The following is a 115,343-nucleotide window of genomic DNA, read 5'->3' as shown; positions in this document are numbered from 1 at the left end:
TTCGGATATCGACCTGATCTTCGTCTATCCCGAAAATGGCCATACGCAAGGCGGGCGGCGCGAGTTGGATAACGCGCAGTTCTTCACGCGTCTGGGGCAGCGGCTCATTAAGGTGCTGGATCAGCCGACCGTCGATGGTTTTGTTTACCGTGTGGATATGCGGCTACGTCCCTTTGGTGACAGCGGCCCGCTGGTGCTCAGCTTTGCGGCGATGGAAGATTACTATCAGGAGCAGGGCCGAGACTGGGAACGCTATGCGATGGTCAAAGCGCGCCTAATGGGAGGAATGGACGATGCCTACAGTCAGGAACTGCGTAGTACGCTGAAGCCCTTCGTCTTCCGTCGCTATATCGATTTTAGCGTGATCCAGTCGCTGCGAAATATGAAGGGCATGATTGCCCGCGAAGTGCGTCGCCGGGATCTGCGCAACAACATCAAGCTGGGTGCGGGTGGGATTCGTGAAATCGAATTTATCACGCAGGTTTTCCAACTGATTCGTGGCGGACGTGAACCGGGATTGCAGGGGCGCTCGCTGCTGCCTACGCTTCAGCATGTAGGAGCACTGGGGTTATTAACGCCGCAGCAGGTGCTCGACCTCAGTACCTCTTACCTGTTTCTGCGTCGTTTAGAGAACCTGTTGCAGGCGATTGCCGATGAACAGACGCAAACCTTGCCGGGTGATGAGCTGAATCAGCAGCGGCTGGCATGGGGAATGGGTTTCGACAACTGGGACGCGCTGCAATCCATGCTGGAACAGCATATGCAGTCGGTGCGCCATGTATTTGATGACCTGATTGGCGATGATGCGCCGGACAATAATGATATCCCCGAACATGGCAGCTATAGCAGCCTATGGCAGGACACGCTGGACGACGGCGAACTGGCTCCGCTGACGCCGCATCTCTCGGAAAGCGTACGTGAAAAGCTGATGCGGACGATTGTGGAATTCCGTCACGATGTGGCGAAACGCACCATTGGGCCGCGCGGGCGAGACGTGCTGGATCAGCTCATGCCGTGTTTGCTGGCGGAAGTCTGTGCTCGCCAGGAAGCGGATACGGTGCTGTCTCGTCTGACGCCGCTGCTGCTGGGGATCGTCACGCGCACCACCTATCTCGAACTGCTGCTGGAGTCTCGCGCTGCGCTCGCTCAGTTGATTCGCCTGTGTGCGGCGTCGCCGATGGTTGCCAGCCAGTTGGCACGCTATCCCCTGCTGCTGGATGAATTACTCGATGCGTCAACGCTGTATCAGCCGACGGCACCGGGGGCGTACGCCGATGAGCTACGTCAGTATTTGATGCGCGTCCCTGAGGATGACGAAGAACAGCAGTTAGAAGCGGTTCGCCAGTTCAAACAGTCGCAGCAACTGCGTATCGCCGCAGGGGATATCGGCGGCGTACTGCCCGTGATGAAAGTGAGCGATCACTTAACGTATTTGGCAGAAGCGATTATCGCGGCAGTGGTTCAGCAGGCGTGGGGACAGATGGTGGCGCGCTATGGCCAGCCGTCCCATTTACAGCATCGTGAAGGTCGTGGGTTTGCCGTTATTGCCTATGGCAAACTCGGTGGCTGGGAGTTGGGATACAGTTCCGATCTGGATTTGGTGTTCTTGCTGGATTGTCCATCGGACGTGATGACGGATGGCGAACGCAGTATTGATGGCCGGCAGTTCTACCTGCGCCTCGCGCAGCGAGTGATGCATCTGTTTAGCACCCGGACGTCATCAGGCATTTTGTATGAAGTGGATGCCCGTCTGCGGCCATCGGGCGCGGCGGGTATGCTGGTGAGTACGGTAGAAGCGTTTGATGAGTATCAGCGCAATGAGGCATGGACGTGGGAGCATCAGGCGCTGGTGCGCGCGCGTATGGTGTACGGCGAAAGCGGCGTGCAGCAGACCTTTGAGTCTATTCGCCGCAGCATTCTGTGTGCCGAGCGTGATGCGGAGACGCTGCGAACCGAAGTGCGCGAAATGCGGGAAAAAATGCGTCAGCATCTGGCGAACAAAGATAAAGCACTCTTTGACATCAAAACGGATGCGGGCGGCATTACGGATATCGAATTCATTGCTCAGTATCTGATGCTGCGTTACGCCGCTCAGGAACCGCGTTTGACCCGTTGGTCAGACAACGTGCGTATTCTGGAACTGATGGCGCAATATGGCGTGATGGAAGAGAGTGAAGCCAATGCGCTCAAGCTGGCCTACGTCACCATGCGCAATGAACTGCACCATCTGGCCTTGCAGGAGCTGTCCGGCCGGGTCAGCAAGGATCGGTTTGTTGCGGAACGGGAGCAGGTGCTGGTGAGCTGGAATAAATGGCTGGTGGGAGCGTAAGTTCCTCCTATCTATTGGTCAAATGTGCCGTGCGGTTTAGAGCTGCGCGGCAGTGGCGTGTATGATACGTGCCTATGATATTATTACGCGCATTATGCGAAATAAGCCTGGAGTAGAGGATGAAAGTGACGCTGCCTGATTTCCGTCAAGCGGGTGTGTTAGTGGTGGGTGATGTCATGCTGGATCGTTACTGGTATGGGCCGACCAGCCGAATTTCACCAGAGGCACCGGTGCCTGTGGTCAAGGTTGATACGATCGAAGAGCGCCCAGGCGGCGCGGCGAACGTCGCCATGAACATCGCAGCATTGGGCGCGGGATCGCGTCTGGTGGGGTTAACCGGCATTGATGATGCCGCACGCGCACTGAATGCCAAACTTGGCGAAGTGAATGTGAAGTGTGACTTTGTTGCGGTTCCTACGCACCCGACGATCACCAAGCTGCGTGTGCTGTCGCGTAATCAGCAGTTGATCCGACTGGATTTCGAAGAGGGCTTTGAGGGAATTGATCCTCAGCCGATCATCGAGCGTATTCAACTGGCGCTGCCAAAAATTGGTGCGCTGGTGCTGTCTGACTATGCGAAAGGCGCATTAGCGCATGTGCAAAGCATGATTCAGACGGCAAAAGCGTCTGGCGTTCCGGTGCTGATCGACCCGAAAGGCACGGATTTTGCCCGTTACCGTGGCGCGACATTGCTGACGCCAAACCTGTCTGAATTCGAAGCGGTGGCAGGGCGTTGCAAAACGGAAGAAGAGCTGGTTGAGCGCGGTATGCAACTGGTGGCCGATTACGATCTGTCCGCGTTGCTGATTACCCGTTCCGAGCAAGGAATGACGTTGCTACAGCCGGGCAAAGCACCGCTGCATTTGCCGACGCAGGCGCAGGAAGTGTATGACGTGACCGGTGCGGGCGATACCGTAATCGGTGTGTTGGCCGCTGCGCTGGCGGCAGGCAACCCGCTGGAAGAGGCCTGTTTCCTGGCGAATGCCGCCGCAGGCGTCGTCGTCGGCAAGCTGGGTACGTCAACGGTCACGCCGATTGAATTGGAAAATGCTATCCGCGGCCGTGCCGAAACCGGATTTGGCGTGATGACCGAAGAACAGCTGAAACATGCCGTTGAACTGGCGCGTCAGCGTGGCGAAAAGATTGTGATGACCAACGGCTGCTTCGATATTTTGCACGCCGGACACGTGTCTTACTTGGCAAACGCCCGCAAACTTGGCGACCGATTAATTGTTGCGGTAAACAGCGATGCCTCAACCAAACGCCTGAAGGGGCCGACTCGCCCCGTCAACCCGCTGCCGCAGCGGATGATCGTGTTGGGTGCGCTGGAAGCTGTCGATTGGGTCGTGCCGTTTGAAGAAGATACGCCGCAGCGCCTGATTGCCAGCATTCTGCCGGACATTCTGGTGAAAGGCGGAGACTACCAGCCACATGAAATCGCCGGTAGTGAAGAGGTCTGGGCCAATGGCGGTGAAGTGAAAGTCCTGAACTTTGAGGACGGTTGCTCCACGACGAACATCATCAATACGATTAAAGCCAACACGTCTAAATCTTAAACGAAATAAACTGACGGTGCTCGAAGGGTTTCGAGTCCGTTCAGGCCGCAAGCTAATGATTCTCGCTCTGGTACATCACGGGCGAGAATCATAACAATCACGACGCCGACAGGGCGACACGTCAGATAAAACAGGTATGAAACCAGTGAAGAAAGAACCAGCCGAAGTGAATGCGGCCGCACTGCGGGTAGCGGAGTTGCGCCGGGTCTTACGCCATCACGAATACAAATATCACGTTGAAGATGCGCCCGAAATTCCTGATATCGAATATGACAAACTCATGCAGGAACTGAAAGCGTTAGAGGCGGATCATCCCGAGCTGGTGACCAGTGATTCTCCCACGCAGCGCGTGGGTGCGGCACCGCTGGCGGCATTTGAGCAGGTACGCCATGAAGTGCCGATGTTATCGCTGGATAACGTATTTGATGAAGAGAGCTATCTGGCCTTCAGCAAGCGAATTGGCGACAGGCTGAAGAACGGTGACGATCTGACATTTTGCTGCGAGCTGAAACTGGATGGTTTAGCCGTTAGCCTATTGTATGAAGATGGCGTTCTGGTACAGGCGGCCACGCGCGGGGATGGTACGACCGGGGAAAATATCACCAGTAACATTCGTACCGTTGCGGCGATTCCACTGCGTCTGGAAGGCGATAATATTCCGCGCCGTGTTGAAGTGCGCGGTGAAGTGTTTATGAAGCACAGCGGTTTTGAAAAGCTGAACGAAGAGGCTCGCCGTACGGGGAGTAAAGTCTTTGCCAACCCGCGTAACGCTGCCGCTGGATCGCTGCGCCAGCTTGACCCGCGAATTACGGCTAAGCGTCCTCTGACTTTCTTCTGCTATGGCGTTGGTCTGCTGGAAGGCGGTGAGTTGCCCGCAAGCCATTGGGAGCGGCTGATGCAGTTCAAGGCGTGGGGACTGCCGGTTAGCGACAGAATTAAGCTATGTACTGGTCCGGCCGAAGTACTCGATTTTTATCGTCAGGTTGAGCAGACCCGCAGTTCGTTAGGCTTTGATATCGACGGCGTTGTTGTCAAAGTTGACTCTCTGGAACTGCAGGAGCGGTTAGGGTTCGTTGCCCGTGCACCGCGCTGGGCGGTGGCCTTTAAATTCCCGGCGCAGGAACAGCTGACCTGGGTGCGCGATGTCGAGTTTCAGGTTGGGCGGACGGGCGCAATTACGCCCGTTGCGCGTCTGGAACCCGTCGCCGTGGCTGGGGTCATCGTCAGCAATGCCACATTGCATAATGCGGATGAAATTGAGCGGCTAGGTTTGCAGATTGGCGATCGCGTTATTGTGCGCCGAGCGGGGGATGTGATCCCGCAGATCGTCGGTATTGTGGAGTCTGAACGGCCAGAAACGGTGCAGCCGATCGTTTTCCCTACGGCTTGTCCCGTGTGTGGATCTGACGTTGAACGCGTAGAGGGCGAGGCCGTCACGCGCTGTACCGCTGGCCTGATCTGCGGTGCCCAGCGCAAAGAGGCACTGAAGCATTTTGTTTCTCGTCGCGCATTGGATGTGGAAGGCATGGGCGATAAGATCATCGATCAACTGGTGGAAAAAGAGTACGTCAAGACGCCAGCCGATCTGTTTCGCCTGAGCGCTGGGATCATGACGGGGCTGGATCGCATGGGGCCGAAATCCGCGACGAATCTGGTTAATGCGTTGGAAAAGGCGAAAAGCACCACGCTGGCACGTTTCCTCTATGCGTTGGGGATCCGTGATGTTGGCGAATCGACGGCGGCTAATCTGGCTGCTCACTTTGGTTCGCTGGAAGCCCTTTTTGCTGCCGATGAAGACGCGCTGCTGGAGGTGCCGGATGTTGGTAAAGTCGTTGCCGCGCACGTGCGTCACTTCCTTGAAGAAGAGCACAACCAAACCGTGATCCGCGAACTGACTGACTCCGCAGGCATCAACATCCACTGGCCTGAGGTTCAGGTCGTCAATGCTGAAGAGATCGACAGCCCATTTGCGGGGAAAACGGTGGTATTGACCGGATCGCTGAGTATTTTGTCCCGCGACGAAGCCAAAGATCGGTTAACGGCGTTAGGGGCAAAAGTGAGCGGCAGCGTCTCGAAGAAAACCGATATGGTGATCGCCGGTGAAGCCGCAGGCTCTAAACTGGCGAAGGCGCAAGAATTGGGGATCCCAGTGATCGATGAGGCGGAAATGATCCGACTATTGGGGGCGTAAACGGATGGAAAAAGAAGACCTGATAGACATTGCCACAATGCAGATGCCGTTTGGGAAATACAAGGGGCGAGTGCTGATTGATTTACCAGAAGAGTACCTGCTGTGGTTCTCCCGCAAGGATGAATTTCCTAAAGGTCGCTTAGGGGAATTGATGCAGATTACGCTGGCAATCAAGATAGAAGGTCTGCAAGGGTTGGTCACGCCGCTGAAGCGACCCCGTTCCTGATTATCCACTTCCTGCCACACCCTCTGACGAAAAAAGGTCGCTTCATTGAAGCGACCTTTCACGTTGACTGACTACCCCATCCCTGACGCAGACTACACGTAGATATTAATCTGGTTGTCTTCTGTCGGGCGGTTAACGCCTTCTTGTTTAGCACTTTGAGCCGGAGCAGAGGAATCAGACTGCTGTTCCGATTTTTCACTCTGCAAGCGGGCAATTTGTGCCTGTAACGCCTGAATCTGCGCTTGAATGGCCTGCTGCTGCTGTTCGATCAGTTTACGTTCATCATCGCTTTCTGCGCTGGAAGCGGATTCGGTCAGTTTACTCACCTGTTTGGTAAGCGCCTGAACCTGCTTGGTGAGCTGCGCAATCTGTTGCTCTGAGGTGTTGCTGCTTTTACTGCTGCTTGCCGTGGTTGTCGATACGCTGATACTGCTGATGGTGTTTGACATTTTCCCTCCTGAAAAGATGCCGATGTACCCGAATGACTTGGGCTACATGCCTGTGCATCGGCAATTTAAGCACTTTCTCGAAGGGGATATTGTTGGCAATGAAATATGAAATACTCACTTTCCTGACAGCTAATGTAATAAAATGTATCAGCCAGGAAAGAGAGAGAGAGAAAATAGGGGAATACGCCAGATATTGCAGTTAGACGTAGATATCAACACCGCCTTTTTTGTCTTTATTATCATTTTGTTGTGATGTTGTGCCTGACGCCACACTAGGTGCTTTCTTTTCCGCTTCTTCTTTTTGGATACGGGCAATTTCGGCATAGAGTGCTTGGATTTGCGCTTGAATCATCTGCTGCTGCTGTTTGATGAGTTTGCGCTCGTCTTCACTTGCATTGATGGCTGATTGGCCCAGCTCTGCTAGCTTTTTAGTCAGCTGTTTGATCTGATGTTGTATTGCGGCAATTTTTTGTTGAGCAGCACTACCCTTGTTATTGGCTACAGGCGTAGCCTTACTCGCGGTAGTCGATGCATCCTTACTAGCCGTAGGTGCCGCCGCTACGTTTGACACCGTATTCATTGTAATCTGGCTGATACCATTGGACATCACTTCCTCCTGAAATAGGTCAGTTCTCCGATCACTATCGGCTGTGTCACTCTTTTCTTTACGAAAAACTTACAAAACGTGAGGGGCAATGAGTTTGCTCGAAGGGAAGAAAAGGGGAAAGGGCGCTTCCCACGCCCTTGCCGCAATGGATGAGATGACGTCAGTTAACTACCGTACACGTTAATCGCGCTATTCAGCCGCCTTGCCTGAAGGTTGAGCCCTTCAGCTGCTTCTGTTGAGTGGGTAACCATATCGGTGTTGCGCTGCGTCATTTGTTCTATCTGTGCAATAGAGGTATTGATCAGTCCCAATGCCGAGGTTTGCTCATGCGTTGCGTTGCTGATCTCTTTGATCATGGTGGAGACTTGCAAGACTTCATCAACGATGTCGCTGATATGTTTGCCCGCATTCTCGACCATTGTGCTGCCCTGTTTCACACTTTCGACGTTGGCATCAATCAACGTTTTAATCTCTTTGGCCGCAGAGGCGGAATGCTGCGCCAGATTGCGAACCTCAGCGGCTACCACCGCAAACCCGCGCCCCTGTACGCCAGCACGAGCGGCTTCAACGGCCGCATTCAGCGCAAGGATGTTGGTCTGGAAGGCAATGCTGTCTATCACGCCAATGATATCAACGATTTTATCGCTGGCGCTGGAGATGGAATCCATCATGCCGATGGTTTCCTTCATGATGTTGCCACCTTTAAACGCAGTGCTGCTGGCGGCTTCTGCCATGGTGGTGGCTTGTGCCGCCGTTTCTGCACTTTGCTGCACGGCAACGGTAATTTCTTCAATGGCGGCAGCAGTTTGTTGCAGATTGGCCGATGTCTCTTCCGTGCGGGTATTCAGGTCGACGTTGTTTTCCGCCAGCTTATGGCTGACCTTGGTGATGCCGTTTACCTGTGTACTGACGTCGTCGACAAGCGAATGCAGGTTCAGGCCAAACTGGTTAACAGAGCGTAGCAGCAAGCCAATTTCGTCGACCCGGTTCAGGTGGACATGCTTTACTTTACGGCCCGATACCACATGCTGAGCCTGCTTCATTATCATCCTGATTGGCTGTGCAATTTGCTTTTGCAGAAACTGATCCATGATGACAATGAGTAACAGCGTCAGTGCCAGTAGCCACAGTGGATTCATGCCATTGAAAGCAAGTAGTGCAGGAATGAGTCCCACCGCTAAGACGGCTAAACGCAAGCGCCAGCGGACTGACAATTTCTGTAAGAGCGACAGTGGCGAAAAGAGTCCGGTGCGAACGACTAATCCTTTGTAGAATTTACGGCTGCCCGCCTGTTTTTTCTGCACGGCGCTATACAGCGTTTCGGCATACTTGATTTCTTCTGCGTTGGGCGTGTTACGTACTGAGATATAGCCTGCGAGCTGCTCCTGCTGGTAGACCGGCGTAACGTTGGCGCGAACCCAATAGTGGTCACCGTTGTTGCGACGATTTTTAACTAACCCAGTCCAGCTATCGCCTTGTTTCAGCGTAAACCACATGTCGGCATAGGCTTCAACGGGCATGTCGGGATGGCGCACAATATTGTGAGGCTGGTTGATGAGCTGCTCTTCGGAAAAACCACTAACCGCAATGAAGGCAGAGTTGGCATAGGTGATGTGGCTGTGAATATTTGTCGTGGACATCAATATGGTGTCCATGTCTAACAGATACTCCTGCTGTGTAACAGGTGTATTTAATCTCATTAGAAACCCCGGCGTACGTATCCCGCTCAGTTTCCAGGTTCAGACATGCTGGCCGCTTTTCTCGCCTTAGACGCTCTGGTTATTACAGAGGCTGAAACGTAGTGTCGCTGCCGAATGGTTCGTCCCGTGAAATCTGTCAGGCATATTGCTGTGTAAATATTCAAGTTATTCAAATGGGTATACTGAAATTTTTTGGGTGACTCGTTCATTTATATAAAATAATGTTATGCATTATTTATAATGATCGGCCTATTTACCCTATATTGTGCGTGATGGCGATTTTTGTAACTGTATCCGTCATACTTCAAGTTGCATGTGCGTTGGCTGCATTCAGTCACCCGAATCACTTACTCAAGTAAGCTCATCGGGATGCCTGCCCTTGCCGCCTGCCTGAAACTCGAATTATTTAGGATATATATTTTTGTAACAAATATTTCATCAGTGTTAGCACGCTTTTTCAGCACGCGTAAATTTATGATGAGGATGATTATCTGTCAATTGATTCATTTTATTAGCAATAAATAATTGGTAAAAAATGATTAAAAAATAGGTAGGGAGTAAAATAGGGATTTTTCTTAAAAGATGTTTTGAAATCGATGAATTTGACGCTAAGAAGAATAACTTGTTAAGTTTTTTTTATTTTTTCTTTGCATGAATGAAATTAAATGTTGCTGCCCTGCTATTTATTCTTTTAATTACGCCCTTTCTTCCATTTTTATTAACGCTGAATTTATTGTAGATCAAATAACGCGATCCGCAGACCAGATAATGACGCTGGCCTGCGGAGAACGGTAATCAGGTTACTGGCGCTGGGTTGAAGACGGCTAGGGCGTTATGTAGCCCCCACTGATCGGACCAGGTTTTTTTCCTGCCGCTGGCGATATCCAAAATGAAGTGGAAAAGCTGCCAGCCTACGTCTTCGATCGTGGCCTCTCCGGTAGCAATGGTTCCGGCATCAATATCCATCAGATCGTGCCAGCGGTTTGCCAATGCGGTTCGGGTCGCCATTTTGATGACGGGGACAGCCAGCAGGCCATAAGGGGTACCGCGACCGGTGGTGAAGACTTGCACGGTGATACCAGAAGCGAGCTGCTGGGTGCCGCACACGAAGTCGCTGGCCGGTGTTGCGGCGTAAATCAAGCCACGTTTGGTTGGGCGCTGTCCGGGGGACAGGACTTCGACAATCGCGCTGGTGCCGGATTTGGCGATGGAACCAAGCGCTTTTTCCACCACGTTCGCGAGGCCACCTTTTTTATTGCCCGGCGATGGGTTGGCGCTACGGTCGGTCTGGCCACTGTCGAGATAGTTATCGTACCAGGCCATTTCTTCCAGCAGACGTTTACCGACTTCTTCATTGATGACGCGTGGCGTTAACAGATGAATGGCATCGCGCACTTCGGTTACTTCGGAGAACATGACGGTTGCACCGCAGCGAACCAAGAGATCGGAGGCAAAACCAACGGCTGGGTTCGCGGTGACGCCGGAGAAAGCATCGCTACCGCCACACTGCATGCCGACAACCAACTCAGAGGCCGGACAGGTTTCACGCTGACGTTTGTTCAACCGTTGCAGGTGCTTGTCTGCCATCGTCAGAATGTCATCCACCATCGATCTGAAACCAACGTGGTGTTCATCCTGCAAGCGGACAATGCTGGTGTCGTCGAGGGAGATGGCTTGTACATCAGGCGTCCCTTCCAGCAGACGCTCCGGCTGTAATTTTTCACAGCCCAGGCCGACCACCAGTATCTCGCCGCCAAAATTCGGGTTCAGCGCCAGATTGTGAATGGTACGGATGGGAACCACCGCAGCAGGGGCATTGATTGCCACGCCACAGCCATAAAGATGGTTGAGTGCGACCACGCCATCTACATTGGGATATCTCGGCAATAAGTCTCGCTCGATAATTTTGACGACATAGTCCACCACGCCCGCGACGCAGTGTACGCTGGTGGTAATGCCCAACAGGTTTTTCGTCCCTACGCTGCCATCGGCGTTGCGGTAACCTTCAAAGGTGTAGCCTTCCAGCGCAGGCAGCGTGGGGGGAATTTTGGTCGCCAGCGGCAGGGTTTCTAGCGCGGGAGCCTGAGGCAACTCGACCAGCGATTCATCGATCCAGCTTCCTTTGGCAATATCACGCAGTGCATACCCGATAATTTCACCATAGCGGATGATGGCACCTGATTTGGCGATATCCACAAGGGCTACTTTGTGACCTTGCGGAACATGCTCAATTAATTCCAGATCATCATTAAAACGGGTTCCAGCACGTAAGCCATTATTATTAACAACAATGGCAACATTATCAGAATCGTGAACCTTAATATAAAGTGGCTGCTCTTGTGCAGCATTACTTTCTGATTTATCTGACATGATGCAAGCCTTTATTATTGGTTTATCAGAAACGCAGTGGTAATGATTACCACGCTATTATTTCATTGCTCGCTAACGAGTATACGTGAGGTTCTCTTCTCGTACATTATGCAATTGACCTAAGCCAGCGCTTTTTGTTTCTTATTTATCAGGCGAAGACCCAATTTTCGGTGAGTTTGATCACATTCTGACTGCGCACGGTTTTTCAGGAGGAAATAGCAATAATGTGTATAAATGTAAAAGAGAACGGCGGTGTTTTTCGTGAAATACCTCGCATTATATAGGGCAAGTGCACCAACATATTCAAAAGGACATTTTTAATGTTGTGCTTTTAGCTAGTGAGCAGTCAGTGGGTAAAAATTATAATGTTCCTGCGAGTTGAAGATGTCAGCTAATTACTCTGATGCTATATAGCCTGGCTATTCGCAAAAAAAATAAAAATGGGAATGTTAACTATCCACTGATCTTCATTCTGATAACCCTACACCGTTATCTGTTATTCGGAATGAATGAGCGAACCGCGATTGAAGCAGGAGTTCATCATGAATACAGTAAGCTCAGCAGCTGGCGCGATACAAAAGAGAACAAACGCCCGCTACTGGATTGTCGTGATGTTGTTTATTGTCACGTCATTTAACTATGGAGACCGCGCGACCTTGTCCATTGCTGGTTCAGCAATGTCTAAGGAAATTGGGTTGGACGCGGTGGGGATGGGTTATATCTTCTCAGCGTTCTCCTGGGCGTATGTTATTGGACAAATACCTGGGGGCTGGCTGCTCGATCGCTTTGGCTCAAAGAAAGTCTACTTCTACAGTATCTTAACCTGGTCGATTTTTACCTTATTACAAGGCTTTGTCGATATCTTCAGCGGCGCGGGCATCGTTATTTCTCTGTTCCTCCTGCGCTTTATGGTCGGCCTGTGTGAATCACCTTCCTTCCCAGGGAATAGCCGAATTGTGGCTGCCTGGTTCCCTGCACAAGAACGTGGTACTGCCGTCGCGATATTTAACTCGGCACAGTATTTTGCCACGGTCATTTTTGCACCGATCATGGGATGGTTGACGCAGGCAGTAGGCTGGGCGCACGTGTTCTGGTTCATGGGCGGACTGGGTATCATTCTGAGCTTTGTCTGGCTGAAAGTGATCCACGACCCGAAAGATCACCCTGGGGTGAATCAGGCTGAACTGGATTACATCGAAGCCGGTGGTGCCCTGATTAATATGGACGCTAAAGGGACGAAGAAAGCGACCGAGAAAGGCGAAAAATGGCATCAGATCAAGCAATTAATGCAGTCTCGCATGATGCTGGGTGTGTATATCGGTCAATACTGTATTAACGCACTGACCTACTTCTTTATCACTTGGTTCCCGCTTTATCTGGTTCAGGCTCGTGGTATGTCGATCCTCAAAGCAGGATTTGTCGCCTCGGTTCCTGCTATCTGTGGTTTTGTCGGGGGCGTTCTGGGCGGCATTATTTCCGATTACCTGATGCGTCGGACCAATTCCCTGACCTTTGCCCGTAAAACGCCAATCGTTCTCGGTATGTTGCTCTCCATGTCGATGGTGATTTGTAACTACGTTGAAACCGAATGGGTCGTTATTGCGGTGATGTCTGCAGCCTTCTTCGGCAAAGGCATTGGTGCGCTGGGCTGGGCGGTTATGGCCGATACCGCACCAAAAGAAATCAGCGGGTTGAGCGGTGGACTGTTCAATATGTTCGGTAACGCGTCTGGTATCGTGACGCCGATTGCGATTGGCTACATCATCGGAATGACCGGTTCCTTCAATGGTGGTCTGGTGTATGTCGGGATCCATGCGCTGGTTGCGATCTTCAGCTACCTGTTCATCGTGAAAGATATTAAACGTGTCGAATTGAAGCCGTTCGTTAAGAATTAAGGCCAGTTGTTACCGTATTCGTTTGAATATAGGCAATAACACAAAACGCTGCGCTATCGTACTGATGGCGCAGCGTTTCGCTATTGGATTTGCCGTTTATTTACCTCATGGAAAGCTGGGTTTTACCTCTTCGAAATCGGGTGCCAAGGGGATGTATTTCGGTGTTTATAAGGCGGAAATTCGCTTTTCCCGGTTTTCGTGAAACACCTCCCATTGGCCTGTGATAATGACATATTTAATCTGCATTTCGACAGGGAATGCTGTGCTATTGCCCAATGAGTTGTGAAATAAGAAAACTTATACTTTTTACTGAGGTTGGTGAGGCGGTACGAATTACAACACCGCATTCCTGACTGGTTTATTTCAGTAATAACCTGTTTTTATTCTGACAATCTTACAAGCCCTACAAGCATTGTTCAGTTCAAATCAGAGTAAAAACAAGGTCGCGCTAATAAAGTAGGAAAACAACATGAAATCATCTACTGGTGCACCATCCGTTTTTTCTTTCTGTATGACTGAATTATTTTCATCCGCCTCAGCGCGCCCTTGCGTTGTGGCAACCATCGGAAACCTACGCGTCAATCCTGTGCGCGCCATTCATGACGGGAGCCTGTCATGACAAACTTTTCAGCAACGCCTGTGATTACCGACATGAAAGTCATCCCCGTTGCGGGCTATGACAGCATGTTGCTGAACATCGGCGGTGCGCATGGTGCTTACTTCACGCGTAACCTCGTCATTTTAACCGATAGCGCCGGGCATACCGGTGTCGGCGAAGCGCCCGGTGGCGAAGTCATTTACAACACGCTGGTTGAGGCGATTCCCCGTGTGAAAGGCGAGCAAATCGCCCGTATGAACCGTCTGGTTCATGACATTCATGTCGGCAACCAATCTTCTGATTTTGATTCCTTCGGCAAAGGTGCCTGGACGTTTGAGCTGCGCGTGAATGCCGTGGCAGCGCTTGAAGCGGCGTTGCTCGATCTGCTGGGGCAATTCATGGGTGTTCCCGTTGCCGAGCTGCTGGGGCCGGGTAAACAGCGTGATGAAGTCACCGTGCTCGGGTATCTGTTCTACATCGGCGACCGCACGAAGACGGATTTACCTTATTTATCAGGTGAGAAAGGCAAGCACGAGTGGTATCACCTGCGTCACCAGCAGGCGATGGACAGCGAGGCGATTGTGCGTTTAGCCGAAGCCACGACTGACCGCTACGGATTTAAAGATTTCAAACTCAAAGGTGGCGTACTGCCCGGCGAGCAGGAAATCGATGCCGTGAAGGCGCTGAAGAAACGTTTCCCGGATGCGCGTATCACCGTCGACCCAAACGGTGCTTGGCTGCTGGATGAAGCGATTGAATTGTGCAAAGACATGAAGGGCATCCTGACTTACGCGGAAGACCCGTGTGGTGCCGAACAAGGTTTCTCCGGTCGTGAAGTGATGGCGGAATTCCGCCGCGCCACTGGGCTGCCAGTAGCGACCAACATGATTGCCACCAACTGGCGTGAAATGAACCATGCCGTGATGTTACAGGCAGTCGATATTCCGCTGGCCGATCCGCATTTCTGGACGATGCACGGTGCGGTGCGCGTCGCCCAACTGTGTGATGAGTGGGGCCTGACGTGGGGCTGCCATTCCAATAACCACTTCGATATTTCTTTGGCGATGTTCACGCACGTGGGCGCGGCGGCACCGGGTAACCCGACGGCGATTGATACGCACTGGATCTGGCAGGAAGGGCAGCATTTGACCAAAGAGCCGCTGCAAATCGTCAACGGAAAAATTAAGGTGCCGGATCGTCCCGGTCTGGGAATTGAGCTGGATATGGAACAGGTCATGAAAGCCCACGACTTGTACAAAAAATTACCGAGCGGGGCACGTAATGATGCCGTCGCCATGCAGTACCTGATTCCTGGTTGGACATTTGATCGTAAACGCCCGGTTTTTGGCCGCTAACCCTACATAGAAAAATTAGAGAGAAAGGATAAGAAAATGACATTGCAAAGTTCAACTCCGGTGATTACCCACATGCAGGTAATTCCGGTTGCAGGTCACGACAGTATGCTGCTCAACCTGAGTGGCGCACATGCACCTTATTTCACTCGCAACATTGTGATTCTGAAAGATAACGCCGGGAATACCGGTGTCGGCGAAATTCCTGGCGGTGAGAAAATCCGTCAGACGCTGGAGGATGCTGCCGCGCTGGTGGTGGGCAAAACGCTGGGCGAATACAAAAACGTGATGACGGCGGTACGTGCGCAGTTCGCCGACCGCGATTCTTCTGGGCGTGGTTTGCAGACGTTCGATCTGCGTACCACTATCCATGTCGTCACGGGGATCGAAGCCGCCATGCTCGATCTGCTGGGGCAGTTCCTCAACGTCAGCGTGGCCTCGTTGCTGGGCGATGGGCAACAGCGTGATGCCGTCGAGATGCTGGGCTATCTGTTCTACATCGGCGATCGTAATAAAACCGACTTGCCTTACCAGAGCCAGACTAATGAGAAATGCGATTGGTATCGTCTGCGTCATGAAGAAGCGCTGACGCCGGAAACCATCGTGCGTCTGGCTGAAGCGGCGTATGAAAAATACGGTTTCAACGATTTCAAACTGAAAGGCGGCGTACTGGCTGGTAGCGAAGAGGCCGAAGCGGTTACCGCGCTGGCGAAACGCTTCCCACAGGCCCGCATCACGCTGGATCCAAACGGTGCCTGGTCGCTGGATGAAGCCATCGGTCTGGGCAAACAGCTGCGCGGCGTGCTGGCGTATGCCGAAGATCCGTGCGGCGCGGAGCAAGGTTTCTCTGGCCGTGAAGTCATGGCGGAATTCCGTCGTGCGACAGGGCTGCCTACCGCGACCAACATGATCGCCACCGACTGGCGACAGATGGGTCACACTATTTCGCTGCAATCGGTCGATATTCCGTTGGCCGATCCGCACTTCTGGACGATGCAAGGTTCCGTTCGCGTGGCGCAGATGTGCCACGAATGGGGCTTAACCTGGGGTTCTCACTCTAATAACCACTTTGATATTTCATTGGCCATGTTTACTCAGGTCGCCGCGGCGGCACCGGGCAAGATTACGGCGATTGATACGCACTGGATCTGGCAGGAAGGCAATCAACGCCTGACGAAAGAGCCGTTGCAGATTGTTGGCGGCATGGTGGAAGTGCCGAAGAAACCGGGTCTGGGCGTTGAGCTGGATATGGACCAGGTGATGAAAGCACATGAACTGTATAAAAACATGGGATTAGGCGCACGTAACGACGCCATGGGAATGCAGTACCTTATTCCTGAGTGGACGTTTGATAATAAACGTCCGTGTCTGGTTCGCTAACGTTCTGATTTTCCGTTTTTTGAGCGCGCCGCTTCAGGCAAGCGGCGCTGGAATGACCGAGGATAAAAAATGAAGACTCCGCTGTTACCTAACCGTTTTCGCCAAGATTTGCTGCAGGGGAAAACGTTGATTGGCTGCTGGTGTGCGCTGGGCAACCCGATTTCAACTGAAGTGCTGGGGCTGGCGGGATTCGACTGGCTGGTGCTGGATGGAGAGCACGCGCCTAACGATATCGTGACGTTTATTCCTCAGCTCATGGCGCTGAAAGGCAGCCACAGCGCGCCTGTTGTCCGTCCGCCGTGCAATGAGCCGATCATCATTAAGCGACTGCTGGATATCGGGTTCAATAACTTCCTGATTCCCTTCGTGGAAACGGCAGAAGAAGCCGCGCGTGCGGTTGCATCAACCCGTTATCCGCCAGCGGGTATCCGCGGCGTTTCCGTGGCGCACCGTAGCAACAGCTATGGCACCGAACCGGACTACTTCGCCAAGATTAACGACAACATTACCGTTGTGGTGCAAATCGAAAGTCAGGACGGCCTCGACAATCTGGATGCGATTATCGCAGTTGACGGCGTAGACGGCGTGTTTGTTGGCCCGAGCGACCTGTCTGCGGCGCTGGGCTATCTCGGTCAGCCTAACCATCCTGACGTGCAGAAGGCGATCCGCCACATCTTCGATCGTACCGCCGCGCATAACAAGCCGTGCGGCATTCTGGCTCCGGTTGAGGCCGATGCGCGTCGCTATCTGGAATGGGGCGCAAGCTTCGTTGCGGTCGGTAGCGATCTGGGCGTGTTCCGCAGTGCAACACAGGCGCTGAGCGACAAGTACAAGAAGTAATTCATTAATTCCGTGCGAATCGGATCCGCTATGAGGCGGGTTCATCGTGAATTGAAGTGATATCTACATCAGACAATGAGGTTAGGGCGATGAAAATTGGTTTTATTGGATTGGGCATCATGGGAAAACCGATGAGTAAAAATCTGCTGAAAGCAGGTTACTCATTAGTCGTGATGGATCGAAATCTGGACGCGGTCGCGGAAGTGGTTGCGGCGGGTGCCACGGCGGCTGAAACGCCGAAACAGGTTGCAGAGCAGTGCGATGTCATCATCACCATGCTGCCTAACTCTCCGCACGTTAAAGACGTGGTGCTGGGTGAAAACGGCGTCATCGACGGTGCACGCGCCGGAAGCATTGTGGTGGATATGAGTTCAATCGCCCCGCTTGCCAGCCGTGAAATTGCTACCGCACTGGCGGCGAAAGAGATCGCGATGCTGGACGCGCCAGTCAGTGGTGGTGAACCTAAAGCGATCGACGGCACGCTGTCCGTGATGGTCGGTGGTGAGAAAGCTCAGTTTGATCGCTGCGTTGAGATTCTGAAATCCATGGCAGGTTCCGTTGTTCATACCGGTGATATCGGCGCAGGTAACGTGACCAAACTGGCGAACCAGGTGATCGTGGCGCTGAACATTGCCGCCATGTCCGAAGCGCTGGTGCTGGCGACGAAAGCAGGCGTTAACCCGGATCTGGTTTATCAGGCGATCCGTGGTGGATTGGCGGGCAGCACTGTGCTGGATGCGAAAGCGCCGATGGTGATGGATCGTAACTTTAAGCCGGGTTTCCGCATCGATCTGCACATCAAGGATCTGGCAAACGCGCTGGATACCTCACACGGCGTTGGTGCGCAGCTGCCGTTAACCGCGGCGGTGATGGAAATGATGCAGGCGCTGAAAGCGGACGATCTGGGATCGGCCGACCACAGTGCGCTGGCGTGTTACTACGAGAAGCTAGCCAAAGTTGAAGTTACGCGATAAGCCGTGAAGCGATAGTCACGAGGCTGGCACAGGATGCCAGCCGACTGGCAGATAATCACTCTGATCTACCTACTGGGTTTCAGGATTTGCTGCCCTGAACGTTGGCAGGTATAAGCGCCGTTTCATGAGCGCGCGGATTATTGATGCAATCGGAACGTTGATGAAATCGGATCGTTTATGAAAATAGTGATCGCACCGGATTCTTATAAAGAAAGCCTGTCTGCACAAGATGTTGCTACGCAGATTGAAAAGGGATTTCGTGAAATATTCCCCGATGCCTGCTATGTCAAATTGCCTGTTGCAGATGGTGGGGAAGGCACCGTTGAAGCCATGGTCGCTGCGACCGATGGCAAGATTGTGAATGTTAAGGTAACAGGGCCGTTAGGCGATAACATCGATGCGTTCTTTGGCCTGTCTGGCGATGAAAAAACGGCTTTTATTGAGATGGCGGCGGCAAGCGGTCTGGAACGTGTGCCTTCGCAACAGCGTAACCCGTTAAAAACGACCAGCTATGGTACGGGCGAGTTGATTCGCTGCGCGTTAGATCACGGTGTTCGGCACTGCATCATTGGAATTGGCGGAAGCGCAACCAATGACGGCGGGTCGGGCATGGTGCAGGCGCTGGGCGCGAAGTTGCTGGATAAACAGGGCGAACAGATTGGTTTCGGCGGTGGTGAGCTCGATAAACTCGAACGCATCGATATCAGCGAGCTGGATGAGCGTATTAAAAGCTGTCGCTTTGAAGTGGCCTGCGATGTGACTAACCCGTTGACGGGGAAACAAGGCGCATCGGCAATTTTTGGCCCTCAGAAAGGGGCAACGCCGGAGATGATTGAACAGCTGGATAATGCGCTGAAGCATTATGCGGCGGTGATTCGCCACGATCTGGATATGGACGTGGAACACGTTCCCGGTGCGGGGGCTGCGGGCGGTATGGGCGCGGCGCTACAGGCTTTTTGCGGCGCAGAGCTGCGTCAGGGCATTGAGATTGTCACGGAAGCATTGGGACTGGATGAACTGGTACGAGATGCCACGCTGGTGATTACCGGGGAAGGGCGTATCGACAGCCAGACGATCCACGGCAAAGTACCGATTGGCGTGGCGCGGATTGCCAAACAGTATAATAAACCGGTGATTGGCATTGCTGGCAGCCTGACGGCAGATGTTGCCGTGGTGCATGAACATGGCCTGGATGCCGTATTCAGCGTGCTTTACAACATCTGCTCACTCGAAGAAGCGCTGGATAATGCAGCAGAGAATGTGCGGATGACGGCACGTAATATCGCTGCCACGATCCGACTGGCGCAGTCGGTATCACGTTGATCGCCATCGTAATTTAGCAGCAATATTGTTAAGCAGTAAAAGCAGGTAAAGGTAAAGGGCAGGCGTCCGCAATACGCCTGCTTTACTCTACGTTCATCACTGCGCGTTCATGATTACGAATGCATAGGGTTGATATGCGGCTGGGCGGCTTTGTTGACGTTGTCGATTTCGTCCAGCAACTCCAGCCATTCGGGTTCCAGATCGCTGGCGTGAACGCCTTTACGCAGCTGTTGTTCCAGATAGCGGCAGATGCGTTGCAGACGCGGAACGCCGCTGTAGCTGCAACTGCCGTGCAGTTTATGAACCAAATCGATGATGTCATCATCCGTCTGACCCTTCAGCACGTTTTCTATCTTCCGCCGAACCTCTGGCAAGAAATTCAACAGCATTTGCAGCAGGTCACGCGCCAGTTCCGGCTTGTTGGCCGCCTGTTGCTGTGCCAGCGCCCAGTCGAGCGATAGCTGGCTATCGTCGTGCTCGTTCAGTAATCCCGTCATATCGCCCCGACTGCGCTTCAACGGATCTTGCCGTGCATGGCGTGTCAGCACGCTTTTCAGCATCTGTTCGTCTATCGGTTTAGCCAGATAGTCATCCATACCCGAACGTAGCAGATGCTCGCGCTCACCCGTCATGGTCTGTGCCGTCACCGCGATGATCGGCGTGGTAGCGTGGTGAGGAATCTGACGGATCAGCTCGCTGGCGCAAATGCCGTCCATACCCGGCATCTGAATATCCATGAGGATAATGTCGCACTGATTCAGTTCTGCCTGTGCAATCGCATCTTGTCCGCTTTCACACAGGATAATCGTCTCGACCTGCTCTTCCAGCAGTGTGCCGATCAGTTTCAGATTAGCCGGATTGTCATCCACCGCCATTACTCTCAGCGGCAGACGGGCAGGATGGCGTACGGCACCCTGATTCGGTGCGGTATCGTCCGGCAGAAAAGAGAGCTGGAACAGCGTGCTGTCCTGTAACAGCGGCAGCAGGCGTGACGCGGCGAGCGGTTTGCTCAGGCAGGCATGTACGCCGAAGGTTTTCAACTGCTCGGCATCCATTTGCGCGAGGCTGGGCAGTGCCAGAATCACACAGGGCGAACGGCGACAGATATCGCGCAGTCTGGGTGTGTAGTCGAGCAGAGAGTTGCGGTATTGCACGGGAATACCGAGCAGCAGGATATCGAATTCCCCTTCCGGCAATTGCCCAAACGTCGGGCTGTAGCTCACGATGAGCGGCGTCTGGCTCAGGATATCCAGCGTGGCCTGCGCGGCGATGGGATGGTACTCGACGTAGGCCAGATGTTTGCCTTGTAGCATCGTGTAGGCTGGCTCGGTCGGCATGGCGTGTGGGTTGAGCGGCAGCGTGATATGGAACCAGAAGGTCGATCCTTTGTTGAGCTGGCTCTGGAAACTGATATCGCCACCCATCTCTTTGACGAGACGCTGGGTGATGACCAGCCCGAGCCCCGTGCCGCCATGACGGCGCGAAATACTGGTGTCGGCCTGACGGAAAGCCTGGAACAGCTGCGATTGCTGTAACTCGGCAATACCGATGCCGGTATCGCGTATTTGCACCTCTAGCTGCACCTGATGCGGTTCCTGCCGACGCTTCTCCACTCGAATATCGATGTTGCCCTGTTCGGTGAATTTAATCGCATTGCCCAGCAGGTTGGTGATGATTTGCTGTATCCGCAGCGGATCGCCGACAAACTGTTCGGGCACGTCATTCTGAATACTGAGCGTCAGCTCCAATCCTTTTTCATGTGCCGTATGCGCCAGCAGCATCACCACGTCGTCCAGCGTGTTGTGCAGCGAGAATGGAATATCCTCCAGCACCAACTTTCCAGCTTCTAGTTTCGAGAAATCCAGCACATCGTTAATAATATTCAGCAGGTTATTGGCGGATCGTTCGATGGTGAGCAGATAGTCGGTCTGCGTGGTGTTCAGCGGCGTCTTCAACGTCTGGCGGGTGAAACCGATCACGCCATTCAACGGCGTTCTCAGTTCGTGCGACATATTTGCCAGAAACTCTGACTTGATGCGCGCGGCTTCCTGCGCGCGCTTTTTGGCTAGATCCAGCTCAACGTTTTGGATCTCCATCTGCTCCAGCGTTTCCCGCAGATCGTAGGTCGCCTGATCGATATTTTGCTGCATCTCTTCGTGGTAGGCGGTCAGTGACATCGCCATCGAGTTGATGCCGTTTTTCAGCATATCCAGCTCGCCGAGCATGTAACCTTCGACCCGGCTATCCAACTGCCCACGGCGAATGCGGTCAACGGTATCCACCATATTACGAATCGGGGTGGTGACATCCCGCATCAGACGATAGGCAAAGATGACGGCGGCCCCCAAAGAGAGCAGCAGCAGGAGCGCGGCGATGAAGATTTCCTGATACTGCTGAAGCCGAATGGTGCTGGTATCCAGTTCGATCACCAGATAGCCGAGAGGCGTGGCTGTACCGGGCAGCACCGGAGTCGTTCCGCCTGGCATGAATTCGCTGTCATTGACGATCGGCATGTGCAGAATCAGCGCGTCATTCGTGTGGTGCAGGTGCAGTTTATTGTGTGCAAGCGCATCGTTGCTGAGCGACTGCAATGTCACGTTGTTGCGTACGTTGGTGGTCGCCAGGAGCTGATTACGCGCATCGAACACGCTAATGGTACGAATAATCGCGGAGTGGCGGCGATGAAGCGTATTGATTAATGCTGGGATCGTGTCCATCTGGCGATGGGTAATGGCGTAAGCGCTGATGGTCGCCAGCGGCTCAATGATACTGGCGCCTGAATCGGCCAACTGCGACTGCAACTGATTGTAACGATGAATGACGAAGAACGAACTCAGCAGTAGCCCGATCATCAGCGTCGGTGCCAAAATCAGTATCAACATCCGTGCACGAAGACTGTATTTGGTCATGGGGTTCCAATGTGGGAGAATTAGAGGATGCTAGGCACCCTATTATTTAATTTAGTTATCGGGTACAGCCGTTCAACTCAAGAGAAAATCGATAGTACATTATGGCGCAATTCTACTCTCCAAACCGGCGTGTGACGACCCGGAAAGCGATTCCTGCTAAGAACCTCACTGTTACGGTCACGTCGCTTGATCCGTTTGGGCAAGGGGTGGCGCGTCACGAAGGCAAGACGGTGTTTGTCACGGGTGTACTGCCGGGAGAGCAGGCCGACGTTCAGTTGACGGAAGAGAAGCGTCAGTTTTCACATGCAAAACTTAAACGCCTTCTGACGCCTAGCCCGCAGCGCGTTACGCCGCCGTGTCCGCATTTTACCCGCTGTGGCGGCTGCCAGCAGCAGCACGCAGACATCACGCTGCAACAGAGCAGCAAAACGGCTGCATTGATGCGCCTGATGACGCGGGAAACAGGTGCAGAACTGCCAGAAGCCTCGCTGGTTGCCGGAACACCTTATGCCTATCGGAGGCGCGCGCGGCTTGCGTTATACTTTCAAGCAAAAGAGCAGCGTCTGTTGATGGGCTATCGACAGTCAAATTCTCACGATCTGGTGGATATCAACGCCTGTCCGGTGTTGCGCCCCGAGCTTGAAGCGCTGTTGCAACCGCTGCGCGACTGCCTGAGCCGATTAAAGGCGGTGAAGCGTCTTGGACATGTGGAACTGGTGCAGGCGGAGAACGGTCCGCTGCTGGTGCTGAGGCACCTTGACCCACTCCATTCATCGGATCAGCAGGCGCTGCGTGACTTTGCGCAGCAGCAGGGTGTTTCGATTTATCTGGCACCGGATGCCGACTCGCTGACGTGTTTACAGGGTGAAGAGCCGGTTTATCACGTTGCCGGGCTGACGCTGGCCTTTAGCCCGCGCGATTTTATTCAGGTCAATGACGCGGTGAACCAGCAGATGGTCGCGCAGGCGCTGGCATGGCTGGATGTGCAACCACAGGATAGAATATTAGATCTGTTTTGTGGCATGGGTAACTTCACGCTACCGCTAGCACAGCGTGCCGCCAGCGTCGTCGGCGTGGAAGGCGTGACCGCGTTAGTTGAGAAAGGACGCGAGAATGCCCGACGCAATGGGTTGTCCAATGTCACATTTTTTCACCAAAATCTTGAAGATGACGTCACGCAGCAGCCATGGGCGGCTCAGGGTTTTGATAAGATATTACTTGATCCAGCACGTGCGGGCGCGGCAGGCGTGATGGAGCAGATAACCAGACTGGCACCGAAACGCGTGGTGTATGTCTCCTGTAACGCCACGACGCTAGCACGCGACAGCAAAGTATTACTGGCCGCTGGTTATCGGCTGGCGAATGTCGCCATGTTGGATATGTTTCCACATACCGGTCACCTTGAATCGATGGCACTGTTTTTGCACGATACCGGCACGCGAAAGGCGTAATAGGCAGCAAAGCGGCGTCGTTTGCAAGGTGAAGGGTAACGTAGGGAGAAATTATGGTTGCGGTAAGAAGTGCGCATTTGAATACGGCAGGTGAGTTTGTCCCTGACGCGTGGATTGCTTCGCTGGGTATTTCCAGCCAGCAATCGTGTGAACGTTTAGCCGAAACCTGGCGTTACTGTGAGCAGCAAACGCAAGATCACGCCGATGCGCCGCTACTGCTGTGGCGCGGCATTGAAATGGTGGAAATCCTGTCCACGCTCAGCATGGACAATGACAGCATGCGCGCGGCGCTGCTCTTTCCGCTGGCCGATGCGAACGTGGTCGATGAGGCGACGCTAGAAGCCGCGTTTGGTAAAAACATCGTTGATTTGGTGCATGGCGTGCGCGATATGGATGCAATCCGCCAGCTCAAAGCGACGCAGAATGATTCTGGCGCGTCTGAGCAGGTCGATAACATCCGCCGCATGCTGCTGGCGATGGTGGAAGATTTCCGCTGCGTGGTGATCAAGCTCGCCGAGCGGATCGCGCACCTGCGTGAAGTGAAGGATGCCCCGGAAGAAGAACGGGTATTGGCGGCCAAAGAGTGTACCAATATCTATGCGCCGCTAGCTAACCGCCTGGGTATCGGCCAGTTGAAGTGGGAGCTGGAGGATTTCTGCTTCCGCTATCTGCATCCTGATGAATATAAGAAAATCGCCAAGCTGTTGCACGAGCGCCGTATCGATCGCGCGCAGTACATTGACGATTTTGTCAAAACGCTGCGCAACGCGATGAAAGAAGAGGGCGTGCAGGCGGAGATTTACGGTCGTCCCAAGCATATCTACAGCATCTGGCGCAAGATGCAGAAGAAAGCGCTGTCGTTCGATGAGCTGTTCGATGTACGTGCGGTGCGTATTGTCGTTGAGCGCTTGCAGGACTGCTACGGGGCGCTCGGTATCGTGCATACCCATTATCGCCATCTGCCGGACGAGTTCGACGACTACGTCGCTAACCCCAAGCCAAACGGTTATCAGTCTATCCACACCGTGGTGTTAGGGCCGGGCGGGAAGACGCTCGAAATCCAGATCCGTACTCGCCAGATGCATGAAGATGCTGAACTGGGCGTGGCAGCACACTGGAAATACAAAGAAGGCACGGCTGTCGGCGGGCGTTCCGGCTACGAAGGCCGCATTGCCTGGCTGCGTAAACTGCTGGCCTGGCAGGAAGAAGTGGCGGATTCGAATGACGTACTGGACGAAGTTCGCAGTCAGGTGTTTGACGACCGGGTTTATGTCTTTACGCCGAAAGGTGATGTGGTGGATCTCCCCACGGGCTCCACGCCGTTGGATTTTGCCTATCACATCCACAGTGATATCGGGCACCGCTGCATCGGAGCGAAAATCGGCGGACGTATCGTGCCGTTTACCTACCAACTGCAAATGGGCGATCAGATTGAAATCATCACCCAGAAGCAACCGAACCCGAGCCGTGACTGGCTGAACCCGAATCTGGGGTATATCACCACCAGCCGCGGACGTTCGAAGATTCAGAACTGGTTCCGTAAGCAAGATCGCGACAAGAACATTCTGGCGGGTCGACAGATCCTGGATGACGAACTGGCGCATCTGGGTGTCAGCCTGAAAGCAGCGGAAAAACTGCTGCTGCCACGCTACAACGTGAATTCGCTGGATGAATTACTGGCTGCTATCGGCGGCGGTGATGTTCGCCTGAACCAGATGGTGAATTTCCTGCAATCGCAGTTAAAACAGCCGAGTGCGGAAGAGCTGGATCGTGAAGCGCTGCGCCAACTGACGCAAAAATCGCATCAGCCAGCGGCACGTAACACGAAGGACAACGGCCGCGTGGTGGTGGAAGGTGTCGGCAATCTGATGCACCACATTGCCCGCTGCTGCCAGCCGATTCCGGGTGATGAGATCACCGGGTTTATTACGCGCGGACGGGGCATTTCGATTCACCGCGCGGACTGTGAACAGCTGGACGAACTGCGCGCCAGCTCGCCGGAACGCATTGTCGATGCCGTTTGGGGCGAAAGCTACTCCAGCGGTTATTCGCTGGTGGTGAGGGTGATTGCTAACGATCGCAGCGGGTTGCTGCGAGATATCACCACGATTCTGGCGAATGAGAAGGTCAATGTACTGGGCGTCGCCAGCCGCAGCGACACCAAGCAGCAGCTGGCAACGATTGATATGGATATCGAGATCTACAACCTGCAAGTGCTGGGCCGCATTCTGGCGAAGCTCAACCAACTGCCGGATGTGATTGACGCGAGGCGCCAGCAAGGAGCGTAAGTATCGATGCTGTGTTTTGCCTCAAGCGTAAAAATTACGCTGAGGAAAACAGTCATCCAGGATGAGTGGCATGGATGCCACGAAAGTCGCTGCCGCGTAGGGAACGCGTCAGCGACGGTCCGCCAGAAGACTGTTTTTCCGAAGGCACCGCGAAGCGGCGTAATTCCCGCGAAAAAGACAGGGGTCACGGGGCGGCGTCGATTGGACGCCCCGTGTCGGGCGCGACGCAGTTGCGGAAGTGATCGTTGGAATGTATCGCGCACGAAACGTCTCTATCTTGTCTGTCATCTCTGTAGAACAATAATTGTTTGATTTCCAGGAATATTATGACTGTATCTTTGACGAACGTATCCTCCGTCGAGCGCCTGCTCGCCATCATGAAAACCCTCCGCGATCCTGAAAACGGCTGCCCGTGGGATAAGGAACAGACGTTTGACACCATCGCGCCTTATACATTGGAAGAAACGTATGAAGTGCTGGATGCCATCAGCCGTCAGGATTTCGATGACTTGCGCGGTGAGCTAGGGGATTTGCTGTTTCAGGTGGTGTTTTACGCGCAAATGGCGCAGGAGAAGGGCTTGTTCGATTTCTCTGACGTGTGTAACGCCATCAGCGACAAGCTGGAACGCCGCCACCCGCATATTTTCGGCGACCTGACGCTGATGGACAGCGATGCCGTGCTGGCCAAGTGGGAGCAGACAAAAGCGCAGGAGCGGGCGGAGAAAGATCGTCACTCGCCGTTGGATGACATTCCAGATGCGCTGCCTGCCCTGATGAAAGCGCAAAAAATTCAGCAGCGTTGTTCGTCTGTGGGCTTCGATTGGGACAGCCTGGGCCCAGTGCTCGACAAAGTGTATGAAGAGATCGACGAGGTGATGCACGAAGCGCGGCAAGCCGTTGTCGATGAAGAAAAATTAGGTGAAGAGATTGGTGATTTATTGTTCGCCACAGTCAATCTCTCTCGTCATCTGGGACACAAGGCTGAGAATGCATTGCAGGCGGCAAATCGCAAGTTCACTCGTCGTTTTCGTGAGGTAGAACAAATCGTTACGGCATCGGGAAAAACGCTGGAACAGGCGACGCTGGATGAAATGGAAGCCGCATGGCAGCAGGTGAAAAAACAGGAAATAGGTCATTAATCTATTTTTAATCACAAACCGTGTTTTTATCGATTTTAATGAGTTTATTTCATTGTTATTAAAGGTAATTATTGGTTGTGGTAAGGGCGGTTTTACCTCGCCTTCGAGTGTGTTGGAATCGCCACATTGTGTAAAACGAACATTTGTGGCGTTCATCAGGTTCAGGTATACTACTTTCCCGTCTTGGTACCTCCATCGTCTTTAAACCTAAACTCTCAGGTTCAGCATGACAACTAATTATATTTTTGTGACCGGCGGGGTCGTTTCCTCTCTGGGTAAAGGCATTGCCGCAGCCTCTCTGGCGGCTATTCTTGAAGCCCGTGGCCTCAACGTTACCATCATGAAACTGGACCCGTACATCAACGTGGATCCGGGCACGATGAGCCCGACGCAGCACGGTGAAGTGTTTGTCACCGAAGACGGCGCCGAAACCGATCTGGACTTGGGTCACTACGAGCGTTTCATCCGCACTAAAATGTCGCGCCGCAACAACTTCACCACTGGCCGTATCTACTCTGATGTCCTGCGCAAAGAGCGTCGTGGTGACTATCTGGGCGCGACTATTCAGGTGATCCCACATATCACCAACGCGATTAAAGAGCGCATCATTGAAGGTGGCGAAGGCCACGATGTCGTTCTGGTCGAAATCGGCGGTACCGTCGGCGATATCGAATCTTTGCCGTTCCTTGAAGCGATTCGGCAGATGGCGGTGCAAGTGGGCCGCGAACACACGCTGTTTATGCACCTGACGCTGGTGCCGTATCTGGCGGCGGCGGGCGAAGTGAAAACCAAGCCGACGCAGCACTCCGTTAAAGAACTGCTTTCCATCGGTATTCAGCCTGACGTGCTGATTTGCCGTTCCGACCGCACCGTGCCGGCCAACGAGCGTGCAAAAATTGCTTTATTCTGTAATGTGCCAGAAAAAGCAGTAATCTCCCTTAAAGACATTGATTCGATTTATAAAATCCCGTCGCTATTGAAATCACAGGGGCTGGACGATTATATTTGTAAACGATTCAGCTTGAACTGTCCCGAAGCGAACCTGTCAGAATGGGAACAGGTTGTGTATGAAGAAGCGAATCCGGGCGGTGAAGTCACTATCGGTATGGTCGGCAAATATGTTGCGCTGCCGGATGCCTACAAATCCGTTATTGAAGCCCTGAAACACGGCGGGTTGAAGAACCGTCTGACGGTGAATATCAAGCTGATCGACTCACAGGATGTTGAAACCCGTGGTGTCGAAGTATTGAAAGATTTAGACGCTATCCTGATTCCGGGCGGTTTTGGCTATCGTGGCGTCGAAGGGAAAATCATGTCGGCGCGTTACGCCCGTGAGAACAATATCCCTTATCTGGGCATTTGCCTGGGGATGCAGGTCGCATTAATGGAATTTGCCCGTAACGTTGCCGGGATGGAAGGGGCAAACTCAACGGAGTTTGTGCCAGACTGTAAGTACCCAGTGGTTGCGTTGATCACCGAATGGCGTGATGAGAACGGTGAAGTTGAAATCCGTGATGAAGCCAGCGATCTGGGCGGCACCATGCGCGTTGGCGGGCAGCAATGCCATCTGACCGAAGGCAGTCTGGTGCGTCAGATGTACGGTGAGCAGACGATTATCGAACGTCACCGTCATCGTTATGAAGTTAACAACATGCTGTTGAAACAGATTGAAGCGGCGGGATTACGGGTTGCTGGTCTTTCCGCCGACCGCAAACTGGTGGAGATTGTCGAGTTACCCGATCATCCCTGGTTCGTTGCCTGTCAATTCCACCCGGAATTCACGTCAACGCCGCGAGATGGACATCCGCTGTTTGCCGGCTTTGTGAAAGCCGCTGGCGCGTACCAGAAGCGTCAGATGAAGTAAGAGTTATATCAGCAACGCGCGATCGCTATCGCGCGTTGTTCGTCTAGGGTTTTAGTTCTATCTAAAGTTTTAGTTTAACTTGTACTGAGGAAAATCTAATGTCCAAAATTGTTAAAGTCATCGGCCGTGAAATCATCGACTCACGCGGAAACCCAACTGTTGAAGCGGAAGTTCATCTGGAAGGTGGTTTTGTAGGTCTGGCTGCTGCGCCATCAGGAGCTTCTACTGGCTCTCGCGAAGCACTGGAACTGCGTGACGGTGACAAATCCCGTTTTCTGGGCAAAGGCGTAACGAAAGCTGTTGCTGCTGTTAACGGCCCGATTGCTCAGGCTGTACTGGGTAAAGACGCGAAAGATCAGGCGAACATCGACAAGATCATGATCGACCTGGATGGTACTGAGAACAAATCCCAGTTCGGTGCTAACGCCATTCTGGCCGTTTCTCTGGCAGCCGCTAAAGCAGCCGCTGCGTCAAAAGGCCTGCCGCTGTATGCTCACATCGCTGAACTGAACGGCACCCCAGGCAAATACTCTATGCCACTGCCAATGATGAACATCATCAACGGCGGCGAGCACGCGGACAACAACGTTGATATCCAAGAGTTCATGATTCAGCCTGTTGGCGCGAAAACGCTGAAAGAAGCCATCCGTATGGGTTCTGAAGTGTTCCACACCCTGGCTAAAGTGCTGAAATCCAAAGGTATGGGTACCGCTGTTGGTGACGAAGGTGGCTATGCGCCAAACCTGGGTTCCAACGCCGAAGCGCTGGCTGTTATCGCTGAAGCGGTAAAAGCAGCAGGCTACGAGCTGGGCAAAGACATCACGTTGGCGATGGACTGCGCAGCGTCTGAATTCTACAAAGACGGTAAATACGTTCTGGCTGGCGAAGGCAACAAAGCGTTCACCTCTGAAGAATTCACCCACTTCCTGGAAGATCTGACCAAACAGTACCCAATCGTCTCTATCGAAGACGGTCTGGACGAATCTGATTGGGCTGGCTTCGCTTACCAGACTAAAGTTCTGGGCGACAAAATCCAGCTGGTTGGTGACGATCTGTTCGTAACCAACACCAAGATCCTGAAAGAAGGTATCGATAAAGGTATCGCTAACTCCATCCTGATCAAATTCAACCAGATCGGTTCTCTGACCGAAACACTGGCTGCAATTAAAATGGCGAAAGATGCAGGCTACACGGCTGTTATCTCTCACCGTTCAGGCGAAACTGAAGATGCCACCATCGCTGACCTGGCAGTAGGTACAGCGGCTGGCCAGATCAAAACCGGTTCTATGAGCCGTTCTGACCGTGTTGCTAAATACAACCAGCTGATTCGTATCGAAGAAGCGCTGGGTGATGCTGCACCGTTCAATGGCCTGAAAGAAGTTAAAGGCCAATAATTACGTCTCTGGTGTCATCAGGCCGCTGAGAAAACGGCCTGATATACGCCAACGTGATTAACCCTAAAAATCCAGAAGCGTGAAAACGTTTCTGGATTTTTTTATGACAATCCCCGCTACGCTTATCGCCCTATACTTGCCATGTTTCCTGCCGTGCGGATGCCTGATACCCACGACGTAGTACCTTTCCTACTCCCTGTTTTTATATTTTAATTTTTAAAATTCAACGTTTTATAAAATAAATCCCTCTATGGCTCGCCTTATTTTCTTTTTGTCATGTCTGTATAGTATGCATCGATATATAAAAACTTACATATCGATTATTGACATAATATTGACCAACAGGGACATAGCAGATGAAGGCCCCAAGAAAAAATAATAGAAAAAAAGCACAGTGGTTATTGCCAGCATTGATGGTGGTTGTTCCACCCGTATTGAGCGCTGAACCGACAGCCAGCAAGGTCAACGAAAAGGCAAAAGCGGCCGATGTTATGGTCGTCAAAGCGGAACGCAGTGAGGCGAATGCGAATCTGGCTGGCGCAGGCATGACGACCGATGATGTGGAGATCGGGCCGCTGGGGAAACGTTCACGGCTGGATACGCCGTATTCGACCACGACCGTGACAGAAGCCATGATTGCCAATCAGCAGGCGAAGAACGTTAACGACCTCCTGAAATACAGCGCGTCCAGCCAGATGCAGGCACGAGGTGGCATTGACGTTGGCCGTCCACAAAGCCGCGGTATGCAAGGTGATGTGCTGGCGAACAGCCGGTTGGATGGATTAAACATTATTTCCACCACGGCGTTCCCAGTCGAAATGCTGGAGCGGCTGGATGTGATTAACAGCCTGACTGGCGCGCTGTATGGGCCTGCCAGCCCGTCCGGCCAGTTTAATTTCACACAAAAAAGACCCACCGCACAGACGTTGAACCGCTTTACCGCAGGCTATTCCGGTAAAGGTGCAGCGATGGGCCATGCCGATCTCGGTGGACATCTGGGTGATGAAAACCAGTTCGGCTATCGCATCAACCTGCTGCACGATGAGGGCGAGGGGAGTATCAGCAACAGCACGCTGAGACGGCAACTCGCCAGCGTCGCGTTTGACTGGAATCTCTCACCCGACACGGTGTTGGAAGTTAACGCCAGCGAGTATCGCTTCAGAAAAATGGGTTATGCCAGTGGCTTTTCCTATGGCCCGACGATTCAGTTACCTAGTGCACCGGACGTGACGAAACAGGGATACGGGCAGAGCTTTGCGGGTCTCGACCTCATTACCAAAACGGCCAGCACACGCCTGAAGCACTACTTCAACAATAACTGGTATGCCTCGGGCGGGGTGGGTTATCAAACTGCCGATCGTGGTATGCGCTCGCTGTCGAATGCGATTACTAACAATCAGGGCACTGTGAGTACCTCTCTGACGCAGCCTTATACCGCCGGACGCTTTAAGGTATTGAGCAATACGTTGCAACTGAACGGCCATATTGATACGAACGGGCCTTCTCATGATGTGGTATTCAGCACCACCGGATACCAATGGACAATCTATAACGGACTGGGGAATAGCAAGCGCTTCCCGTTGGGAAACAGCACCATTGATTCACCGCGTAGTTATACCGATCCTAGCGATGGGCGTTTCTATCTGGGATCGGGTCGCTATAAATCCAGTCGTACCAGTCAGCAGGCTATCACCGCTGGCGATACCGTTACGTTCAACGATCGCTGGTCGGCGATGGGCGTGGTGAGCCAAAGTTGGATCACCTCACGCAGTTTTGGCTCTGATGGTGGAGTGATACGCGATACTGGCACCAGTCCGACTGTGTCATTGATGTATAAGCCCTTGCCTAACGTGATGACCTATGTCGCCTATGCTGATTCACTGGAACAGGGCGGCACTGCGCCAACAGATGATTATGTGGTGAATAAAGGGCAGACGCTGAAGCCTTATCGCAGTACCCAGTATGAAGCGGGTGTGAAATCACAGTGGGATGGGATGAACCTGAACGCGGCTATTTTCCGTCTGGAACGTCCCTTCGCGTATGTTGCATCAGATAACGTATTCAAAGAGCAGGGTAATCAGGTCAATACAGGTCTGGAGTTAATGGCGGATGGTGAAGTGTTTTCCGGCTTGCACCTTTACGGCAGCATGACGCTATTGGATCCCAAGCTGAAGGACACCGAATTAGCCGCAACGCGTGATAAGCGAGTGGTTGGGGTGCCGAAGCTTCAGGCCAATCTGCTGACGGAATACAGCCATCCGTCTGCACCCAATCTGGTCTATATCGCGAATCTTCACTACACCGGTAAGCGTGCGGCCAATGACACCAACACAACCTGGGCAGACAGCTACGTCACGCTGGATTTGGGCACACGCTACGGCTTCAAACTGTACGATAAGCCTGCGGCATTTCGTGTTGCACTCAATAACGTCACCAATGAACGTTACTGGGCTTCCATATTCCCTGGCAGCACGGACGGCATTAACGGCGGTGCCAATGCGTTTGTCGGTGAACCGCGTGAAATCCGCGCTTCTCTGACCGTTGACTGGTGAGTGCGATGCTGAAACGTAACCTTACCACGCGGTATCGCGGGCTTCTGCTCAATGCGTTAGTGCTGTTGGCGGTGAGTTTCTCCGGCGTGCATCTGGTTCAGGCGGAAACGCCTGAACCTGCTACGCGGACGATTCACTATTACGGCGATCGCACGGTGACGGTGCCCGCGACGGTTGAGCGGGTTGCCACCTCGTGGAATGCGCAAAACTCGATACTGGCGATGCTGGGCTATGGCGATCGTATTGTCGGGACGACGAAGCTCGTACGCGATATGCCGCTGTTCCGTCAGTTTGTTCCGTCCATTACGCAGGCGTCGCTGGTTGCTCATAGCGGAAACATGGGAATTAATACGGAAGCGCTGATTTCTCGCCGTGCTCAGGTCTTTTTCGTGTCGGACAGCGTGCCGGTTGCTGAAGCGGAAGCGCTGAATAAGGCAGGGATTGCCATCGTACCGCTCCGCTATAACTCGCTGGCGGCGATGGTGGAGCGCACGCTGATTACCGGTGAGGTTCTGGGGCCAGACGCATCGCGTCGGGCACAGGATTTTGCTGCCTACTATCAGGATAACGTCAGGCGTGTGACGGAGGTGATCCAGAACATTCCGTCACAGCAGCGTGTGAAGGTCTACCATGCGGTTGGCGATCCGCTAACGACATCGGGACGCCCTTCGCTGAATCAGGACTGGATGGATCTGGGCGGCGCGATCAACGTGGCGGAGCCGTGGTTTAGCCGTTCTGGCGTGACAACGGCACCCGTGTCGCTTGAGCAGATTTTTCAGGCCGATCCCGATGTGATCATTACGATGCGGGCTGACGATGCGAAGGCGATTCGGCAGGATGCGCAGTGGCAGCAGCTACGTGCGGTAAAACAGGGGCGCGTTTATGCGAATCCGCTAGGGATGTTCTGGTGGTGTCGGGAAACGTCGGAGCAGGCGCTGCAGTTTCTTTGGCTGGCAAAAACGCTGTATCCGCAGCAGATGCAGCACATTGATATGGCAAAAGAGACGCATGATTTCTATCAGCGCTTTTACGGCTTCGATTTAACCGCGCAGCAGGTGGATTCTATTTTGTATCCCCCTTGAGATATGCCGAGGTGGATGACTTAATGACAGGGCCGCATCGTGATGCGGCCCTGTTTTTTTAGACACAGACAAATGAGGGGATAGCGCGGATTAAGCCAGCTGCTTGAGAATCGCTTTGGCGACGACTTCCGAGCTTGCTGGGTTCTGACCGGTGATCAGCTTGCCGTCTTCAACGAGGTACGGCGCCCAGTCTGGGCCTTTTTCATAGAGGCCGCCGAGTTTCTTGAACTCATCTTCAATCAAGAAAGGCACCACGTCCGTCAACTGAACTGCCTCTTCTTCACCGTTGGTGAAGCCCGTCACTTTGCGGCCTTTAATCAGCGCGTCGCCGTTTTCTGCTTTCACGTGAATCAGTACGCCCGGCGCGTGGCAGACAAAACCTGTCGGTTTGTTGGCGCGTACAAAGGCTTCGATGAGCGCGATAGAGACCGGCGATTCTGCCAAATCCCACAGCGGGCCGTGACCGCCAGGATAGAAGACGGCATCGAAATCCTGTTCGTTGACGGTATCGAGTTTTACCGTATTGGCCAGTTCCTGCTGTGCAGCAGGGTCCGCTTTAAAGCGATGCGTCAGTTCAGTTTGAAAATCGGCCAGATCGCTTTTTGGGTCGAGAGGCGGCTGGCCGCCAGCAGGAGAGGCGAGCACCAGCTCGGCACCGGCGTCTTTAAAGGTGTAATAAGGGGCGGCAAACTCTTCCAGCCAGAAGCCGGTTTTATTGCCTGTGTTGCCCAGTTCGTCGTGAGAAGTCAGTACCATTAAAATTTTCATCGTTTTTCTCTCTATGGTTGCAGGATGATCGGGTGAAAGCTGCCGATTACCCTTTGAGGACGGCAACAATCGCGTCTTGTTTTTCATGGTAAGGCGCACGCAGTGTCAGGTTAGACGCGCCATCTTCACTTTGTATGACAATCGGTTTGGCATGGCTGAAACGGCGGAATCCGTGAACGCCGTGATATGCGCCGATGCCCGATGCACCAACGCCGCCGAACGGAAGTGTGTCGATAGACACGTGCGTCATCACATCGTTGATGACCAGCGCGCCTGATGTCGTTCTGGCAGCGAAACGCTGCTGCATGGCTTCATCGTTGCTGAACAGATACGCCGCCAGCGGGCGTGGATGCGCGTTGATGTAGTTAATCGGTTCTTCTGCCGCCTGATAGGTTTTAATCGGCAGCAGCGGGCCAAAAATTTCTTCCTGCATGATCGTCATATCATCATGTACGCCGAACACCAGATGCGGAGCAATTTTGCGGCTTTTCGCATCGTAGGGCGCTTCGCCTTCCGGTGCCAGACTGACGACGGTCGCGCCTTGCTGTTCAGCCTCTTTCAGAATACGAATCAGGCGATCGTAATGCTTGTCAGCAATGATAGACGTGTAATCCGGGTTCGCCTGTAGTGTCGGGAAACTTTTCTGCATAAACGCTTTCGCCGCATCGCGGAAAGCCTGCTCTTGACCTTCGGGCAGCAGAACGTAGTCCGGCGACAGGCAGATTTGCCCGGCGTTGAAGGTTTTCACCGTCAGCGTGCGTTCAACGGCTTCGTTGATGTTTGCGCTGAAATCGATGACGACGGGGGATTTGCCACCCAGCTCCAGCGTGACCGGCACCAGATTCTCTGCTGCGGCGCGCATCACATGTTTCCCAACGGCGGTGCTGCCGGTGAAGACCAGATGATCGAACGGCAGTTCGCTGAATGCCTGACCAATTTCTGCATCACCCAGCACTACGGCCAATTCCAGCGGATCAAAATAGTGGGCAATCAGTTCTGCCAGCAGTTCAGACGTACGCGGCGTGAGTTCTGACGGTTTCAGAATCGCGGTATTACCAGCGGCAAAAATGTCAGCCAGCGGACCGAATGATAGGTTTACCGGGAAGTTCCACGGGCTGATCACGCCGATCACGCCCAGAGGTTGATGCTGAATCCACGCCTGCATGCCGGGAGCAGGTTCATCCACGGGTTCTGGCTGCATCCAGCGTTCAACGTTGTCGATGGCGTTCTGTAGCATATTCAGCGTGATGCCGATGTCGGCAGCGAACGAGTGATACAGGCTACGATGGCCGAAATCGTCACTCATGGCCTGCGCGAGCACCGCATGGTTTTCACGGAGCAGGTTGATGCTGCGCTGTAAGCGATCTTGACGCAGCGCGGCATCGGCTGGGCCAGATGCAATGTGAGCACGCTTCATCGTATTCAGGATGGCTTGTAAATCCTTTTTGGATTGTTGTGTCGACATGTTTTGTCCCCTTTTAGTCGTCGATTACCAGAGAAAACAGAAAGTTAGCCGGGGTTTCCGGGTCACTCAAGATGGGATAAAGGATACGGCAGGGGTTGATCCGTCCGCCAACAAGATTATTATTCGGGGGTATAAATAATTTTATGGGTATAACCTCTCTATAGGTCTCGTATGTCACTCATCCGTCTACGCACGTTTGTGGAAGTCTATCGGCAGCGCTCGATTAGTGGAGCGTCGCGCGCGCTCAATTTGACCCAGCCAGCGGTGTCGCAGCACATTGCCGGGCTGGAGGTGGCGGTGGGGCGACGTCTCTTTGAGCGTCAGGCAAATGGTGTGACGCCAACGTCAGCGGCAGACGACTTAGCGGCGGATCTCGGGGACAAGCTCGATGAAGCCGAGGCGGCGCTGGCGTCTGCCCGCGCGAGGTCAATGGACGTCTCAGGGACACTGCATATCATTGGTCATGCGGATTTCATGGCTGAAGTGGTGTCCGAGCAGCTATTGCCACTGCTTGAGGCGGGCGTGCGGGTGCATATGCATACCGGCGACGGCGATTTGATTAAACAGATGCTGCTGGAAGGGCACTGTGATTTGGGCATAACGGCGCACCCGGTGACGGATAAGCGGCTGAAAAGCGATCTGCTAAAGAGCGCGACACTACAGGCGGTGGCGGCTCCCGCGATTGTCGAGCGACTATTGCAGACGGGCGATCTGCCGCAGGCGCTGGCACAGGAACCGATGCTGGCGTATGACCTTGAATTTCCCCTGATCGATCACTGGTTGAAGAAGAACCGCATGGAGGAGAAGGGGCTGGTGCCCGCCGTGGTGAGTCAGGATTTGCGTGCGCTGCGTCGCGTGCTGACCAGTGGATTTGGCTGGACGGTGATGCCGGTGTATTTATGTCAGGATCTGCTGGATACGGGGGATCTTGCCATTATTCCGCCTCCTGTCGGCACAACGCAGCTGGATTATTACCTGGCTTGGGTACCGGGCGCACTGCGCCAGCCGCGTTTAGCCCACGCGCGGCAAACCTTCCTGTGGCGATTACAGCACGCTGAATAGCGCTAGTCTCTGCTAAAAAAGCGCCATTTTTCAAGACATCGCGAGGCAACGTCCGTTGGTGACGCTGCCTTTCTTCCTGCTGACTTCCCATCTTCTATCCTGTGATCGCCATAAACGAACTGTTGGTTTCGTTCAGTTAAAATGGCTTTTTATAAAATCTTTGAAGCGGATCGCACCAATCTTCCCTGTGCTGCCAGCGTGGGGCGCGTGGTGGCAAAAGCGCAAAGGTTTTCACGATCGCCGGGCGCTACCGTATCAGCGTGACACCTTCATAATTAAAAATGTTCGGGGAAGGATGGCGATGAAAACGCGTAAGATCGGTTTGGCTAACTATTTAGCCTACGGTTCAGGGGACTTTCTTGGTGCTGGTACAACGGCGCTGACGGCCGCTTGGTTACTCTATTTTTACACCACGTTCTGTGGCTTAACGCCGATTGAGGCAACGTTTATTTTTGCGATGGCGCGTGTGCTTGATGCCGTCGTCAGCCCGCTGATGGGCTTCCTGACCGATAACTTCGGTTCAACCTGGCTGGGCAAACGCTTTGGCCGCCGTAAGTTCTTTATTCTGCTCGGTATTCCCTTCGTGTTCAGCTACAGCTTCATGTGGGTCGGGGATATGAGCTATTGGTACTATCTGCTGACGTACCTGCTGTTCGATGTCGTCTATACGATGGTGCTGGTGCCGTATGAAACGCTGGTGCCGGAAATGACCGACGATTTCAAACAGAAGACCAAGTTCTCTGGCGCACGCATCGCGCTGGCGCAACTGTCTGCGATTTTGGCCGCGTTCCTGCCGGGCATCCTGCTGGGCTACTTTGGCAAGGACAATGCAGTGTCCTTCTTCTATTCGAGTCTGGTGTTCTCCGTTATCTGCGCGCTGGTGCTGACGCTGGTCTATTTCTTTACCTGGGAACGGCCGCGCGATCAGATGTCGGAAGCGTCGCTGCGGGCGGAGAAAGAGCGCCAGTCTCTGACGTTAGGCCAAAGCCTGAAACGGCTGAACGTCGAGCTGGTTTCCACGCTGCGTATTCGCATTTTCCGTCAGCATCTTGGGATGTATCTGGGCGGGTATATCGCGCAGGACGTGTTTAACGCTGTGTTCACTTATTACGTGGTCTTTGTGCTGATGCAAAGCCCGACCATGGCGTCTAACCTGATGGGAACGATGGCGATTCTGCAATTCATTGCGGTGATCGGCATGATTCCGCTGTGTATCCGCTTTGGACCAGCTCTATCTTACCGCTTGGTCGTGTGCCTGTTTGGCGTGAGTGCGCTTTCCTACGCCGTCCTGTGGTACAGCGGTCTGCATGACACCTTCTCTCTATTGCTGTTGATTTCTGCGCTGGCTGGCATTGGGCGCGGCGGGATCAACTACGTGCCGTGGAACACCTACACTTACATCGCGGATGTGGATGAAGTGATCACCGCGCAGCGTCGCGAAGGGATCTTCGCTGGGATTATGACGCTGACTCGCAAAGCCTCTCAGGCTGGAGCGGTGATGCTGGTGGGCGTGGTGTTACAGCTCTCCGGCTTTGTGTCCGGCCAGAGCGTACAGGCACCGAGCGTTAGCCACACAATTCTGATGATTTTGAGCTTCGGCACCGTGGGCGTGCTGGCGCTGGGCTTCCTGGTTTCTCTGCGCTTTAAACTCAACCTGCAAACGCACAGCGTGCTGCGAGAAGAGACGCTGAAAATGCGTGAAGCCGGGCGTCCTGTGCCGGAGAAGATTACGCCGCAGGCGCGGGCAACGGTCGAAATGCTGGCTGGTATGCCGTATGAATCGCTGTGGGGCAATAACAACATCGGCTATCTGAACCGCCATAAAGGTGACAAGCCGGTCGCGCACGCCACGCAGTCGTAACTGTATTGAACTGTTAACTGATAACTCAATTGGATGAATGACTATGACCGTATTCAGTGTAAAACATAGCCCGCTTTTATGTCAGCCAGAACGCTTCATCTCCCGTGAGGATCTGAAGGCGCTGATTTGCCGTATCACCGACAATCTGGTGAATATTGAGGATAAAACCGGTGAATTCTTGTTACGGCTGGACGATGGTCGGGTAATTGATACCAAAGGCTGGGCGGGTTGGGAATGGACGCACGGGATCGGGCTGTACGGGATTTATCAGTATTACCAGCAGACGGGCGATGAGCAGATGCGCGCCATCATCGACGACTGGTTTACCGAGCGTCTGGCGGAAGGTACGCCGACGAAGAACGTGAACACCGTGTGCCCGTTCCTGACGCTGGCTTATCGCTATGAAGAAACGGGCGATGCGCGCTGGTTGCCGTATCTGGAGCGCTGGGCGGAGTGGGTGATGTACGAAATGCCGCGCACGGACAAGCAGGGCTTGCAGCACATTGTTTATAACAATGAAAACCATCAGCAGATGTGGGACGACACGCTGATGATGAGCGTGCTGCCGCTGGCGAAAATCGGCAAGCTGTTAAACCGGCCGGAATTTGTGGAAGAAGCCACGTATCAGTTCCTGCTGCATGTGCAATATCTGATGGATCGCGAAAGCGGCCTGTGGTTCCACGGCTGGACGTTTGAAGGGCAGCACAACTACGCGAAAGCACGTTGGGCGCGTGGTAACAGCTGGTTGACGATCGTTATTCCTGAATTTATCGAACTGCTGGATCTGCCGGAAAACAACGCGACGCGCCGCTTCCTGTTGCAGGTGCTGGAAAGCCAGATTGAAGCATTGGCGAAATATCAGGATGACAGCGGCCTGTGGCACACGCTGATCGACGATCCGAATTCGTACCTTGAAAGCTCGGCAACCGCCGGTTTTGCCTACGGAATCCTGAAAGCGGTACGCAAGCGCTACGTCGACCCGAGCTACGCTGAAGTGGCGGAGAAAGCGATTCGCGGCGTGATTAATCACGTCAATCAGGACGGTGAACTGACGCAGGTATCATTCGGCACCGCGATGGGCAACGATCTGGATTTCTACCGCAACATCGCCCTGACCTCCATGCCGTACGGCCAGGCAATGGCGATCCTGTGTCTGGCGGAATATCTGCGGGTATATTTGTAATTAGGTCATCGCTCTGGTCTGTGAGAGGAGAATTCTAGGCTGGATAGAAGGTACTGAGCTCATTTTTAGGGGAAACACAGGGGGAGGTTCCCGTAGGGACGCCTCACCCCTGTGGTAGCCCCGTGTATCTCAATCTAAACGATAGATACTGTAAGATAAGAGGGATGTTTCATTTCCCACCCGCGAGATCGATAAAATTCCCTGTGACATAGGACGCCTCATCCGATAACAGCCAGCCTATCGCTTGCGCGACTTCCATCGGGTGACCACCTCGCTTCATGGGCAGCGAATGTTTGATGCGATCGACTCTTGCCGGTTCACCGCCGTCAGCATGCATATCGGTATAAATAAAACCGGGCCGCACGGCGTTAACACGAATGCCCTGATCGGCGACTTCCAGCGATAAGCCAATCGTCAGCGTATCAAGCGCGCCTTTTGATGCCGCATAATCAATATATTCATGCGGTGAACCCAGCCGGGCGGCGGCGGATGACACGTTGACGATAGCACCGCCTTTTCCGCCATGACGGAACGCCATACGCTTGACCGCTTCCCGAGCACAGAGAAAACTGCCCACCGTGTTGGTCGCAAAAATATCGTTAAGCCGCACGGCATCAAGCTGTTCAATGGTGGCTTGAGGTTTAAGCATCGCGGCGTTATTCACCAGACCTGTGAGGCAGCCAAGTTCTTTATCCGTCCGCTTAAAAAGCTCGATAACCTGCTCTTCATCGGCGATATCGACCTGAACGGCGATGGCCGTCCCGCCACTTGCGCGAATCTCTTCGAGAACGCTATGCGCACTGTCCTGCTGGGTGCGGTAGCCGATGCAAATCTTGTGGCCTTTTCCTGCCAGATAGCACGCGGTTGCGCGGCCAATGCCGCGCGAACCGCCAGTAATCAACGTAATGAACGCCATTCTGATACCTAGTTCTTTAGCCCTGCCACACTGTAATTAACCGGAAGCCAGCGATAGCCGTTGGTGGTGCCGTTGCGTTCCAGACGCGTACCGACGTGGCCGATGCCGGGGAAGGGCAGGTGAGCGCCTGCAACCCAGTAACCCTGACTGGCGGCGTCGGCCAGCACTTTATTACGGGATTCCGTTGCCTGATCCATATTTGAGTCAAAGCTGATGGTGGTGGCCGGTAAGCTCATTTGCACGGCTTCCGCATGAATGATGTCTCCCCACGCCAGCAGTTTTTTGCCTTCGCTCTCGATCAGAAAAGATGTGTGCCCCGGCGTATGTCCCGGACTCGGAATCGCGGTGATGCCGGGTAACAATGCGGCTTGCTGAGCTGGGAACGTTTTCAGCTTGTTCTCTTTGCGAATAGCATCAAAGGTACTTTGCACGCGCTGGAACGCGGATTTTCTGTTCTCTGGTGCGTTCTTCAGGTTATCCGGGCTGAGCCAGAAGTCGGTTTCTGGCTGGCTGACATATACGGTGGCATTCGGGTAGCTGAGTTTCTTGTCCTGCACCAGACCGCCAAAATGGTCGCCGTGCAGGTGAGTCATCAATACGGTATCGACCTGTTCAGGTTTGTAGCCCGCCGCAATCAGATTCGGCAGCACTTTTCCAACCGTAGGGTTGCTCTGCTTACCGTTACCGGTGTCTATCAAAATCAGGTGTTTACCAGTATTGACCAAATAGGCATTGATGGAGGTTTCCACCTGCGGCGTCAGCGATTTCTCTGCCAGCAGTTCGGTGATTTTTTCCGGTGGAGTGCGCTGTAACAGTTTGTCCATTGGCATGGTGTTGGTGCCATCAGACAGCGCGGTAATTTCAAACTGGCCCAGCATCATGCGGTAATAACCCGGCTGAGTTTTAATCTGAGCGATATCCTGCGCCTGAACAAATGCAGGCACAAAGGCGCTCGAGATGAGTAATAGGGCGAGAGGTTTCAATAACTTCATTGATTCTTATCCTTGTTAATAATGAAACATATGAAAGCAGGTGAAGTTGTAACAACAGATTGATTATTGACGCACGGGCCAAATTACTCAACTGTCCTGACGTTGACGTGTTCCCGCCAGATTTGTCACGGTGTTTCCGCCATCCTGCAACGCGAATGATTTAGGGTATAATGCATTTTTAAGTGAGAGAGACAGTGAAAACCATGCAGTACCCGATTAATGAAATGTTCCAGACGTTACAGGGCGAAGGCTATTTTACCGGTGTGCCGGCGGTGTTTGTGCGCCTGCAAGGCTGCCCGGTCGGCTGTAGCTGGTGCGATACCAAACATACCTGGGACAAACTGGCAGAGCGGGAAACCTCATTGGATCAGGTGCTGGTAAAAACGGAAGAGAGCGATGCCTGGGGCGCGGCGAGCGCGGACGACATTCTGGCGCTGATGGTGCAGCAAGGTTATACGGCACGCCACATTGTGATCACCGGCGGTGAACCCTGCATCCACGATTTGGCACCGCTGACGCTACAGCTGGAAAAGCAGGGCTTCAGCTGCCAGATCGAAACCAGCGGCACTCATGAGGTGCGCTGTTCGCCAAAAACCTGGGTGACGGTATCACCGAAGGTGAATATGCGTGGCGGTATGAAAGTGCTCGATCAGGCGCTGCAACGGGCGGATGAAATAAAACACCCGGTGGCGCGTGAGCGTGACATTGAGGCGTTAGATGCATTACTGGCGCGGCTTGATGATGATAAGCCGCGCATCGTAGCGCTACAGCCGATCAGCCAGAAAGACGATGCGACCAAGCTGTGTATCGAGACCTGCATCGCCCGCAACTGGCGGCTGTCTATGCAGACCCATAAATACCTGAATATCGCCTGATATTCATTTACTGATAATAGCGACTGAACGTCGCGGCGTGAGAGAGGGATGCTCACGCCAGACTACAGCACCACCACTTCTTTATTACTCGCCTTTATAGACGCAGCCGGCGGTGCAGGTTTCTTTCACCATCACGGCGCTGAGCAGCGGTAATGTCGGCTTCAACTGGTGCCAGATCCAGTGCGCTAGCACTTCGCTGGTCGGGTTTTCCAGACCGGGGATCTCATTCAAATAGTGATGATCCAACCGTTCCCACGTAGGTTTGAACGCGGCTTTCAGCTCAGAGAAATCCATCACCCAGCCGGTATACGGATCCACTTCACCGGTAATTTCCAGTCTCACCATGAAAGAGTGCCCATGCAGCCGCCCGCATTTGTGGCCGTCGGGTACGTGGGGCAGATGATGCGCGGCTTCAAACTGAAAATCTTTAAAGAGTGTAGTGACCATAGCGATGTTCCCGGTTTCGTTCTGAAAAAGGAGCTCTCAGAACATAGTATGCAAAAAACCGTCGCATACTACCCGAAAGTGCTTATTCTTCCAACTGCACGATCTCCGCATGATGCCAGCCGGAAGGCAGCGGATCGGGACGGCGGATCGTCATGTGGCGGGTAGTCAGGTTCAGGACGCCACGGGCAAAGAGCGCGGGCATGCCGCCAGGGTAGTGCTCAACGCCGAATGCGCGTCCCGTTGTGGGATCGACCCGATACGCATTGTCCAACCCCATACCCGTCGGACGTTCTGGATTACAGGGCGGACGCACATCGTACATGCCCTGTTCCGGTGAGTCGCTCTGCCGCTGTTCGAGATGCACGGCATAGAAATGAATATCCCGAATGTAGCCTGCGGGCGTGCTGTGCAGGTTAATCGCTCCCTCGCTGACACCGGCGATCTGAGAAAACTGTACCGCTTCGATCCGACCCGGTTCGATGGCGGGATCGCGATAGCGCACGGAGATAAAGATCGGATCGGCCTTGCCCCAGTGGCACGGATGCGCGGCGACGCACTGGAATGTGATGTTGCTAAATTGCAGGCGTCGAAACGCGCCGCCATCGCGTGAGATCAGGCCGATCGCGCGGTTGGTATCGTAAATGGCGCAGTTGCTGACGGAAATGTCTTCAATGTCGGCAAAGGTTTCGGTGCCGATCTTCAGGGCGCAGCTCTTGGAGCGCAGCAGGCAATTGCTGATGACGACCTGCTGCACCTTACGTTGCAGATGGGGCGGCTTATTAGTGGTTTTGATGCACAGCGCATCGTCGGCGGCGCTCAGCGAACAGTTGCTGATTTGCACCTGCTGGCAGCTGTCGAGATCCAGCGCATCGGTATTTGCCATGCTCAGATCGTTATCAATCGTCAGACGTTCGACGATGATTTGGCGACAGCTGACCAGATGCACGGTCCACATCGGGGCGTGTTCAATCGTAAAATCACACAGGCGGACGTGTTCGCAATCCTCAAAGACCACAATACGCGGGCGATGCTGTGCAGGCAGGCGATAGCCTTGATCGTCGGGCTCCGCAGAGAAATAGGCATCGGCATTTCCCATGATCTTACCCTGACCGCAGATCGTGATATTGCGCTGTTGGTAGGCATAAAGAAATGCACGGTGCGACAGCTCAGCCATGCTGATCGTCGTGGCCTGCGCAAATTGTTCATAGTCACCGCTGACGATTAACTCAGCCCCCGCCTCCAATTGCAGACAAAAATTGGAAGGCAGCAGTAATCCCCCTAGCAGATAGCGGCCCGGTTCCACCGTCAGGGTGCCACCACCCTGTGCCGCAATCCGATCGATAGCCTGCTGAAAGAGGGCAGTATCCGGCGTGATGCCGTCGGCGGCGGGGGAGTATGACTGAATAGAGTGCTTCATCGCTGTATCCTATCTGATCGAACCTGCTCCGATTGCAGCACGTTTTCTGGCCTTTGGCTGTGGCTGTCGTAGTGAAATCTGCGCAGGTTGGAGCAGGCTTCACAGCGCACAACGCGCGGCGTCAGAGAATGTGAAAGGCATAACGAAGAGGACGATGCGGCGCGTTATGCCGTGTGTGTTTCATCACACTTTTACGCCGTTTTTTCTCTTTCGCCGCGCACATGGCGTGGTTTTGTTGTTTTTGTGTTTCTTATTTGTGAATTAAATCTCTTTTTGGTGTGGTGCGTCGGTTAATGATGTGAGGCACCTCCCTGCCGCGTTACATATTGCTTACACCGTATGGTTGAAACGTCCACTAACACGGTGCGGTCATCAGCATTTCTTCCGTCAGCCCCGCAAATCACACGTTTTCCCGCCGTGATGACTAGCGCGATAAAAAGGGTTCTGCCTATCTTGTCAGGGTCAGGGAGAGGTTGATTCCCAAGACAATAGGCGGTTGTGTACCCGACCTGCTTTCTCATCCATACGCCACACCAGTACGCCAGACACACGCACAAACACAATAATAATGTCGTTGGGGGAAAAATGAGATTACCTGGACTGATTGTCATCGCCTTCTCTGCGCTCTGTTCGTTCGCGCAGGCTGCTGAACCCGTGGAATTACGCCTCTCCTGGTGGGGAGGAAACAGCCGCCATCAGGCGACCTTGACTGCGCTGGAAGCGTTTCAGAAAAAGTATCCGCACATCAGCGTGAAACCAGAATATACCGGTTGGGACGGGCACCTATCCCGCCTGACGACGCAGATCGCCAGCGGCGAAGAACCGGATGTCATGCAGGTTAACTGGAACTGGCTGCCGATTTTTTCCAAAACCGGCACCGGCTTCTATGACCTGAATAAGCTGACTGATACACTGAAATTACAGGATTTCCCCGAAGATGCGCTGAAACCCGCGACGATTGACGGCAAGGTGAACGCGATTTCCACCTCGTTGAATGCGCTGGTGATGTATTACAACACGGAAACCTGGAAGAAGGCCGAACTGGCCTATCCCACTACCTGGGATGAGCTGTTCCATGCGGGCAAGGTGTTTAAAGAGAAACTGGGCGATAACTATTTCCCCATTGCTTCACCTGCGCAGGACAGCGGTGAAGGCATGCTGGAACTGATCAACTATTACATGACGCAGAAGTACCAGATCGGCATGATCGATGAAAAGAACAAGCGCTTTAACTACAGTGAGGCACAGTGGATCGAGGCGTTTCGCTTCTATAAGCGTTTGATCGACGAACATGTGATGCCATCTTCGAAGTATTACAACGCGTTCGGCAAAGTCGGGATGTATGAAACACGCCCTTGGATTAACGGGGAATACGGTGGGGCGCATCTGTGGATTTCGGTTGTGAAGAAATACGCCGATCCGCTGGCGGCACCCGGTAAGCTCGAATTAGGGCCATATATCATGACGCCGGGATCGGATAACTCCGGGCAGTTCTTCAAACCGTCAATGCTGTTTGCCATTAGTAAAAATACCAAGCACCCGAAAGAAGCGGCGCTGTTGTTGAATTATCTGATGAACGATCCTGAAGGCGCGTTGCTGATGGGCACCGAGCGCGGCATCCCGCTCAGCCGTATCGCCAGACAAGAGCTGGAAGAAAAGCAGAAGCTGGATACCAACGATCTGTCGGTTGCCGGGCTCTCAATGGCGCTAGAAAAACCAATGAAAACGCCAGTGTCCTCGTATCTTGAAGATCCGCAGTTGGCTAGCCTGATCCTGCAAACCATTGAACAGCTCGACTATGGCAAAAAGAGCGTGGAAGAATCGGCGAAAAACTTCAGCAACTCTGGTGAGCGCATTCTGAAGCGAGTGATTCGCTAGCAAGCGACTGACTAAGATCGTTATTGATTCAGAGCGTTATTGATTAATGTAGTTATCGATTAGGGTAGGGACAGCCGGTGCGTTACGTGAGTTCAGCCAACTGCTGTTGCAGGCTATCGGCTAATGCGCGTGGACGCCCGGCATCAAACATCACATGCAGGCTCACCGGGTAATCTCGGTGTTGCAGGCAGAAATCCTCCATTTCATGCCCAATACCGTACAGCGCCTGAATATTGGTTTTGGCGATTTCCCGCAGTGTCCAGTTGTTCTCCACCTGTTTGCAGTAGTGCAGCGTAAAGAAGGCTTTCTGCGCGTGAACAAAGGCGCGGCAATACAGCGTTAGGCCGCGCCATTCCTGCTGCCAGCGCACGCTAAGCGCTTCCGGCATCGCGTGTTCGCGGGAGAATTGTAGGGCGGCCTGCTGGCACTGTTCCGCCAGCTGCCAGGCGGCATCTTTCTCTTTCGCAATGTGATAGAGATTCTGCGACGCCAGCTCGGCATGCTGCGGATCGAACGTAATATCCTGACCGGAACCCGGTAGCCAGTGGTTACGGTTGAGCTGACCGTATAGGCTCCAGATCGCCTGACCAAAGCTGGTTGGCAGCAGGCTGTGACGATGGAAAACGTGGTGACGCGCATACAGCGACAGGGAAATGGCCTGATGAGCCTGATCCAGCAAAGCGAGCATCGTATGCAGCACGGTATCGTCCGGCTGCCATTGATAACGCGTCATTAGCCACTGTGCGAACAGCGTGCTTTCGTTTGCCGCTGCGGTCTGGTTCGTCAGCAATCGGGAACAGGCAAACAGCGTAAATTCGCTCAGCGTGCCGATCACGCTGTGATTATCGACCCCTTCCCAACTGATGCGGCACAGCGCACTAACAATCGCGGGATTTTTCTCCCGGCACCACAGCAATCGCCCCTGAACTTCGGTGTAGCGCAGGAAGGGGAGATTGCCCCAGCCGACTTCTTCGCCAGCCAGATCCAACTCAACCCAGACTTCACGCCCGCTGACGCCCAGCAGTGCGGGGTTATTGGGAAACTCGGGCCAGAAGCGTTCCGGCGTGACTTTGATGGCGACGGAGACCGATTCTGGCAGTGTGCGAATGGCGTTCAGCACATTACCGATATCCTGATGGCTGGCGGGAAACGCACGCAATACCAGATGGCGTTGGTGGTAGTGCATCACGCGGGCGACGGCGGAAAATAAGCGGTGATAGATCTGCTCGCTGTCGGCGTGGGTCGGCCAGAGAGTGGTAACGGGAACGATACCGTTGATCGCATCGCCGGAAGGGGCGGAAAAGCGCAGCAGGCTATCGCTGTTGGAGATCGCCAGCAGCAGGCCGCTCAGCCGCGGGATCTGCTGCATCAGCAGTTCGACTTTGGCGGCAAGGTAGTCGCACCAAAAATCGGTATCCATGCGGAGGCTATGTTTGTCGTCGAGCAATTCCGGGTGATGGAGCAGTAAATCTGTGGGAAAGGACAGCTCTTTGCATTGCAGATATAGCGCCAGCCCCTGTTCACGGCAGTGCGCCGCGACCTGATTCAGGTAAACACAGCGTGAACGCTGCTGGCTGCTGATGCGATCGTCAAAACGCGCGTTATTGTAGGCTTCCGGCGTCACCAGCTTATCCAGCAAATCCGCCGCGCCCAGCACCAGCGTATTGAAACCCTGTTCACGGGCGTAATCGACGACCGAAATGACCTGCTGCCAGTGCCAAATATCCTGCGTATTGAGTTCCAGCGCGCGTCGTTGCCACATCATTTTTCTCCCGTTGCCACTGGCGTGAGTATCGCATTGATGTGTTATCGCAAAGGAGAAATTCCCAGAGTGAACGCCAGAAATGTGAGCCTGTTCGCTAATCGCGATCGTCTAAGGTGTTGTTGGCGAGGCAGAAAAATCGAGGATGCCAGCTAAAAGCCTTCCAGCAGCTTTAATTGGCTGAATGTGAGTGGGCGATAGAAGATATATCCTTGAATCCCAATGGGGTGATATTTATTTAACCGGTTCAAATCGGTCGCCTTCTCAACGCCTTCACAGATAATGTTTACGCCAAGAGGAATGAGCTTGTTCAATAAGACCTTTAGTTTTTGTGATTTGATCTCTTCTTTCCCGATGCCATCGATAATAGAGCGATCGATTTTTATGGTATCGAAGTCAAACAAACTCAGGCTGTCTATTTGTAGATTTCCTGCGCCGAAGTCATCTAATGAAATCATAAAACCATATTTCTTGGCCTGATTTAAAAAGGGTATCCCATCTATTAGCTGCTGCCGGGTCGTTTTTTCACTGATCTCTATTTCTATATTCTGTGGGTTAACCTCATGCATGAGGCATTTTTGGTATAACGTTTCCAGATAGGCGGAATTATTAAAGAGTAAATGTGACAGATTGAATGATATTGTCATGCTACTTTTGTTTTTTATTACCTGACAGACCACATCAAACATAAAGTCTGTCACTTTATCGATTGCTTTACACTCCTCAATTTTATCGATGGTCTGCTGAGTCGATGTTAAAACGCCTTCTGAGTTATAAAACCTGGCGAGGGCTTCATAGCGGAATATTTTATTTTGAGGGAGATGGATAATAGGCTGAAACTCTGCTGTCAGCCTAAGAATTTTTCCATCGATATTTAATGTTGTTGTATTCATTTTACTGATTACTCACCCTCTCCCTGGAAATAGAAACTCGATAGTGTGACTCGTTTGGATTCTACACAATGATTTGGAATATTTGGAAATTGTTTTAAATGATCAATTATTCATGTTTGATAGTCTTTAGCTATTGAATAAAAAATAATGATCGCTTAAATCTATGTTTGCTTTGGTTCTTTATTCCATTAATTATCGTTTAACTAATTTTTAATTTCATTGTTTTTTGTTTAATTGGTTTTTATTTTGTTTTTGTTTGAATTTTAACCAATTTGGTGGGTGTGTGCGAGCGTTGTGACTTCATAGCATCCTTGTTAGGATGATAAATGACGTAAAGATCGTCGTTTCGTCATGGTGTTAGGGTGAATAAAAATTAATAAATTAAATCTTGGAGGCTTTTCTCAGTAATGATAGGTGTTTTTCTATCGTGTTTGATTTTTGTGTAAAAATTTAATTTCGTGTAAATATTCGTTTCTATTAAAAGAGAAATCCTTTTTGGATTTTGGGGTATATCACTGTCGCGTTAATAGGTAGATCTTATCGTGGAACACTTTTCTCCTCCTCCCGCTAAAGTGATTAGCGCATTACTGCAACATCCCTATGTGATGTCTATCTATGCCAAGGATATGCTATATGCATTAAAGGCCGACGTTGCGGAATTGAATCCGGATAAAAACCGTATCGTGTTAGATGTGGAATACTCTGGCTCGGATATCGACAGATATCTTGCCGATGGTGGTTTGAATTTTGATCTGGAGGCGCTCAAGGGCACGGATAACATCGAACGAGAAACCTACAGTCTGTGTAATATTTCTACCCAATTATTCAAGACGGACAGTATGTTTTATCGTCTGGAATGTCGTTTGCCAGAATCTGTTTTTGTCACTGAGAACAGAGGGGCGATTCGTATTCCCTTTATTCTTGGCATGCAGGCTCGTGCTCGCATTGAAGTTTATCTACACACGCTGAATGTGCCCGGAACGCTACGTAATTTATCGACCGGTGGATGTCTGGTCGAAATCGATCTGGTTGAGAGTATTGCGATTGAAGTGGGCCAAGATATCCCCGGCATTACGCTTGAATTCCCTAACGGAGAAAGCTTTTATGCCGAGGGGAAAATCCGCCATATACGCCCCTTTGGAAATAATGGCTATGCGGCCGTCGGCATCCAATTTATCCATTTATCCTCATCCCAGTCTGAAGCCCTACTTCATTATACGAATGAGTCGGAAAGAGAGGCTGCATACCGAACCGGCATTACTGGCAGCATGGTGTATTCATCTCCATTGTTCATTCCGGGCACTAAGGAGAAAAATCTGTTGCTGCGAGAAAGTCAGGAACGAGAGAAACGTACCCGCCAGACGCCGATGGAACGCGGCGTCATGGAGGTTGCCCATCGGCTTCAGATTGGGCTGATGTACATCAAAACACGCAATCAACTGCCCGTTGAGATCTTTTATGACTGTGTCGATACCTTGCTGTATATGGTCAAAAAAGATCGAAAGGCTTTTCTGTATGCGCTGTCGTTCCTGCGCGATGAGGCGGACTGGGTCAGACATGCGGTGCAGGTCGCGGGGAAATTGGCCGACATGCTGTTAATTGCCGATCCACACGATCCTCATGTCCGCGAGGCGGTACTTGGGGCGTTGTTACACACCATGGGCAAGCCGCTGCTGGTCAACGCCCGTCTTCCGTCGCTGAAGGTCAATATGAATCCGGCGCAGAAAGCGATCCTTAGCGGCCATGTGGAAGTGCTGTGCGCGAAGTTACGTGAGCTAGGCTGGTCGATAACCCCCACCTGCCGCGATGTGATTGAGAATGCCAATGAGCGTTTGGATGGCACGGGTTATCCACAAGGTAAAAGCGGCGATCAGCTATCGGCGTTAGTTCGTCTGGTTTCTGTGATCAAGGCGATTAATAAGCTCAGGCATGCGCGTAATGGTATTTCTCCCCGCACGCCATTGGCCGCCTATCGCAACATCTATGAGGCTAACGCGGCCTATGATAAGGCCGTGCTGGTCAAATACGTGCAGATTTATGGCCTCTACCCCATCGGCAGTCTGGCGAAATATTCGGGAGGCTTCATCGGGTGGGTGATGGATATTGATAAAAAGGGTAAGCCTATCGTGGTGCATCTCATCAAGAACCTTCGTTTTCCTGATACCAATATCAGCAGTGTCGTTTCTAATGGCGACTTGCAGCAGGTCGGTCAGCTCGAAAACATCGTTCATCCTGACGATTTCGGCATGAAGGTCCTGAAAATTTAGCGAGTATCGTCTACATAGAGGGCTGCACGGCAGCCCTTCTTCCTCACGACATCCTACCGACATTTCTCCCGCAACAGGCATGAAGCGCACGTGCTATCAGGCATAACACTTTAAGCAATAAGGACTATCAGAAAAACCATTTAGTCATTTTGGTTATTTAATATTTCCATCATTTCTTTAATTGTTAAGATGCAGATCGTTACCCTTATCCTCCATCCATCTTTTTATTGCATGTTTTTGTATTAGCGTCGTTGGCTAACAGCACAGGCACAAGGAAACAGAAATCACAATGACTACTCCGGTTTCCCCCACTTCATTGCTTCCGCTGAGTGTGGAGCAATTAACGCGTTTACAGGCGGCAACCGGTGATTTCTCATCGACGCAGCTGGCCTGGCTATCCGGCTATTTCTGGGGTTTAGTACAGCAGCCAGGGAATGTGCAGCCGGGGGCGATCGCCGCCACGGCAACGACAGCATCCGCAGTCACGGTGCCAGTACAAACGATTACGCTGATTTCCGCCTCACAGACCGGCAATGCGCGTCGGGTGGCGGAACAGCTGCGTGACGATCTGCTGGCAGCCAAGCTGTCCGTCAATCTGGTCAATGCGGGTGATTACAAATTCAAGCAAATCGGGCAGGAAAAACTGCTGCTGATCGTGGCCTCGACGCAGGGGGAAGGGGAGCCGCCGGAAGAAGCCGTCGCGCTGCACAAGTTCCTGCTGTCCAAAAAAGCCCCGGAGATGAAAGACACCGCGTTTGCCGTGTTTGGTCTGGGTGATACCTCTTACGAATTCTTCAGCAAGGCGGGTAAGGATTTTGATAGCCGTCTGGCTGAGCTAGGCGCTGAACGCCTGCTGGATCGCGTGGATGCCGATGTCGATTATCAGGGGCTTGCCGAACAATGGCGACGCCAGCTGGTCGATATTTTGCAGGTACGGGTGCCGGTTCAGGGTGAAGCCGTCGCGCAGATTGCCGCTCAGGGCGCACTGGATGAAATTACCAGCAGCCCGTACAGCAAATCCTCACCGCTGCATGCTACGTTTGCCGTAAATCAGAAAGTGACCGGGCGTAACTCCGAAAAGGATGTTCGCCATATCGAGATCGATCTGGGCGATTCTGGTTTGCGTTACCAGCCGGGAGATGCGCTGGGCGTGTGGTTCGATAACGATCCTGCGCTGGTTCAGGAATTGCTGGAACTGCTGTGGTTGAAAGGCGATGAATCCGTCAGCGTTGACGGTAAGACGCTGCCATTATCGCAGGCGCTGAAAAGCCACTTTGAGCTGACGCAAAACACCGCACCGATTGTCGAGAAATATGCGGCACTGTCGCGTAATGAAACGCTGTTGTCGCTGTTGGCCGATAAGCCTGCTCTCCAGCAGTTCGCACAGCGCACACCGCTGGTCGATATGGTGCGACAAGCGCCGACTGAGCTGACGGCGGAGCAACTGCTGGGCCTGCTGCGCCCGCTGACGCCGCGCCTTTATTCTATTGCCTCCTCGCAGGCGGAAGCCGAAAGCGAAGTGCACATCACCGTTGGCGTGGTGCGCTACGAATATGAAGGCCGCGAGCGTGCCGGTGGTGCTTCCAGCTATCTGGCCGACAGGCTGAGTGAAGATGATGAAGTCCGTGTCTTCATCGAACATAACGATAACTTCCGTCTGCCAGCGAATTCCGACGCGCCGGTCATCATGATTGGGCCGGGCACCGGCATTGCGCCATTCCGCGCGTTTATGCAGCAGCGCGATGCCGATGGGGCTGAAGGGAAAAACTGGCTGTTCTTCGGTAACCCACACTTCACGGAAGATTTTCTGTATCAGGTTGAATGGCAGCGCTACGTAAAAGATGGCCTGCTGACCAACATCGATCTGGCCTGGTCACGCGATCAGGCGAACAAGGTTTATGTGCAGGACAAACTGCGGGAAAAAGGTGCGGAAGTCTGGCGCTGGATTCAGGATGGCGCGCACCTGTACGTGTGTGGTGATGCTAACCGTATGGCGAAAGACGTCGAACGGGCACTGCTGGAACTGATAGTTGAGCATGGCGGCATGGACAGTGAACAGGCCGATGAGTTTTTAAGCGATCTGCGCCTTGAGCGCCGTTATCAGCGAGATGTGTACTAATGAGTGAAAAATACGTTTTCAGTGAAAAACACCCCGGTCCCTTGGTGGTAGAAGGGAAACTCGCTGACGCAGAGCGCATGAAGACAGAAAGTAACTTTCTGCGCGGCACGATTGCTGAAGATCTGAATGATGGTCTGACCGGTGGTTTCAGGGGCGATAACTTTCTGCTGATCCGCTTCCACGGTATGTATCAGCAGGATGACCGCGATATTCGCGCCGAACGTGCCGAGCAGAAGCTGGAGCCGCGCCATGCGATGCTGCTGCGCTGCCGTCTGCCCGGTGGTGTGATGACGCCAGAGCAGTGGTTGCGGATCGACAAATTTGCGACTGAAAATACGATCTACGGCAGCATTCGTATCACCAACCGCCAGACGTTCCAGTATCACGGTATTCTCAAATCGAACGTGAAACCGGTACACCAGATGCTGAATAGCATCGGACTGGATGCGCTGGCGACGGCGAATGACATGAACCGTAACGTGCTGTGTACGTCTAACCCGATAGAATCCGAACTGCATCAGCAGGCGTATGAGTGGGCGAAAAAGATTTCTGAGCATCTGCTGCCGCGAACGCGTGCCTATGCCGAAATCTGGATGGATCAGGAAAAAGTGGCAACGACGGATGAAGAGCCGATTCTGGGCTCGACGTATCTGCCGCGTAAGTTCAAAACCACGGTGGTGATCCCGCCGCAGAATGATATCGATCTGCATGCGAACGATCTCAACTTCGTGGCGATTGCCGATAACGGCCGTCTGGTGGGCTTTAACGTGCTGGTGGGCGGTGGGCTCTCTATCGCGCACGGCGACAAAGAAACTTACCCGCGTACCGCCAGTGAACTGGGCTACATTTCCATTGAACATACGCTGGCAATCGCGGAAGCGGTGGTGACCACACAGCGCGATTGGGGTAACCGCACCAACCGTAAAAACGCGAAAACCAAATACACGCTGGAGCGCGTGGGTGTAGACAACTTCAAGCAGGAAGTGGAAGCGCGTGCCGGTGTGAAATTTGAAGCGGTGCGCCCTTATGAATTTACCGGACGTGGCGATCGTATCGGCTGGGTGAAAGGTATCGACAATAAATGGCATCTGACGCTGTTTATCGAAAATGGTCGTGTGCTGGATTATCCGGGTCGTCCACTGAAAACCGGGCTGGCGGAAATTGCCAAGATCCACAAAGGGGATTTCCGGTTAACGGCGAACCAGAATTTGATCATTGCGGGCGTTCCTGCGCGTAGCAAAGCGAAGATTGATGCGCTAGCGCGTGAGCATGGCCTGATTGATGACGGCGTCAGCGAGCAGCGCAAGAATTCGATGGCCTGCGTATCGTTCCCGACCTGTCCGCTGGCGATGGCGGAAGCCGAACGCTTCCTGCCGGAGTTCGTCACGAAAGTGGAAGGCATCATGCAGCAGCACGGCGTGGGCGATGAACACATCGTTCTGCGCGTGACGGGTTGCCCGAACGGCTGTGGCCGCGCAATGCTGGCGGAAATCGGTCTGGTGGGCAAAGCGATGGGGCGTTATAACGTGCACCTTGGCGGGAATCGCGAGGGGACACGCATTCCGCGTATGTATCGCGAAAACATTAATGAAACCGAAATCCTTGCGGAAATCGATCGGCTTATCGGGCTGTGGGCGCAAGATCGCCAGCGCAATGAAGGCTTCGGGGATTTTGTGATTCGTACCAACATCATTAAACCGGTGCTGGATCCCGCTCGCGATTTCTATGACTAACAGGAGAGTCTGATGGCCGAATTTAATCTTGAGGCGCTCAACGCGTTACCGAAAGCGGAACAGGCGGCAGAGTTGGCAGCGGTGAACAGCAAGCTTGAATCGCTGTCTGCGCAGGAAAGAGTGAGCTGGGCGCTGGAGAATCTGCCGGGCGACTATGTGTTGTCGTCCAGCTTCGGCATTCAGGCGGCGGTATCGCTGCATCTGGTGACGCAACAGCGCCCGGATATTCCAGTTATCCTCACGGATACGGGCTATCTGTTTCCTGAAACCTATCAGTTTATTGACGCACTGACGGAACAGTTGACGCTGAATCTGCAAGTGTATCGCGCTGCTGAATCCTCGGCCTGGCAAGAGGCGCGCTACGGCAAGCTGTGGGAGCAGGGTGTGGAAGGCATTGAGCGCTACAACCTGCTGAATAAAGTCGAGCCGATGAATCGGGCGCTGAGCGAGTTAAAGGCGAAAACATGGTTTGCTGGCCTGCGTCGTGAGCAGTCCGGTAGCCGGGGTGAATTACCGGTGCTGGCGATTCAGCGCGGCGTCTTCAAATTCCTGCCGATTATCGACTGGGACAACCGGACGGTGTACCACTATCTGAAAGAAAACGGCCTGAGCTACCACCCGCTGTGGGAGCAGGGCTATCTGTCAGTCGGCGATACGCACACCACCCGCAAATGGGAACCGGGTATGGCCGAAGAAGAAACCCGTTTCTTCGGCCTGAAACGCGAATGCGGACTGCACGAAGGGTAAAACGCCCCAACAACGTGCTTTAGACCGATCACAAACCCCATGTTCTGCATGGGTTTTTTTATTTTCGGCCACAGAGTGCGAACGCGATGTTTTACTTGTGATGTTTACTTCAGACAGGCCGCCAGCCACTTTGTAGCGCCATCTTCTGCTTTTTACCTCCCCTCTGTCCTGTCGCAATAAGCGAATTGTCGTCATAACACCGTCATCTTGCAAAGATAGGATTTGGTCAACATTTGATCGTTATTTAAACAAATTCGAGCGTGTTCAGTAGCGGACGCGACTTGGCGAACCCGCTGACTGAGGGAGTGCTGACATGAAGAGAACGAGCTTTATCGGTGCCGTGGTGCTGTTTGCTGTTTTCCTCTCTGGTGGCATCGCGCTTGCTCAGGAGGACACGCGTCCTGAGTTACGGATCGCGGTTCAGAAAAACCCAGAGACACAGGAACCGGTTGATGCTGCGTCCAATGTCGCTTTCCGCAACAATCCGTCGATCCACGAAACCTTACTCAAGCTCGATATTGATGGCGATTTCTCGGTACAGCCGAACCTTGCGACGGCGTGGAAATGGATCGACGATAAAACGCTCGAAGTGACGCTTCGCAAGGGCGTCATTTTTCATGATGGTCGCGAAATGACGGCGGAGGACGTCGCCTTTTCGTTCGGACCGGAGCGTTTGACCGATCCGAAAGCGCCCGGTTATCCCGCCTATCTGACAAATTTTAGCAGCCTTGATCATGTCGAGGTGGTGGATCTAAACACCGTCCGTTTCGTCACGAAGTTCAAAGATCCGATCTTGTTACAGCGACTGGCAAGCTATGCCGCGGTGGTGATCAGCAAAGATGCCTGGGTGAAGATGGGCGGTGACTGGGCTAAGTGGAAGCAGAAGCCGGTCGGCGCGGGTCCCTATAAGGTTCTGGAGTCGGTAGCCAATGACCATGTGACGCTGGTGGCGCACGATCGGTATTTTGGTGGCAAGCCGAATGCGAAGCGTGTCATCTTCAGAATGGTGCCGGAAGTCTCATCGCGTATCGCTGGCCTTATCGCGGGGGATTATGACATTGCCACCGATCTGCCGCCGGATCAGCTTGAGATGGTGAACCAGTCGGGTAACGCGAAGATTGTCGGCGGCCCTGTTCCGAACAACCGTATCCTGTTCTTCGACAAATATAACCCCGCACTCAAGGATCCGCGTGTTCGTCAGGCGCTTATCCTTGCAATTGACCGTCAGGCGATCGTCGATTCTATCTGGAACGGACGAACCGTGGTGCCGAATGGCGAGCAGTTCAAAGTTTTCGGCCCTATCTACATGAAGGATCGCCCAAAATACGAATATAACCCTGACAAAGCGCGGCAGCTCTTGAAGGAAGCGGGCTATCACGGTGAACCGATCGCGCTCCGCTCACAAAACAATTACTACACGGCGGAAAACTCGGTGAGTGAAGGCGTGGTGGCGATGTGGCAGGCGGTGGGCGTCAACGCCCGGATGGAGTTTGTTGAGTCCGGCAAGCTGTTTGAAAATACCTCAAGTCGGGCGGTGGGTAACTGGTCCAGCACCGCCGCGATTCCCGATCCTTACGTTTCCGTCTATGCGATGGGGTTCGCAAAGACCGCAGCGCTGGGCACGCAGAAAATCTGGGTTAATGATGAATTTGACCAGCTCGGCGCCAAGCTTGAACCGACGGTTGCCCCAGCGGATCGCGCCAGGATCTTCTCCGAGATGTTGGACATTATTGAATGGAAGGATCCGGGGATCACTGTGCTTTACCAGAACGCCGTCTTCTACGGGGTTTCCAACAAGGTGAAGTGGAAGCCGAAGCCGGTTTTCGCGATGGACCTTGGACCACAAAACCTCTCCTTTGTTAATGCTGCCAAGTGAGGGTGTCATCATGACTGAATCCATTCTTTCCGTTCAAAATCTGAGTATTGCCTTTCTCGCGGGGAAGGCCAGAACCATATCGGTGAAGTCGATATCCTTTGAGGTCGGTGAAGGTGAAATTCTGGGGATTGTGGGTGAGAGCGGATCTGGAAAATCGCTTTCATGCCTCGCGGTAGCTGGTCTTTTGCCCGCGACTGCGCTTGTTTCTGGTTCGGTTACGATTGGCAGCCAAACGTTCGCCGCTTCCGAACTGCATAATGCGCTAGTGGCGAAAAAGCTCCCGCCGATCGGCATGATCTTTCAGGAACCGATATCCTGCCTTAATCCGGTACGTACCGTTGGCGAACAAATCGCTGAGGCTGCGCGAAGTGCCGGGCATTCAGTGGCGGAATCCCGCGAGATTGCGCTACAGATGCTGAAAGACGTCGCTATCGACCAGCCAGAGAAGCGCTACCATGACTATCCTTCGCAATTTTCTGGCGGTATGTGCCAGCGTGTGATGATCGCGATGGCACTTGCTCTGGAGCCGCAGCTCGTCATCGCAGACGAACCGACGACGGCGCTGGATGTGACCGTCCAGCAGCAGGTCGTGTCGCTGCTTGTCTCGCTGGTGCGTCGCCGCGGCATTGCCATGATCTTCATCAGCCACGATCTCGACCTGGTCGCGGAGGTCTGCGATCGGATTGCCATTATTTACGGCGGCGAGATCGTGGAGATCGATACGACTGAAAATATCTACGAGCGATCGAGCCATCCCTACGCTCAACTGCTGCTGGACGCGATGCCGGGAAGCGGTGAGCCTTTAAGCCGATTGGTGGAGATCCCCCAACATTGGCAGCGTGATACGGCGACCTCATTACTCTCTGTGGGGAGCGTGTCATGAGTGTGAACGCGATGGACAGAATGCCCATTCTCGACGCCCGCGATCTGGATTTCACCTATCACGCTGGATTTTCGCTGCTGACAAACCGTCGGGCTGGCAAGCAGGCGGTACGCGGCGTGTCTTTATCGCTTGAGCAAGGTGAAACGCTCGGTCTGGTTGGTGAATCCGGGTCTGGGAAATCGACCCTTGCCGCGCTACTTTGCGGTGATCGCCAGCCTGATAGCGGAACATTGTCACTCTTTGGCGAGCCATTTTCCCACTATCTCAAACCGAACCGTCGGCGTTTGGCGCGTGTGCTTCAGGTCGTGGCGCAGGATACGCTCGGTGCCTTTGATCCACGCCACACCATTGGTCGGCAGATTGCGGAAGTGCTCTTGATCCACGCTATCGGGTACAAGAATGAGTGGCGCGATAGGGCTAAGGAAGCACTTAGCGCTGTCGCTCTCCCCATCACCATGCTGGATCGCTATCCGCATCAGATGTCAGGCGGGCAGCGGCAACGCGCCGCTATCGCTCGGGCGCTGGTCGCTGAGCCAAAGGTTCTGCTGTGCGATGAACCTGTCTCGGCGCTGGATGTGTCGGTTCAGGCACAGGTGCTCAATCTCTTGCTCGATCTTCAAGAGAAGCGCGGTCTTTCGATCCTGTTGATCAGTCACGATGTGCGTGTTGTACGCCACGTGTCGCATCGGGTCGCCGTGATGCAGGACGGCGGCGTGGTGGAGAGCGGACCAACGTCAAGTGTGTTTGCCGAGCCTTCCCATCCTTACACCGTAAAACTGCTGGCTGCCGTGCCGAAAGGAAGGCGTCGGCCGATTGCTGCGGATGCTGCGCACCGCCGCCCCATTTTGGCGGAGAGAGCGGCATGCTGAACACCCTGTTTGGCTCAGCGCTGCGTGCAGTAGTGACGGTGTTCCTTGCTGTCACCTTTACTTTCGTCATGCTGCGCATCAGCGGTGACCCGATGACGTCGCTCCTGGGTGTCGAAACGCCGCCGCAGGTTATTGACATACTCCGCCAGCAGTGGGGGTTGGATCGCCCTGTGAGCGAACAGTATTTCACCTATCTCGGGCGCATAGTGACGGGGGATTTTGGTACATCGCTGCGAAGCGGTCAGGATGCGCTTGCCATGATCATGGAAAAGATCCCCGCAACGCTGCGGCTGATGGCGGCTTCGCTTGTACTGGCGCTTGCGGTGGGGATTCCGCTGGGTGTCGTCGCGGCGCACTATCGCGGTGGGGTGATTGACCGCGCAGTAATCGGCCTCGCCGTGCTGACGCATTCAATTCCCACTTTCCTGACCGGCATTCTCCTGATCCAGCTTTTCGCCGTACAGTTGCGGATCCTGCCATCGGGGGGAGGCGCGACGCTTGCCCACATGGTAATGCCTGCCTTGGCTATCGGGCTTTACAATGCCGGTGTTATCGCGAGATTCGTTCGCTCAAGCGTGCTTGAAGTCATCGGGCAGCGTTATATCCTTGCCGCTCGGGCGAAGCGTGTCTCCGAGTGGGGGCTGATCGTCAGGCACGTGATGCCGAACGCGGCACTGCCTTTGCTGACACTGTTCGGGTTCTTGCTCGGCGGAATGATTGGCGGCTCCGCCGTGATTGAAGCGGTATTCGCCTGGCCCGGCGTGGGCCTGCTGCTCATCAATTCTGTTGCTGCCCGCGATGTGGCGGTGGTTCAGGCGATTGTCATTCTCATCACGGTAGCGATGGTCAGTGCCAACCTGTTCGTTGATTTCCTGCATGTGATGATCGATCCCCGCCTGCGCCACTCACAGCGGTCTCGGGGGCGTGTGTCATGACAGATACGCCCTCTGCGTCAAAGATGCCTTCTGGCTTATTTGCCCGGTTTCCCCACGCTAATCCGCTGTTGCTCGTGTGTATTGGGATCATTGTGATGGCCGTTGTGCTCGCTGTCTTTGCTGACACGCTTTCGCCCTATGGCTTTGCGCAGATAGATCTGAGAGCGCGAAATATGCCGCCGTTCCACCTTGGAACCGGCTCTCGGCACTGGCTTGGCACCGACGAGATGGGACGCGACATCTTAAGCCGCGTCTTCTATGCGCTGCGTATGAGTCTCTTTATCTCCCTTGGCGCATCGATCATCAGCCTGATCATCGGGACGTCGCTTGGCCTGATCGCAAGCTTCCGTCGCGGTTTAGCGGATGCCATCATTCGGGTGGCGATTGATTTTCAGGCATCGATGCCGTTTATCATCATTACGCTCACGGTGCTGGCTTTTCTCGGAAACAGCCTCACGCTTTTCATCTGCCTGCTGGGGCTGTTTGGCTGGGAGCGTTTTGCTCGCCTGACGCGCACGATGGCCAGTCTTGAACTGGAGAAGCCGTATATCGCCGCCTTGTTTCGCAATGGTGCGGGTGGCTTTCGTATCGCGATCGTCCACGTTTTTCCCAATATCTTTGCCGTCGTGCTGGTCACCTTCACGGTGGTGATGCCTGAAATCCTCATTTTGGAGTCGTCGCTGAGCTTCCTTGGCCTCGGAGTGCAACCGCCACAGGTCAGTCTGGGATCGTTGGTGGGGGCGGGGCGCGACTACATCATGACCGCATGGTGGATATCCATCGTGCCGGGCATGGTCATCTTCATACTGTCGCTCACTATCAGCCTCATTGGCGATCGGTTACGTGATCTTTCCGATCCGACACTGAAATGAGGAACCTTGGTTAAACGCAATAAGGTTAAACGCAATAAAACGAGGAGAATGACAATGAATCCACTACGAATGACGCCTGCGACAATACGCCTTGGAGGTCATCGAGGCCACAGTGCTGGCGCACCAGAAAACACCCTTGCTGCGTTTAACAAGGCGTTTGAACATGCGGGTTTCGGCGTTACCTGCGAAACCGATCTAAGAATCACGCGTGATGGTGAATTAGTCCTGATTCACGACGAGACGGTTAACCGCACCACCAACGGGCGAGGCCTCGTGCAAGGCATGACCTATTCTGAGCTTGCCAAACTTGATGCTGGGCAGTGGTTCAGTCAGGAATTCGCAGGGGAACGCATCCCGCTGCTCAGGGATGCCCTACTGTTTGCCCGCCAGCTCGGCATCATCTATCAGCTTGAATTCAAAGTGTATGATTGCAATGAGATACTCTTCCCGAAGCTGAGGAAGCTCATCGATGAACTGGATTGTGCCGATCTGCTGCAATTCGCTTCGTTTGACTATGTTCAACTGAGAGCGGTAAAAGCGGCGATACCTGACGTGCCAACCGTTGGCCTGATGCACTCGCGTTTGATTGACCCAGCGGCGCTTGCCCGTCAGGCCAATCTTGATGCGATGAGCATTGAGATCGACCGCTTTGCCCGTGGAGAAGCGCGCCAGCTGCATGATGAGGGATTTGCGGCCTTCCTCTATTTGCCCGGCTCATACCATCAAGATCTTCAGGACCACGCGGTGGATATCGAAGTCCAGATCGTGCAGTGGATTCGTGAAGGCCAGTTGGATCAACTGCTCGGTGACGATGTTGCACAAGTGGTCAGGATCAAGAATCAAGCCTGTAGCTGAACGCCGATGGCGCAATCAAATGGATGCCCGATTGCGTCAGGCGTCCTGCTGGCGGTTGTAAACGTGTTGTTATTCCATTACGGAACTTGTCATTCCAATTCGGCATTTCATAAGTGTTCTGTCCTCACCGTATAGTCGCATTATCTATTTTTTTGCTTAGTTAAGGCGACTGTGAACTATCTCCCTTTATTTGCCGATCTTCGTCAGCGCCCAGTACTGGTTGTTGGCGGCGGCGAGGTTGCTACGCGCAAAATCGATCTGCTGCAACGCGCGGGTGCGGAGGTAAAAATTGTCGCGCAGGCGCTGGCGGAACCGTTGGCGGCGCAGCATCAGGCCGGGCAGGTTGAGTGGCTGGCACACTCTTTTACACCGGAACTGTTATCCGGCGTGTTTCTGGTGATTGCCGCTACGGATGACGCCGAGCTGAATGCCGCGGTATTTGAGGCCGCGAATCAGCGTCATTTGCTGGTGAACGTGGTGGACGATCAGCCAAAGTGCTCGTTTATTTTCCCCTCGATTGTCGATCGCTCTCCGCTGGTGGTGGCTATTTCCTCGGGTGGACAAGCGCCGGTGCTGGCGCGTCTGCTGCGTGAAAAGCTGGAATCCTTACTGCCCGCCAGTTTGGGCACGATGGCGGACATCGCCGGAAGCTGGCGCGACAGAATTAAAACCCGACTGCATTCGATGCCGGCACGCCGTCGCTTTTGGGAACGGCTGTTTGTCGGACGCTTTGCGTCGCTGGTGTCCGCTGGGCAACTGGCGCAGGCCGAAGACGAACTGCAACAGCAGTTGGCGCTTCAGCAAGAGGAACAGCAGCAGCCAGCGGCCGCACGCGGTGAAGTCGCACTGGTTGGCGCAGGCCCCGGTGATGCCGGACTGCTGACGCTGCGCGGATTGCAGGTGATGCAGCAGGCGGACGTGGTGCTATATGACCATTTGGTCAGCGCCGACGTGTTGGATCTGGTGCGCCGCGATGCTGAACGCATCTGCGTGGGGAAACGCGCCAGCGCGCATTCGTTGCCACAGGATGAGATTAATCAGCTACTGGTCAAGCTGGCGCAGGAAGGAAAACGGGTAGTGCGCCTGAAAGGCGGCGATCCCTTCATTTTTGGCCGCGGCGGCGAAGAGCTGCAAGCGGTGGCGCAGGCCGGCATCACGTTTCAGGTGGTGCCCGGCGTGACGGCTGCGGCAGGCGTCACGGCGTATGCGGGGATTCCGTTGACGCACCGTGACTACGCGCAGAGCGTACTTTTTATTACCGGACATTGTCGCCCGGATGGCGACGAGTTGGACTGGTCAACACTGGCGCGTGGCCGTCAGACGCTGGCGATTTACATGGGAACGATGAAGGCCGCCGAGATTTCGCAGCAGCTGATCGCGCATGGTCGTTCATCGCAGACGCCCGTTGCCGTGATCAGTCGCGGCACCCGACACGATCAGCAGGTGCAAATTGGCACGCTGCAACAGTTAGAACATTTGGCACGGCAAGCGCCGACACCAGCACTACTGGTGATTGGCGAGGTGGTGGATCTGCACCATCAGATTGCCTGGTTTGGTCAGACAACGCCGACGGTGCCGCAAGACAGCCGCCCAGCGGTAGTAAACTTGGCTTAAGGAAAGGGTATGGACGAGAAACGACTCACGCATTTACGGCAGCTTGAAGCCGAAAGCATTCACATCATCCGCGAAGTGGCGGCCGAGTTCAGTAACCCGGTGATGATGTATTCCATCGGCAAAGACTCTTCGGTGATGCTGCATCTGGCGCGCAAGGCGTTCTATCCGGGATCGCTGCCTTTCCCGCTGCTGCACGTTGATACTGGCTGGAAATTTCGTGAAATGTACGAATTCCGCGACAAGACGGCAAAGGCCTACGGCTGTGAACTGCTGGTGCACCGCAACCCGCAGGGTGAAGCGCTGGGGATTAACCCCTTTGTGCACGGCAGCGCCAAACACACCGACATCATGAAAACGGAAGGGCTGAAGCAGGCGCTGGATAAATACGGTTTTGATGCCGCGTTTGGCGGGGCGCGCCGCGATGAAGAGAAATCGCGTGCCAAAGAGCGTATTTACTCCTTCCGCGACCGTTTCCACCGCTGGGATCCGAAGAACCAGCGTCCGGAGCTGTGGCATAACTACAACGGCCAGATTAACAAAGGTGAGAGCATCCGTGTTTTCCCGCTCTCCAACTGGACCGAACTGGATATCTGGCAATACATCTATCTGGAAAATATCGATATTGTTCCGCTGTATCTGGCCGCGCCGCGTCCAGTGGTGGAGCGCGACGGTATGCTGCTGATGGTGGATGACGATCGTATCGATCTGCAACCTGGTGAAGTGATCGAACAACGCATGGTGCGCTTCCGCACGCTGGGCTGCTGGCCGCTGACGGGCGCGGTGGCATCGCATGCGCAGACGCTGCCGGAAATCATCGAAGAGATGCTGGTTTCCACCACCAGTGAGCGTCAGGGAAGGGTAATTGACCGCGATCAGGCCGGTTCAATGGAGCTGAAAAAGCGTCAAGGGTATTTCTGAGGAATCGTCGAATGAGCCAAATTTCTTTAAAAGACACAGCGGCAGACAATGCGGCTGAGAAAGATGCAGTCGTTATCAATAATGCGATTGCACAGCAGATCGCCGAGCAGGGCGGTGTGGAAGCGTATTTACACGCGCAGCAGGATAAAACGCTGCTGCGTTTCCTGACCTGCGGTAGCGTCGACGATGGAAAAAGTACGCTGATTGGCCGTTTACTGCACGATACGCGCCAGATTTATGAAGATCAGCTCAGTACGTTGCACAATGACAGCAAGCGTCTGGGCACGCAGGGCGAAAAACTGGATCTGGCACTGCTGGTCGATGGGCTTCAGGCCGAGCGTGAACAGGGCATCACGATTGACGTGGCCTACCGCTATTTTTCCACGGAAAAACGCAAATTCATCATCGCTGATACGCCGGGACACGAGCAGTACACCCGTAACATGGCGACCGGCGCATCAACCTGTGAGCTGGCGATCCTGCTGATTGACGCTCGCAAAGGCGTCTTGGATCAAACTCGTCGTCACAGCTTTATTGCGACCCTGCTGGGGATTCGCGATCTAGTGGTGGCGGTGAACAAAATGGACTTAGTGGATTATCAGCAAACGGTGTTTGAGCAGTTTAAGCAGGATTATCTGGATTTTGCTCAGCAACTGCCTGCCGACCTGAATATCACCTTTGTGCCGATTTCCGCGCTGGATGGCGACAATGTCGCAACGCCAAGTACGACGATGGGTTGGTATACCGGACCGACGCTGCTGGACGTGCTGGAAACGGTCAATGTGGCACAGCGTACGCTGGAACAGCCGATGCGCTTCCCGGTGCAATATGTGAACCGCCCGAATCTGGATTTCCGTGGCTACGCGGGAACGCTGGCATCCGGCATCATCCGCGTTGGGCAACGGGTTAAAGTGCTGCCGTCCGGCGTAGAATCCACCGTCAGCCGTATTGTGACCTTTGACGGCGATTTACCGCAGGCGCAGGCGGGTGAAGCTATTACGCTAGTGCTGGCGGATGAGGTAGATATCAGCCGCGGTGACCTGCTGGTCGACAGTAGCGAATCGCTAAAAGCGGTGCAGCATGCGCTGGTGGATGTTGTCTGGATGGCGGAGCAGCCGCTGGTACCGGGACAAAGCTACGACATCAAGATTGGCGGTAAGAAAACGCGCGCTCGGGTCGAGAATATTCAGTATCAGGTTGAGATCAATACGCTGACGCAACGCGTAGCGGAGAACCTGCCGCTGAATGGTATCGGTTCGGTTGAGCTGGTTTTTGATGAGCCGCTGGTGTTGGACAACTATCAGCACAATGCGGTGACGGGCGGGATGATCTTTATCGACCGTCTGAGCAACGTCACGGTCGGTGCTGGGCTGGTGCGGGAACCTATCGAACAGGTGTATCAGGAACCGGGTGCACACAGCGCGTTTGAGCTGGAACTGAATGCGCTGGTACGTCGCCACTTCCCACATTGGGGTGCGCGCGATCTGCTGGGAGGCAAATAACGTGTCTTTACGCGATGAACCGACTGACGATAACGTCGTCTGGCATGCGCACGATGTCACCCGAGAGTCGCGCGAGGAGTTGCATGGTCATCAGGGCGTCGTTATCTGGTTTACCGGGTTGTCTGGATCCGGTAAATCCACGCTGGCGGGGGCGCTGGAACAGGCGCTACATCAGCGTGGTGTCAGCACCTACCTGCTGGATGGCGACAACGTGCGGCACGGGTTGTGCCGCGATTTAGGCTTCACCGACGACGATCGGCGCGAAAACATCCGTCGCGTGGGGGAAGTTGCCAAACTGATGGTGGATGCGGGTCTGGTAGTCCTGACTGCGTTTATCTCGCCGCACCGCGCCGAGCGTAAAATGGTGCAGGATTTACTGGGCGAAGGGCAGTTCATCGAAGTCTTCGTGGATACGCCGTTAGCGACCTGTGAAGCACGTGATCCTAAGGGGTTGTATAAAAAAGCCCGTGCCGGAGAGCTGCGTAATTTCACCGGAATCGACTCGGCGTATGAAGCGCCGGAAGCGCCGGATAGTCATCTGGATGGCGAACAATTAGTAACAAATTTGACAGACCAATTGTTAGATCTGCTGGGCAAGAGAGCTATTATCAAGCTCTGATATCCCGCTTTTTTCACCGCGCTTGTGGGTGATGAGGGGACGAATGGGAAAGATTATGCAAAATGCCACGCAGTTAACGATTAGCAAGACTCGGCCAGCGCAACAAGAAGAAGATGACGGCGTTTCCTACCTGTTTATGGGGGCGGTAACGGGGTTCTCCTTTTATTGGTTGGCCTTTACTATCCCTTTTCTGGTATACGGCTCTAATACCACGTTTTTCTTCATGCTCTACACCTGGCCGTTTTTTCTGGCGCTGATGCCGTTTTCAGTGCTGGTTGGCGTCGGGTTTAGCTTTCTGTTGAGAGGCTATCTTTTTTATACGCTTTTTGCGACAGGGCTGACGGTGGTCTGCCTGTTTTGGCTGGTATTTTCGTTTCTGACGGGGTGGTAAAAGAAAAAGGCTGCCAGCGTGGAAGACGCTGACAGCCTGTGGTTTACCGTTTTACAGTATCTTACTTAGGAAAGCCTGCGTACGCGGGTTACTCGGATGAGTAAAGATCGCTTCTGGCGTCCCCTGTTCCTGAATAATCCCCTGATCGATAAAGATCACTCTATCGGCCACTTCTCTGGCAAATGCCATTTCATGGGTCACGATGACCATCGTCATGCCTTCATTCGCCAGCGTTTTCATAACCGCTAACACTTCGCCAACCAGCTCCGGGTCCAGCGCGGATGTCGGTTCATCGAATAGCATGATCGCGGGTTCCATCGCTAACGCGCGGGCAATCGCGACACGCTGCTGCTGTCCACCGGACAGGCTATTCGGCCAGGCATCGATTTTATCCAGCAGGCCGACCTTGCTGAGCAACGCTTTCGCCCGTTCAACGGCCTGCGCACGCGACAATTTTTTCACATCCATCGGCGCCATAATTATGTTTTCCAACACCGTCATGTGCGGAAATAGATTAAAGCGCTGGAACACCATCCCCACGCTTTCGCGCACGCGATTGATGTTGGTTTTCTGATCGTGAATGGCAAAACCGTTGACCGTAATCTCGCCTGCCGACAGCGTCTCCAGTGCGTTGATGCAGCGCAGAAAGGTACTCTTTCCTGAACCGGATGGGCCAATCAGGCAGAGCACTTCCTGAGGCGCGATGTCGCAGGAAATACCGCGCAGGACATGCGTATCACCAAACTGTTTTTGCAGGTTTTTAACGTGAATCACTTTTGCCAAACCTCATTTCCATGTGCCGCACCAGCAGCGAAAGCAGGAAAGTAATAACCCAATAAACGATAGAGATCGCCAGGTAGGGTTCCCAGTACGTGGCGTAAGCCCCTGACACCGTACGAGCGGCATAGGCGAGATCCGCCAATCCGATTGCTGAAGCCAACGATGAATCCTTCACAATCGCGATGGCGTTGTTGCCCAGCGGTGGCAGCATGCGGCGAAAAGCCTGCGGCAGAATGACTTTCCGCATCGTACGGCCATAGCTCATTCCGAGAGAGCGTGACGCTTCCATCTGGCCGCGATCGATCGACTGAATACCGGCACGGAATATCTCGGAGACATAGGCACCCGCATTCAGCGTAATTGCCACGATGCAAGAGAGGAACGCGCCGTAATCTGAGCGCAGCGTACGGGCAAGATCGGCCGACATAATATTGCTGGTCACCAGCAGCCCGTCACGCGGATTGATGAACAGCGGCACTAGCGCGAAGTGCACCACCATGATTTGTACAAACAGCGGCGTGCCGCGGAAGGCGCTGATGTAGATGCGTACCGGCCATTGAACACCGTAGTGCAGGATATATTTCCACGGCCCGTGCGGTGCCTGCGCTAAGCGGCCTAATCCGAGCGTTAATCCCCAGCAGGTGCCAAGAATGACACAAATAATGGTGCATTTGATGGTCATCCAGGTGCCTTCCATAAACAGCGGGGCATATTCCTGAATGATCTCCCAACGAAATCCCGTCAAGATCGTTTCCTTTTTTGAATAGGCTAACGTAATGATTATTCTAAATTAAACCGGACAGGCTAGCTGTCCGGTTGATGCGACCTCTCGCTGAGGCGATGGAGACCTGGAGAGGTGCGCAGTGTGTTGCAGGCGTTATTCTGCGGGTAAGGTCGGAACGTTGTTATCAAACCAGGTTTGATAGATCTTGGCGTAGGTGCCATCAGCAACGATTTTTTTCAGCCCTGCGTTAATCTTCTCACGCAGCTGATCGTTGCCTTTCGCGACGGCGATCCCGAAATACTGGCGTTCGAATTTGGCGTCGGAAACCAGATTGAACTGTTTTTCAGGGTGAGTCTTAATGTAAAACTTCACTACGCCCACGTCGCCAACCGCGGCGCCCACACCATCTTCATACAGCTCTTGTAACATTAACGGGGTGTTATCAAAGCGCTTAATCGATGTACTGTTTTTGCCTAATACATCGGAGACCACGATATCGGCGGTACTGGAGTTCACGACACCGACTTTGTGATCTTTCAGCGCAGCAATCGAGTCGATCGTCGAGCCTTTAGGCACCACAATGGACTGCTCTGCTGGGAAATACGGTGCGGAGAAATCGACCATTTGCTTACGTTTGTCGGTAATTGTGATACCGGAAATGATAATGTCGCGGTCGCCGGAGTTAAGGGTCGCGAAGATCCCTTCCCACGGCGTATTGATCAGCTTGATATTAAAATTCTCCGCCTTGGCGATCGCTTTAATAATATCAATATCAAAGCCTTCCAGCTCTTTCTTCGCATTTTCAAACTCAAAAGGGCGATAGGTTCCGCCAGAGCCAACAACATAAGTGGGTTCCGCGGCGAAGGCGCTGGTGGGGAGTACGGTAGTGGATAGTGCGGTAGTGAAGAGCGCACCAACGAATAACAGTTTTTTGAACATGGTTTTCTCCTGGTTTAAATGTAAAACTTTCTTTTTTTATGCACTTTGTATGCATAAAAATACACAGATAGCATTAATGGTTCAACTGACGTTTTTCCTATGGACGGTTTTAGCCAGACGGATGCTATGCGCTTACGTCTGCTGATGAACAGAAAGTACAAGGGGATGAATGGATGAGGTGAGTGTGACCTGAGAGCACGTTTGGCATGCTTTTCTGCCCGGAATATCTCCATTTGCGCACGCGGCAGGGTGAATATTGCCTCCCACTGCCGGACACAGTGGAGTCGAAACAAAAGTTATGGGATGATTAGGCGGTTTTTCAGGGGGCGGGATGGGAAAGCTTACGCTGTTATTATTGATATTGCTTGGCTGGCTTCAGTACTCACTGTGGCTGGGCAAGAATGGCATTCACGATTATGTTCGGGTGAAGGATGATGTTGTTGTCCAGCAGGGGAACAATGCCAAATTAAAAGACCGTAACGAACAACTGTTTGCTGAAATTGATGACCTCAATGGCGGGCAGGAAGCGATTGAAGAGCGTGCACGCAATGAACTGAGTATGATCAAACCCGGTGAAAGCTTCTATCGTCTGGTGCCAGAATCGAACCACCGTAACGCGAATACGACGTCATCTAATAACGATTCATCTAACAACACACAACGTTGACGCATGCAGATACCACGCCTTTCCCCGCCTGACATTGTTGCCGTTTTGCCCGCTGCGGGCAACGGCAGCCGGATGCAAAACGATCGTCCTAAGCAGTATCTGACGATTGGCAATGATGCGACCGGCCATAAAACCATTCTTGAACATACTATCGACGCGCTTTTACGCCATTCACGCGTGCAGCGTGTCGTCGTCGTTATCAGCCCTGATGACGCATTTTTTCATACCTTGGCGATTGCCAACGATCCCCGTATTTGTGCCGTGACGGGCGGGCAGCAGCGTGCGGATTCCGTGCTGGCTGGGCTGTCCGCCGTTGCCGATAGCGCATGGGCGTTAGTGCATGACGCGGCGCGTCCGTGTCTGCATCAGGACGATCTGACGCGCCTGCTGGCGATTGTCGAGCAGAGTGACGTTGGTGGAATTCTGGCTGCGCCGGTTCGTGATACCATGAAGCGCGGCACGGACGGGTTTATCGATCGCACGGTAGAACGTAACGATTTGTGGCATGCACTGACGCCGCAGCTTTTTCCCGCGGCGCTGTTGAAACAGTGCCTGCAACGGGCGCTTCAGGATGGCGTTGCCGTCACAGATGAAGCCTCCGCGTTGGAATATTGTGGCTATCGCCCGCAAATTATCAGCGGACGTTCGGATAATATCAAAGTCACTCGTCCAGAGGATTTGGCATTAGCCGAATTCTATTTAACCAGTTTGCAGTAACCTCATTTTATTCGCTAAATTTATTCGTTAAATACAGATAAGGAGAACGCGCGATGCGTATCGGTCACGGTTTTGATGTCCATAAGTTCGGTGGAGAAGGTCCGCTGGTGATCGGTGGCGTGCGAATTCCTTATACTCAAGGCCTGCTGGCACATTCCGATGGGGATGTGGTGCTGCATGCGGTGACCGATGCCCTGTTGGGGGCCGCCACGCTGGGTGACATTGGCAAGCTATTTCCTGATACCGATCCGGCTTTTAAAGGAGCGGACAGCCGTAGCCTGCTGCGTGAAGCCTGGCGTCGTATCAATGAAAAAGGCTACCAGCTAGGCAATCTGGACGTTACGATTATTGCGCAGGCGCCGAAAATGGCACCGCATATCCCGCAAATGCGCGTGAATCTGGCGGAAGATTTGCAGTGTCACATGGACGACGTCAATGTGAAAGCGACCACGACAGAACAGCTGGGCTTTACTGGTCGCGGCGAAGGCATTGCCTGCGAAGCCGTTGCTCTGCTGGTGAAAAAAGAAACGGGCGAAATTGTCGCGTGGTAAGTGGTCGTTTTGTTAACGATTAATTATCAGTAGTGCCTCATTAATAATAGAAAATTAACGGTATAAAAAACACTGTCGTGGCCGGGTGTCATCCGGTCATGCACGTTGTAGGATAACGATGGAAAATAGCGAACAACTCGTCTGGTTGCACGGTGAACCACAGGCTACCGGCTCATTGAAATCCACTGCTGAAGATTTTCTGGTGGTGGAAGATCTGGGATTTCAGCCAGATGGTGACGGTGAACAAGTATTGGTACGTGTACGCAAGCGCGGCTGTAATACGCAATTTGTGGCCGAGATGCTGGCGAAATTTGTTCGTCTACCGCTGCGTGCCGTCAGTTATGCGGGTTTGAAAGATCGTCATGCTGTCACCGAACAATGGTTCTGCCTGCACATGCCGGGAAAGGAGACGCCAGATTTCTCCTTGTTGGAGCTTGAAGGCTGTGATGTGCTTGAGGTGACTCGCCATCGTCGCAAGCTGCGGATCGGTACGCTGCGGGGTAACCATTTTACTCTGGTGCTGCGTCAGGTCAGCGACCGAAGCGAGGTTGACGCTCGTTTGGCGCTGATTGCCGCGAACGGCGCGCCTAATTATTTCGGCAGCCAGCGTTTCGGACGTAATGGAAATAATCTTGAGCAGGCTCGTCTTTGGGCAAATAACGAGATTCGAGTAAAAGAACGCAGTAAGCGGAGTTTTTATCTTTCCGCCAGCCGCAGTGCGATGTTTAATCAGGTTGCCAGTGCACGACTCGCGGGACAGCAGGCGAAAACCGTCTTGTGTGGTGATGCATTGCAGCTAACAGGGCGCGGCAGCTGGTTTGTTGCTAAGCCTGACGAATTAGACGTTTTACAGACGCGCCTTGATGCGGGTGAACTCCAGATTACCGCGCCGCTGCCTGGTGATGGTGAACTGGGCACGCAGGATGACGCGCGGGTATTTGAAGAACAGGCTTTGGTCGGACAAGACACGCTGTGGTCTTTGGTTAAGCGTGAGCGGGTCGAACCTGCCCGGCGTGCGGTGCTGCTGTATCCGCAGCAGATGCACTGGGAATGGCAGGACGATGCGACTGTGGAAGTGACGTTCTGGCTACCTGCGGGCAGTTTTGCGACCAGCGTGGTGCGCGAATTGCTGCATTCACAGCAGGATACCGATCTCGGTGCCTGATGTACTGCGAGACGTTTTTTGCAGAAAAGAGTTGAAGAGAATAATGCTGGCAACCGTGCGATAGCGGCGGCTGGCTTACCCCTGTGCGGGAAAATTGCTGTATTGGTGACGAGGTTAACCAGAGCTGAGGTCGGCGGGGAATGGTAAACAAGCGTATAGAAACGTTGTTGGCACAGCTGCGCCAGCAGGGCATTCAGGACGAACGTCTACTGAGTGCGATAGAAGCCGTACCCAGAGAACGTTTCGTTGACGAGGCGTTCGAGCATAAAGCGTATGAAAATACCGCTCTGCCTATTGGTTCCGGTCAGACGATTTCGCAGCCCTATATGGTCGCGAAGATGACGGAATTGCTCAGCCTGACGCCTGTTTCTCGCGTGCTGGAAATTGGCACTGGTTCTGGTTATCAAACGGCGATTTTAGCGCATTTGGTGAGGCACGTTTGCTCGGTTGAGCGTATTAAAGGGCTGCAATGGCAGGCTAAACGTCGCTTAAAGCAGCTTGATCTGCATAATGTTTCTACCCGTCATGGCGATGGGTGGCAGGGCTGGGCGTCGCGCGGGCCGTTTGATGCCATCATCGTGACTGCTGCACCGCCGGAAATTCCCCGAGCGCTGATGGAACAGCTTGATGAAGGCGGCGTGATGGTATTGCCCGTCGGTGAACAGTCACAATACTTACAGGTTGTTCAACGCCATGCTGGCGAATTTATTATTCAAACGGTTGAAGCTGTTCGGTTTGTTCCGCTGGTCAAAGGGGAATTAGCCTGATACCGTGGCGTTGGTATGCACTTGTTGTTAAGTCTTTAAAATTTCAACACAACTGTTTTATAGTGCGAACTTGTTGATATTGTTAGCATCTAATCATCGTGGTGCCTTTCCCGTTTTGCTTATGCGCCAGTGATGGTGAAGTAGCGATCTTTCTCGTTCTAATTAACGAATAAATCACCGAATACCGGTACGCTACAATCATTTACGCTATAGGCAGTTGAGCTACGGCCAGTTAAGCGAGAGCAGATGCGAGGCAGACATGTCCGAATTGAGTTCTGAGTATTACTGTTTTTTGAATGTTATCGACACTTTTTTGAACGCTATAGTTATAGGGGAGTAAGGCGCATGGGAAGCCGAATGATGAATTTGCGTCATATTGCTGCTTGTACGGTGATTGTCTTAGGATTGGCGGGATGTACCAACAATAATTCCAAATCCGCACCGATCAGCAGCGTTGACGGAAATACGGGCAGCCGAGGGGGATGTTATCTGCGCCACCATCACGCATTTCAACAGCGGGTGAAAGCGTTTCAACAACGACCGACGGCCGAATTGTTTACAACCGCAGCTACGGCAATATTCCGAAAGGCAGCTACAGCGGCGGTAATGCCTATACCGTTAAACGGGGCGACACCCTGTTTTATATCGCGTGGATTACTGGTAATGACTACCGGGATCTGGCGCAGCGCAACAATATTCCTGAGCCATACAGCCTGAATGTGGGGCAATCACTGAGCTTAGGAAACGTATCCGGTAACAACGCTTCGGGCGGTGGCCTGACGAGCGGTGGTGGAATGTTGGCAACAACGGATGCTACCCGAGGTGGTGTACCAACGCCGCCATCAAGTGCGCAAATACAAACTACATCGGTTGATTCTCAGTCAACTAATGCGTATTCTGGTAATCAGGGTAAACAGAATGTAGGTAAGATGTTACCTACGACAGGGGCACCAACAACCGCTCCTGTTTCCGCACCAGCGGCTGTTGCCAGCAGCAATACGGCTGCTGTCGGCAGTTGGCGTTGGCCTACCGATGGGAAAGTCATAGATAGTTTCTCCGCTTCCGAGGGGGGAAATAAAGGGATTGATATCGCCGGCTCACGTGGGCAACCGATCACCGCAACCGCCAGTGGGCGCGTGGTGTACGCGGGTAATGCGCTACGTGGTTACGGAAATCTGATAATCATCAAACATAATGATGACTACCTCAGTGCCTATGCCCATAACGATACGATGCTAGTCCGTGAGCAACAAGACGTCACGGCAGGACAAAAAATCGCTACGATGGGCAGTACGGGCACCAGCTCAGTTCGCTTGCACTTTGAAATTCGTTACAAGGGGAAATCCGTAAACCCGCTGCGTTTTCTGCCGCAGCGATAAATCGGGCAGAGTATTTCGGTATTCTGCCAAGGGATCACGGGTAGGAGCCACTTATGAGCCAAAGTACGCTGAAAGTTAACGAGTTACATGAAGATACCGATTTCGAAGAAAATGGACTTGACGTTTTTGACGATAAAGCGCTGGCAGAGGAAGATACCAATGATAATGACTCGGCGGAAGACGAGCTGTTATCGCAAGGGGTCCCACAGCGTGTCCTTGACGCAACACAGCTCTATTTAGGAGAGATCGGCTATTCGCCGCTTTTAACCGCAGAAGAAGAAGTTTATTTTGCCCGACGCGCGTTGCGTGGCGATGTCCCATCGCGCCGCCGGATGATCGAGAGTAACCTGCGGCTGGTGGTGAAAATTGCCCGCCGTTACAACAATCGTGGTCTGGCGCTGCTGGACCTGATTGAAGAGGGGAACCTCGGCCTGATCCGTGCGGTTGAAAAATTCGATCCAGAAAGAGGATTCCGTTTTTCAACCTATGCAACCTGGTGGATTCGACAGACGATAGAACGGGCGATCATGAATCAAACCCGTACCATCCGTTTGCCGATTCACATTGTCAAAGAACTCAACGTTTATCTGCGCACCGCGCGCGAACTGTCTCATAAACTGGATCACGAGCCGAGTGCGGAAGAAATCGCCGAACAGCTTGATAAGCCCGTTGATGACGTCAACCGCATGCTGCGCCTGAATGAACGTATTACTTCCGTCGATACCCCGTTGGGTGGTGATTCGGAAAAAGCGCTGCTGGATATTCTGGCAGACGAAAAAGATAACGGACCTGAAGACACTACTCAAGATAACGATATGAAGCAGAATATCGTAAAATGGTTGTTTGAGCTGAATGCCAAACAGCGTGAGGTGTTGGCGCGTCGTTTCGGCCTGCTAGGGTACGAAGCGGCTACGCTGGAAGATGTGGGTCGTGAAATCGGCTTAACGCGTGAACGTGTTCGCCAGATTCAGGTTGAAGGCTTACGCCGCCTGCGGGAAATTTTGCAGGTTCAGGGGTTGAGCATTGAAGAACTGTTTCGTGAATAATTCGTGACGCGTTACTGATGTCTTGAAATAAACGTCTTGAAATAAAAAATGGTGGGGAAACCCACCATTTTTTTATGTCTGTATTCGCCCTTTCGCGTGAAAGGGCGGTTCGGCGGCAATTAGCGTACGATATTCGCCAGCAGGAAATCGACGATTTCGCTGGTTTTAATCATTTGCTTTTCACCGACCCGACGGTTCTTATATTCAATCTCTTCGCTATCCAGATTGCGATCGCCAATGACGATGGTATGCGGCACGCCAATCAACTCCATATCGGCGAACATCACGCCCGGACGCTCTTTACGGTCATCAAGCAAAACTTCAATGCCTTTAGCGCGCAACTGCTGGTAGATATCCTCAGCCACTTCCTTCACGCGGAAAGACTTGTGCATGTTCATTGGCAGAATAGCAACGTGGAAAGGTGCAATCGCGTCTGGCCAGATGATGCCGCGTTCGTCATGATTCTGCTCAATTGCCGCCGCGACAACGCGCGTCACACCAATACCGTAGCAACCCATCGTCAGCGTCTGGTTACGGCCGTCTTCACCTTGAACCGTCGCTTTCAGCGCTTCAGAATACTTACTGCCCAGTTGGAAAATATGGCCCACTTCGATACCGCGTTTAATTTGCAGTGTGCCTTTGCCGTCTGGACTGATGTCGCCTTCAACCACGTTACGGATGTCTGCAACCTGCGGCAGCGTAACGTCACGTTCCCAGTTGATGCCAAAATAGTGTTTGCCATCAATGTTCGCGCCAGCGCTGAAATCGCTCATCGCCGCAACGGTACGATCGACAACAACCGGAATCGTCAGCTTGACTGGGCCAAGTGAACCTGGACCTGCACCGATAGTTGCACGAATCTCTTCTTCCGTTGCGAACGTCAGCGGGCTGGCAACCTGAGCGATTTTCTCCGCTTTGATTTCATTCAGTTCGTGATCGCCACGAACCAGCAGCGCAACCAGTTTATGGCCACTTTCTTCCGTCGCTTTAACCAGCAGCGTCTTCACGGTTTTTTCTATCGGCAGCGTAAACTGTTCAACCAGCTCGGCGATAGTCTTGGCATTTGGTGTATCAACCAGACGCAACTCTTCTGTCGCTTCCGCGCGGCCTAACTTCGGCGCGACAGCTTCTGCCAGTTCAATGTTTGCCGCGTAGTCGGATTCCGTTGAGAAAACGATATCGTCTTCGCCGCTGGTCGCCAGTACCTGAAACTCATGGGATGCGTTACCGCCGATAGAACCGGTATCCGCCTGAACGGCTCTGAAATCCAGATCCATACGGCTGAAAATCTGGCTGTAAGCGGCGTACATTGCGTCGTAAGTGACCTGCAGCGATTCCTGCGAGGTATGGAAAGAGTAGGCGTCTTTCATCAGGAATTCACGTGAGCGCATGACGCCAAAACGCGGGCGCACTTCATCGCGGAATTTGGTTTGAATCTGGAAGAAATTCAGCGGTAGCTGCTTATAAGAACTGACTTCATTACGAATCAGATCGGTAATCACTTCTTCATGTGTTGGGCCGAGCACAAATGGACGCTCGCCACGATCGACAAAGCGCAGCAGTTCCGGACCATATTGTTCCCAACGTCCACTTTCCACCCATAAATCGGCAGGCTGAACAACGGGCATGGAAACTTCAATCGCGCCAGCGTTGTTCATCTCTTCGCGCACGATATTTTCAACTTTTCTCAAAACACGTAAACCGGTTGGCAACCAGGTGTAAAGGCCTGAGGCCAGTTTACGAATCATTCCTGCCCGGAGCATCAACTGATGGCTGATGACTTCTGCATCGGCTGGCGTCTCCTTGAGTGTGGAGAGCATGTATTGGCTAGTACGCATGGGGTTTTAGTTCCGTTAGAACGATAAATAGCATAGGGCTGCCGCGCAGCCGAAGGCACATAAAAAGTGGCTTAGTTTACCAGCGTGGGCGACGTGTCAAAAGAGAGCAGGGACAATTTTAGAATATATTGCTGTGGTTCGTGTATTAACACGTGTGTGACGGGTCGAGGCTTAACACTTCGGTTTGTTCTTCGCATACGCGCCAGCGCACATTGAACTCCAATAGCAAAACGGCGTATTCCCGCGTGGTACTTTCCCCTTTACGGTAGGCGGGGCGCGGATCTTGTGCCAACACCTGCGAGATAAAGCGTTTTAACTGGGGATATTTCTTTTGATGTTCTGCGATCTGGCTTTCCGCAAGGGGGGAAAAAGCGACTGGCATCGCGGCATCAGGTGCCATTTGGGCAAAACCCGCTCGCGCCTGAGGATGGCTTTCCGCAAAGGGTAGGTAAGGTTTGATATCGACAACCGGTGTGCCATCGACCAGATCAAGACTGCCTAAGTCGAGCGTAATGGCATCGCCTTTTGCTCGGATCCCTTTTAATTCAACCAGCGACATGCCAACAGGATTGGGACGGAAGGTGGAACGCGTAGCGAAAACGCCCGTACGTGTGTTTCCTCCCAGACGCGGTGGTCGAACCGTCGGACGCCAGCCGCCGTCCATCGTTTGATGAAAAATGAACAATATCCAAATATGGCTGAAATCTTCCAGCCCCCGCACACAATCTGCCTGATTGTACGGCGGTAATAGCTGAAGCTCTCCGCCTCCGTCTTCAATCAGACCCGGCTGCCGCGGAATGGCAAACTTTTCTTTATACGGTGAGCGGATAATCCCGATCTGATTGAAAACAAATTGACTCATTGTGCAGAGACTTTCAGCGCAGTGCCTTGGCAAACGACCTGGCTGTAGCAACCCGCTACGCCGCTGACGGTTTGGCATTCATGCAGTAAAACTGCATTGGCTTTCATTGCGGTTGCGCGGTTTTGCATTCTTTTACGCGCATTTGCCGCGTTAGGCGGAGAGTCCTGAGCGCTGACCTGACATGAGGAGCCTGACACTTCGCCCATATCACGGAAAGGTTTACCGACTAATTCTTCTGCACTTTTATATAGCACCGCTGGCGTCGGGCGAGCCGCTGGCTTCGGTTTAGGCGCAGGTTCTACAGTTTTGGTTTCAATAGCGGGTTGAGGTGTCGGTGCCGGTGGCTTCTGAAATAAAGAACAGCCTGTTAGCGACATGGCCAACAATATAAAGGGAACAGCACGCATTAAGGATTCCTCTGCTTTTTCTCAAAGAGCGGGTATTGAAGCAAGCAATTGCACAAATAACAAGACGGGCCGTAGCCCGTCTTGCAGATATCTTTTAATTAAACGCGTTAGGGTGGGATTACCAGCCTTTCACTGCGCCGCCATTAAAGATTTTATTTGCAGCGTCATTCACTTCATCAGATTGATAAGCCTGAACGAATTTCTTCACGTTTTCAGCGTCTTTGTTGTCTTCGCGTGAAACCAGCAGGTTTACATACGGAGAGTCTTTCTCTTCAACAAACAGGCCATCTTTAGTTGGCGTGAGGTTAATCTGGCTAGCATAAGTGGTGTTGATTACAGCCAGCGCGATTTGCGCGTCATCTAAAGAACGTGGCAGCTGTGGTGCTTCCAGCTCAACCAGTTTGATGTTTTTTGGGTTTTCAGTGACATCCAGTACGGTTGGCAGCAGACCAACGTTGTCTTTCAGTTTAATCAAGCCGACTTTTTGCAGCAGCAGCAGAGAACGACCCAGATTGGTCGGGTCGTTTGGCAGCGCAACTTGAGCACCATCTTGCAGCTCATTCAGCGATTTGATTTTTTTGGAGTAGCCCGCGATTGGGTAAACAAAGCTGTTGCCGACAGAAACCAGCTTATAACCACGATCTTTGATCTGCTGATCCAGATAAGGTTTGTGCTGGAAGGCATTCAGGTCAATGTCGCCTTTGCTCAGGGCTTCATTTGGCAAAACGTAGTCGTTGAATGTGACCAATTCAACGTCCAGGCCGTATTTGTCTTTCGCCACTTTCTGCGCGATTTCCGCCACTTGCTGCTCTGCACCAACAATAACGCCGACTTTAATATGATTAGGATTCTTTTCTTCCTGACCACATCCCGCTAGCGCCAGAGCACCAATAAGTGCGCCAATGGTCGCAATAGATTTCAGTTTAATCGCCATATCCTTACCCCTAATTAATTATTCTCTTGGCAGATGCCTGTATGGCAAATGCGTATTGTGATGACTACTTGTGTGTGACAGCTTTTACTGCCCTGTCGCCGCAGAATTGAATCAGGTAAACCAAAACAACCAGTAATATTAATACCGTATTCATGACCGTCGCGTTATAACCAATATAACCATACTGATAACCAATTTGACCTAAGCCGCCTGCGCCCACGGCTCCACCCATAGCAGAATAGCCTACGAGTGTGATTAGCGTGATAGTTGCGGCATTAATGAGTCCCGGTAATGCTTCCGGCAGTAATATCTTTCTGATGATTTGCATCGGCGTCGCACCCATTGCACGAGCGGCTTCGATCAGGCCGGTCGGAATTTCAAGCAGTGCATTTTCCACCATGCGGGCAATAAACGGCGCGGCACCTACGGTGAGAGGAACGATAGCCGCTTGCAGGCCAATCGAGGTTCCGACAATGATGCGGGTAAAAGGAATCATCCACACCAGCAGAATAATGAACGGAATTGAGCGGAAAATGTTTACCAGTGCAGAAAGGGTTCGGTAGAGCTTTGGATTGGCGATGATTTGCCCCGGACGCGTGGTATACAACAAAACGCCCACGGGTAAGCCAAGCACAAAGCCAAAGAAACCAGAAACGAACGTCATCGCGACGGTTTCCCATACTCCCTTAGCCATTAACCACATCATTGCTTCAGACATAACCCAGAACCTCAATTGTAACGTGACTTTCCTGCAGGAATTGGATTGCGGCTTTGATATCCGCATCGTTGCCGTGCATTTCTGCCAGCATGATGCCGAACTTGACGCCACCGGCATAATCCATCTGGGCGCTGATAATGTTGTTGTTGACGTTAAAGCGTCGGGCAACCTCGGACAGCAGCGGAGCATCCACCGATTTACCCGTAAATTCCATCCGTAATAATGGCGTGGTATCCGGGTGAGAGTCAGGGGACAGACGGGCGAGGTAATCGTCTGGGATATCCAGGTGTAACGTTGACTGAATGAATTTCTGCGCCAGCGGCGTTTTCGGGTGTGAGAAAACTTCGCTTACGGTGTCCTGCTCGATGAGACGTCCGTCGCTGATCACCGCAACCTGATCGCAAATGCGTTTCACCACGTCCATCTCATGGGTAATAAGAAGAATGGTGAGGCCCAAGCGGCGATTGATGTCTTTCAGTAACTCGAGAATCGAACGGGTTGTTGCTGGATCTAATGCGCTGGTTGCTTCGTCACACAGCAGAACTTTAGGGTTGCTAGCCAGCGCACGGGCAATGGCGACGCGCTGCTTTTGCCCGCCGGATAAATTGGCTGGGTAGACATCATGCTTATCTGCCAGTCCAACCAACTCCAACAACTCATTGACTCGTTTAGTGATGTCGGCTTTCGGCGTGTTATCCAATTCCAGCGGTAGTGAAATGTTGCCAAAAACGGTGCGCGAAGCGAGCAGGTTGAAGTGTTGGAAAATCATGCCGATTTGACGGCGCGCACGCGTCAGTTGGCTATCTGAAAGCTGAGTCAGTTCTTGGCCATCGACCAGCACTTTCCCTTCTGTCGGACGTTCCAATAAATTGACGCAACGGATCAATGTACTTTTACCTGCGCCTGATGCGCCGATAACGCCATAAATTTGCCCGGTGGGAACATGAAGGCTGACATCAGCAAGCGCGGTAATTGTTCGCCCGTTTTGCTGAAAAACCTTAGTAATATTAGAAAGTTCAATCATATGTTTTTATCGTGAGTGCCTATGGCTGGATAAATCAGTTTCTGAATTAACAGATATTGAATGGATGTTAGGGCGTCTAGACGTCTAAGTCAATCAGGATTGTCATGGCTCTACATTCTCCCTAGGCGTGAAAACATGCGATACTACTGCGTAATTTAGGCATTCAGGAGCAAAGTCAGTGGCACAAAGCGTTCCAGCAATTTTTCTTGATCGTGACGGCACGATCAATGTCGATCACGGTTATGTTCATGACATTGACCATTTTCAATTTATTGATGGCGTCATTGATGCCATGCGTGAGTTGAAAAGCATGGGGTTCGCGCTGGTTGTGGTGACGAATCAGTCCGGCATCGCCCGCGGTAAGTTTACAGAAGATCAGTTTATGCAACTGACGGAGTGGATGGACTGGTCGCTGGCCGATCGTGGTGTTGATCTGGATGGCATCTATTTTTGTCCGCATCACCCTGAAGCTGGGGAAGGTGAGTATCGCCAGAGTTGTGATTGCCGTAAGCCAGAACCGGGCATGCTGCTTTCCGCACAGCGTGAGCTGAACATTGATATGGCGGCTTCTTATATGGTGGGAGACAAATTAGAGGATATTCAGGCTGCAATTGGTGCTGGTATAGGAAAGAAACTGCTGGTTCGTACCGGTAAGCCTGTCACTGAGCAAGGCGAGGCACTGGCCGATGGTGTGCTGGAAAGCCTCGCAGAGCTGCCAAAATGGATAAAAACGCGCAGTTAACAAGCGGAACGAATGAAAGATGCGCAAACAGAAAAAAGTTTACGATATTTGCTTGCGCTTCTGAATCGGCTCCCTATAATGCGCCTCCATCGACACGGCGCTGTGAACACACAACCGGGTCGATAAAGAAAGAGAAAATGCTTTAAAATAAGCGTTGACTCTGAAGGTGAAAAGCGTAATATACGCCACCTCGCGAAGTGGTTAAGGCCATAACGCAATGCTCTTTAACAATTTAATCAGACAATCTGTGTGGGCACTCACAAGACCGTATCTTAACGATATAAAAAGTCTTGAAGAGTGAACAACAGTAAAATTCATTACGAATGAACAGTGACTAATTCTTTGAGCATCGCTTCTCGAGTAGAAGCAAATCAAACAAATCTTAAATTGAAGAGTTTGATCATGGCTCAGATTGAACGCTGGCGGCAGGCCTAACACATGCAAGTCGAGCGGTAGCACAGGAGAGCTTGCTCTCTGGGTGACGAGCGGCGGACGGGTGAGTAATGTCTGGGAAACTGCCTGATGGAGGGGGATAACTACTGGAAACGGTAGCTAATACCGCATAACCTCGCAAGAGCAAAGAGGGGGACCTTCGGGCCTCTCGCCATCAGATGTGCCCAGATGGGATTAGCTAGTAGGTGAGGTAATGGCTCACCTAGGCGACTATCCCTAGCTGGTCTGAGAGGATGACCAGCCACACTGGAACTGAGACACGGTCCAGACTCCTACGGGAGGCAGCAGTGGGGAATATTGCACAATGGGCGCAAGCCTGATGCAGCCATGCCGCGTGTGTGAAGAAGGCCTTCGGGTTGTAAAGCACTTTCAGCGGGGAGGAAGGCGATAAGGTTAATAACCTTGTCGATTGACGTTACCCGCAGAAGAAGCACCGGCTAACTCCGTGCCAGCAGCCGCGGTAATACGGAGGGTGCAAGCGTTAATCGGAATGACTGGGCGTAAAGCGCACGCAGGCGGTCTGTTAAGTTGGATGTGAAATCCCCGGGCTTAACCTGGGAACTGCATTCAAAACTGACAGGCTAGAGTCTTGTAGAGGGGGGTAGAATTCCAGGTGTAGCGGTGAAATGCGTAGAGATCTGGAGGAATACCGGTGGCGAAGGCGGCCCCCTGGACAAAGACTGACGCTCAGGTGCGAAAGCGTGGGGAGCAAACAGGATTAGATACCCTGGTAGTCCACGCTGTAAACGATGTCGACTTGGAGGTTGTGCCCTTGAGGCGTGGCTTCCGGAGCTAACGCGTTAAGTCGACCGCCTGGGGAGTACGGCCGCAAGGTTAAAACTCAAATGAATTGACGGGGGCCCGCACAAGCGGTGGAGCATGTGGTTTAATTCGATGCAACGCGAAGAACCTTACCTACTCTTGACATCCACAGAATTCGGTAGAGATACCTTAGTGCCTTCGGGAACTGTGAGACAGGTGCTGCATGGCTGTCGTCAGCTCGTGTTGTGAAATGTTGGGTTAAGTCCCGCAACGAGCGCAACCCTTATCCTTTGTTGCCAGCGATTCGGTCGGGAACTCAAAGGAGACTGCCGGTGATAAACCGGAGGAAGGTGGGGATGACGTCAAGTCATCATGGCCCTTACGAGTAGGGCTACACACGTGCTACAATGGCGTATACAAAGAGAAGCGACCTCGCGAGAGTAAGCGGACCTCATAAAGTACGTCGTAGTCCGGATTGGAGTCTGCAACTCGACTCCATGAAGTCGGAATCGCTAGTAATCGTAGATCAGAATGCTACGGTGAATACGTTCCCGGGCCTTGTACACACCGCCCGTCACACCATGGGAGTGGGTTGCAAAAGAAGTAGGTAGCTTAACCTTCGGGAGGGCGCTTACCACTTTGTGATTCATGACTGGGGTGAAGTCGTAACAAGGTAACCGTAGGGGAACCTGCGGTTGGATCACCTCCTTACCAAAAAAGATGTGTGTTAAGTGAAGTGCTCACACAGATTGTCTGATGAAAATAACGAGCAGAAATACCTTAATAGGCTTGTAGCTCAGGTGGTTAGAGCGCACCCCTGATAAGGGTGAGGTCGGTGGTTCAAGTCCACTCAGGCCTACCAACTCTTCCATGAGTGGTATTTAAGGTATCTGTAAGCAACGATGGGGTTATAGCTCAGCTGGGAGAGCGCCTGCCTTGCACGCAGGAGGTCTGCGGTTCGATCCCGCATAGCTCCACCATCACTACTCGCTATATAGAAAACTTCAGAGTGTACCTGTTTGGGTGCACTGCGAAGTTTTGCTCTTTAACAATCTGGAACAAGCTGAAAATTGAAACATGACAGCTGAACATGCATTGATACCTGCGGGTATGAATGGTGTATCAGTGTGTCAATGAGTCTCTCAAATAATCGCAGCACGACAGTGACTTTGATTTATCAAAGACACCTTCGGGTTGTGAGGTTAAGCGACTAAGCGTACACGGTGGATGCCTAGGCAGTCAGAGGCGATGAAGGGCGTGCTAATCTGCGATAAGCGTCGGTAAGCTGATATGAAGCGTTATACCCGACGATACCCGAATGGGGAAACCCAGTGTGTTTCGACACACTATCATTATGTGAATACATAGCGTAATGAGGCGAACCGGGGGAACTGAAACATCTCAGTACCCCGAGGAAAAGAAATCAACCGAGATTCCCCTAGTAGCGGCGAGCGAACGGGGAGGAGCCCAGAACCTGAATCAGTTTGTGTGTTAGTGGAAGCGTCTGGAAAGTCGCACAGTAAAGGGTGATAGTCCCGTACACAAAAATGCACAGATTGTGAGTTCGATGAGTAGGGCGGGACACGTGACATCCTGTCTGAATATGGGGGGACCATCCTCCAAGGCTAAATACTCCTGACTGACCGATAGTGAACCAGTACCGTGAGGGAAAGGCGAAAAGAACCCCGGCGAGGGGAGTGAAATAGAACCTGAAACCGTGTACGTACAAGCAGTGGGAGCCTTGATTAATCAGGGTGACTGCGTACCTTTTGTATAATGGGTCAGCGACTTATATTCTGTAGCAAGGTTAACCGTATAGGGGAGCCGTAGGGAAACCGAGTCTTAACTGGGCGTTAAGTTGCAGGGTATAGACCCGAAACCCGGTGATCTAGCCATGGGCAGGTTGAAGGTTGGGTAACACTAACTGGAGGACCGAACCGACTAATGTTGAAAAATTAGCGGATGACTTGTGGCTGGGGGTGAAAGGCCAATCAAACCGGGAGATAGCTGGTTCTCCCCGAAAGCTATTTAGGTAGCGCCTCGTGAATTCATCTTCGGGGGTAGAGCACTGTTTCGGCTAGGGGGTCATCCCGACTTACCAACCCGATGCAAACTACGAATACCGAAGAATGTTATCACGGGAGACACACGGCGGGTGCTAACGTTCGTCGTGAAGAGGGAAACAACCCAGACCGCCAGCTAAGGTCCCAAAGTCATGGTTAAGTGGGAAACGATGTGGGAAGGCACAGACAGCCAGGATGTTGGCTTAGAAGCAGCCATCATTTAAAGAAAGCGTAATAGCTCACTGGTCGAGTCGGCCTGCGCGGAAGATGTAACGGGGCTAAACCATGCACCGAAGCTGCGGCAGCGACACTTAGGTGTTGTTGGGTAGGGGAGCGTTCTGTAAGCCGTCGAAGGTGGCCTGTGAGGGCTGCTGGAGGTATCAGAAGTGCGAATGCTGACATAAGTAACGATAATGCGGGTGAAAAACCCGCACGCCGGAAGACCAAGGGTTCCTGTCCAACGTTAATCGGGGCAGGGTGAGTCGACCCCTAAGGCGAGGCTGAAAAGCGTAGTCGATGGGAAACAGGTTAATATTCCTGTACTCGGTGTTACTGCGAAGGGGGGACGGAGAAAGCTAGGTTATCCGGGCGACGGTTGTCCCGGTTTAAGCGTGAAGGTGGATGACTTTGGTAAATCCGGGTCGTCATTAACACTGAGGCGTGATGACGAGTCACTACGGTGATGAAGTAACCGATGCTACGCTTCCAGGAAAAGCCTCTAAGCTCCAGGTAACATCAAATCGTACCCCAAACCGACACAGGTGGTCAGGTAGAGAATACTCAGGCGCTTGAGAGAACTCGGGTGAAGGAACTAGGCAAAATGGTGCCGTAACTTCGGGAGAAGGCACGCTGATGGTAGGTGAAGTGACTTGCTCACGGAGCTGAAATCAGTCGAAGATACCAGCTGGCTGCAACTGTTTAATAAAAACACAGCACTGTGCAAACACGAAAGTGGACGTATACGGTGTGACGCCTGCCCGGTGCCGGAAGGTTAATTGATGGGGTCAGCCGCAAGGCGAAGCTCTTGATCGAAGCCCCGGTAAACGGCGGCCGTAACTATAACGGTCCTAAGGTAGCGAAATTCCTTGTCGGGTAAGTTCCGACCTGCACGAATGGCGTAATGATGGCCAGGCTGTCTCCACCCGAGACTCAGTGAAATTGAACTCGCTGTGAAGATGCAGTGTACCCGCGGCAAGACGGAAAGACCCCGTGAACCTTTACTATAGCTTGACACTGAACCTTGAGCCTTGATGTGTAGGATAGGTGGGAGGCTTTGAAGCGTGGACGCCAGTCTGCGTGGAGCCAACCTTGAAATACCACCCTTTAATGTTTGATGTTCTAACGTGGGCCCGTGATCCGGGTTGCGGACAGTGTCTGGTGGGTAGTTTGACTGGGGCGGTCTCCTCCCAAAGCGTAACGGAGGAGCACGAAGGTTAGCTAATCCTGGTCGGACATCAGGAGGTTAGTGCAAAGGCATAAGCTAGCTTGACTGCGAGAGTGACAGCTCGAGCAGGTGCGAAAGCAGGTCTTAGTGATCCGGTGGTTCTGAATGGAAGGGCCATCGCTCAACGGATAAAAGGTACTCCGGGGATAACAGGCTGATACCGCCCAAGAGTTCATATCGACGGCGGTGTTTGGCACCTCGATGTCGGCTCATCACATCCTGGGGCTGAAGTAGGTCCCAAGGGTATGGCTGTTCGCCATTTAAAGTGGTACGCGAGCTGGGTTTAGAACGTCGTGAGACAGTTCGGTCCCTATCTGCCGTGGGCGTTGGAAGATTGAGAGGGGTTGCTCCTAGTACGAGAGGACCGGAGTGAACGCACCACTGGTGTTCGGGTTGTGATGCCAATTGCATTGCCCGGTAGCTAAGTGCGGAAGAGATAACCGCTGAAAGCATCTAAGCGGGAAACTTGCCTCGAGATGAGTCTTCCCTGGGCACTAGATGCCCCTGAAGGGCCGTTGAAGACGACGACGTAGATAGGCTGGGTGTGTAAGCGTAGCGATACGTTGAGCTAACCAGTACTAATGACCCGAGAGGCTTAACCTTACAACACCGAAGGTGTTTTGAGACGACTCAAAAAACAATACTCAGCTTGTTCAAAGATTGGTTCTGATGGTTGTGCGAGCGCGTAAGCAACGTATAACGGTTGGAATGAAACAGAATTTGCCTGGCGGCGATAGCGCGGTGGTCCCACCTGACCCCATGCCGAACTCAGAAGTGAAACGCCGTAGCGCCGATGGTAGTGTGGGGCTTCCCCATGTGAGAGTAGGGAACTGCCAGGCATCAATTTATACAGGTGCGCTGATATGGCTCAGTTGGTAGAGCGCACCCTTGGTAAGGGTGAGGTCCCCAGTTCGACTCTGGGTATCAGCACCAGTTATTTGGGTTAATGTTCGGCTTAAAAAAGAATTTACCTGGCGGCGATAGCGCGGTGGTCCCACCTGACCCCATGCCGAACTCAGAAGTGAAACGCCGTAGCGCCGATGGTAGTGTGGGGCTTCCCCATGTGAGAGTAGGGAACTGCCAGGTTTCAATTAAGATAAAAGGCCATCCTTAACGGGATGGCCTTTTATTTATTTCTATTTCAGGATAGTAAACTCTTTCTTTTACCTGAATAGATTCGCTTATCTTCTTATTAACCCACCTCATAATAACGTCCTGTTTGTTGCTGCTTTATTTATCCGTGTTTCAGTTAAGGGTAATAAAAGCACTGTTTGCGTTGTTACATTAATAAATTATTACAATCAGGAACTTTTTGCCTCAGGGTTTAAGTGCTGCTTTACTATAGCGGGCATCGTTTTATGCCCGGAAAAACAGGAGAATAAAATAGGATGACTGATCTAACGGAAAATGCGAAAGATACGCGTCAGCGTATCCGAGCTATAGTTGGCGCTTCATCGGGTAATTTGGTTGAGTGGTTTGATTTTTATGTTTATTCCTTTTGCTCAATCTATTTTGCCCATATCTTTTTCCCTTCGGGAAATACCACCACTCAATTACTACAAACCGCAGGGGTTTTTGCAGCAGGCTTTTTAATGAGACCGATAGGCGGTTGGCTTTTCGGTTACATTGCAGACAAGCATGGTCGTAAAAATTCAATGCTAATTTCGGTTTGCATGATGTGTTTTGGATCTCTGGTTATTGCATGCTTACCGGGATATGAAACCATTGGTACCTGGGCTCCTTTTTTACTGCTATTAGCCCGTTTATTTCAGGGGCTTTCTGTCGGTGGGGAATACGGCACCAGTGCAACGTATATGAGTGAAGTTGCCGTTGAGGGAAGGAAGGGGTTCTATGCTTCTTTCCAGTATGTCACGCTGATTGGTGGTCAATTGCTGGCGCTGTTAGTCGTTGTGATATTACAACAGGTTCTGAGTGATGAGGATTTGCGGGCGTGGGGATGGCGTATTCCTTTTGCTCTCGGTGCTGTTTTGGCGATTGTTGCGCTTTATTTACGTCGCTCTTTGAATGAAACCTCTGATAAAACAACCCGCGGACATAAAGATGCTGGCTCGCTTGCAGGGTTGTGGAAACATCGTCGCGCTTTTATTACCGTACTGGGTTTTACGGCCGGTGGTTCTTTAGCTTTTTATACGTTTACCACTTACATGCAAAAGTATCTGGTGAATACGGCCGGAATGGATGCGAAAACGGCTAGCGGATTAATGACCCTCGCACTGTTTATCTTTATGCTGCTGCAGCCGTTCTTTGGTGCGATGTCGGATAAGATTGGCCGTCGTAGCTCAATGCTCTGTTTCGGCGGATTTGCAGCATTGCTGACAGTTCCCATTCTGACGGTGCTACAGAGTGTGACTAGCCCTGTCATTGCCTTCTCGTTAGTCATGCTTTCACTGATTATTGTCAGTTTCTACACGTCTATCAGCGGCATTTTAAAAGCAGAAATGTTCCCGCCTGAAGTCCGGGCGTTGGGCGTAGGCTTATCTTATGCCGTTGCTAATGCGCTATTTGGTGGTTCGGCTGAGTATGTTGCACTTTCGCTGAAATCGTTTGGTATGGAAACGGCTTTCTTCTGGTATGTCTCAGTGATGGGGGCGATTGCGTTTATTGTGTCATTGACGCTGCATCGCAGAGGAAAGGGAATGAAGCTTTAGTTTTCAGATCGCTGACATAACGCCTGGCCGATAGCTGCACCGGCCAGGCTCCCAAATGACAATAAAAAACCTCGGCTTCCGAGGTTTTTTTAAAGCAGAGCACAGGCGTTAGAGGATACGACTGATGAGTCGATCGATACGGATACGGCGCAGACGTCGTATCAGCTTGCGGACTTTCACTGGATATTGCGCAATGCTCTCAAGTTCCATATAGCTTGTTACGACGTGGGTGTGTGTCCTGATTGTGTCCAGTTCGTCCAGACGCTGCTGCAATAGAACCTTCTGAGGATCGTGAATCAGGATGGCATTTTCCAGATCAAGACGCCATGCACGCGGGTTAAGGTTATTCCCCGTCAACAGTTGCCACTTGTCATCAACCCACATACCTTTCAGGTGGAAGCTGTTATCACCGTCTTTCCATAGCCGCACAACAAGCTGCTGATTCTCAATGTAGCGCTCCAGACGACTCAGGAAACGGCGAAGGTTGATCTCATAGAGATACGGTAACGCGCCGATGATTTTGAAAGGCTGATCTTCTGGAATATAGAAATCGTTAGCGGTCTTATCACCGATAATAATTTCTACTTTTTTACCGTCTCGTAATAGCCGGATGATATTTCTCACCAGCAGCGCTGGCAGGTTGAAATATGGGGTACAGATAACCACATGCTCATCAGCGCAATACATCAGGTGATGTATGGTCTTATTCAGCGGACTTTGTTTTCCTAACCCGACCAGTGGCGTGACGGTTAATTCGTTCGCATCCGCGCTGTGTTCCGGAGCCTGATAATTGGCAGTACGCAACGTTTGGCGGAACTGCTTAATATCATTTTTGATTTCTAGACTCTTCGGGCGGTCGGTATGATCCAACCGCTGTACTGCCGGAGCCGACAGCATGGTCTGAATATATTGCACCATCGTATCGGCCAAAACCGGATTATGAATCAACTGATAGCGGTCATAACGGTATTTTTGATGTTGGTGCAGATAAACATCATTCAGGCTGGCCCCGCTGTAGATGACTGTGTCATCGACAATGAAGCCTTTCAGGTGCAGCACGCCCAAGGCTTCGCGCGTGTTGACAGGAATACCATAGATAGGGAAATGCGTGTCTGGATGTTTTTTCGCCATATCGCAATACCAATCGGCATTGGTATTTTCTGCCACTGCGCCGATCCTGCCGCGCTGAGCACGATGCCAGTCTACCAGAACACGGACATCCAGCTCTGGGCACTGCCGTTTGGCTTCATAAATTGCGGATAGAATCCCCATGCCGCCATCATCGCGCTCAAGATATAACGCCACGATATAGATGCGTTTTTTAGCACTCAAAATGGCGTTAATCAGCGTCGTGCGGAAAAGCTCAGGCGAATGCAACGTCTGAACATCATCTGCGTTCTGAGGAATTCTGGGCAGTTGTGCAAGGTGCTGTTGGTATTTATTGCGTTTAAAATTTGACAGCATCACAGTGCGTTTCTTCTCTCATCAGTTTATACCCACCATACTTCGAACTGAATTAGGGTATATGACCTTCTGGTCATTATCAAAAGTTAAGGAGTAGCCGAATGGGCGATAATACCATTACTTTCCGGCTGTTGTGAGTCTGTTTTGCCATTGAATCGGTATCACAATTCCCGTTGCAAGAGCCATGTCACGTCTTGCTATCCATTCTTCAGCGGCAATTCCAGTGTCACAATTCCCTCTTCTAATTGTACGTCGATGTGAAAACCGAGCTTTTTGGACAGCTGGATCATGCCTTGATTATGCGGCATGGTGATGCCAGTCAAGCGGGAGAGACCATGCGCTTTGGCGTAATCAATCAGCTTTTCCAACAGGCGTCTGCCAAGGCCCAGCCCTTTTAGATCGGATCGCACCAGCACGGCAAATTCCGCATCCGTATTATCCGGATCGGAAATCGCACGCGTCACGCCAATAATCTCAGTCTCCTCACCGAGCTGGCGCACGGCAACGAATGCCATCTCACGATCGTAGTCAATTTGTGTCATATTGGCTAAGTCTTCGTGAGTAAATTCATTAATTTCGCTGAAATAACGGTAATACAGGTCTTCTTTCGTCACTCTTGCAATGAACGAACTGAGCAGCGGTTCATCTTCCGGCAAAATTGGCCGGAACAGACAGCTATCACCATTTTTGAGGGTAACCGTTTCTTCCAGCTCGTGTGGATAAGGGCGGATTGCCAGCCTTGACTGCGGATCGCCACTGAACGGCGTCAGATGTAGCGTAACGTCCAACAGCGTAAAGGTGTCCCCAGATGCCAGCAGAGGATGAATATCTAGCCGGGAAATTTCGGGGCAGTCGAGAATCAGGTTGGATACCTGAACTAGCAAGCGGCTGAGTGCGGGAATGTCCAGCGGACGCAGCGCGCTGTATTCCCGAATTTTGCCGCCTTTCACCGCTTGCAGCACCAAATAACGGGCCAGCGTCATATTCAGCGGAGGCAGGGCGACGGCAGCCTGTTTTTCTCGCCACTCAACACCGCCTTCTCCTAGCATAATCAGCGGGCCGAAAACGGGATCCTGCTCGACGGCAATCCTAAGTTCCTGCGCACCAGCGCGATTTGCCATGCTCTGCACTAACAGGCCGTAAATGCGCGCCTGTGGGTAAGTGCGTTTCACTCGGTCAAGAATAGCATCTGCCGCCTGCTGGACTTCTCTGGCGGTTCGCAGGTACAGCATGACGCCCTGAACTTCCGATTTATGCGGAATATCCGGCGATCTCAGCTTAATCGCGACCGGGTAGCCAATTTGTTCGGCGATATGGACGGCTTCTGCGCTGTCGCCTGCAATCCAAGTGGGTAACGTATCCAAACCGTAGGCTTGCAGGATCGGCTGAACTTCATGCGTGTCGAGCTGCGTCACGCCGTCTGACAGCGCCTGATGAATCAGCACATGTGCCTGGCTGGCGTTGATGCCTAAATTCAGCGGTAGCGCCGGAGTTTCCTTTAGCTGTTTCTGATTCCGCCGATATTCGACGGTATGCATAAATGCCGTGACCGCGCCTTCCGGCGTGCGATAGGTCGGAATGCCTGCGTCGTTAAACAAACGTCGTGCTTCCTGCGAGGAGAACTCACCGCACCAGTTGGTCAGCAGCGTAATTCTTTTCCCACGCGGATGCTGTTGGAAGAGCGTGATCAACTGAGCTGCGCTATCGGTGCCGGGAGCCGCGGCGCTGGGCGCGTGAATGATTAAGAGTGCATCGACTTCATCGCTGTCCAGTAATGCCGAAACGGCTGCCAGATAGCGAGCCGCGGTCGCATCATCACGCAGATCGAGCGGATTGCCGATAGTAACAGTCGGCGGTAGCGCCTCCTGTAGCGCTTGTCGGGTCTCCTCGCTGAGCTGTGCCAGCTTGCCTTGTCGACTGAGGAGCTGATCCAACGCCTGTGCAGCGGGCGATGCGCCGTTGCTTACTAGCATCAGGCGTTCACCACGCAGCGGTCGCAGGTGGCTTAAGGTTTCTACCGCAGAAAAAAGCTCATGTGTATCCCGTACCCGTAACAAACCTGCACGTTGAATTGCTGCATCGTAGGCGGCATCCAGACCGTGGCGCTGGTCATTCAACAGTTGCTGCGCCTGCTGGCTGCGCCCGCTTTTTATCACCAGTATCGGTTTATTCCGGGATGCGCTACGAGAAGCGGAAAGAAAGCGGCGCGCATCGCTGATATGTTCCAGATGCAGCAGAATCGCACTGGTTTTTCCATCGCGTGCCAGAAAATCTAACAGGTCGTCGACATCGATATCCAGGCTGTCGCCCAGAGCGATGAAATAGGAAAAGCCAATACCGCGCTGCTGCGCCCAGTCCAGTATCGTGTTGGATACTGCGGCCGACTGCGAAATGAATGCCAGTTTGCCTTTCATAATCGGGACAGGGGAGAAACTGGCATTCAGGCCTTGCCAGGGCGCGAGTAGCCCGAGGCTGTTGGGGCCAAGCAGGCGCATGTGGTAGCGCACGGCGCAGGCCTTTAATTCGCTAAACTGGGTTGGCGGTGCGGAGAGGATGATGACCGTTTTGCAGCCTTTCTGTCCTAGATCTTCTAACAGCGTGAGATTACGGCTGGCGTTGGTGCAAATCACGGCAAGATCGGGCGTCATCGGCAGGCTGGTGACCGTCGGATAGGCCAGCACGCCGCAAACGGCACGATATTTCGGTGTAACAGGCAGCACGGGGCCGCTGAAATGGCCGTCCAGCAAATTTTTCATCATCAGAAAGCCGGCTCTTCCCGGTTTTTCTGACGCGCCGAGAACGGCGATAGACTTAGGGCGTAACAGTGCTTCCAATCCGCGCTGGCTCATGCGTCACTCCTTCAGATCAATCCCCTTTGATACTAAACGCTTTCTGCTGCTTGTGCTGTGACGGTGGGTAAATTTTCCCGCAAGCTGTGATGCGGTTTCCCTGCCAGATAGTGTCGTCGGAAACGGTCAAAATGCTGTGATAGTGCGTCGGCCGCGACGATATCCCCCGCCTGTGCAAGCAGAGCGATGGCAATTTCAGCGGTGCAGTGCTGTCCTGCGCTGCTGGCTTCACGCAGTTGATAGCGGGACAGAGCCTCTACATTCAGCGACAGGATTGGCAGGTTGTCCAGATAAGGGCTTTTGCGGAACATTTTACGCGCTTCCGGCCAGGTACCGTCGAGTAAGACAAATAGCGCAGGCTTTTCCGTTGCGGGAAGCTGGTGAAACACCTGACGTCCTTCTTCCGCTGCATCGGCAAGAAAAACCAGATACGGCTGAACGTCCGGGTTTTGCAGAGTAGCAAGCAACTCGGGATCGGGCTCGGTGCGTGACCAGCGAAACGCCTGCGTCTCAGGAAGAATATCGGCGATAAGACGTCCGGTATTGCTCGGCTTTAACGGTTCGGTATCAAACATCACCAGACAGACGCGGCTGCGGGACTCCTGCGCCTGAATAGTGTGGCACAGGCAGTTAATGGCGGGTAATAAACACAGCTGACAGCGTACTACGCGGCTGCCGCGGGCGCGGAACGGTTTGGTTGACTGCTCAAGACGTTGCTGGCGCAGGCGGAGTACGGCATTGTCCGTGAGGGGACGGTTAACCATTAAAGGATGGTTGATCATGAAATAGATGACGCCATGAGATTCTGCAACGAACCGGCTTCTTTCTCATCGTTGAGAAGCCGATTCAGAAAGGCGACATTCTAATCGACAGGCGGGTTGACCAAAAGGGTAGGAGGTAATAATACCTCCTACCCTAATTCTCTACAGTGATTCGTCCAGCCAGCTCTCGAACTGTGCTTTTGGCAGCGCGCCGTTGAGGATGTCGGCCATCTGACCCTGTTTGAAGATCATGAGGGTTGGAATGCTGCGGATACGGAAACGTGCGCTGAGTGCCGGTTCGGCTTCGGTATTGACCTTAATAAAGCGGATTTTCCCGCTACGCTCCTGCGCGACGTTTTCAAACACCGGGGCAAAGTTGACGCAGGGGCCGCACCAGGGGGCCCAGAAATCGATCACGACGGGAAGATCGTCCTGTAACAGCTTATCGAGCGTCGCTTCTGTGGCATTGGTAACGTTACCGCTGAATAAGGTTTCTCCGCAACGACCACACTTTGCATGGTCATCAACACGCTCTTCTGGCAGGCGATTGGTTGTTTGGCAAGATCCACATACCGTATTCATAACAGGGCCTCAGATAAAAGGGCTAAAATAGAGATGTCGCTGATAAAATGCACGCAATGCGGCATTGGAAAGTCAACGGCATGTTGCTTAAGCGTGAATAAATTATGGTGGGGAGACATTATGGCAACAACGTGGTTTGCCCAATAGCTACAATAGCTTCTGACTGTTAGCGCTCTTTTACCACAAGCGTGTGGCTAAGCGGGTGTACATAAGGTAATCTTCGCGCCCAGCGCGTAGGTGGAGAGAACAATGAGCGATTCATTCAATAGTAAAAGCGGCAAAGTCCGTGTGATGTACGTCCGTAGTGATGATGAGGGCGAGAAAGAGAATAAAAACAAGCGCCCAGCTGACAAAGATCGCCGTGGCGATCGGCGTGATGGCGGTGGCTCTCGCGATCAACGCGAAAAGCCGAAGCATCCGCGTGATGTTAACCCGCGCTATGCCCGGGAAAATCCGTCCCGCGACGGCGATAGCAATGCAAAATCGCCTTGGGGCAATAAAGATCGTAACGAGCGCAGCGGTGATAAGCCTCGCCGCCCGCGTGGTGACGATACCGGTGGTTATGAATCACCGTGGAAAACCGTATCTCGTGCGCCAAGCGACAGCGAAACGCCAGACCATGGTGGTATCACTGGCAAGAGCCATATCGATCCTGAGCAACTGCGTCGCCAGCGTCAGGAAGAAACACGTGTCTATGGCGAAAATGCCTGTCAGGCACTGTTTAAAAACCGCTCTGAGGTGATTGTTCGTGCCTGGTTCCTGCAAGAAGTGACACCGCGTTTCCGCGATGCACTACGCTGGATGGCGGCAAACCGCAAGGCTTACCACGTTGTGGAAGAGGACGAGCTGGTTAAGGCTTCCGGCACCGAGCACCACGGCGGCGTTTGTTTCCTGATTAAAAAGCGTCAAGGAATGGATGTGCGTGAGTACCTGAAAACGGCTGGCGAGCAAGACTGTGTACTGGCGCTGGAAGATGTGGGTAACCCGCACAACCTCGGCGGCATTATGCGCAGTTGCGCGCATTTCGGCGTGAAAGGTGTGTTGGTGCAGGATGCGGCGCTGCTGGAATCTGGCGCGGCTGTGCGTACGGCAGAAGGCGGTGCGGAACACGTTAAAGCGATTAACGCTGACGATTTCCTGTCCGTGCTGGCGGAATTCCGTAATGCAGGCTATACCATCGTGACCACCTCCAGCCATAAAGGCACGGCATTGTCGCAAGCAACGCTTCCGGCGAAAACTGTGATCGTGCTGGGTCAGGAAGGTGATGGTCTGTCGGATAGCGCCTGGCAACAGGGGGACGTAAAAGTCTCTATCGGCGGTACTGGTAAGGTGGAAAGCCTGAATATTTCGGTCGCAACGGGCATTTTGCTGTCCGAGTGGTGGCGACAGAACCAGGCCTGATATCACGCGTCGATGCTCAGGGCGAATTCGCTCCCTGAGTAGGTGTAACCACGGATGAGAGGACGACTGATGAAGCAGAAAGTTATCGCGGTATCATTGCTGTTGGGTACATTGCTGGTAAGCGGTTGCAGTTCGTTGCCGCACTCGTCCGTTGCCGCTAAGCCAGCCGCTGATGCGTGCTTGGTTGGCGACAAACAGGTGCAGACCACGCTTTATTTTGGTTTGAATCGTCCCGCTGGCCCGGTGATTTCAGATGCCGAGTGGAAAGCGTTTTTGGATGGTGACGTTACGCCACGTTTTAAAGACGGGCTGACGGTGTTTGATGCCAAAGGACAATGGCTGGGGAACGATGGCGTGGTTGCCCGAGAGAACAGCAAGGCGCTGATGTTGATTCACGGCCCCGATCGGGAGCGTGATATTGAAGCGCTGCGCACCATCTACAAATCACGTTTCGCGCAGGAATCCGTCATGCGGATTGACGCACCCGTCTGCGTCGCCTTCTGATTTTTCCATCAGCCCCTTTTCAGGGGCTGATTATTTTCAATATATAAATACTACAGCACCAATCCCGCCACTGCCGCAGACAGTAAACTCACCAGCGTAGAACCATAAACCAGCTTCAGACCGAAGCGCGATACCACGTTGCCCTGTGCTTCATTAAGCCCTTTGATGGCACCCGCGATAATGCCGATTGACGCGAAGTTGGCGAAGGAAATCAGGAATACGGACAGAATCCCCAGGCCGCGTGGCGACATCTCTGCCGCGATCTTCTTCAGTTCGATCATGGCAACGAATTCATTCGCCACCAGCTTGGTCGCCATGATGCTGCCTGCGTTCAAAATATCAGAAGACGGAATGCCGATCAGCCAGGCTAGCGGTGAAAAGACATAGCCCATAATCGCCTGGAAGCTAATGCCGAAGACCGTGCTGAACAGCGCATTCACGGCGGCAATCAAGGCCACGAAGCCGATCAACATCGCCATGATAATCATCGCCACTTTAAAACCGGCAAGAATGTATTCCCCCAGCATTTCAAAGAAGCTTTGGTCTTCATGCAGCTTTTCCAGCTTCAGTTCTGGTTCGTCGTCAGGCTGGTAAGGGTTGATGATCGACAGAATGATAAAGGTGCTGAACATATTCAGAATCAGCGCAGCAACGACGTATTTAGCGTCCAGCATGGTCATGTAGGCGCTGATAATCGACATGGATACGGTCGACATTGCCGTCGCGGCCATTGTGTACATCCGCCGTGGCGACATGTCGGCAATGATGCCTTTATAGACGATAAAATTCTCTGACTGCCCGAGCAGCAACGTACTCACGGCGTTAAACGACTCCAGTCTCCCCATCCCGTTCACCTTGGACAGCAGAGTACCGATGCCTGTGATAATCAGCGGTAAAATTCGCCAGTGCTGCAAAATGCCGATCAGCGCAGAAATAAAGACGATAGGGCAGAGCACGTTGAGGAAGATAAAGGAAAGTCCCTGCGCGTTCATCCCGCCAAACACAAAGTCGGTGCCTTGATTGGCGAAAGATAAGAGCTTTTCAAACAAACCGGCAAAGGAACTAATCGCGTTAAGCCCGATGCTGGAATGTAAAAGGAAATAGGCCAGCAAAATTTCAATCACCAACAGTTGCACAATAAAGCGCAGTCGGATGCGTTTTCTGTCGTGACTGACGAGCAGTGCCAGCAAAAAAATGGCTGCTGTTGCCAAAATGAAATGTAAAACCTGTGACATAAAAGAACCACGTAATCCCCGAATAAAAGAGGCGCATTGTAAGCGGAATGTGAAAATATGTTTATCCCGAATCTGTAAATCCTTATTCGCTACAGCGCTATAAGAATGGGGGACGTCTTCGAGTCATCAGGGGACGGTGGGAAGGGTAAAAGAAGGTTCCCCTTCGGCCCGTTGCTGGCAGAAGGGGAAAGAAAGCTTACGGCGAGTTAGTGCGCGCCGCCGCCTCCACCGCCAGTGGTAAAGGGCGGTTTAGCGAACCAGACCAGCACCAGCAAGACCAAAAATACGGCTGCCGCGGCCCAGAAGATTTCGTTGGCGGAAATAATCAGCCCCTGTGCGGTAATCTGCTCTGCGATGTAGGCTGAAGCCTGCGTTTGGCTCATCCCCATCGCCTGAAGCTGTTGGTACGTTTCCTGTGCTATCGGATTATAGGGTGTGATAGATTCCGTCAGGTGCGCATGGTGTAGCGATTCGCGCTGTGTCCAGAGCGTGGTGGTCAGCGATGTCCCGATCGATCCCGCCAGCGTTCGGGTAAAGTTCGATAGGCTCGATGCTGCCGCCAAACGTTCAGGCGGAAGACCCGACAGCGTGATGGTCGTCAGTGGCATGAAGAAGCAGGCGACGGCAAACCCCTGAACGAACTGCGGCCAGGCCGATGCACCGAAATCCATGCCCGGCTCGAAGGTGTACGCTCGCCAGTAGAAACAGACGGCGTACATGATAAAGCTGAACGTCACCAGTTTGCGCATATCCAGACGCGGCGCAAATCGACCAATGATCGGCGACAGCACCACCGGCATCAGCCCAACCGGCGCGGACGCCAGCCCCGCCCAGGTGGCGGTATAGCCATACACCTCCTGCAACAGCTGCGGCAAGAGCACGATCGCCCCGAAGTAAAACATGTAGGCAAGGCTGATACACAGACAGCCAATGGTGAAGTTGCGCGATTTAAACAGCGACAAATCCACCACCGGGTGGTCGTCCGTTAGCTCCCAGACAATCAGGAACGCGATTGCAATCACCGCCACCACGGTCAGGGTGATGATTTCCGTCGAGTTAAACCAGTCCAGCTCTTTGCCGCGGTCGAGCATCATCTGGAGGCTGCCGATGCCGACAACCAACAACGCCAGCCCGATGGTATCGATGGGCCTGATCTCGGTTTTGGTTTCCCGTCCGCGCAGCGTTTGCATGGCAATGAACACCACGGCGATGCCCAGCGGGACGTTGATGAAGAATATCCAGCCCCAGTGATAGTTGTCGCTAATCCAGCCGCCCAGAATCGGGCCACAGATCGGCGCGACGACCACCGTCATCGACCACAGCGCCAGTGCGATGCTGCGTTTTGCGGGAGGATAATTGCTTAACAACAGACTCTGCGACAGCGGGATCAGTGGCCCGGCGACAATCCCCTGCAACACGCGGGCGAAAATCAGCATTTCCAGGCTGGTGGACATTCCGCACAGCCAGGACGTCAGGGCGAAGAGTGCCGTTGACCACAAAAACAGGCGGACTTCACCAAATCGTTTGGCCAGCCAGCCGGTGATAGGAATAGAGATGGCGTTAGCGACCCCGAACGAGGTGATGACCCACGTTCCCTGCGAGTTGGACGCACCCAGATTACCGGCGATGGTCGGAATAGCGACGTTGGCGATGGTGGAATCCAGCACCTGCATAAACGTTGCCAGCGACAGAGCAACGGTCATCCAGGCCAGACTCGCGCCTTTAAGCGGTTCTCTCTGCACGTTTCTCTCCTGCCCGATTAACCGGCGTTCGCCTGAATAATGGCGCTGATTTCCTGATTAACAGGTGTGAGATCCAACGTCAGAGCATCACTTTGGTAGGCCGGCGTGGTGCGTGAGGTTTCTGCTAACGCACTACCTTCTGTATTGGCGGTATCAACATTAACCAGTGCGGACAGACCGATACGCAACGGATGTTCGGCGACCTGCTTCGGATCGATCTCAATACGCACGGGCAGGCGCTGTACAACCTTGATCCAGTTGCCGGTGGCGTTCTGAGCAGGCAGCAGAGAGAACGCGCTACCGGTACCCATATCGAGGCCGACTACTTTTCCCTGATATACAACATCGTCACCGTAGATATCCGCGATCACGGTAGCCGGTTGGCCGATACGCATATTGGCTAACTGTGTTTCTTTGAAGTTTGCATCGACCCACAGATGATTGGCCGGAACGACGGCCATCAGTGCTGACGTCGAAGAGATACGCGCGCCAATCTGCACGCTGCGGCGTGAGACATAGCCGTCAATCGGGCTGACGATTTTGGTGCGCTGTAGTGCCAGCCAGGCATCGCGCATTTCTACGGAGGCTTGCTGTATGGCGGGTTGCTTCTCAAGCGGCGTATCCAGAATCATTGCCTGATTCGCCTGATATTGCTGTCTGGCGACTTCCAGCGCGGCTTTGGCGGTCGCGACGGCATCACGAGCATGCTGCACTTCTTCACGCCCGATAGCATTGGCGCTGCCGAGTGCTTCCCGGCGGCTCAAGTCACTTTGTGCCTTGTTCAGCTCGGTCTGGCGCAGCTCAATATTGGCCTGATACTGCTTACTGTTGATGATCAACTGGTGCGTCTGGCGGACGCTGTTGGCCAGCCCGGTTTTCGCACGCTCAAACGCTTGCAGGGCATCGGTCGGATCTAACTCCACCAGCACCTGTCCCTGCTTAACAAAATCGGTATTGTCGACGTTAACATGGGTGACGCTGCCGCTGACCTGCGCCATGATCTGAATCTGATTGCCTGCGACGTAGGCGTCGTCGGTGCTTTGGTGGTGTCTGAGCACCAGGAACCAGTAAACCAGCCAGGCACAGCCCAGCACGACGAAAATAAACGTCAGCAGTGATAACACGCGTTTGCGCTGCTGTTTTTTGTTTTTCTGTGGCGTCTGCGGCACCTGATTTTCCACACTTTCACTCATGCTGTTCTCTCTCTTTTTATTTTCTTTGTATCGGCTATCGCACCAGACAGAGCAGTCTGGCGATAGTCGCAATGAATTCATTTTGCTATGCGGCCCGGGGGCTTAAGGTCGCCCGCCCGGAGCGTGAGATTGCCGTTTTGCTAAGCCGCATATCGCGGTTGCGAAGAGGTTATGCCTATTTTTTGCAGCAAAACGCCTCCGCCCGATACATAAGCATCGGGTCATTCCGGGTGGAAAGGTGCTGACTATTGTTTTTTGTTGTTGTTTTTTCTGTTATTCGTTGACTGACTCGTCCATCTCATCCAGTCGGACTAGCATCTTTCTCATCAGGCTTTCGAGCTGCTTTTGCTCACCAGATTCAAGCACGGAGCAAAGCACATGGAGGCTATGGTGCTGCGGTGGAATCAGTTGACCAAGAAATGCTTTGCCTTCTTCCGTCAGATGCAGATGCAGGCAGCGTCTGTCGCTACTGCTCTCACGTCGTTCAATCCAGCCTCTTTTCTCCAGATCGTCGGCAATGCGTGTCGCATTGGTGCGTGACGATCCCAGTGCGGCACTGAGTTCAGAAGGCTGAATGCTATAAGACTCTTGAGATTCCAGCGTCAGCAATGCCATGAAGAGGGTTTCATTGATGCCCTGTTCTTTCAGCATTCGGTTTCTGTGTTCCAGGATTTTGCCCTGTACGTGCATGAATAAACGCAGCAATAGCACTTCCTGACGTGGGAAATCGGGCTTACGTGAAGCACGCAGGTCGAGCATTTGTTCTATAGGAGTGAATGAACTGTCCATTTTTTATATAAACCTCATTAATCACGGTGTGCATAGTAACTAATGTTACTAACTGGGTAAACGGCATTAAGGTGGGAAATTGTGCTTATTTCTGTGACAGAAAGTAAGCGGGGAATCTCTGAAAATGAAGTTTATTCACCACTTACTTTATTTAAATCAAAATGTTAACTGATAATTTACACTGCGAAATCAAAGCAGTTTAAAGGCAACGCCGTAGCAGAGTGCGCCCAGTAACGTCGATAAGACGATACTGCGGGTTTTATAAAAACAGGCGGTCAGCGTAATAAAGCCTACCAGCGTTGGCAGCAGCTTTTCGTGATGCGCGAGAATATCCGGCACGCTGGAAACAATCAGCAGCGCACAGATGGAAGCAATGCCGATGCTATCAAGCAACAGCGCTTTTTTGCCGCGTTGCAGCGAACCGGAAGCGCGTGAGGCGCTCAACCGTAGCGGCAGATAGCGGAAGAGGTAGTTCACCAGCCCGACAATCAGCCCGATAAGAATGACTTCTGTGCTCATGCGTTCACCTGTGGTGTGGCAGGATTAACCAGCGAAGCCAGACAGCCGCTGAGAATGCCGAATAGTATTGCGGCTGGGATGGAGGAAAGCAGCAGACCGAGCAGCGCGCCCCGAGTGCGCAGGCGACGACCAGACTCTGTTTCCGCCTGAAGGACGCGAGTAAAAAGCTCAGGAACAGTGCGGGCAGCATGAAAGACAGCGCCGCTTCTACAGCAGGGTAATCATTCAGCGGGCCGTTACCGAACACGGCTCCGATCACCGTGCCGAGCACCCATGAAAGCCAAGCGAGCAGTGACACACCCATCATCCAGTCTTCTGACCAGCGACGGTTATCTTTCGCCAGTCGGGTGGCGGCTGCGGCAAAGACTTCGTCCGTCAGACCGAACGCCCACAGCGCGGTTTTTCGGGTCGGTAGCCGTTGTGCAATGCGATGCCGTAACGCCGGCCCATACAGCACATGGCGGATATCCATCGCCATGACGGTCAACGCCGCTACCCAGATGGACATGCCTGCGCTGAGCAGGGCGGTGATGACGAACTGGCTGGCCCCAGCGTAAATGATGCAAGAAAGGAAAATGCCTTCCAGCGGGGTAAATCCTAGTTTGACGGCATTCATGCCAAACGCGAATGCCACGGGCATGTAGCCGATAACAATCGGCAGACTGTCAAATACGCCTTCGCTAAAAGATGCAGATTTTGTCGGTGCAGATGGGGTTAATGTCTTCACTGGCTTGATATGTTTTGTTCTTAAAGGAAATTAACCGGTAACACTAGCAAAGCGTCACCGGAATTTCACGTTATTGCGTAACTGGCGTGATGGTTTTTGACGAAATGGTATCGGGTGTAATTTTCTCGCGAGAAACTGTCTCAAATAAGACAGTCTCAAGCGAGTGTGTTGCAAAGGCGAAGGTCTATGAGGGCACTATAGCGCCGCCATCGCTTCCTGCGTTTCGTGATGATGGCTTCGCCACCACACCAGCAGGTTCAACAGACTGATAATGCCGCCTGCGGCACAGACGCCGAGCCAGCCCCACTGCTGGTAAGCTGATGCTGAAAGGAGCGAGCCTAGCGCGCCGCCAATAAAATAGCTGGTCATGTAGCCTGATGTCAGGCGATTACGTGCTTCAGGCATCATACGGTAGATCACGCTCTGATTGGTTACGTGTACGCCCTGAACTGCCAGATCCAGCACGATGATACCAATGAGCAGCGCCGCCACGGAGTGAATTCCGAGCGCGATAAAGCCCCACGACAGCAAAAGCAGGATAATCCCCACGCTGGTGGTCGGCTTGGCTTTGCCCTGATCGACTAAACGCCCAGCACGTGATGCCGCTAAGGCTCCGGCCGCACCAACCAACCCGAACAGGCCGATAACGCCTTCGGAGTAACCGTAGGGCGGCGAGGCCAGCAGGAAGGCCATTGACGTCCACAGAATGCTGAAATTGGCAAAGGACAGACAGCCGAGGATGGCCCGCGTGCGCAGAAGCGGGGTGGTGGAGAACAGGCGGAAGATTGAGACGAGCAACTGCGGATAGTTCAGCGTGTTTTGCTGAGGAATCCGCGGCAATGCTCGCCACAGAATCAGCGCCATGATGACCATCAGCGTGCTGGCAACCCAGTACACAGTGCGCCAGTCACCGAGTGAAGCCAGTGCACCCGCGACGGTACGCGCCAGCAGAATTCCCAGCAGCAGGCCACTCATAATCGTTCCGACGACTTTACCGCGCGTTTCCGGCGTCGCCAGCGTGGCGGCCAGAGGCACCAGCAACTGCGCGACAACGGAGAACAGCCCGGTTAACGCCGTACCCGCAATCATGATCCAGAGTGTGGGCGCAGAGGCGGTGATCAGCATCCCGCCTGCGGCGAGTAGCGTCATGCCGACAATCAGCGTCCGGCGTTCAAACATGTCCCCTAGCGGCACCAAAAACAGCAGACCGACGGCATAACCCAGCTGCGCTGCGGTGACAATGAACCCCGCCTGATTAACGGAAAGCGCAAAGACTCTGGCAATGGTCTCCAGCAGCGGCTGGGCATAATAGTTACTGGCGACGGCAAGACCAGTCGCGACAGACATAATCAGGGTCAAAGACAGGCTAAGCCCTTGTTGCGGTTGGGGTGATACAGATTGTTGCTGAAGAGACATAGTGTGAACGTTAATATGATGTTAAAAGCAGAAGGTATAGTATCCGGCAGAGCCTAATGAGATACCAGAATATCTTTACGCTTCTTAAGTTTGTTTTGTTTTGAATGATATTGATTTAGCTTATCGCCAGCGTCATAACATTATCGACAGGGGACATTATGCTTAAGCATTATCAGATATTTAAGAAAAAAAGCGTTGCAGTGTTAATGGGATGTGCACTTCTGCCCGCAGCAGCGCTGTGGTCGATGGGCGCACAGGCGGTAACGGCCGTCTACGTCTCTGCTGCCACTGACGGCGCAATCGATGCCTACACACTCAACACGCAAAGCGGCGAATTAACCGCTATTGGGAAAGCAGTCGCAGGCGCGAAAGTGATGCCGATGGCCATTAGCCCCGATAAATCCTTCCTCTATGCCGCGACGCGCGGTATTCCTTACTCGGCGGTTAGCTATAAAATCGATCCTAAAAGCGGCGTGCTGAGCCCGTTAGGCAAAGCGGAATTGCCGGACAGCATGGCCTACATCTCGACGGACCGCACGGGGAAGTGGCTGTTCAGCGCCTCGTACGGTGGTAATAAAGTCGCGGTTAATGGCATTGATAAAGACGGTAAGGTGAACGCGAGTGTCGTCACCGTGGTGCCAACAGGCGAGAAAGCACACAGTATTATTGCCGATCGCAAAAATAAGTTCGTTTTTGCCAGCAACCTGGGCAGCGACCAAATCGTACAGTTCCGGTTTGATGCGAAAACCGGCACGCTGACGCCAAATGAACCGGCAGAAATTAAGCTGCCTAAAGGAAACGGGCCGCGCCATCTGGTGTTATCACCCGATAATAAAACGCTCTACGTGAGCAATGAACTGTCTGGCAAAGTTGCGCGTTTGGCGCTGAATGAAAATACAGGGCAGCTCACGCTGTTGGACTACACGGACACCGTGCCAGCCGATGCAGGAATGCGAGCGGGAACGATTACGCCGGATAAAAATAGCACCGACAGCCGTCCGCAGATCTGGAGCGCCGATTTACGTCTGACGCCAAATGGAAAATTCCTGTACGTATCGGAACGTACCAAAAGCACGATTGCGCTGCTGCGGGTAGAAGCGAAAACCGGACAGCTGCAATACATCACGCGCTACCCGACGGAAACGCAGCCGCGCGGTATTCAGATCGATCCAAGTGGGAAGTTCCTGATCGCCAGCGGTGAGAAATCGACGTCACTGTCGGTGTATCGCATCAATCAGGATAACGGAGATTTAGTGCGAGTCGGGCAATATCCTACCGGAAAAGGCGCGAACTGGGTCGAAATCGTTAATCTGCCGTAATTATTACCCATCAATGAAAACGCCCCTTTCTGTGAAAGGGGCGTTCGTCTACCAGTGATTATTTCGCGGCATCAGCGGCGGTTTTCACCCAGCCGTCAAACAACTGCTGGTGGGCTTTGATCCAGCCATCAACATGACGTTCGATATCCTTCTGTGAACCCTGACCTTCGTGCATACGCAGGTTCTGCGCATTCACATCAGCAATCGGCAGCTTCATGATAGCGAACAGCTTCGCCGCTGCTGGGTTTTTCTCGGCCCACGCTTTATTCGCGGCAATCTTCATCGTGTTGACGGGGAAGCCGTAGTCTGCACCGTTTGGCAGCTTGGTGCTGACATCTTTCATTTCACCGGGTTGAGAAGAGAAAGGTACCTGCAACCAGACGACGTCACGTCCTGGAACCAGGACATCACTCACCCAGTACGGCGTCCATGTGTAGTACAGAATCGGTTTACCTTCTTTATAACGGGTGATGGTATCGGCAATCATCGCCGCATAGTTACCCTGATTATGTTCTACCGTATTGGTTAAGCCATAGGCAGGGAGGTGATGATTAATCGCCGCTTCACATCCCCAGCCCGGCGTACAGCCCGTCAGATCGGCCTTGCCGTCGCCATTGGTATCAAACAGCTTGGCGATTTTCGGATCTTTTAGCTGCGCAATATTGGTGATTTTGTATTTATCAGCCGTTTTCTTATCGATCAGATAACCCTGCGCGGCACCAGAGACATATTCACCTTGACGGTAGAACTTCGCGTCTCCGCCAGCGGCTTTGTACTGATCGGCGTGTAGCGGATCCCAGTTTACAGCGATAAACGTCGCATCGCCGGAGGCAATTGAGGTGTAGGCCACGTTGTAGTCCACTTCACGCGGAGGCTGCACGTCATAGCCCAGCTTTTCCAACGCGCGACTGACCAGCAGCGTCTGGAACGTTTCCTCGGAGATGGTGCTTTGCACCGGAATAACGGAAATGCCTTTACCAGGTTGCGCGGTGTCTGCGGCGTAAACCTGCGTACTCAACAGGGCGGTAGTCAGGGCGGCGGCCCAAAGTTTGGTGTTACGCATCATGATTCCCTCTGTTTTTATCGTGCGTTATTGCTTGATGAAAGGACGGGTCAACAGTCCAATCGGGCCGCTGGCGTACCAGCTTTTGTTGCCTTTGCTGCGACGATCGCGTCCCAGAGACTGCGTCAGGCGGTCAAGAATAATCGCCAGAATAACGATCCCGACGCCGCCGACGGCAGCCAGACCCATATCCAGACGGCCGATACCGCGCAGTACCATCTGGCCCAGACCGCCTACGGCGATCATCGAGGCGATAACCACCATCGACAGCGCTAGCATCAGCGTTTGGTTAACACCGGCCATGATGGTCGGCATGGCAAGCGGGAGCTGAACCTTAAACAGCATCTGGCGCGGACTGGCACCGAATGACTCGGCGGCTTCGATTAAATCGGCCGGCACCTGACGAATACCCAGAATCGTTAAGCGAATAATCGGCGGCAGGGCAAAGATTATTGTCACCACGACGCCCGGCACGTTACCGATACCGAACAGCATGACGATCGGCACCAGATAGACGAACGCGGGTGTGGTCTGCATGGCATCTAACAGCGGCCGGATAAACTTCGCCGCCCGTTCGCTACGCGCCAGCCAGATCCCTACGGGAAGTCCGATGAGTACGCAGAAGAACAGAGCAGTAAGCACCAGTGCTAACGTGATCATGGCCTGCGACCAGGCACCAATCGCACCAATCGCGATCAGAGATAGCAGCGTCGTGATACCCATACCTAAGCTGGACATCTGCCAGGCAATCAGCGAGAACACCAGAATGGCGATCGGCGCGGGCATTCCCAGCAGGAACTGCTGGAAGCCGCCCAGAATAAAGTCGACCGGGACGCGAACGCCCTGAAAGACCGGTCTGAAGTGCAGCACAACCCAGTCGATCCCGTGAGTGACCCAAGTGTCCAGCGGGATCAGCGTGTCTTTAAACGGATCGAGCAGGTTGAAATGCTCGGGTGTCGCAGGGGCGGCGCTGTTTAACCAGTCACTGCCGGATTGTGCAGCCTGATGAGCGGCATCGGCGGAACCATCGGGAGCTGGTGCGGTGCTCCAGGCATCGCTGCCGTTAGCTGGTGCATCCTGAGCGGGCGCGCCAGTGGACCAAGGATCGCTCTGCGTTGCGCTGTCAGGCGTCGTACCATGCTGTGCGGGTGCGTGATCTGCGGGTGCGCTCTGCGTGCTGGCTGCCCACGGATCGTTCTGCTGTGCGCCATTAGCCTGTTCAGGGGTTACATCCTGATTGGCTGGCTGATTTTGTGCCGTGGTGTTGTCCCACGGATTTGATGTTGATTTACTCATTGGTCACTCCTTCCTTATCCAGTGCCTGAAGCAACATTCCTTTGGAAATGATGCCAATGTACTCATGGTTCTCGCCGATGACAGGAACGGCACAGGGAGCCTGTGCGACCTGAGAAATCAGCTCGTTGAGTGACATATCTGCGGGCACAGGAGCAGGTTCGGGCAGTAACGCCTGTTCCAGCGGCTGCTGTTCTTTCAGCGCCTGCTTCAGTGAATCAATCGAGACGACGCCAATGAAGCGTTTTCCGCCTTCCAGCACGTAGCCGTAATCACGGTCTTCATCCTGAAGGATTTTCAGCGCGGAGCGTGGACCCACGCCGGGCGTTTTACGGATTAAGGTGACCGGGCGACGGCGGGCGATATCTTTGGCACTAAATACGTGGCTGATATCGACACCGCGGAAGAAGGTGCGCACATAGTCATTGGCTGGGTTATTCAGGATTTCATCGGGTGTACCGACCTGAATGACTTCACCGCCGTGCATGATGGCAATCCGGTCACCGATGCGCATCGCTTCATCCAGATCGTGCGAGATAAAGACGATAGTGCGTTGATGACGAGACTGGAGTTTGACTAACTCATCCTGCATTTCAGTACGGATCAGCGGATCGAGCGCGGAGAACGCCTCATCCATCAGCAGGATATCGGGGTCATTCGCTAACGCACGTGCCAGACCGACACGCTGCCGCATCCCGCCGGACAGCTCATCTGGGTAAGACGCAGCGTAGGCTTCAAGGCCAACCTGCTGCAAAGCATCCAGCGCTTTTTGCTCACGTTCCGCTTTCGGCACGCCAGCCAGCTCCATACCAAACGCGGTATTGTTGAGGATATTCAGATGCGGCATCAGCGCAAAGGATTGGAACACCATACTGATCTTTTTGCGGCGTACGTCACGCAGCGCGGTATCGGATATCTTGGAGATATCCTCACCGTCGATCAGCACCTGACCCCGAGTGGGTTCGATCAGACGATTGAGAAGGCGTACCATGGTTGATTTGCCGGAACCGGATAATCCCATGATGACAAATATCTCGCCTTCTTCAATGGCCAGACTGGCATCTTTCACGCCGACAGTAAGCCCTGTTTTTTCAAATACCTGATCTTTGCTCAGGCCTTTATCAATCAGTTTAAATGCTCTGTCAGGATGCTCGCCAAATATCTTATAAAGATTCTTTACTTCAAGTTTAATTGCCATGAAATTATTGTTTTCCTGTGTCGTTTATAATTCTATAACGTAACCCTGATAATGATTAAACATAATCTACCCTACCATACTCAGATTCTGAGACAACCCTTGATTGCCTCAGGGATGTTTCCCGATAGGCTAATATTTGCGATAACGGCAGCACTATTATTACTGCCTTATCTTCATGATTTACGTGATCTTTATGATTTTTGATTGAAAGGGTAATTCTTTTTATAACAGTGTGTTACCTGTTGGTTTCTATGTGTTGAATTCGCGGGGGATATAACCTTTTCTGATGGTGGATAAACCGCGAGTTATAGCGAATTCCACTAATGGAATAATATGATAAATAAATCACATTTTTCGGGTTATAGACACTCAAATAGACCGACGTAAGTACATTTTTTACTTATGATATCTGTCGGTATTTTATACAGTATAGCAAAGATATAGTGGGTAAAATGATTGCGTTAATTCCCATCAATAAATGAGAGTGTTCTGAATAATATATCTGTCATATTTAGGGGGAATAAAAGCAGAGTGGCAGCGTTGATTTGATGGGATGTTTCGTGAACTATCGCGTGTTTCTCTTTTGCCGATCGCGATCATATTGTCCATGATTAAGTTGTGGTTATAGTGGCTAAATATCACCCACAATGATTATCGAAAGGAGCCATCGTGTTAGATCACCTGAGCATTCCGGTGAGGGATATTGCCCGTAGCCGACAATTCTATGAAGCGGCGCTCAAGCCGTTGGGCTATCGCCTGATTAAGGACATGTCATTTGCCGTCAGCTTTACCGTGATGGAAGGATATGGGCAGTCCAGCGATCCCGGTGGCGAGTTCTGGATTTACCAGTCGAAGGGCGAACCGTGTCCGGCGGTGCATTTTGCGTTCAGCGCCGCCTCGCGAGAGCATGTTGAAGCTTTCTTTGTCGCCGCTATGGCGGCAGGAGGCATAGATAATGGGCCGCCGGGGCTGCGCCCGCATTATCATCAGGATTATTATGCCGCCTTCGTGCACGACCCCGATGGCTACAACATTGAAGCGGTGTATCACCGTCAGCCTTGAGGATGTGGGTCGGTAGATATGGCAAGAGGGGGAGAATCCTCCTTTGCTACTCGCTCATCAGGCTGACGTGGGCGGCGACAACGCGCCAGCCTTCGGGCATTTTTACCCAGGTTTGCATTTGGCGACCAATCTTCGTACTGCCTGCGCGGGTGAATTCCGTGCTGGCGACGGCCATATCATGACCATAAGTGGTGATGACCGTATTACGCAGCGTTCTGTCCAGACCGGCAGAGGGGCGAGCGAGGCGAAAGGCGCGAATTTCTTCGATCCCGTACAGATTTTCTCCCGCACCGTAGCGCACCGTTTTTTCATCGTGCCAGAACAGTTCATCCAGCACTGCAACGTCATTACCCGTTAAGGCTTTCTCATAGCGATAGAACGCGGCGGTCACGTCGGCCAGCACATCCGGTTGGTTAATATCCTCAGGCAACATATTTTCTTTCCTCTACTGTGTAGACTATTTTTTGTTGTTCCAGCGCCCATGCCGTCCGCAGGCAAAGATCCTCGCGCCACGGTGCGGCAATAATCTGCACGCCTATCGGCAGGCCGCTCGCGGTCGCTACCGGCACCGTCACGACGGGCAGCCCGACGAAAGAGATCGGCTGTGTCAGCATGCCCATGCTGGCGCGGACGGGCAGGTCGGTATCATTAATACGCATGGTTTCCTGCCCAATGAGCGTGGCGGAACAGGGCGTTGCTGGGGCGATCAGCAGGTCGGTATGCTCAAACAGCGCCAGCGTCTGTTGGCGGAAATAATTACGGAAGCGCTGAGCCTGCACATACCAGGCGGCGGGGATCATCGCGCCTGCCAGCAGCCGCTCGCGCGACAGCGGCTCGAAGCGCTCAGGCTGCGTGCGTAAGGCGGGCAGATACTGATTGCCCCCTTCGCTGGCCGACAGAATAAAGGCGGCGCTACGTGCCAGTGCGGCATCGGCTAACGTCAGGCTGTCCTGCGCGCCCAGCGCCAGTGCGATCTGACGAACGGCGGCGCTGGCCTCCTCACTGGCCCACGTGGAGAAATAGCCATCGAGCACCGCGTAGCGCAATCCGTCACTGCCCGCTTCCAACTGTGTGGCGGTATGCTGCGTTTCCCGCTTGGCCTGAAAACGATCGTGTTCATCGCGACCTTGTAAGGCGTCGAACACCAAGGCCAGATCGTCTGCGCTACGCGCCAGCGGGCCGATATGGTCGAGGCTGGCGACAAACGGGTGGCTGCCGTGGCGTGATAAACGGCCAAACGTCGGCTTTAGTCCGAAAATGCCACAGAGTGACGACGGCACGCGGATCGAGCCATTGGTGTCGCTACCCAGCGAGAAGTTAACCAAGCCTGCTGCGACGGCGGCTGCCGATCCGCCAGACGATCCCCCCGCAATGCGCTGTGTGTCGAGTGGGTTGTGCGTGGGGCCGTAATGGCTGTTTTCGGTGGTAAAGCCGTAGGCATAGGCATCCATATTCAACATACCGGACAGCAGTGCACCCTGACCAGCAAGCTGGCGAATGGCAAAGGCATCCTGTGCGGCGGGCGGTCGCTGGCTGAAAAGCTCGGCACCCGCCAACGTGGTTTCGCCGCTGACGTCAAACAGGTTCTTGACGGCGTAAGGCACACCGGCCAGTGCGGGCAAGGTTTCCCCCCGTTGGTGGCTGGCATCAATACGCTCAGCCTCTGCCAGCATGCGTTCGCCGGTGACATGGGTGTAGGCATTAATGGTGGGGTTGGCCTGCTCAATGGCGCCCAGCGCCTGCTGTGCAAGCTCTCTGGCGGAGAACGTGCCGGCCTGCAAACCTTGCTGAATCTGCCGGATAGATAATGATGAGGACGCGCTTCTGGCGTGTAAGCTCATAGCGTATAAGCTCCTAGCGTATAAACCCCGGCAATTTCCTGATGCTCATCAAGAGGAAAATCCATCAGCGGCTGTGCCATGGCGTGAATGCGGCTGAACTGAACTAATAGCTCCTGACGCCGTTCCTGACTGAGTTGCAGCGCCAGCAGCGTTTCCATGTGCTGAAGATAAGCGGCTAACGTGTCGTTATCGATAGATGGTGTCGTCATGCGGTGTTCTCCCTGTTGAGTCATGATTAAAAACCTGCCGCGCTGCCGTTGCTGCGCGGATCGAAGGCACCTTCCAGCATGCCGTTGGTGTGCCGTACGATGGCCCCCGCGTGGCCGACCGTTTCACTAAAGCTGCTCAAGAGCTCGACGTCGTGACCGAGCTGACGTAGGGCATCCACGGTGGCGGGTTTAAAGCGATCTTCGATCTTTAGCGTATCGGAGACCTGTCCCCAGGTGCGGCCCAGCAGCCAGCGCGGGGCGGTAATCGCCTGTTGCAGCGGTAGCCCTTGCTGAACGTGACGGATAAAGATGGCCGCCTGCGTCTGCGGCTGCCCGTCTCCGCCCATTGATCCGTAGACCATGGTACGTCCGTCGGACAGGCGTGCGGCGGCAGGGTTTAAGGTATGAAACGGTTGTTTGCCCGGTTCTAGTGCCAGCAGGTGTGCCGGATCGAGGCTGAACGAAGCCCCGCGGTTTTGCCAGAGCACGCCAGTTCCCGGTAAGACCACGCCACTGCCAAACTCGTGGTAAATGCTTTGAATGAAAGAGACGCACAGGCCGCTGCTGTCGCATACGCCCATCCAGACAGTGTCGCCGGGGCCTTTGCCTTCTCCCCACAGTGCGGCTTTTCGCGTATCGACCTGCCGAGCCAGCACGCCGAGCGCATCGTTTTCCAGCAGCGCCTGAACGTCCTGCGTCATCAGCTTGGGATCGGTAATGAAGCGGTCACGCAGACCAAATGCCAGCTTGGTCGATTCGACAATGCGGTGGATCGCCTGGCTATCGTTCAGATCTTCCATGTCCAAATGATCGGTCAGACCGAGAATCGCGAGCGACACCAGGCCCTGCGTCGGCGGCGCGAGGTTATAGATGTCGCCTTTACTGTGTTTCAGCACCAGCGGTGTTGTCCGCTTGGCGCGGTAATTTGCCAGATCGTCAGCCGTTAGCGGCATACCGAGCTGCGCCATCTGTGCCGACAGTTTGGCAGCGACGGAGCCGCGATAAAAACTGTCCAGCCCTTCAAGGCTCAGTGTCGTCAGGGTATCGGCTAAATCCGACTGTGTGAAACGACTGCCCGCGCGCGGGATATTCCCCTGCGGCATAAACAGCTGACTAAAGGCCGGACAATCGTTCAGCTCGTGATAGCGCTGAGTGAGTGCATCTTCCTGAGACTGTGTGACGGGAATGCCGTCAGCCGCATAGCGAATCGCGTCAGATAACAGACGGGCCAGCGGCATCGGTGTACTGTCTATTTCTTGTGAATAGGTTAGCGCTTCCTGCCAGCCGCCAACGGTGCCCGCGACCGTCAGCGCCGCTTTGGGGCCACGATGCGGAAT

89 protein-coding genes, 3 tRNA genes, 4 rRNA genes and 2 pseudogenes (2 of these 98 cut by a window edge) are annotated in these 115,343 nt (G+C 53.1%); 58 read left to right on the top strand and 40 right to left on the bottom strand.

The annotated features are described in order from the left end of the window. The 4 genes from glnE to BJJ97_RS00745 form a co-directional block, all read left to right on the top strand. Nucleotides 1-2,329, top strand: partial view of a bifunctional [glutamate--ammonia ligase]-adenylyl-L-tyrosine phosphorylase/[glutamate--ammonia-ligase] adenylyltransferase gene (gene glnE / locus BJJ97_RS00760; protein WP_095992791.1) — the 3' portion only. The gene continues 527 nt to the left of window position 1, outside the view; 2,329 of the gene's 2,856 nt are visible here — the last part of the coding sequence; the start codon falls outside the window, past its left edge; the stop codon is at nt 2,327-2,329. Nucleotides 2,330-2,448: 119 nt separating this feature from the next. After that, nucleotides 2,449-3,885 carry a bifunctional D-glycero-beta-D-manno-heptose-7-phosphate kinase/D-glycero-beta-D-manno-heptose 1-phosphate adenylyltransferase HldE gene (gene hldE, locus BJJ97_RS00755; protein WP_095992790.1) on the top strand — a complete coding sequence of 479 codons (1,437 nt, stop codon included), beginning with the start codon at nt 2,449-2,451 and terminating at the stop codon, nt 3,883-3,885. 136 nt (nt 3,886-4,021) lie between these two features. After that, a complete protein-coding gene (gene ligA, locus BJJ97_RS00750; protein WP_095992789.1) occupies nt 4,022-6,076 on the top strand; it encodes an NAD-dependent DNA ligase LigA in 2,055 nt (684 codons plus the stop codon). Between the two features lie 4 nt (nt 6,077-6,080). Beyond that, nucleotides 6,081-6,302 carry a DUF3820 family protein gene (locus tag BJJ97_RS00745; protein WP_095700466.1) on the top strand — a complete coding sequence of 74 codons (222 nt, stop codon included), beginning with the start codon at nt 6,081-6,083 and terminating at the stop codon, nt 6,300-6,302. A gap of 92 nt (nt 6,303-6,394) precedes the next feature. Here the strand turns inward: BJJ97_RS00745 and BJJ97_RS00740 are convergent, their stop codons facing one another. The 4 genes from BJJ97_RS00740 to garD all read right to left on the bottom strand — a co-directional run bounded on the left by BJJ97_RS00740 (nt 6,395) and on the right by garD (nt 11,428). Next, nucleotides 6,395-6,751 carry a FlxA-like family protein gene (locus tag BJJ97_RS00740; RefSeq protein WP_095992788.1) on the bottom strand — a complete coding sequence of 119 codons (357 nt, stop codon included), beginning with the start codon at nt 6,749-6,751 and terminating at the stop codon, nt 6,395-6,397. 199 nt (nt 6,752-6,950) lie between these two features. After that, nucleotides 6,951-7,358, bottom strand: a complete 408-nt coding sequence (locus BJJ97_RS00735; protein WP_095992787.1) for a FlxA-like family protein — start codon at nt 7,356-7,358, stop codon at nt 6,951-6,953. A 164-nt stretch (nt 7,359-7,522) separates the two neighbouring features. Beyond that, nucleotides 7,523-9,058 carry a methyl-accepting chemotaxis protein gene (locus BJJ97_RS00730; RefSeq protein WP_167385184.1) on the bottom strand — a complete coding sequence of 512 codons (1,536 nt, stop codon included), beginning with the start codon at nt 9,056-9,058 and terminating at the stop codon, nt 7,523-7,525. A gap of 795 nt (nt 9,059-9,853) precedes the next feature. After that, nucleotides 9,854-11,428 (bottom strand): galactarate dehydratase, encoded by a 1,575-nt coding sequence (gene garD, locus BJJ97_RS00720; RefSeq protein ID WP_095700462.1) that lies wholly within the window; start codon nt 11,426-11,428, stop codon nt 9,854-9,856. A gap of 542 nt (nt 11,429-11,970) precedes the next feature. On the opposite strand from garD, the gene BJJ97_RS00715 reads away from it, so the two are divergent. From BJJ97_RS00715 to BJJ97_RS00690, 6 genes are all read left to right on the top strand, one after another. Continuing rightward, nucleotides 11,971-13,323 (top strand): MFS transporter, encoded by a 1,353-nt coding sequence (locus tag BJJ97_RS00715; RefSeq protein ID WP_039486222.1) that lies wholly within the window; start codon nt 11,971-11,973, stop codon nt 13,321-13,323. 615 nt (nt 13,324-13,938) lie between these two features. Further along, nucleotides 13,939-15,276, top strand: a complete 1,338-nt coding sequence (locus tag BJJ97_RS00710; RefSeq protein WP_095992784.1) for an enolase C-terminal domain-like protein — start codon at nt 13,939-13,941, stop codon at nt 15,274-15,276. 36 nt (nt 15,277-15,312) lie between these two features. Beyond that, a complete protein-coding gene (gudD, locus tag BJJ97_RS00705) occupies nt 15,313-16,653 on the top strand; it encodes a glucarate dehydratase (RefSeq protein ID WP_039486219.1) in 1,341 nt (446 codons plus the stop codon). 69 nt (nt 16,654-16,722) lie between these two features. Further along, a complete protein-coding gene (garL, locus tag BJJ97_RS00700) occupies nt 16,723-17,493 on the top strand; it encodes a 2-dehydro-3-deoxyglucarate aldolase (RefSeq protein WP_039486217.1) in 771 nt (256 codons plus the stop codon). An 89-nt stretch (nt 17,494-17,582) separates the two neighbouring features. After that, entirely contained in the window at nt 17,583-18,467 is an 885-nt protein-coding gene (garR, locus tag BJJ97_RS00695) for a 2-hydroxy-3-oxopropionate reductase (RefSeq protein ID WP_095700459.1), read from the top strand. 177 nt (nt 18,468-18,644) lie between these two features. Then, nucleotides 18,645-19,790: a glycerate kinase gene (locus tag BJJ97_RS00690; protein ID WP_039486213.1), complete on the top strand. Its 1,146-nt coding sequence runs from the start codon at nt 18,645-18,647 to the stop codon at nt 19,788-19,790. Nucleotides 19,791-19,903: 113 nt separating this feature from the next. On the opposite strand, the gene barA is transcribed toward BJJ97_RS00690, so the two are convergent. Further along, the gene (gene barA / locus BJJ97_RS00685; protein ID WP_095992783.1) at nt 19,904-22,699 is read right to left on the bottom strand and encodes a two-component sensor histidine kinase BarA; all 2,796 of its coding nucleotides are present in this window, start codon (nt 22,697-22,699) and stop codon (nt 19,904-19,906) included. Nucleotides 22,700-22,800: 101 nt separating this feature from the next. Here barA and rlmD point away from each other — a divergent pair, with 101 nt between their 5' ends. From rlmD to BJJ97_RS00650, 8 genes are all read left to right on the top strand, one after another. After that, complete coding sequence (rlmD, locus tag BJJ97_RS00680; protein WP_095992782.1) at nt 22,801-24,150, top strand: 23S rRNA (uracil(1939)-C(5))-methyltransferase RlmD; 1,350 nt, start codon at nt 22,801-22,803, stop codon at nt 24,148-24,150. Between the two features lie 53 nt (nt 24,151-24,203). Beyond that, a complete protein-coding gene (gene relA / locus BJJ97_RS00675; RefSeq protein WP_095992781.1) occupies nt 24,204-26,438 on the top strand; it encodes a GTP diphosphokinase in 2,235 nt (744 codons plus the stop codon). Nucleotides 26,439-26,512: 74 nt separating this feature from the next. Further along, complete coding sequence (locus tag BJJ97_RS22030) at nt 26,513-26,680, top strand: hypothetical protein (protein WP_157910768.1); 168 nt, start codon at nt 26,513-26,515, stop codon at nt 26,678-26,680. Between the two features lie 84 nt (nt 26,681-26,764). Continuing rightward, the gene (gene mazG, locus BJJ97_RS00670) at nt 26,765-27,577 is read left to right on the top strand and encodes a nucleoside triphosphate pyrophosphohydrolase (RefSeq protein WP_095992780.1); all 813 of its coding nucleotides are present in this window, start codon (nt 26,765-26,767) and stop codon (nt 27,575-27,577) included. 226 nt (nt 27,578-27,803) lie between these two features. Beyond that, entirely contained in the window at nt 27,804-29,441 is a 1,638-nt protein-coding gene (gene pyrG / locus BJJ97_RS00665) for a glutamine hydrolyzing CTP synthase (protein ID WP_039486203.1), read from the top strand. 98 nt (nt 29,442-29,539) lie between these two features. Continuing rightward, nucleotides 29,540-30,835: a phosphopyruvate hydratase gene (gene eno, locus BJJ97_RS00660; protein WP_039513233.1), complete on the top strand. Its 1,296-nt coding sequence runs from the start codon at nt 29,540-29,542 to the stop codon at nt 30,833-30,835. 356 nt (nt 30,836-31,191) lie between these two features. Next, the gene (locus tag BJJ97_RS00655; protein WP_095992779.1) at nt 31,192-33,387 is read left to right on the top strand and encodes a TonB-dependent receptor; all 2,196 of its coding nucleotides are present in this window, start codon (nt 31,192-31,194) and stop codon (nt 33,385-33,387) included. Between the two features lie 5 nt (nt 33,388-33,392). Beyond that, a complete protein-coding gene (locus BJJ97_RS00650) occupies nt 33,393-34,469 on the top strand; it encodes an ABC transporter substrate-binding protein (protein WP_095992778.1) in 1,077 nt (358 codons plus the stop codon). Between the two features lie 90 nt (nt 34,470-34,559). Here the strand turns inward: BJJ97_RS00650 and BJJ97_RS00645 are convergent, their stop codons facing one another. Together BJJ97_RS00645 and BJJ97_RS00640 are read right to left on the bottom strand one after the other, a co-directional pair. Continuing rightward, a complete protein-coding gene (locus BJJ97_RS00645) occupies nt 34,560-35,237 on the bottom strand; it encodes a type 1 glutamine amidotransferase domain-containing protein (protein ID WP_039486193.1) in 678 nt (225 codons plus the stop codon). Nucleotides 35,238-35,283: 46 nt separating this feature from the next. Then, on the bottom strand, nt 35,284-36,702 hold the full coding sequence (locus BJJ97_RS00640; protein WP_095992777.1) for a coniferyl aldehyde dehydrogenase: 1,419 nt from the start codon (nt 36,700-36,702) through the stop codon (nt 35,284-35,286). 171 nt (nt 36,703-36,873) lie between these two features. Between BJJ97_RS00640 and BJJ97_RS00635 the strand changes: the two genes are divergently transcribed. The 3 genes from BJJ97_RS00635 to bglB all read left to right on the top strand — a co-directional run bounded on the left by BJJ97_RS00635 (nt 36,874) and on the right by bglB (nt 40,808). Continuing rightward, nucleotides 36,874-37,764: a LysR family transcriptional regulator gene (locus BJJ97_RS00635; RefSeq protein WP_095992776.1), complete on the top strand. Its 891-nt coding sequence runs from the start codon at nt 36,874-36,876 to the stop codon at nt 37,762-37,764. Between the two features lie 301 nt (nt 37,765-38,065). Continuing rightward, nucleotides 38,066-39,625, top strand: a complete 1,560-nt coding sequence (locus BJJ97_RS00630) for an MFS transporter (protein WP_095992775.1) — start codon at nt 38,066-38,068, stop codon at nt 39,623-39,625. A 43-nt stretch (nt 39,626-39,668) separates the two neighbouring features. Further along, the gene (gene bglB / locus BJJ97_RS00625) at nt 39,669-40,808 is read left to right on the top strand and encodes a beta-galactosidase BglB (RefSeq protein ID WP_095992774.1); all 1,140 of its coding nucleotides are present in this window, start codon (nt 39,669-39,671) and stop codon (nt 40,806-40,808) included. Nucleotides 40,809-40,977: 169 nt separating this feature from the next. Here the strand turns inward: bglB and BJJ97_RS00620 are convergent, their stop codons facing one another. Continuing rightward, complete coding sequence (locus BJJ97_RS00620; RefSeq protein WP_095992773.1) at nt 40,978-41,724, bottom strand: SDR family oxidoreductase; 747 nt, start codon at nt 41,722-41,724, stop codon at nt 40,978-40,980. Nucleotides 41,725-41,732: 8 nt separating this feature from the next. Continuing rightward, nucleotides 41,733-42,716 carry an MBL fold metallo-hydrolase gene (locus BJJ97_RS00615; RefSeq protein WP_095700448.1) on the bottom strand — a complete coding sequence of 328 codons (984 nt, stop codon included), beginning with the start codon at nt 42,714-42,716 and terminating at the stop codon, nt 41,733-41,735. Nucleotides 42,717-42,919: 203 nt separating this feature from the next. Between BJJ97_RS00615 and queE the strand changes: the two genes are divergently transcribed. Next, a complete protein-coding gene (gene queE / locus BJJ97_RS00610; protein ID WP_095701958.1) occupies nt 42,920-43,591 on the top strand; it encodes a 7-carboxy-7-deazaguanine synthase QueE in 672 nt (223 codons plus the stop codon). An 84-nt stretch (nt 43,592-43,675) separates the two neighbouring features. Here queE and queD read toward each other — a convergent pair whose 3' ends face one another. Both queD and BJJ97_RS00600 read right to left on the bottom strand, forming a co-directional pair. Continuing rightward, a complete protein-coding gene (gene queD / locus BJJ97_RS00605) occupies nt 43,676-44,038 on the bottom strand; it encodes a 6-carboxytetrahydropterin synthase QueD (protein WP_010309068.1) in 363 nt (120 codons plus the stop codon). Nucleotides 44,039-44,120: 82 nt separating this feature from the next. Continuing rightward, nucleotides 44,121-45,455, bottom strand: coding sequence for a glycoside hydrolase family 28 protein (locus tag BJJ97_RS00600; protein WP_095992772.1), 1,335 nt, complete (start codon nt 45,453-45,455; stop codon nt 44,121-44,123). 585 nt (nt 45,456-46,040) lie between these two features. Here BJJ97_RS00600 and BJJ97_RS00595 point away from each other — a divergent pair. Beyond that, on the top strand, nt 46,041-47,333 hold the full coding sequence (locus BJJ97_RS00595) for an ABC transporter substrate-binding protein (RefSeq protein ID WP_095992771.1): 1,293 nt from the start codon (nt 46,041-46,043) through the stop codon (nt 47,331-47,333). A gap of 82 nt (nt 47,334-47,415) precedes the next feature. On the opposite strand, the gene BJJ97_RS00590 is transcribed toward BJJ97_RS00595, so the two are convergent. Further along, the gene (locus tag BJJ97_RS00590) at nt 47,416-49,095 is read right to left on the bottom strand and encodes a hypothetical protein (RefSeq protein ID WP_095995298.1); all 1,680 of its coding nucleotides are present in this window, start codon (nt 49,093-49,095) and stop codon (nt 47,416-47,418) included. A gap of 152 nt (nt 49,096-49,247) precedes the next feature. Beyond that, complete coding sequence (locus BJJ97_RS00585; protein ID WP_095992770.1) at nt 49,248-49,988, bottom strand: EAL domain-containing protein; 741 nt, start codon at nt 49,986-49,988, stop codon at nt 49,248-49,250. 542 nt (nt 49,989-50,530) lie between these two features. Here BJJ97_RS00585 and BJJ97_RS00580 point away from each other — a divergent pair. From BJJ97_RS00580 to BJJ97_RS00510, 15 genes are all read left to right on the top strand, one after another. After that, nucleotides 50,531-52,255, top strand: coding sequence for a PilZ domain-containing protein (locus BJJ97_RS00580; protein WP_095992769.1), 1,725 nt, complete (start codon nt 50,531-50,533; stop codon nt 52,253-52,255). 289 nt (nt 52,256-52,544) lie between these two features. Beyond that, on the top strand, nt 52,545-54,374 hold the full coding sequence (gene cysJ, locus BJJ97_RS00575; protein ID WP_095992768.1) for an NADPH-dependent assimilatory sulfite reductase flavoprotein subunit: 1,830 nt from the start codon (nt 52,545-52,547) through the stop codon (nt 54,372-54,374). After that, nucleotides 54,374-56,107 (top strand): assimilatory sulfite reductase (NADPH) hemoprotein subunit, encoded by a 1,734-nt coding sequence (gene cysI, locus BJJ97_RS00570; protein ID WP_095992767.1) that lies wholly within the window; start codon nt 54,374-54,376, stop codon nt 56,105-56,107. The genes cysJ and cysI overlap by 1 nt, the downstream gene beginning before the upstream one ends. A 12-nt stretch (nt 56,108-56,119) precedes the next feature. Next, the gene (locus BJJ97_RS00565; RefSeq protein ID WP_095992766.1) at nt 56,120-56,854 is read left to right on the top strand and encodes a phosphoadenylyl-sulfate reductase; all 735 of its coding nucleotides are present in this window, start codon (nt 56,120-56,122) and stop codon (nt 56,852-56,854) included. A 313-nt stretch (nt 56,855-57,167) separates the two neighbouring features. Continuing rightward, nucleotides 57,168-58,730 (top strand): ABC transporter substrate-binding protein, encoded by a 1,563-nt coding sequence (locus BJJ97_RS00560; RefSeq protein WP_095992765.1) that lies wholly within the window; start codon nt 57,168-57,170, stop codon nt 58,728-58,730. A gap of 10 nt (nt 58,731-58,740) precedes the next feature. Then, complete coding sequence (locus BJJ97_RS00555) at nt 58,741-59,613, top strand: ABC transporter ATP-binding protein (protein ID WP_095992764.1); 873 nt, start codon at nt 58,741-58,743, stop codon at nt 59,611-59,613. After that, a complete protein-coding gene (locus BJJ97_RS00550) occupies nt 59,610-60,482 on the top strand; it encodes an ABC transporter ATP-binding protein (protein WP_095992763.1) in 873 nt (290 codons plus the stop codon). Before BJJ97_RS00555 ends, BJJ97_RS00550 begins: the two co-directional genes overlap by 4 nt. After that, entirely contained in the window at nt 60,476-61,417 is a 942-nt protein-coding gene (locus tag BJJ97_RS00545) for an ABC transporter permease (RefSeq protein ID WP_095992762.1), read from the top strand. The genes BJJ97_RS00550 and BJJ97_RS00545 overlap by 7 nt, the downstream gene beginning before the upstream one ends. Continuing rightward, nucleotides 61,414-62,289, top strand: coding sequence for an ABC transporter permease (locus tag BJJ97_RS00540; protein ID WP_095992761.1), 876 nt, complete (start codon nt 61,414-61,416; stop codon nt 62,287-62,289). Before BJJ97_RS00545 ends, BJJ97_RS00540 begins: the two co-directional genes overlap by 4 nt. Before the next feature lie 54 nt (nt 62,290-62,343). Beyond that, a complete protein-coding gene (locus BJJ97_RS00535) occupies nt 62,344-63,144 on the top strand; it encodes a glycerophosphodiester phosphodiesterase (protein WP_095992760.1) in 801 nt (266 codons plus the stop codon). 171 nt (nt 63,145-63,315) lie between these two features. Further along, on the top strand, nt 63,316-64,758 hold the full coding sequence (gene cysG, locus BJJ97_RS00530) for a siroheme synthase CysG (protein ID WP_095700433.1): 1,443 nt from the start codon (nt 63,316-63,318) through the stop codon (nt 64,756-64,758). Between the two features lie 9 nt (nt 64,759-64,767). After that, nucleotides 64,768-65,676 (top strand): sulfate adenylyltransferase subunit CysD, encoded by a 909-nt coding sequence (cysD, locus tag BJJ97_RS00525; RefSeq protein WP_039484862.1) that lies wholly within the window; start codon nt 64,768-64,770, stop codon nt 65,674-65,676. 74 nt (nt 65,677-65,750) lie between these two features. After that, nucleotides 65,751-67,178, top strand: a complete 1,428-nt coding sequence (gene cysN, locus BJJ97_RS00520; RefSeq protein WP_167385212.1) for a sulfate adenylyltransferase subunit CysN — start codon at nt 65,751-65,753, stop codon at nt 67,176-67,178. Then, nucleotides 67,117-67,797 (top strand): adenylyl-sulfate kinase, encoded by a 681-nt coding sequence (cysC, locus tag BJJ97_RS00515; RefSeq protein WP_225974926.1) that lies wholly within the window; start codon nt 67,117-67,119, stop codon nt 67,795-67,797. Before cysN ends, cysC begins: the two co-directional genes overlap by 62 nt. A gap of 55 nt (nt 67,798-67,852) precedes the next feature. Beyond that, nucleotides 67,853-68,188, top strand: coding sequence for a DUF3561 family protein (locus BJJ97_RS00510; RefSeq protein WP_029368162.1), 336 nt, complete (start codon nt 67,853-67,855; stop codon nt 68,186-68,188). A 51-nt stretch (nt 68,189-68,239) separates the two neighbouring features. Here BJJ97_RS00510 and BJJ97_RS00505 read toward each other — a convergent pair whose 3' ends face one another. The 3 genes from BJJ97_RS00505 to BJJ97_RS00495 form a co-directional block, all read right to left on the bottom strand. After that, on the bottom strand, nt 68,240-68,962 hold the full coding sequence (locus BJJ97_RS00505; protein ID WP_095992758.1) for an amino acid ABC transporter ATP-binding protein: 723 nt from the start codon (nt 68,960-68,962) through the stop codon (nt 68,240-68,242). Continuing rightward, nucleotides 68,949-69,713 carry an amino acid ABC transporter permease gene (locus BJJ97_RS00500; protein WP_095700429.1) on the bottom strand — a complete coding sequence of 255 codons (765 nt, stop codon included), beginning with the start codon at nt 69,711-69,713 and terminating at the stop codon, nt 68,949-68,951. The genes BJJ97_RS00505 and BJJ97_RS00500 overlap by 14 nt, the downstream gene beginning before the upstream one ends. A gap of 132 nt (nt 69,714-69,845) precedes the next feature. Then, nucleotides 69,846-70,631 carry a basic amino acid ABC transporter substrate-binding protein gene (locus BJJ97_RS00495; RefSeq protein ID WP_095992757.1) on the bottom strand — a complete coding sequence of 262 codons (786 nt, stop codon included), beginning with the start codon at nt 70,629-70,631 and terminating at the stop codon, nt 69,846-69,848. Nucleotides 70,632-70,962: 331 nt separating this feature from the next. Here BJJ97_RS00495 and ftsB point away from each other — a divergent pair, with 331 nt between their 5' ends. The 7 genes and pseudogenes from ftsB (at nt 70,963) to rpoS (ending at nt 76,923) form a co-directional block, all read left to right on the top strand. Then, nucleotides 70,963-71,298, top strand: coding sequence for a cell division protein FtsB (gene ftsB / locus BJJ97_RS00490; RefSeq protein ID WP_095700427.1), 336 nt, complete (start codon nt 70,963-70,965; stop codon nt 71,296-71,298). A gap of 3 nt (nt 71,299-71,301) precedes the next feature. Then, nucleotides 71,302-72,015, top strand: a complete 714-nt coding sequence (gene ispD / locus BJJ97_RS00485; protein ID WP_095992756.1) for a 2-C-methyl-D-erythritol 4-phosphate cytidylyltransferase — start codon at nt 71,302-71,304, stop codon at nt 72,013-72,015. Nucleotides 72,016-72,068: 53 nt separating this feature from the next. Next, a complete protein-coding gene (gene ispF / locus BJJ97_RS00480) occupies nt 72,069-72,566 on the top strand; it encodes a 2-C-methyl-D-erythritol 2,4-cyclodiphosphate synthase (RefSeq protein ID WP_095992755.1) in 498 nt (165 codons plus the stop codon). 118 nt (nt 72,567-72,684) lie between these two features. Beyond that, nucleotides 72,685-73,731, top strand: coding sequence for a tRNA pseudouridine(13) synthase TruD (gene truD, locus BJJ97_RS00475; RefSeq protein WP_095992754.1), 1,047 nt, complete (start codon nt 72,685-72,687; stop codon nt 73,729-73,731). 140 nt (nt 73,732-73,871) lie between these two features. After that, nucleotides 73,872-74,498 carry a protein-L-isoaspartate(D-aspartate) O-methyltransferase gene (locus BJJ97_RS00470; protein ID WP_039484842.1) on the top strand — a complete coding sequence of 209 codons (627 nt, stop codon included), beginning with the start codon at nt 73,872-73,874 and terminating at the stop codon, nt 74,496-74,498. A 357-nt stretch (nt 74,499-74,855) separates the two neighbouring features. Then, a pseudogene (nlpD, locus tag BJJ97_RS00465) lies at nt 74,856-75,877 on the top strand (murein hydrolase activator NlpD). Nucleotides 75,878-75,930: 53 nt separating this feature from the next. Beyond that, nucleotides 75,931-76,923 (top strand): RNA polymerase sigma factor RpoS, encoded by a 993-nt coding sequence (rpoS, locus tag BJJ97_RS00460; protein ID WP_010299820.1) that lies wholly within the window; start codon nt 75,931-75,933, stop codon nt 76,921-76,923. Nucleotides 76,924-77,042: 119 nt separating this feature from the next. Here the strand turns inward: rpoS and proS are convergent, their stop codons facing one another. The 6 genes from proS to metN form a co-directional block, all read right to left on the bottom strand. Further along, a complete protein-coding gene (gene proS / locus BJJ97_RS00455) occupies nt 77,043-78,761 on the bottom strand; it encodes a proline--tRNA ligase (protein WP_095992753.1) in 1,719 nt (572 codons plus the stop codon). 145 nt (nt 78,762-78,906) lie between these two features. Further along, nucleotides 78,907-79,623 (bottom strand): tRNA (N6-threonylcarbamoyladenosine(37)-N6)-methyltransferase TrmO, encoded by a 717-nt coding sequence (tsaA, locus tag BJJ97_RS00450; protein WP_095992752.1) that lies wholly within the window; start codon nt 79,621-79,623, stop codon nt 78,907-78,909. After that, nucleotides 79,620-80,030, bottom strand: a complete 411-nt coding sequence (gene rcsF / locus BJJ97_RS00445) for an Rcs stress response system protein RcsF (RefSeq protein ID WP_039484830.1) — start codon at nt 80,028-80,030, stop codon at nt 79,620-79,622. The genes tsaA and rcsF overlap by 4 nt, the downstream gene beginning before the upstream one ends. 118 nt (nt 80,031-80,148) lie before the next feature. Further along, nucleotides 80,149-80,964: a MetQ/NlpA family lipoprotein gene (locus BJJ97_RS00440; RefSeq protein WP_039272834.1), complete on the bottom strand. Its 816-nt coding sequence runs from the start codon at nt 80,962-80,964 to the stop codon at nt 80,149-80,151. Between the two features lie 64 nt (nt 80,965-81,028). Beyond that, on the bottom strand, nt 81,029-81,682 hold the full coding sequence (locus BJJ97_RS00435; RefSeq protein WP_014701168.1) for a methionine ABC transporter permease MetI: 654 nt from the start codon (nt 81,680-81,682) through the stop codon (nt 81,029-81,031). After that, nucleotides 81,675-82,706: a methionine ABC transporter ATP-binding protein MetN gene (gene metN / locus BJJ97_RS00430; protein WP_095700421.1), complete on the bottom strand. Its 1,032-nt coding sequence runs from the start codon at nt 82,704-82,706 to the stop codon at nt 81,675-81,677. Before metN ends, BJJ97_RS00435 begins: the two co-directional genes overlap by 8 nt. A 178-nt stretch (nt 82,707-82,884) precedes the next feature. Here metN and gmhB point away from each other — a divergent pair, with 178 nt between their 5' ends. The 9 genes from gmhB (at nt 82,885) to BJJ97_RS00385 (ending at nt 90,839) form a co-directional block, all read left to right on the top strand. After that, nucleotides 82,885-83,448 carry a D-glycero-beta-D-manno-heptose 1,7-bisphosphate 7-phosphatase gene (gmhB, locus tag BJJ97_RS00425; RefSeq protein WP_095992751.1) on the top strand — a complete coding sequence of 188 codons (564 nt, stop codon included), beginning with the start codon at nt 82,885-82,887 and terminating at the stop codon, nt 83,446-83,448. Between the two features lie 384 nt (nt 83,449-83,832). Further along, nucleotides 83,833-85,374: ribosomal RNA gene (locus BJJ97_RS00420) — 16S ribosomal RNA — on the top strand. Between the two features lie 74 nt (nt 85,375-85,448). Further along, nucleotides 85,449-85,525: transfer RNA gene (locus tag BJJ97_RS00415), tRNA-Ile, on the top strand. Nucleotides 85,526-85,567: 42 nt separating this feature from the next. Then, nucleotides 85,568-85,643, top strand: a tRNA-Ala gene (locus BJJ97_RS00410). A 220-nt stretch (nt 85,644-85,863) separates the two neighbouring features. After that, nucleotides 85,864-88,773 (top strand): 23S ribosomal RNA (locus BJJ97_RS00405). A 120-nt stretch (nt 88,774-88,893) separates the two neighbouring features. Then, nucleotides 88,894-89,009 (top strand): 5S ribosomal RNA (gene rrf / locus BJJ97_RS00400). An 18-nt stretch (nt 89,010-89,027) separates the two neighbouring features. Then, nucleotides 89,028-89,103: transfer RNA gene (locus tag BJJ97_RS00395), tRNA-Thr, on the top strand. Nucleotides 89,104-89,140: 37 nt separating this feature from the next. Further along, nucleotides 89,141-89,256, top strand: a 5S ribosomal RNA gene (rrf, locus tag BJJ97_RS00390). The 16S, 23S and 5S rRNA genes sit together here with 3 tRNA genes alongside, the layout of an rRNA operon. 302 nt (nt 89,257-89,558) lie before the next feature. Next, nucleotides 89,559-90,839, top strand: coding sequence for an MFS transporter (locus BJJ97_RS00385; RefSeq protein ID WP_095992750.1), 1,281 nt, complete (start codon nt 89,559-89,561; stop codon nt 90,837-90,839). A 108-nt stretch (nt 90,840-90,947) separates the two neighbouring features. Here the strand turns inward: BJJ97_RS00385 and pssA are convergent, their stop codons facing one another. The 4 genes from pssA to trxC all read right to left on the bottom strand — a co-directional run bounded on the left by pssA (nt 90,948) and on the right by trxC (nt 96,495). Next, a complete protein-coding gene (gene pssA / locus BJJ97_RS00380; protein WP_095992749.1) occupies nt 90,948-92,303 on the bottom strand; it encodes a CDP-diacylglycerol--serine O-phosphatidyltransferase in 1,356 nt (451 codons plus the stop codon). Nucleotides 92,304-92,500: 197 nt separating this feature from the next. Further along, entirely contained in the window at nt 92,501-95,152 is a 2,652-nt protein-coding gene (locus tag BJJ97_RS00375; protein ID WP_095992748.1) for a bifunctional acetate--CoA ligase family protein/GNAT family N-acetyltransferase, read from the bottom strand. A gap of 32 nt (nt 95,153-95,184) precedes the next feature. Further along, a complete protein-coding gene (locus tag BJJ97_RS00370; protein ID WP_405083398.1) occupies nt 95,185-95,934 on the bottom strand; it encodes a tRNA-uridine aminocarboxypropyltransferase in 750 nt (249 codons plus the stop codon). A gap of 141 nt (nt 95,935-96,075) precedes the next feature. Then, complete coding sequence (trxC, locus tag BJJ97_RS00365) at nt 96,076-96,495, bottom strand: thioredoxin TrxC (RefSeq protein ID WP_095992747.1); 420 nt, start codon at nt 96,493-96,495, stop codon at nt 96,076-96,078. Between the two features lie 249 nt (nt 96,496-96,744). Here trxC and BJJ97_RS00360 point away from each other — a divergent pair, with 249 nt between their 5' ends. Together BJJ97_RS00360 and BJJ97_RS00355 are read left to right on the top strand one after the other, a co-directional pair. After that, nucleotides 96,745-97,896: a tRNA/rRNA methyltransferase gene (locus BJJ97_RS00360; protein ID WP_095992746.1), complete on the top strand. Its 1,152-nt coding sequence runs from the start codon at nt 96,745-96,747 to the stop codon at nt 97,894-97,896. A 69-nt stretch (nt 97,897-97,965) separates the two neighbouring features. Then, a complete protein-coding gene (locus BJJ97_RS00355) occupies nt 97,966-98,400 on the top strand; it encodes a DUF3574 domain-containing protein (protein ID WP_095700415.1) in 435 nt (144 codons plus the stop codon). Between the two features lie 50 nt (nt 98,401-98,450). Here BJJ97_RS00355 and BJJ97_RS00350 read toward each other — a convergent pair whose 3' ends face one another. From BJJ97_RS00350 to BJJ97_RS00320, 7 genes and pseudogenes are all read right to left on the bottom strand, one after another. Next, nucleotides 98,451-99,635 (bottom strand): NupC/NupG family nucleoside CNT transporter, encoded by a 1,185-nt coding sequence (locus BJJ97_RS00350; RefSeq protein WP_095992745.1) that lies wholly within the window; start codon nt 99,633-99,635, stop codon nt 98,451-98,453. A gap of 206 nt (nt 99,636-99,841) precedes the next feature. Then, nucleotides 99,842-101,338, bottom strand: a complete 1,497-nt coding sequence (emrB, locus tag BJJ97_RS00345; RefSeq protein ID WP_237027788.1) for a multidrug efflux MFS transporter permease subunit EmrB — start codon at nt 101,336-101,338, stop codon at nt 99,842-99,844. 56 nt (nt 101,339-101,394) lie between these two features. Further along, nucleotides 101,395-102,570 (bottom strand): multidrug efflux MFS transporter periplasmic adaptor subunit EmrA, encoded by a 1,176-nt coding sequence (gene emrA, locus BJJ97_RS00340; protein WP_095992744.1) that lies wholly within the window; start codon nt 102,568-102,570, stop codon nt 101,395-101,397. Nucleotides 102,571-102,843: 273 nt separating this feature from the next. After that, nucleotides 102,844-103,359 (bottom strand): transcriptional repressor MprA, encoded by a 516-nt coding sequence (mprA, locus tag BJJ97_RS00335; protein WP_039487011.1) that lies wholly within the window; start codon nt 103,357-103,359, stop codon nt 102,844-102,846. Between the two features lie 189 nt (nt 103,360-103,548). Further along, nucleotides 103,549-103,878 (bottom strand): L-valine transporter subunit YgaH, encoded by a 330-nt coding sequence (gene ygaH, locus BJJ97_RS00330; protein WP_039475517.1) that lies wholly within the window; start codon nt 103,876-103,878, stop codon nt 103,549-103,551. Further along, nucleotides 103,875-104,605 (bottom strand): annotated as a pseudogene (locus tag BJJ97_RS00325) (AzlC family ABC transporter permease). The gene ygaH and the pseudogene BJJ97_RS00325 overlap by 4 nt, the downstream one beginning before the upstream one ends. Before the next feature lie 195 nt (nt 104,606-104,800). Continuing rightward, entirely contained in the window at nt 104,801-106,021 is a 1,221-nt protein-coding gene (locus BJJ97_RS00320) for an MFS transporter (RefSeq protein ID WP_039513963.1), read from the bottom strand. 158 nt (nt 106,022-106,179) lie between these two features. Here BJJ97_RS00320 and BJJ97_RS00315 point away from each other — a divergent pair, with 158 nt between their 5' ends. Continuing rightward, entirely contained in the window at nt 106,180-107,340 is a 1,161-nt protein-coding gene (locus tag BJJ97_RS00315; protein WP_095992743.1) for a lactonase family protein, read from the top strand. A 58-nt stretch (nt 107,341-107,398) separates the two neighbouring features. Here BJJ97_RS00315 and proX read toward each other — a convergent pair whose 3' ends face one another. From proX to proV, 3 genes are read right to left on the bottom strand one after another with little or no spacing between them, the layout of a single operon-like run. Further along, on the bottom strand, nt 107,399-108,403 hold the full coding sequence (gene proX, locus BJJ97_RS00310) for a glycine betaine/L-proline ABC transporter substrate-binding protein ProX (protein ID WP_095992742.1): 1,005 nt from the start codon (nt 108,401-108,403) through the stop codon (nt 107,399-107,401). Between the two features lie 27 nt (nt 108,404-108,430). Next, the gene (gene proW, locus BJJ97_RS00305) at nt 108,431-109,699 is read right to left on the bottom strand and encodes a glycine betaine/L-proline ABC transporter permease ProW (protein WP_095992741.1); all 1,269 of its coding nucleotides are present in this window, start codon (nt 109,697-109,699) and stop codon (nt 108,431-108,433) included. After that, nucleotides 109,692-110,894, bottom strand: a complete 1,203-nt coding sequence (gene proV / locus BJJ97_RS00300; protein ID WP_095700405.1) for a glycine betaine/L-proline ABC transporter ATP-binding protein ProV — start codon at nt 110,892-110,894, stop codon at nt 109,692-109,694. The genes proW and proV overlap by 8 nt, the downstream gene beginning before the upstream one ends. Nucleotides 110,895-111,563: 669 nt before the next feature. Between proV and BJJ97_RS00295 the strand changes: the two genes are divergently transcribed. Further along, the gene (locus BJJ97_RS00295) at nt 111,564-111,956 is read left to right on the top strand and encodes a VOC family protein (protein WP_095992740.1); all 393 of its coding nucleotides are present in this window, start codon (nt 111,564-111,566) and stop codon (nt 111,954-111,956) included. A gap of 46 nt (nt 111,957-112,002) precedes the next feature. Here the strand turns inward: BJJ97_RS00295 and hpxZ are convergent, their stop codons facing one another. The 4 genes in view from hpxZ to BJJ97_RS00275 are tightly spaced (at most 26 nt apart) and all read right to left on the bottom strand, a layout consistent with a single transcriptional unit that may run on beyond the window. Continuing rightward, nucleotides 112,003-112,389, bottom strand: a complete 387-nt coding sequence (hpxZ, locus tag BJJ97_RS00290) for an oxalurate catabolism protein HpxZ (protein ID WP_014916430.1) — start codon at nt 112,387-112,389, stop codon at nt 112,003-112,005. Then, nucleotides 112,379-113,797 (bottom strand): AtzE family amidohydrolase, encoded by a 1,419-nt coding sequence (locus BJJ97_RS00285; protein WP_095992739.1) that lies wholly within the window; start codon nt 113,795-113,797, stop codon nt 112,379-112,381. Before BJJ97_RS00285 ends, hpxZ begins: the two co-directional genes overlap by 11 nt. Next, a complete protein-coding gene (gene hpxX, locus BJJ97_RS00280; protein WP_095992738.1) occupies nt 113,794-114,006 on the bottom strand; it encodes an oxalurate catabolism protein HpxX in 213 nt (70 codons plus the stop codon). The genes BJJ97_RS00285 and hpxX overlap by 4 nt, the downstream gene beginning before the upstream one ends. A gap of 26 nt (nt 114,007-114,032) precedes the next feature. Further along, nucleotides 114,033-115,343, bottom strand: partial view of a gamma-glutamyltransferase family protein gene (locus BJJ97_RS00275; protein WP_095992737.1) — the 3' portion only. It continues 276 nt past the right edge of the window; 1,311 of the gene's 1,587 nt are visible here — the last part of the coding sequence; its start codon lies off the right edge, out of view; its stop codon occupies nt 114,033-114,035.

The organism is Pectobacterium polaris, assembly GCF_002307355.1.
Classification (GTDB): domain Bacteria; phylum Pseudomonadota; class Gammaproteobacteria; order Enterobacterales; family Enterobacteriaceae; genus Pectobacterium; species Pectobacterium polare.
The sequence above is the reverse complement of the archived record's forward strand: the minus strand, read 5'-3'. Positions and strand labels throughout refer to the sequence as shown.

What these genes read in the sequence shown, in the direction of transcription:
- hldE (WP_095992790.1), top strand. Translation starts at nt 2,449, where the DNA reads ATGAAAGTGACGCTGCCTGATTTCCGTCAAGCGGGTGTGTTAGTGGTG.
- ligA (WP_095992789.1), top strand. Translation starts at nt 4,022, where the DNA reads ATGAAACCAGTGAAGAAAGAACCAGCCGAAGTGAATGCGGCCGCACTG.
- BJJ97_RS00745 (WP_095700466.1), top strand. Translation starts at nt 6,081, where the DNA reads ATGGAAAAAGAAGACCTGATAGACATTGCCACAATGCAGATGCCGTTT.
- BJJ97_RS00740 (WP_095992788.1), bottom strand. Translation starts at nt 6,751, where the DNA reads ATGTCAAACACCATCAGCAGTATCAGCGTATCGACAACCACGGCAAGC.
- BJJ97_RS00735 (WP_095992787.1), bottom strand. Translation starts at nt 7,358, where the DNA reads ATGTCCAATGGTATCAGCCAGATTACAATGAATACGGTGTCAAACGTA.
- BJJ97_RS00730 (WP_167385184.1), bottom strand. Translation starts at nt 9,058, where the DNA reads ATGAGATTAAATACACCTGTTACACAGCAGGAGTATCTGTTAGACATG.
- garD (WP_095700462.1), bottom strand. Translation starts at nt 11,428, where the DNA reads ATGTCAGATAAATCAGAAAGTAATGCTGCACAAGAGCAGCCACTTTAT.
- BJJ97_RS00715 (WP_039486222.1), top strand. Translation starts at nt 11,971, where the DNA reads ATGAATACAGTAAGCTCAGCAGCTGGCGCGATACAAAAGAGAACAAAC.
- BJJ97_RS00710 (WP_095992784.1), top strand. Translation starts at nt 13,939, where the DNA reads ATGACAAACTTTTCAGCAACGCCTGTGATTACCGACATGAAAGTCATC.
- gudD (WP_039486219.1), top strand. Translation starts at nt 15,313, where the DNA reads ATGACATTGCAAAGTTCAACTCCGGTGATTACCCACATGCAGGTAATT.
- garL (WP_039486217.1), top strand. Translation starts at nt 16,723, where the DNA reads ATGAAGACTCCGCTGTTACCTAACCGTTTTCGCCAAGATTTGCTGCAG.
- garR (WP_095700459.1), top strand. Translation starts at nt 17,583, where the DNA reads ATGAAAATTGGTTTTATTGGATTGGGCATCATGGGAAAACCGATGAGT.
- BJJ97_RS00690 (WP_039486213.1), top strand. Translation starts at nt 18,645, where the DNA reads ATGAAAATAGTGATCGCACCGGATTCTTATAAAGAAAGCCTGTCTGCA.
- barA (WP_095992783.1), bottom strand. Translation starts at nt 22,699, where the DNA reads ATGACCAAATACAGTCTTCGTGCACGGATGTTGATACTGATTTTGGCA.
- rlmD (WP_095992782.1), top strand. Translation starts at nt 22,801, where the DNA reads ATGGCGCAATTCTACTCTCCAAACCGGCGTGTGACGACCCGGAAAGCG.
- relA (WP_095992781.1), top strand. Translation starts at nt 24,204, where the DNA reads ATGGTTGCGGTAAGAAGTGCGCATTTGAATACGGCAGGTGAGTTTGTC.
- BJJ97_RS22030 (WP_157910768.1), top strand. Translation starts at nt 26,513, where the DNA reads ATGCCACGAAAGTCGCTGCCGCGTAGGGAACGCGTCAGCGACGGTCCG.
- mazG (WP_095992780.1), top strand. Translation starts at nt 26,765, where the DNA reads ATGACTGTATCTTTGACGAACGTATCCTCCGTCGAGCGCCTGCTCGCC.
- pyrG (WP_039486203.1), top strand. Translation starts at nt 27,804, where the DNA reads ATGACAACTAATTATATTTTTGTGACCGGCGGGGTCGTTTCCTCTCTG.
- eno (WP_039513233.1), top strand. Translation starts at nt 29,540, where the DNA reads ATGTCCAAAATTGTTAAAGTCATCGGCCGTGAAATCATCGACTCACGC.
- BJJ97_RS00655 (WP_095992779.1), top strand. Translation starts at nt 31,192, where the DNA reads ATGAAGGCCCCAAGAAAAAATAATAGAAAAAAAGCACAGTGGTTATTG.
- BJJ97_RS00650 (WP_095992778.1), top strand. Translation starts at nt 33,393, where the DNA reads ATGCTGAAACGTAACCTTACCACGCGGTATCGCGGGCTTCTGCTCAAT.
- BJJ97_RS00645 (WP_039486193.1), bottom strand. Translation starts at nt 35,237, where the DNA reads ATGAAAATTTTAATGGTACTGACTTCTCACGACGAACTGGGCAACACA.
- BJJ97_RS00640 (WP_095992777.1), bottom strand. Translation starts at nt 36,702, where the DNA reads ATGTCGACACAACAATCCAAAAAGGATTTACAAGCCATCCTGAATACG.
- BJJ97_RS00635 (WP_095992776.1), top strand. Translation starts at nt 36,874, where the DNA reads ATGTCACTCATCCGTCTACGCACGTTTGTGGAAGTCTATCGGCAGCGC.
- BJJ97_RS00630 (WP_095992775.1), top strand. Translation starts at nt 38,066, where the DNA reads ATGAAAACGCGTAAGATCGGTTTGGCTAACTATTTAGCCTACGGTTCA.
- bglB (WP_095992774.1), top strand. Translation starts at nt 39,669, where the DNA reads ATGACCGTATTCAGTGTAAAACATAGCCCGCTTTTATGTCAGCCAGAA.
- BJJ97_RS00620 (WP_095992773.1), bottom strand. Translation starts at nt 41,724, where the DNA reads ATGGCGTTCATTACGTTGATTACTGGCGGTTCGCGCGGCATTGGCCGC.
- BJJ97_RS00615 (WP_095700448.1), bottom strand. Translation starts at nt 42,716, where the DNA reads ATGAAGTTATTGAAACCTCTCGCCCTATTACTCATCTCGAGCGCCTTT.
- queE (WP_095701958.1), top strand. Translation starts at nt 42,920, where the DNA reads ATGCAGTACCCGATTAATGAAATGTTCCAGACGTTACAGGGCGAAGGC.
- queD (WP_010309068.1), bottom strand. Translation starts at nt 44,038, where the DNA reads ATGGTCACTACACTCTTTAAAGATTTTCAGTTTGAAGCCGCGCATCAT.
- BJJ97_RS00600 (WP_095992772.1), bottom strand. Translation starts at nt 45,455, where the DNA reads ATGAAGCACTCTATTCAGTCATACTCCCCCGCCGCCGACGGCATCACG.
- BJJ97_RS00595 (WP_095992771.1), top strand. Translation starts at nt 46,041, where the DNA reads ATGAGATTACCTGGACTGATTGTCATCGCCTTCTCTGCGCTCTGTTCG.
- BJJ97_RS00590 (WP_095995298.1), bottom strand. Translation starts at nt 49,095, where the DNA reads ATGTGGCAACGACGCGCGCTGGAACTCAATACGCAGGATATTTGGCAC.
- BJJ97_RS00585 (WP_095992770.1), bottom strand. Translation starts at nt 49,988, where the DNA reads ATGAATACAACAACATTAAATATCGATGGAAAAATTCTTAGGCTGACA.
- cysJ (WP_095992768.1), top strand. Translation starts at nt 52,545, where the DNA reads ATGACTACTCCGGTTTCCCCCACTTCATTGCTTCCGCTGAGTGTGGAG.
- cysI (WP_095992767.1), top strand. Translation starts at nt 54,374, where the DNA reads ATGAGTGAAAAATACGTTTTCAGTGAAAAACACCCCGGTCCCTTGGTG.
- BJJ97_RS00565 (WP_095992766.1), top strand. Translation starts at nt 56,120, where the DNA reads ATGGCCGAATTTAATCTTGAGGCGCTCAACGCGTTACCGAAAGCGGAA.
- BJJ97_RS00560 (WP_095992765.1), top strand. Translation starts at nt 57,168, where the DNA reads ATGAAGAGAACGAGCTTTATCGGTGCCGTGGTGCTGTTTGCTGTTTTC.
- BJJ97_RS00555 (WP_095992764.1), top strand. Translation starts at nt 58,741, where the DNA reads ATGACTGAATCCATTCTTTCCGTTCAAAATCTGAGTATTGCCTTTCTC.
- BJJ97_RS00550 (WP_095992763.1), top strand. Translation starts at nt 59,610, where the DNA reads ATGAGTGTGAACGCGATGGACAGAATGCCCATTCTCGACGCCCGCGAT.
- BJJ97_RS00545 (WP_095992762.1), top strand. Translation starts at nt 60,476, where the DNA reads ATGCTGAACACCCTGTTTGGCTCAGCGCTGCGTGCAGTAGTGACGGTG.
- BJJ97_RS00540 (WP_095992761.1), top strand. Translation starts at nt 61,414, where the DNA reads ATGACAGATACGCCCTCTGCGTCAAAGATGCCTTCTGGCTTATTTGCC.
- BJJ97_RS00535 (WP_095992760.1), top strand. Translation starts at nt 62,344, where the DNA reads ATGAATCCACTACGAATGACGCCTGCGACAATACGCCTTGGAGGTCAT.
- cysD (WP_039484862.1), top strand. Translation starts at nt 64,768, where the DNA reads ATGGACGAGAAACGACTCACGCATTTACGGCAGCTTGAAGCCGAAAGC.
- cysC (WP_225974926.1), top strand. Translation starts at nt 67,117, where the DNA reads ATGCGCTGGTACGTCGCCACTTCCCACATTGGGGTGCGCGCGATCTGC.
- BJJ97_RS00510 (WP_029368162.1), top strand. Translation starts at nt 67,853, where the DNA reads ATGCAAAATGCCACGCAGTTAACGATTAGCAAGACTCGGCCAGCGCAA.
- BJJ97_RS00495 (WP_095992757.1), bottom strand. Translation starts at nt 70,631, where the DNA reads ATGTTCAAAAAACTGTTATTCGTTGGTGCGCTCTTCACTACCGCACTA.
- ftsB (WP_095700427.1), top strand. Translation starts at nt 70,963, where the DNA reads ATGGGAAAGCTTACGCTGTTATTATTGATATTGCTTGGCTGGCTTCAG.
- ispD (WP_095992756.1), top strand. Translation starts at nt 71,302, where the DNA reads ATGCAGATACCACGCCTTTCCCCGCCTGACATTGTTGCCGTTTTGCCC.
- ispF (WP_095992755.1), top strand. Translation starts at nt 72,069, where the DNA reads ATGCGTATCGGTCACGGTTTTGATGTCCATAAGTTCGGTGGAGAAGGT.
- truD (WP_095992754.1), top strand. Translation starts at nt 72,685, where the DNA reads ATGGAAAATAGCGAACAACTCGTCTGGTTGCACGGTGAACCACAGGCT.
- BJJ97_RS00470 (WP_039484842.1), top strand. Translation starts at nt 73,872, where the DNA reads ATGGTAAACAAGCGTATAGAAACGTTGTTGGCACAGCTGCGCCAGCAG.
- rpoS (WP_010299820.1), top strand. Translation starts at nt 75,931, where the DNA reads ATGAGCCAAAGTACGCTGAAAGTTAACGAGTTACATGAAGATACCGAT.
- proS (WP_095992753.1), bottom strand. Translation starts at nt 78,761, where the DNA reads ATGCGTACTAGCCAATACATGCTCTCCACACTCAAGGAGACGCCAGCC.
- tsaA (WP_095992752.1), bottom strand. Translation starts at nt 79,623, where the DNA reads ATGAGTCAATTTGTTTTCAATCAGATCGGGATTATCCGCTCACCGTAT.
- rcsF (WP_039484830.1), bottom strand. Translation starts at nt 80,030, where the DNA reads ATGCGTGCTGTTCCCTTTATATTGTTGGCCATGTCGCTAACAGGCTGT.
- BJJ97_RS00440 (WP_039272834.1), bottom strand. Translation starts at nt 80,964, where the DNA reads ATGGCGATTAAACTGAAATCTATTGCGACCATTGGCGCACTTATTGGT.
- BJJ97_RS00435 (WP_014701168.1), bottom strand. Translation starts at nt 81,682, where the DNA reads ATGTCTGAAGCAATGATGTGGTTAATGGCTAAGGGAGTATGGGAAACC.
- metN (WP_095700421.1), bottom strand. Translation starts at nt 82,706, where the DNA reads ATGATTGAACTTTCTAATATTACTAAGGTTTTTCAGCAAAACGGGCGA.
- BJJ97_RS00385 (WP_095992750.1), top strand. Translation starts at nt 89,559, where the DNA reads ATGACTGATCTAACGGAAAATGCGAAAGATACGCGTCAGCGTATCCGA.
- pssA (WP_095992749.1), bottom strand. Translation starts at nt 92,303, where the DNA reads ATGCTGTCAAATTTTAAACGCAATAAATACCAACAGCACCTTGCACAA.
- BJJ97_RS00375 (WP_095992748.1), bottom strand. Translation starts at nt 95,152, where the DNA reads ATGAGCCAGCGCGGATTGGAAGCACTGTTACGCCCTAAGTCTATCGCC.
- BJJ97_RS00370 (WP_405083398.1), bottom strand. Translation starts at nt 95,934, where the DNA reads ATGATCAACCATCCTTTAATGGTTAACCGTCCCCTCACGGACAATGCC.
- trxC (WP_095992747.1), bottom strand. Translation starts at nt 96,495, where the DNA reads ATGAATACGGTATGTGGATCTTGCCAAACAACCAATCGCCTGCCAGAA.
- BJJ97_RS00360 (WP_095992746.1), top strand. Translation starts at nt 96,745, where the DNA reads ATGAGCGATTCATTCAATAGTAAAAGCGGCAAAGTCCGTGTGATGTAC.
- BJJ97_RS00355 (WP_095700415.1), top strand. Translation starts at nt 97,966, where the DNA reads ATGAAGCAGAAAGTTATCGCGGTATCATTGCTGTTGGGTACATTGCTG.
- BJJ97_RS00350 (WP_095992745.1), bottom strand. Translation starts at nt 99,635, where the DNA reads ATGTCACAGGTTTTACATTTCATTTTGGCAACAGCAGCCATTTTTTTG.
- emrB (WP_237027788.1), bottom strand. Translation starts at nt 101,338, where the DNA reads ATGACCGTTGCTCTGTCGCTGGCAACGTTTATGCAGGTGCTGGATTCC.
- emrA (WP_095992744.1), bottom strand. Translation starts at nt 102,570, where the DNA reads ATGAGTGAAAGTGTGGAAAATCAGGTGCCGCAGACGCCACAGAAAAAC.
- mprA (WP_039487011.1), bottom strand. Translation starts at nt 103,359, where the DNA reads ATGGACAGTTCATTCACTCCTATAGAACAAATGCTCGACCTGCGTGCT.
- ygaH (WP_039475517.1), bottom strand. Translation starts at nt 103,878, where the DNA reads ATGAGCACAGAAGTCATTCTTATCGGGCTGATTGTCGGGCTGGTGAAC.
- BJJ97_RS00320 (WP_039513963.1), bottom strand. Translation starts at nt 106,021, where the DNA reads ATGTCTCTTCAGCAACAATCTGTATCACCCCAACCGCAACAAGGGCTT.
- BJJ97_RS00315 (WP_095992743.1), top strand. Translation starts at nt 106,180, where the DNA reads ATGCTTAAGCATTATCAGATATTTAAGAAAAAAAGCGTTGCAGTGTTA.
- proX (WP_095992742.1), bottom strand. Translation starts at nt 108,403, where the DNA reads ATGCGTAACACCAAACTTTGGGCCGCCGCCCTGACTACCGCCCTGTTG.
- proW (WP_095992741.1), bottom strand. Translation starts at nt 109,699, where the DNA reads ATGAGTAAATCAACATCAAATCCGTGGGACAACACCACGGCACAAAAT.
- proV (WP_095700405.1), bottom strand. Translation starts at nt 110,894, where the DNA reads ATGGCAATTAAACTTGAAGTAAAGAATCTTTATAAGATATTTGGCGAG.
- hpxZ (WP_014916430.1), bottom strand. Translation starts at nt 112,389, where the DNA reads ATGTTGCCTGAGGATATTAACCAACCGGATGTGCTGGCCGACGTGACC.
- BJJ97_RS00285 (WP_095992739.1), bottom strand. Translation starts at nt 113,797, where the DNA reads ATGAGCTTACACGCCAGAAGCGCGTCCTCATCATTATCTATCCGGCAG.
- hpxX (WP_095992738.1), bottom strand. Translation starts at nt 114,006, where the DNA reads ATGACGACACCATCTATCGATAACGACACGTTAGCCGCTTATCTTCAG.